The sequence below is a fragment of the Rhizobium grahamii genome, assembly GCF_009498215.1.
Classification (GTDB): Bacteria; Pseudomonadota; Alphaproteobacteria; order Rhizobiales; family Rhizobiaceae; genus Rhizobium; species Rhizobium grahamii_A.
In genome coordinates this window covers 3,238,962-3,354,304 of sequence record NZ_CP043498.1, presented here as the reverse complement: position 1 = coordinate 3,354,304, position 115,343 = coordinate 3,238,962, and the positions used below count along the sequence as shown (strand labels likewise).

General features: G+C 59.5%; 94 protein-coding genes, 1 tRNA gene, 13 pseudogenes and 2 riboswitches (2 of these 110 cut by a window edge). Of the genes and pseudogenes, 63 read left to right on the top strand and 45 right to left on the bottom strand.

Annotation, left to right across the window (positions count from 1 at the left end; genetic code table 11):
* Positions 1-481: pseudogene (locus FZ934_RS16150) on the bottom strand (NAD-glutamate dehydrogenase); it reaches 4,294 nt to the left of the window's first position.
* 252 nt (positions 482-733) lie between these two features.
* Between FZ934_RS16150 and pdxY the strand changes: the two are divergent.
* Both pdxY and FZ934_RS16140 read left to right on the top strand, forming a co-directional pair.
* Positions 734-1,609 (top strand): pyridoxal kinase PdxY, encoded by an 876-nt coding sequence (gene pdxY, locus FZ934_RS16145; protein WP_153271893.1) that lies wholly within the window; start codon positions 734-736, stop codon positions 1,607-1,609.
* A 69-nt stretch (positions 1,610-1,678) separates the two neighbouring features.
* Complete coding sequence (locus FZ934_RS16140) at positions 1,679-2,320, top strand: carbonic anhydrase (protein ID WP_153271892.1); 642 nt, start codon at positions 1,679-1,681, stop codon at positions 2,318-2,320.
* 40 nt (positions 2,321-2,360) lie between these two features.
* Here FZ934_RS16140 and FZ934_RS16135 read toward each other — a convergent pair whose 3' ends face one another.
* The 10 genes and pseudogenes from FZ934_RS16135 to FZ934_RS16090 all read right to left on the bottom strand — a co-directional run bounded on the left by FZ934_RS16135 (position 2,361) and on the right by FZ934_RS16090 (position 21,894).
* Positions 2,361-3,182 (bottom strand): lytic murein transglycosylase, encoded by an 822-nt coding sequence (locus FZ934_RS16135; RefSeq protein WP_153271891.1) that lies wholly within the window; start codon positions 3,180-3,182, stop codon positions 2,361-2,363.
* A 164-nt stretch (positions 3,183-3,346) separates the two neighbouring features.
* Positions 3,347-4,380: pseudogene (locus tag FZ934_RS16130) on the bottom strand (aspartate-semialdehyde dehydrogenase).
* Between the two features lie 320 nt (positions 4,381-4,700).
* Positions 4,701-5,927 (bottom strand): OpgC family protein, encoded by a 1,227-nt coding sequence (locus FZ934_RS16125; RefSeq protein ID WP_153271890.1) that lies wholly within the window; start codon positions 5,925-5,927, stop codon positions 4,701-4,703.
* 98 nt (positions 5,928-6,025) lie between these two features.
* Positions 6,026-14,545 carry a GH36-type glycosyl hydrolase domain-containing protein gene (locus FZ934_RS16120; RefSeq protein ID WP_153271889.1) on the bottom strand — a complete coding sequence of 2,840 codons (8,520 nt, stop codon included), beginning with the start codon at positions 14,543-14,545 and terminating at the stop codon, positions 6,026-6,028.
* Between the two features lie 301 nt (positions 14,546-14,846).
* Positions 14,847-15,623, bottom strand: a complete 777-nt coding sequence (locus FZ934_RS16115) for a crotonase/enoyl-CoA hydratase family protein (RefSeq protein WP_153271888.1) — start codon at positions 15,621-15,623, stop codon at positions 14,847-14,849.
* On the bottom strand, positions 15,623-16,498 hold the full coding sequence (locus tag FZ934_RS16110; RefSeq protein ID WP_153271887.1) for a hydroxymethylglutaryl-CoA lyase: 876 nt from the start codon (positions 16,496-16,498) through the stop codon (positions 15,623-15,625). Before FZ934_RS16110 ends, FZ934_RS16115 begins: the two co-directional genes overlap by 1 nt.
* A complete protein-coding gene (locus tag FZ934_RS16105; protein ID WP_153271886.1) occupies positions 16,495-18,486 on the bottom strand; it encodes an acetyl/propionyl/methylcrotonyl-CoA carboxylase subunit alpha in 1,992 nt (663 codons plus the stop codon). The genes FZ934_RS16110 and FZ934_RS16105 overlap by 4 nt, the downstream gene beginning before the upstream one ends.
* 8 nt (positions 18,487-18,494) lie before the next feature.
* The gene (locus tag FZ934_RS16100) at positions 18,495-20,102 is read right to left on the bottom strand and encodes a carboxyl transferase domain-containing protein (RefSeq protein WP_153271885.1); all 1,608 of its coding nucleotides are present in this window, start codon (positions 20,100-20,102) and stop codon (positions 18,495-18,497) included.
* A gap of 35 nt (positions 20,103-20,137) precedes the next feature.
* Positions 20,138-21,300 (bottom strand): annotated as a pseudogene (locus FZ934_RS16095) (isovaleryl-CoA dehydrogenase).
* A gap of 279 nt (positions 21,301-21,579) precedes the next feature.
* Positions 21,580-21,894 carry a DUF6074 family protein gene (locus FZ934_RS16090; protein WP_153271884.1) on the bottom strand — a complete coding sequence of 105 codons (315 nt, stop codon included), beginning with the start codon at positions 21,892-21,894 and terminating at the stop codon, positions 21,580-21,582.
* A 162-nt stretch (positions 21,895-22,056) separates the two neighbouring features.
* On the opposite strand from FZ934_RS16090, the gene FZ934_RS16085 reads away from it, so the two are divergent.
* Genes FZ934_RS16085 through FZ934_RS16070 form a run of 4 tightly spaced genes read left to right on the top strand, consistent with a single transcriptional unit; the run spans position 22,057 to position 24,687 of the window.
* The gene (locus FZ934_RS16085; protein ID WP_246737810.1) at positions 22,057-22,701 is read left to right on the top strand and encodes a lysophospholipid acyltransferase family protein; all 645 of its coding nucleotides are present in this window, start codon (positions 22,057-22,059) and stop codon (positions 22,699-22,701) included.
* On the top strand, positions 22,698-23,648 hold the full coding sequence (locus FZ934_RS16080) for a phosphatidate cytidylyltransferase (protein ID WP_153271882.1): 951 nt from the start codon (positions 22,698-22,700) through the stop codon (positions 23,646-23,648). The genes FZ934_RS16085 and FZ934_RS16080 overlap by 4 nt, the downstream gene beginning before the upstream one ends.
* The gene (locus FZ934_RS16075; protein WP_153271881.1) at positions 23,645-24,037 is read left to right on the top strand and encodes a hypothetical protein; all 393 of its coding nucleotides are present in this window, start codon (positions 23,645-23,647) and stop codon (positions 24,035-24,037) included. The genes FZ934_RS16080 and FZ934_RS16075 overlap by 4 nt, the downstream gene beginning before the upstream one ends.
* A complete protein-coding gene (locus tag FZ934_RS16070; protein WP_153271880.1) occupies positions 24,034-24,687 on the top strand; it encodes a CDP-alcohol phosphatidyltransferase family protein in 654 nt (217 codons plus the stop codon). Before FZ934_RS16075 ends, FZ934_RS16070 begins: the two co-directional genes overlap by 4 nt.
* A gap of 156 nt (positions 24,688-24,843) precedes the next feature.
* Here the strand turns inward: FZ934_RS16070 and FZ934_RS16065 are convergent, their stop codons facing one another.
* Complete coding sequence (locus FZ934_RS16065; RefSeq protein ID WP_153271879.1) at positions 24,844-25,611, bottom strand: class I SAM-dependent methyltransferase; 768 nt, start codon at positions 25,609-25,611, stop codon at positions 24,844-24,846.
* 326 nt (positions 25,612-25,937) lie between these two features.
* Between FZ934_RS16065 and galE the strand changes: the two genes are divergently transcribed.
* Positions 25,938-26,921, top strand: a complete 984-nt coding sequence (gene galE / locus FZ934_RS16060) for a UDP-glucose 4-epimerase GalE (RefSeq protein WP_153271878.1) — start codon at positions 25,938-25,940, stop codon at positions 26,919-26,921.
* 11 nt (positions 26,922-26,932) lie between these two features.
* Positions 26,933-28,452 (top strand): annotated as a pseudogene (locus FZ934_RS16055) (alkaline phosphatase family protein).
* A 6-nt stretch (positions 28,453-28,458) separates the two neighbouring features.
* Here FZ934_RS16055 and FZ934_RS16050 read toward each other — a convergent pair.
* On the bottom strand, positions 28,459-28,968 hold the full coding sequence (locus FZ934_RS16050; protein ID WP_153271877.1) for a DUF1993 domain-containing protein: 510 nt from the start codon (positions 28,966-28,968) through the stop codon (positions 28,459-28,461).
* Between the two features lie 276 nt (positions 28,969-29,244).
* Between FZ934_RS16050 and FZ934_RS16045 the strand changes: the two genes are divergently transcribed.
* The 12 genes and pseudogenes from FZ934_RS16045 (at position 29,245) to copC (ending at position 39,609) form a co-directional block, all read left to right on the top strand.
* Positions 29,245-30,294, top strand: coding sequence for a dipeptidase (locus FZ934_RS16045; RefSeq protein ID WP_153271876.1), 1,050 nt, complete (start codon positions 29,245-29,247; stop codon positions 30,292-30,294).
* Between the two features lie 55 nt (positions 30,295-30,349).
* Positions 30,350-31,992, top strand: a pseudogene (locus tag FZ934_RS16040) (ABC transporter substrate-binding protein).
* Positions 31,993-32,010: 18 nt separating this feature from the next.
* Positions 32,011-33,078, top strand: coding sequence for an ABC transporter permease (locus FZ934_RS16035; RefSeq protein WP_153271875.1), 1,068 nt, complete (start codon positions 32,011-32,013; stop codon positions 33,076-33,078).
* Positions 33,075-34,010 (top strand): ABC transporter permease, encoded by a 936-nt coding sequence (locus FZ934_RS16030; RefSeq protein WP_153271874.1) that lies wholly within the window; start codon positions 33,075-33,077, stop codon positions 34,008-34,010. The genes FZ934_RS16035 and FZ934_RS16030 overlap by 4 nt, the downstream gene beginning before the upstream one ends.
* A pseudogene (locus FZ934_RS16025) lies at positions 34,007-34,839 on the top strand (ABC transporter ATP-binding protein). Before FZ934_RS16030 ends, FZ934_RS16025 begins: the two are co-directional and overlap by 4 nt.
* Entirely contained in the window at positions 34,836-35,585 is a 750-nt protein-coding gene (locus FZ934_RS16020) for an ABC transporter ATP-binding protein (protein WP_153271873.1), read from the top strand. The pseudogene FZ934_RS16025 and the gene FZ934_RS16020 overlap by 4 nt, the downstream one beginning before the upstream one ends.
* Before the next feature lie 161 nt (positions 35,586-35,746).
* Complete coding sequence (locus tag FZ934_RS16015) at positions 35,747-35,929, top strand: hypothetical protein (RefSeq protein WP_153271872.1); 183 nt, start codon at positions 35,747-35,749, stop codon at positions 35,927-35,929.
* Positions 35,930-36,047: 118 nt separating this feature from the next.
* Positions 36,048-36,209, top strand: a complete 162-nt coding sequence (locus FZ934_RS27855; RefSeq protein ID WP_194273726.1) for a hypothetical protein — start codon at positions 36,048-36,050, stop codon at positions 36,207-36,209.
* A gap of 195 nt (positions 36,210-36,404) precedes the next feature.
* Complete coding sequence (locus FZ934_RS16010; RefSeq protein WP_153271871.1) at positions 36,405-36,809, top strand: hypothetical protein; 405 nt, start codon at positions 36,405-36,407, stop codon at positions 36,807-36,809.
* A gap of 86 nt (positions 36,810-36,895) precedes the next feature.
* Positions 36,896-38,266 (top strand): PepSY-associated TM helix domain-containing protein, encoded by a 1,371-nt coding sequence (locus FZ934_RS16005; RefSeq protein WP_153271870.1) that lies wholly within the window; start codon positions 36,896-36,898, stop codon positions 38,264-38,266.
* An 11-nt stretch (positions 38,267-38,277) separates the two neighbouring features.
* Positions 38,278-39,180, top strand: a complete 903-nt coding sequence (locus FZ934_RS16000; RefSeq protein ID WP_153271869.1) for a copper uptake system-associated protein — start codon at positions 38,278-38,280, stop codon at positions 39,178-39,180.
* 63 nt (positions 39,181-39,243) lie between these two features.
* Positions 39,244-39,609: a copper homeostasis periplasmic binding protein CopC gene (gene copC / locus FZ934_RS15995; protein ID WP_153271868.1), complete on the top strand. Its 366-nt coding sequence runs from the start codon at positions 39,244-39,246 to the stop codon at positions 39,607-39,609.
* 127 nt (positions 39,610-39,736) lie between these two features.
* On the opposite strand, the gene FZ934_RS15990 is transcribed toward copC, so the two are convergent.
* Positions 39,737-39,826 (bottom strand) — tRNA-Ser (locus FZ934_RS15990).
* Positions 39,827-40,128: 302 nt separating this feature from the next.
* Here FZ934_RS15990 and rplU point away from each other — a divergent pair.
* From rplU to FZ934_RS15970, 4 genes and pseudogenes are all read left to right on the top strand, one after another.
* The gene (rplU, locus tag FZ934_RS15985) at positions 40,129-40,446 is read left to right on the top strand and encodes a 50S ribosomal protein L21 (RefSeq protein ID WP_153271867.1); all 318 of its coding nucleotides are present in this window, start codon (positions 40,129-40,131) and stop codon (positions 40,444-40,446) included.
* 35 nt (positions 40,447-40,481) lie between these two features.
* Entirely contained in the window at positions 40,482-40,751 is a 270-nt protein-coding gene (gene rpmA, locus FZ934_RS15980; RefSeq protein WP_016556789.1) for a 50S ribosomal protein L27, read from the top strand.
* Positions 40,752-40,877: 126 nt separating this feature from the next.
* Positions 40,878-41,534 (top strand): GNAT family N-acetyltransferase, encoded by a 657-nt coding sequence (locus FZ934_RS15975; protein ID WP_153271866.1) that lies wholly within the window; start codon positions 40,878-40,880, stop codon positions 41,532-41,534.
* A pseudogene (locus FZ934_RS15970) lies at positions 41,531-42,116 on the top strand (GNAT family N-acetyltransferase). The gene FZ934_RS15975 and the pseudogene FZ934_RS15970 overlap by 4 nt, the downstream one beginning before the upstream one ends.
* A 44-nt stretch (positions 42,117-42,160) precedes the next feature.
* Here the strand turns inward: FZ934_RS15970 and FZ934_RS15965 are convergent.
* Positions 42,161-43,022: pseudogene (locus FZ934_RS15965) on the bottom strand (endonuclease/exonuclease/phosphatase family protein).
* A gap of 84 nt (positions 43,023-43,106) precedes the next feature.
* On the opposite strand from FZ934_RS15965, the gene obgE reads away from it, so the two are divergent.
* From obgE to modC, 7 genes and pseudogenes are all read left to right on the top strand, one after another.
* On the top strand, positions 43,107-44,189 hold the full coding sequence (gene obgE / locus FZ934_RS15960; RefSeq protein ID WP_153271865.1) for a GTPase ObgE: 1,083 nt from the start codon (positions 43,107-43,109) through the stop codon (positions 44,187-44,189).
* Entirely contained in the window at positions 44,176-45,345 is a 1,170-nt protein-coding gene (gene proB, locus FZ934_RS15955; protein ID WP_153271864.1) for a glutamate 5-kinase, read from the top strand. The genes obgE and proB overlap by 14 nt, the downstream gene beginning before the upstream one ends.
* Positions 45,338-46,621 carry a glutamate-5-semialdehyde dehydrogenase gene (locus FZ934_RS15950; RefSeq protein ID WP_153271863.1) on the top strand — a complete coding sequence of 428 codons (1,284 nt, stop codon included), beginning with the start codon at positions 45,338-45,340 and terminating at the stop codon, positions 46,619-46,621. Before proB ends, FZ934_RS15950 begins: the two co-directional genes overlap by 8 nt.
* Positions 46,622-46,658: 37 nt before the next feature.
* Positions 46,659-47,275: pseudogene (locus FZ934_RS15945) on the top strand (nicotinate-nucleotide adenylyltransferase).
* A 400-nt stretch (positions 47,276-47,675) separates the two neighbouring features.
* Positions 47,676-48,461: a molybdate ABC transporter substrate-binding protein gene (gene modA / locus FZ934_RS15940; protein ID WP_153271862.1), complete on the top strand. Its 786-nt coding sequence runs from the start codon at positions 47,676-47,678 to the stop codon at positions 48,459-48,461.
* Positions 48,462-48,531: 70 nt separating this feature from the next.
* Positions 48,532-49,232: pseudogene (modB, locus tag FZ934_RS15935) on the top strand (molybdate ABC transporter permease subunit).
* Positions 49,229-50,292, top strand: a pseudogene (gene modC / locus FZ934_RS15930) (molybdenum ABC transporter ATP-binding protein). Before modB ends, modC begins: the two co-directional pseudogenes overlap by 4 nt.
* Here modC and FZ934_RS15925 read toward each other — a convergent pair.
* Complete coding sequence (locus tag FZ934_RS15925) at positions 50,230-50,667, bottom strand: winged helix-turn-helix domain-containing protein (protein ID WP_153271861.1); 438 nt, start codon at positions 50,665-50,667, stop codon at positions 50,230-50,232. The pseudogene modC and the gene FZ934_RS15925 overlap by 63 nt on opposite strands.
* A gap of 198 nt (positions 50,668-50,865) precedes the next feature.
* Here FZ934_RS15925 and rsfS point away from each other — a divergent pair, with 198 nt between their 5' ends.
* From rsfS to FZ934_RS15895, 6 genes are all read left to right on the top strand, one after another.
* On the top strand, positions 50,866-51,309 hold the full coding sequence (gene rsfS, locus FZ934_RS15920) for a ribosome silencing factor (RefSeq protein ID WP_153271860.1): 444 nt from the start codon (positions 50,866-50,868) through the stop codon (positions 51,307-51,309).
* Between the two features lie 103 nt (positions 51,310-51,412).
* Complete coding sequence (gene rlmH, locus FZ934_RS15915) at positions 51,413-51,895, top strand: 23S rRNA (pseudouridine(1915)-N(3))-methyltransferase RlmH (RefSeq protein ID WP_153271859.1); 483 nt, start codon at positions 51,413-51,415, stop codon at positions 51,893-51,895.
* A 121-nt stretch (positions 51,896-52,016) separates the two neighbouring features.
* Positions 52,017-53,462 carry a murein hydrolase activator EnvC family protein gene (locus FZ934_RS15910; RefSeq protein WP_153271858.1) on the top strand — a complete coding sequence of 482 codons (1,446 nt, stop codon included), beginning with the start codon at positions 52,017-52,019 and terminating at the stop codon, positions 53,460-53,462.
* On the top strand, positions 53,452-54,774 hold the full coding sequence (locus FZ934_RS15905) for a S41 family peptidase (RefSeq protein WP_113359966.1): 1,323 nt from the start codon (positions 53,452-53,454) through the stop codon (positions 54,772-54,774). The genes FZ934_RS15910 and FZ934_RS15905 overlap by 11 nt, the downstream gene beginning before the upstream one ends.
* A 72-nt stretch (positions 54,775-54,846) precedes the next feature.
* On the top strand, positions 54,847-56,040 hold the full coding sequence (locus tag FZ934_RS15900) for a divergent polysaccharide deacetylase family protein (protein ID WP_153271857.1): 1,194 nt from the start codon (positions 54,847-54,849) through the stop codon (positions 56,038-56,040).
* An 11-nt stretch (positions 56,041-56,051) separates the two neighbouring features.
* Positions 56,052-56,585 (top strand): RNA pyrophosphohydrolase, encoded by a 534-nt coding sequence (locus FZ934_RS15895; protein WP_153271856.1) that lies wholly within the window; start codon positions 56,052-56,054, stop codon positions 56,583-56,585.
* A 36-nt stretch (positions 56,586-56,621) separates the two neighbouring features.
* Here the strand turns inward: FZ934_RS15895 and bfr are convergent, their stop codons facing one another.
* The 5 genes from bfr to FZ934_RS28180 all read right to left on the bottom strand — a co-directional run bounded on the left by bfr (position 56,622) and on the right by FZ934_RS28180 (position 63,373).
* Positions 56,622-57,107, bottom strand: coding sequence for a bacterioferritin (gene bfr, locus FZ934_RS15890; RefSeq protein WP_056810872.1), 486 nt, complete (start codon positions 57,105-57,107; stop codon positions 56,622-56,624).
* Entirely contained in the window at positions 57,073-57,468 is a 396-nt protein-coding gene (locus FZ934_RS28185; protein WP_153272475.1) for a (2Fe-2S)-binding protein, read from the bottom strand. The genes bfr and FZ934_RS28185 overlap by 35 nt, the downstream gene beginning before the upstream one ends.
* Positions 57,469-57,535: 67 nt before the next feature.
* Positions 57,536-60,970 carry an error-prone DNA polymerase gene (locus FZ934_RS15880; protein WP_153271855.1) on the bottom strand — a complete coding sequence of 1,145 codons (3,435 nt, stop codon included), beginning with the start codon at positions 60,968-60,970 and terminating at the stop codon, positions 57,536-57,538.
* Complete coding sequence (locus FZ934_RS15875) at positions 60,970-62,415, bottom strand: Y-family DNA polymerase (RefSeq protein ID WP_281409934.1); 1,446 nt, start codon at positions 62,413-62,415, stop codon at positions 60,970-60,972. The genes FZ934_RS15880 and FZ934_RS15875 overlap by 1 nt, the downstream gene beginning before the upstream one ends.
* A 10-nt stretch (positions 62,416-62,425) precedes the next feature.
* Positions 62,426-63,373 carry an ImuA family protein gene (locus FZ934_RS28180; RefSeq protein WP_246737809.1) on the bottom strand — a complete coding sequence of 316 codons (948 nt, stop codon included), beginning with the start codon at positions 63,371-63,373 and terminating at the stop codon, positions 62,426-62,428.
* A gap of 161 nt (positions 63,374-63,534) precedes the next feature.
* On the opposite strand from FZ934_RS28180, the gene FZ934_RS15870 reads away from it, so the two are divergent.
* Positions 63,535-63,972 (top strand): metallopeptidase family protein, encoded by a 438-nt coding sequence (locus tag FZ934_RS15870; RefSeq protein ID WP_113359981.1) that lies wholly within the window; start codon positions 63,535-63,537, stop codon positions 63,970-63,972.
* Between the two features lie 8 nt (positions 63,973-63,980).
* On the opposite strand, the gene FZ934_RS15865 is transcribed toward FZ934_RS15870, so the two are convergent.
* The gene (locus tag FZ934_RS15865; RefSeq protein WP_153271853.1) at positions 63,981-64,187 is read right to left on the bottom strand and encodes a DUF1737 domain-containing protein; all 207 of its coding nucleotides are present in this window, start codon (positions 64,185-64,187) and stop codon (positions 63,981-63,983) included.
* A gap of 13 nt (positions 64,188-64,200) precedes the next feature.
* A complete protein-coding gene (locus tag FZ934_RS15860) occupies positions 64,201-65,109 on the bottom strand; it encodes an HpcH/HpaI aldolase/citrate lyase family protein (protein ID WP_153271852.1) in 909 nt (302 codons plus the stop codon).
* A gap of 112 nt (positions 65,110-65,221) precedes the next feature.
* Here FZ934_RS15860 and FZ934_RS15855 point away from each other — a divergent pair, with 112 nt between their 5' ends.
* The 3 genes from FZ934_RS15855 to leuD all read left to right on the top strand — a co-directional run bounded on the left by FZ934_RS15855 (position 65,222) and on the right by leuD (position 66,753).
* Entirely contained in the window at positions 65,222-65,464 is a 243-nt protein-coding gene (locus FZ934_RS15855; RefSeq protein ID WP_113359988.1) for a hypothetical protein, read from the top strand.
* A gap of 113 nt (positions 65,465-65,577) precedes the next feature.
* A complete protein-coding gene (locus FZ934_RS15850; protein WP_153271851.1) occupies positions 65,578-66,006 on the top strand; it encodes a VOC family protein in 429 nt (142 codons plus the stop codon).
* Between the two features lie 138 nt (positions 66,007-66,144).
* Positions 66,145-66,753 carry a 3-isopropylmalate dehydratase small subunit gene (gene leuD, locus FZ934_RS15845; protein ID WP_113359992.1) on the top strand — a complete coding sequence of 203 codons (609 nt, stop codon included), beginning with the start codon at positions 66,145-66,147 and terminating at the stop codon, positions 66,751-66,753.
* Positions 66,754-66,811: 58 nt separating this feature from the next.
* Here the strand turns inward: leuD and FZ934_RS15840 are convergent, their stop codons facing one another.
* Positions 66,812-67,744, bottom strand: a complete 933-nt coding sequence (locus FZ934_RS15840) for a pyridoxal-phosphate dependent enzyme (RefSeq protein ID WP_153271850.1) — start codon at positions 67,742-67,744, stop codon at positions 66,812-66,814.
* A 173-nt stretch (positions 67,745-67,917) separates the two neighbouring features.
* On the opposite strand from FZ934_RS15840, the gene leuB reads away from it, so the two are divergent.
* Both leuB and FZ934_RS15830 read left to right on the top strand, forming a co-directional pair.
* Positions 67,918-69,030: a 3-isopropylmalate dehydrogenase gene (gene leuB / locus FZ934_RS15835; protein ID WP_153271849.1), complete on the top strand. Its 1,113-nt coding sequence runs from the start codon at positions 67,918-67,920 to the stop codon at positions 69,028-69,030.
* A gap of 117 nt (positions 69,031-69,147) precedes the next feature.
* Entirely contained in the window at positions 69,148-69,909 is a 762-nt protein-coding gene (locus FZ934_RS15830; protein ID WP_153271848.1) for a phosphatase PAP2 family protein, read from the top strand.
* A 63-nt stretch (positions 69,910-69,972) separates the two neighbouring features.
* Here FZ934_RS15830 and FZ934_RS15825 read toward each other — a convergent pair whose 3' ends face one another.
* The 3 genes from FZ934_RS15825 to FZ934_RS15815 form a co-directional block, all read right to left on the bottom strand.
* Positions 69,973-71,859, bottom strand: coding sequence for an MFS transporter (locus FZ934_RS15825; protein ID WP_153271847.1), 1,887 nt, complete (start codon positions 71,857-71,859; stop codon positions 69,973-69,975).
* A gap of 179 nt (positions 71,860-72,038) precedes the next feature.
* Positions 72,039-72,395: a VOC family protein gene (locus tag FZ934_RS15820; protein WP_153271846.1), complete on the bottom strand. Its 357-nt coding sequence runs from the start codon at positions 72,393-72,395 to the stop codon at positions 72,039-72,041.
* Positions 72,396-72,497: 102 nt separating this feature from the next.
* Positions 72,498-74,261, bottom strand: coding sequence for a glucan ABC transporter ATP-binding protein/ permease (locus FZ934_RS15815; protein ID WP_153271845.1), 1,764 nt, complete (start codon positions 74,259-74,261; stop codon positions 72,498-72,500).
* Between the two features lie 316 nt (positions 74,262-74,577).
* Here FZ934_RS15815 and FZ934_RS15810 point away from each other — a divergent pair, with 316 nt between their 5' ends.
* Positions 74,578-75,321, top strand: coding sequence for a helix-turn-helix transcriptional regulator (locus FZ934_RS15810; protein ID WP_113360006.1), 744 nt, complete (start codon positions 74,578-74,580; stop codon positions 75,319-75,321).
* A gap of 115 nt (positions 75,322-75,436) precedes the next feature.
* Entirely contained in the window at positions 75,437-78,901 is a 3,465-nt protein-coding gene (gene pyc, locus FZ934_RS15805) for a pyruvate carboxylase (RefSeq protein ID WP_153271844.1), read from the top strand.
* A 304-nt stretch (positions 78,902-79,205) separates the two neighbouring features.
* On the opposite strand, the gene FZ934_RS15800 is transcribed toward pyc, so the two are convergent.
* Positions 79,206-79,472, bottom strand: a complete 267-nt coding sequence (locus FZ934_RS15800; protein ID WP_153271843.1) for a YMGG-like glycine zipper-containing protein — start codon at positions 79,470-79,472, stop codon at positions 79,206-79,208.
* 16 nt (positions 79,473-79,488) lie between these two features.
* Positions 79,489-79,653, bottom strand: a complete 165-nt coding sequence (locus FZ934_RS15795) for a DUF3309 family protein (RefSeq protein WP_153271842.1) — start codon at positions 79,651-79,653, stop codon at positions 79,489-79,491.
* Positions 79,654-80,278: 625 nt separating this feature from the next.
* Between FZ934_RS15795 and FZ934_RS15790 the strand changes: the two genes are divergently transcribed.
* The 5 genes from FZ934_RS15790 to FZ934_RS15770 all read left to right on the top strand — a co-directional run bounded on the left by FZ934_RS15790 (position 80,279) and on the right by FZ934_RS15770 (position 86,443).
* Complete coding sequence (locus FZ934_RS15790) at positions 80,279-83,308, top strand: helicase-related protein (protein WP_153271841.1); 3,030 nt, start codon at positions 80,279-80,281, stop codon at positions 83,306-83,308.
* 6 nt (positions 83,309-83,314) lie between these two features.
* A complete protein-coding gene (locus tag FZ934_RS15785) occupies positions 83,315-83,719 on the top strand; it encodes an RNA-binding S4 domain-containing protein (RefSeq protein ID WP_153271840.1) in 405 nt (134 codons plus the stop codon).
* Positions 83,720-83,913: 194 nt separating this feature from the next.
* Positions 83,914-84,252, top strand: coding sequence for a ferredoxin FdxA (gene fdxA, locus FZ934_RS15780; protein WP_153271839.1), 339 nt, complete (start codon positions 83,914-83,916; stop codon positions 84,250-84,252).
* A 383-nt stretch (positions 84,253-84,635) separates the two neighbouring features.
* Complete coding sequence (locus tag FZ934_RS15775) at positions 84,636-85,208, top strand: CarD family transcriptional regulator (RefSeq protein ID WP_113360023.1); 573 nt, start codon at positions 84,636-84,638, stop codon at positions 85,206-85,208.
* Between the two features lie 371 nt (positions 85,209-85,579).
* On the top strand, positions 85,580-86,443 hold the full coding sequence (locus FZ934_RS15770) for an RNA polymerase factor sigma-32 (protein WP_056810799.1): 864 nt from the start codon (positions 85,580-85,582) through the stop codon (positions 86,441-86,443).
* 47 nt (positions 86,444-86,490) lie between these two features.
* On the opposite strand, the pseudogene FZ934_RS15765 reads toward FZ934_RS15770, so the two are convergent.
* The 5 genes and pseudogenes from FZ934_RS15765 to FZ934_RS15745 all read right to left on the bottom strand — a co-directional run bounded on the left by FZ934_RS15765 (position 86,491) and on the right by FZ934_RS15745 (position 93,399).
* Positions 86,491-88,007, bottom strand: a pseudogene (locus FZ934_RS15765) (M48 family metalloprotease).
* 278 nt (positions 88,008-88,285) lie between these two features.
* A complete protein-coding gene (locus FZ934_RS15760) occupies positions 88,286-88,993 on the bottom strand; it encodes a thiamine ABC transporter ATP-binding protein (protein WP_153271838.1) in 708 nt (235 codons plus the stop codon).
* The gene (gene thiP, locus FZ934_RS15755; RefSeq protein ID WP_153272474.1) at positions 88,986-90,620 is read right to left on the bottom strand and encodes a thiamine/thiamine pyrophosphate ABC transporter permease ThiP; all 1,635 of its coding nucleotides are present in this window, start codon (positions 90,618-90,620) and stop codon (positions 88,986-88,988) included. Before thiP ends, FZ934_RS15760 begins: the two co-directional genes overlap by 8 nt.
* Positions 90,620-91,648: a thiamine ABC transporter substrate binding subunit gene (gene thiB / locus FZ934_RS15750; RefSeq protein WP_153271837.1), complete on the bottom strand. Its 1,029-nt coding sequence runs from the start codon at positions 91,646-91,648 to the stop codon at positions 90,620-90,622. Before thiB ends, thiP begins: the two co-directional genes overlap by 1 nt.
* Positions 91,649-91,693: 45 nt before the next feature.
* A riboswitch (TPP riboswitch) is annotated at positions 91,694-91,807 on the bottom strand.
* A gap of 56 nt (positions 91,808-91,863) precedes the next feature.
* On the bottom strand, positions 91,864-93,399 hold the full coding sequence (locus FZ934_RS15745) for an MDR family MFS transporter (protein WP_153271836.1): 1,536 nt from the start codon (positions 93,397-93,399) through the stop codon (positions 91,864-91,866).
* Positions 93,400-93,521: 122 nt separating this feature from the next.
* Between FZ934_RS15745 and FZ934_RS15740 the strand changes: the two genes are divergently transcribed.
* The 3 genes from FZ934_RS15740 to FZ934_RS15730 are packed head-to-tail and all read left to right on the top strand — an operon-like array spanning position 93,522 to position 96,580.
* Positions 93,522-94,055 carry a MarR family winged helix-turn-helix transcriptional regulator gene (locus FZ934_RS15740; protein WP_153271835.1) on the top strand — a complete coding sequence of 178 codons (534 nt, stop codon included), beginning with the start codon at positions 93,522-93,524 and terminating at the stop codon, positions 94,053-94,055.
* A 47-nt stretch (positions 94,056-94,102) separates the two neighbouring features.
* Entirely contained in the window at positions 94,103-94,753 is a 651-nt protein-coding gene (locus FZ934_RS15735) for a thiamine diphosphokinase (protein ID WP_153271834.1), read from the top strand.
* 3 nt (positions 94,754-94,756) lie between these two features.
* Positions 94,757-96,580: an ABC-F family ATP-binding cassette domain-containing protein gene (locus FZ934_RS15730; protein ID WP_153271833.1), complete on the top strand. Its 1,824-nt coding sequence runs from the start codon at positions 94,757-94,759 to the stop codon at positions 96,578-96,580.
* 25 nt (positions 96,581-96,605) lie between these two features.
* On the opposite strand, the gene FZ934_RS15725 is transcribed toward FZ934_RS15730, so the two are convergent.
* Positions 96,606-98,432: an ABC transporter ATP-binding protein/permease gene (locus FZ934_RS15725; RefSeq protein ID WP_153271832.1), complete on the bottom strand. Its 1,827-nt coding sequence runs from the start codon at positions 98,430-98,432 to the stop codon at positions 96,606-96,608.
* A gap of 138 nt (positions 98,433-98,570) precedes the next feature.
* A riboswitch (SAM riboswitch) is annotated at positions 98,571-98,648 on the top strand.
* Positions 98,649-98,681: 33 nt separating this feature from the next.
* Between FZ934_RS15725 and metA the strand changes: the two genes are divergently transcribed.
* The 7 genes and pseudogenes from metA to FZ934_RS15695 all read left to right on the top strand — a co-directional run bounded on the left by metA (position 98,682) and on the right by FZ934_RS15695 (position 104,309).
* Positions 98,682-99,605: a homoserine O-acetyltransferase MetA gene (gene metA / locus FZ934_RS15720; protein WP_153271831.1), complete on the top strand. Its 924-nt coding sequence runs from the start codon at positions 98,682-98,684 to the stop codon at positions 99,603-99,605.
* Positions 99,606-99,718: 113 nt separating this feature from the next.
* Positions 99,719-100,741: an aldose epimerase family protein gene (locus tag FZ934_RS15715; RefSeq protein ID WP_153271830.1), complete on the top strand. Its 1,023-nt coding sequence runs from the start codon at positions 99,719-99,721 to the stop codon at positions 100,739-100,741.
* A gap of 111 nt (positions 100,742-100,852) precedes the next feature.
* The gene (locus FZ934_RS15710) at positions 100,853-101,626 is read left to right on the top strand and encodes a GntR family transcriptional regulator (RefSeq protein WP_153271829.1); all 774 of its coding nucleotides are present in this window, start codon (positions 100,853-100,855) and stop codon (positions 101,624-101,626) included.
* Positions 101,623-102,653, top strand: a pseudogene (locus tag FZ934_RS15705) (SIS domain-containing protein). Before FZ934_RS15710 ends, FZ934_RS15705 begins: the two are co-directional and overlap by 4 nt.
* The gene (nagA, locus tag FZ934_RS15700) at positions 102,653-103,798 is read left to right on the top strand and encodes an N-acetylglucosamine-6-phosphate deacetylase (RefSeq protein ID WP_153271828.1); all 1,146 of its coding nucleotides are present in this window, start codon (positions 102,653-102,655) and stop codon (positions 103,796-103,798) included. Before FZ934_RS15705 ends, nagA begins: the two are co-directional and overlap by 1 nt.
* Positions 103,799-103,932: 134 nt before the next feature.
* Positions 103,933-104,079: a hypothetical protein gene (locus tag FZ934_RS27845; protein ID WP_194273724.1), complete on the top strand. Its 147-nt coding sequence runs from the start codon at positions 103,933-103,935 to the stop codon at positions 104,077-104,079.
* A gap of 83 nt (positions 104,080-104,162) precedes the next feature.
* Positions 104,163-104,309, top strand: a complete 147-nt coding sequence (locus FZ934_RS15695; protein ID WP_153271827.1) for a hypothetical protein — start codon at positions 104,163-104,165, stop codon at positions 104,307-104,309.
* 19 nt (positions 104,310-104,328) lie between these two features.
* On the opposite strand, the gene FZ934_RS15690 is transcribed toward FZ934_RS15695, so the two are convergent.
* Positions 104,329-105,054, bottom strand: a complete 726-nt coding sequence (locus tag FZ934_RS15690; RefSeq protein WP_113360059.1) for a beta-ketoacyl-ACP reductase — start codon at positions 105,052-105,054, stop codon at positions 104,329-104,331.
* Between the two features lie 67 nt (positions 105,055-105,121).
* Complete coding sequence (locus FZ934_RS15685) at positions 105,122-106,303, bottom strand: acetyl-CoA C-acetyltransferase (protein WP_153271826.1); 1,182 nt, start codon at positions 106,301-106,303, stop codon at positions 105,122-105,124.
* Between the two features lie 237 nt (positions 106,304-106,540).
* On the opposite strand from FZ934_RS15685, the gene phaR reads away from it, so the two are divergent.
* On the top strand, positions 106,541-107,116 hold the full coding sequence (gene phaR, locus FZ934_RS15680; RefSeq protein ID WP_153271825.1) for a polyhydroxyalkanoate synthesis repressor PhaR: 576 nt from the start codon (positions 106,541-106,543) through the stop codon (positions 107,114-107,116).
* 60 nt (positions 107,117-107,176) lie between these two features.
* Here the strand turns inward: phaR and FZ934_RS15675 are convergent, their stop codons facing one another.
* The 5 genes from FZ934_RS15675 to mtgA form a co-directional block, all read right to left on the bottom strand.
* Positions 107,177-107,584 (bottom strand): hypothetical protein, encoded by a 408-nt coding sequence (locus FZ934_RS15675; RefSeq protein ID WP_153271824.1) that lies wholly within the window; start codon positions 107,582-107,584, stop codon positions 107,177-107,179.
* Positions 107,585-107,731: 147 nt separating this feature from the next.
* Complete coding sequence (gene rpmF, locus FZ934_RS15670; protein WP_003543812.1) at positions 107,732-107,917, bottom strand: 50S ribosomal protein L32; 186 nt, start codon at positions 107,915-107,917, stop codon at positions 107,732-107,734.
* Between the two features lie 154 nt (positions 107,918-108,071).
* Positions 108,072-108,719 (bottom strand): glutathione S-transferase family protein, encoded by a 648-nt coding sequence (locus tag FZ934_RS15665; protein WP_153271823.1) that lies wholly within the window; start codon positions 108,717-108,719, stop codon positions 108,072-108,074.
* 14 nt (positions 108,720-108,733) lie between these two features.
* Positions 108,734-109,453, bottom strand: coding sequence for a DUF1868 domain-containing protein (locus FZ934_RS15660; protein ID WP_153271822.1), 720 nt, complete (start codon positions 109,451-109,453; stop codon positions 108,734-108,736).
* 88 nt (positions 109,454-109,541) lie between these two features.
* Positions 109,542-110,288 carry a monofunctional biosynthetic peptidoglycan transglycosylase gene (gene mtgA / locus FZ934_RS15655; RefSeq protein WP_153271821.1) on the bottom strand — a complete coding sequence of 249 codons (747 nt, stop codon included), beginning with the start codon at positions 110,286-110,288 and terminating at the stop codon, positions 109,542-109,544.
* Positions 110,289-110,422: 134 nt separating this feature from the next.
* On the opposite strand from mtgA, the gene FZ934_RS15650 reads away from it, so the two are divergent.
* Both FZ934_RS15650 and FZ934_RS15645 read left to right on the top strand, forming a co-directional pair.
* Positions 110,423-111,337, top strand: coding sequence for a polyprenyl synthetase family protein (locus tag FZ934_RS15650; protein WP_153271820.1), 915 nt, complete (start codon positions 110,423-110,425; stop codon positions 111,335-111,337).
* A 119-nt stretch (positions 111,338-111,456) separates the two neighbouring features.
* On the top strand, positions 111,457-112,095 hold the full coding sequence (locus tag FZ934_RS15645) for a LysE family translocator (RefSeq protein WP_153271819.1): 639 nt from the start codon (positions 111,457-111,459) through the stop codon (positions 112,093-112,095).
* A gap of 27 nt (positions 112,096-112,122) precedes the next feature.
* Here the strand turns inward: FZ934_RS15645 and ispG are convergent, their stop codons facing one another.
* From ispG to FZ934_RS15630, 3 genes are all read right to left on the bottom strand, one after another.
* On the bottom strand, positions 112,123-113,376 hold the full coding sequence (gene ispG, locus FZ934_RS15640; protein ID WP_153271818.1) for a flavodoxin-dependent (E)-4-hydroxy-3-methylbut-2-enyl-diphosphate synthase: 1,254 nt from the start codon (positions 113,374-113,376) through the stop codon (positions 112,123-112,125).
* Between the two features lie 98 nt (positions 113,377-113,474).
* A complete protein-coding gene (locus tag FZ934_RS15635) occupies positions 113,475-114,668 on the bottom strand; it encodes an MFS transporter (protein ID WP_153271817.1) in 1,194 nt (397 codons plus the stop codon).
* Between the two features lie 67 nt (positions 114,669-114,735).
* On the bottom strand, positions 114,736-115,343 hold the 3' portion of the coding sequence (locus FZ934_RS15630) for a DeoR/GlpR family DNA-binding transcription regulator (RefSeq protein WP_153271816.1). 166 nt of this gene lie beyond the right edge of the window; 608 of the gene's 774 nt are visible here — the last part of the coding sequence; the start codon falls outside the window, past its right edge — the gene reads right to left on this strand; its stop codon occupies positions 114,736-114,738.

Below are 115,343 nucleotides of genomic sequence, written 5' to 3'. Positions count from 1 at the left end.
GCGGCTTGCGCTCCAGTCAGTGGCGCGAGGTGCAGCTGGATATGGCTGACGCGGTTGGCGGGTTCGCTTGGCTGGTCGGCGGAGTAAAGCGCGGCACTCTTGCCCGGCTCAACAACCAGGATCGGATGCACTGCCATGAAAAGATCGCGATAGGTGCTCGTGACCTCACCCATCACGGATTCATAGAGGAAGGGCATATTGTTGTCGGTGACCGACAGGATTGAGACGGCAATGCCATCGGGCTCGACATTCGCGACGGTCTCTATGCTGATGTGCGGTGCGGTGCCGGTCCAGGCGGACAGCTGCTGGGCGCAATGGATCGCGGACAAGGCGAGCATTTCGGGCGTATAGCGCTCGAGATCGTCTCCGCTGGCGCGGCCAAACAGAACCTCGGGTGCGAGAAGTTTTCTCCCGTCGCCGCCGCGATCTTCGCGGCGCTTTCGATCTGTTTCTCTCGTTTCGGATTATTTCGAGCAGCCATTGAAAATGTTTCCTCACTTCCCTGATTTTCGGGAGATTAGCAGAAGATCTGGCGGAAAAATCTCTAAAATAACGGTATCGGAGACAGTTTTCGTGCGTTTTTATCGCAATTCTCGCCGGATTCGAAAATGTTAGCACTCGCTAAAACCGTCCCGACGTCCTCCGTAAGACAGATCATCTTCTCGTGACGAGGAGTTGACAGTCCAACGGTAAAAAGACGATCAACGCGAGGCCACAAACGGATCGGAATGCCATGTCGCAGAATGCCGCAGGAACAGTCATCGTCATCTCCAGTCATGTCGTGCGTGGTTCCGTTGGAAATCGTGCTGCAGTCTTCTCTCTGGAGACGCTGGGCCATCAGGTTTGGGCATTACCGACAATCGTGCTGCCGTGGCATCCGGGCCATGGCCGGTCGACGCGTCTGACCTTTACCGAAAGCGATTTCGACGCGGCGATCGATGATCTTATCCGCGCACCATGGATCGGCGAGGTGAAAGCGGTTCTGTCGGGATATTTCGGAAATGCCGCGCAGGCTCGCTCGGTGGCCCGGCTTGTCACGGCTCTGCGCGAACAGGATCCTGAGCTGCTCTACGTTTGTGATCCCGTTATGGGCGACTTCGGTGGCCTTTACGTTCCGCAGGCAACCGCCGAGGCGATACGTGACCATCTGATACCGCTGGCGTCGCTTTCGACGCCCAACCGCTATGAACTGTCATGGCTGGCTGGCGCTCCGCTGGAGAGTAACCGGGATATCATGGATGCGGCACTCTCGCTGGGGCCGCCGCGGATGCTCGTTACGTCCGCAATACCCATGATGGCTGGCGGAACGGGTAACCTGTATTTGTCCGGGCGGCACGCGCTGCTAGCCGAGCATCGCGTCATCGAGAATCCGCCCAACGGGTTGGGGGACCTGCTGGCGGCACTCTTCCTCTCGCGCCTGCTTTCAGGCATGGAGGATGAGAAGGCTCTGCAGCTTGCGACGGCCAGCGTTTACGAAGTGCTGGCGCGCGCAGTGAAGCGTGGCAGTGACGAGCTAACGCTGGCCAGCGACGCGTCCAGCCTTTCCACTCCAATGGCGATGGTGCAGATGCGTCGTCTTATCCATCCTGCGCAGAAACATCGGCGCTAGATATCGGGCAGCTGTCATTCTAAAGTGTGGCGGTTGATATTGTCGGGTCCTGACTTTAAGCGGAGAGCTATGCTGCGTTTTCCAAATACCCTTCTAGACGGCTATCGAAACTTCATGAACGGCCGCTATGCCGATGCCCGCGACCGATACAAGACGTTGGCTGAGAATGGTCAAAGCCCGAGCACGCTGGTCGTTGCCTGTTCGGACTCCCGAGCAGCGCCGGAGCTGATCTTCGATTCAGGGCCGGGCGAATTGTTCGTTGTCCGCAACGTTGCCAACATGGTTCCGCCCTACGAACCGGACGGTCATTTCCATGCGACCTCAGCGGCGCTGGAGTTCGCCGTTCAGGCTTTGAAGGTGTCGGATATCGTCGTGATGGGTCACGGCCGTTGCGGTGGTATCCGCGCGGCACTCGATCCGGACGCCGAGCCGCTTTCACCCGGCGACTTCATCGGGCGCTGGATGTCGCTGGTGCGGCCTGCTGCCGAGCAGATTCAGAGCAATGACGTGATGACGCCGGTTGAGCGCCAGACGGCGCTGGAACGCGTGTCGATCCGCAACTCGATCGAGAATTTGAGGACATTTCCGAACATCAAAGCTCTGGAAGAGGCCGGGCAGATTAATCTGCATGGCGCATGGTTCGATATTTCGACCGGCGAGCTCTGGGTAATGGATGCCGAGACCCGCGACTTCATTCGTCCGGAAATTTGAAAGGAAGCGCGTCGAGATTGTCCCGACGCGCTTGCGAACATCAGTTCGCGTCGATCTGCTGACCGATATAGGCGATTGCCTGCTGATAGACCGTCGCGGCGTTCCAGCCTGCGATGGCCGTGAAGTTCGGCTCACCCGGCTGATAGCCGGCGCCGGGCTGCCAGCCGTGGCCTTTCAGGAAGTTCGCTGTGGAAGCCAGCGCGTCCGCGCGCGAGCCGACCATGTCGACACGACCATCACCATCACCATCCGCGCCGTATAGAACGACGTTCCGGGGCAGGAACTGCGTCTGGCCGATTTCACCATGCGCAGCACCGCGCGCCTGCGGGTTAAGGAAACCTTCGGACACCAACTGCAGAGCGGCGTAGAGCTGGTCGGTAAAATAGTCGGAACGGCGGCAGTCGTAGGCGAGGGTCGAAACGGCAGACATGGTGTGCTGGTTGCCCATGTAGCTGCCGAAACCTGTTTCCATGCCCCAGATGGCAATCAGCGGGCCGGCTGGGACACCGAAGCGGCGCTCGATCGTTGCGAAGAGCTGTGCGTTCGCGCGTTTCATGGCTTTGCCGCGCGTGATGATTGTCGCACCGCCCCGCTTCTGCATGAAGGCATCGAAGGAAAGCTTGAAGCTCTTCTGACCGCGATCGGCGGCAATGGTCGGACGATTGTAGACGACGTTGGCAAACGCCTTGTCGAGCACGGAACGGTTTACACCGTTGGCTGCGGCTTCCTGCTTGAAGGAAACGACCCAGTCATCGAAACCTGCGCCGGTATTGCCGCACTGTGCCGCCTTGGCCGCTGCCGGAACGACGTGGAAAATGGAGGCAGCCGCTATCGTGGCTAACAAAAGTCTCTTTATATGCATGGAGATACCCCGATCCCGATCTACCCAGCCAGGCACAGGCTAAACCCGACGCGTGGCGACATTGTCACGGCAACTCTTGCAAGCCTGGAAAACGGTTTTGATTCCGCGCCTGAAATAAGCCCGATCTTAAGACCGGGCTTATCAAGGCATGGTTAAAAAATCGTTCAAGCTGCCTGCTTGCGCGGCTTTACGAGGCCACGATTGACCAACAGCTCGGCAATCTGAATTGCATTCAGGGCCGCGCCCTTGCGCAGGTTGTCGGAGACCACCCACATGTTCAGGCCATTCTCGACCGTCGAGTCCTCGCGAATGCGCGAGATGAAAGTCGCGTCTTCGCCGGCGGATTCGTAAGGCGTGATGTAGCCGCCGTTCTCGTGCTTATCGATGACCTGGCAGCCGGGTGCTTCGCGAAGAATATCGCGCGCCTGATCGGCGGTGATTTCGTTCTCGAACTCGATGTTGACGGATTCGGAGTGGCCGATGAAGACCGGAACGCGCACGGCAGTGCATGTCACCTTGATCTTCGGATCGAGCATCTTCTTGGTCTCGGCGAGAACCTTCCACTCTTCCTTGGTATAGCCATCTTCCATGAACGAATCGATGTGCGGGATGACGTTGAAAGCGATGCGCTTGGTGAACTTCTTGTTCTCGATCGGATCGGCGACGAATACCGCGCGGGTCTGATTGAAAAGTTCGTCCATGCCGTCCTTGCCGGCGCCCGATACCGACTGGTAGGTCGACACGACGACGCGCTTGATCTTCGCGAAATCGTGGAGCGGCTTCAAGGCGACGACGAGCTGTGCGGTCGAGCAGTTCGGGTTTGCAATGATGTTGCGCTTCGTGAACTGCGTGATGGCGTCCGGGTTGACCTCCGGCACGATCAGCGGCACGTCGGCATCATAGCGCCATGCGGACGAGTTATCGATCACGACGCAGCCCTGCGCGCCGATCTTCGGCGACCACTTCTTGGAGACCTCGCCGCCGGCGGACATCAGGCAGATGTCGGTGTCGGAGAAATCATAATTCTCGAGATTGGCGACCTTCAGCGTCTTGTCGCCATAGGAAACCGTCGTTCCCTGCGATCGGGCTGATGCCAGCGCTACAACTTCATCTACGGGAAACCACGTTCCGAAAGGATGTTGAGCATCTCTCTGCCCACATTTCCGGTCGCTCCCGCTACTGCAACTTTAAAACCCATTTCTCAAGCTCTCTTTCTCTTCTCTCCTCTTGTCCGGTGAGGGGGAAAGCGGCGAATGGATCGCGGCTTCCTGTCCCCAGCCGGGCCGGGGAGAGAGCGGCAGGCCAGAGACGTCAGACGGTTTTCGTCGTCGTTTTGGCCTTGGTTTTGGAAGAAACCGGAACGGCAATATCCATCCCGGCACTTTGTGCCCGGTCATTGCTAACAGCAATGGCGTGTTCGTCGCGAACCATGGATATTCCTTTTCCAACGCTGCTCATAAAAGGTTTTGTCCAAGAGTCAAGAATTTTGCGCCGCGACGCCGGCCAATGCCGCCCTTCTCACTTTCGTTTCATATCCTGCATATGGCTGGCGCGAACCGGCACCGGCTGCATTCCGCGATGGGCCAACTGCGGACGATCTGCACGCCCAAGCTTACGCTTGCGCTCAAGGTGGTAGGCATAGGCAAACTGCAACGCGATGCCGAGGACGACGAAGATCGGGCCAACGATCTGGTCTCGGTTGTTGATGTAGAGAATGACCTGCCCGACCATCGCGAGAATGGTGCCGGCGACGAAGATGTTCAGCGAATGGCGACCGAAGACGACCAACGGATTGTTCTCGGAGCGGCGCAGAAGCTGGGACAGTGCCGGAATGTTGATCACGAGGTAGGCAAGCGCCAGTACATGCAGAAGACGCGGCAGCGACAGGAACGTCTTGTCGAAGCCCGTGAGAACAGGAGGTAGGCCCAGGGACGCGAGAGCGTTTCCAAGGGCCCAATACTGGCCGACCACCCAGACGAAGGACAGCGCGACATAGCATGCCGACAGAAGCATCAGGAGAGGATGCGTGGGAAGCTTTCCGCCATTGCGAACATGCGTCATGCCGACGATGCCGATCGTGAACAGGAACTGCCAGGACAGCGGGTTGAGGAACCAGTAACCCTCGATCAACGTATTGTGCGGTGCAATTTCGAAGATGCCGGCGGCCAGCCAGACGCTTGCCGACACCGCCAGGGCCAGGAGAGGGCTCCGCGCGTTCAGCAACAGCACGATCGGTACGATCAACATCAGCGCGCCGTACATTGGCAGGATGTTGTTATAGCCGATCTGATGCCCCAACAGCAGAAGCGAGGGAATTCCGGCCTGCAGGTTCGTGAGGACCGCAAGGATATTGATCTCACATAGCAGACCCGGTCGGTGGAATATCCAGGCGCCCGTCAGGAAGAGCGCAAGGGTCATGAACGTCGTGATCATATGCGCGAGGTAGAGGGTGAAGGCACGCTTAGCGGCTTTTTTAGCCGTCACTAGCCATGAGGCAACCTCGAAACGGGCGCCGTAGGCAAGTCCGACCGCGATTCCCGAAATCAGCACAAAGGCCTCGGCCGCATCGGAAAAGCCGAAGTTCTTGGTCGTGACGGCCTCGAAGATCTGCCCGGGGACGTGATTGATGAAGATCGTTATCAGCGCAAGACCACGAAGAACATCCAACCGTGTGTCGCGCTTCCGGTTACCGGCAGTCGCAACGCTCGCCTTCCCGACATGATGAGTGTCTGGCCGTGATAACATGAACCTCTCCTGCTTTCCGTCTTGCAAACGCCGTTGCGGCCAAAAGGTTTCCCTCTTGGCCGCAACGGAACGCCGGATGGTAAGCTTGAGAATGCTGGTTATCCGACCGGATATCCCTCGTCGGGATCGGTGACTTCGCGTCCGTTGATGGCCACAGCATAACCGCGTGGATGGGACGATTTTGAGACCGAAATGAGATATTTAGCGCCCGAATGCTCTATCTCTGCCGAGAAGCCTTCCCACGCGCTCGGCAACGCCGGACGTACGTGAAGGCGACCATTCTTTAGCCGGATTCCCAAAATGCCTTCGATGGCAGCGCGATAGAGCCATCCAGCCGAGCCGGTATACCATGTCCAGCCGCCACGACCCGTCAAGGTGCCTTCGCCGTAGACATCGGCAGCAATGACGTAGGGCTCGACGCGATAGCGTTCGGCCGATGCGATATCGCGGGCATGGCTGATCGGGTTGAGCAGATCGAAGCACCGCAACGCGTCGTCGCCGCGATTGAGCTCGGCAAGCGCCATGACCACCCAGGTTGCCGCATGGGTGTACTGGCCGCCGTTTTCGCGCACGCCGGGCGGATAGGCCTTGATGTAGCCTGGGTCCTTCGCGGAGTTGGCAAAAGGTGGCGTGAACAGCCGGATGATCCTTGCGTCGAAGTCGACAAGCTTCGAAAGAACCGATTCCATCGCTTTGGCGGAATGGGCCGCGTCGCCTTCACCGGACAGAACGCTCCACGACTGCGCAATGGAGTCGATCTGGCATTCGAGGCTTTCCTTCGATCCGAGAAGGCTGCCATCGTCGAAAGTGCCGCGGCGGTAGTGGGCGCCGTCCCAGGCGGCGGTTTCGAGTGCCGCCTTGAGTTCCTGGAGGTGCGTTGCCCACCGCGTTGCCCGAGCCGTGTCACCACGCTCTTCGGCGTAGGCGCCGAACGAGCGGAGCGCGCCGGCAAGGAACCAGCCGAGCCAAACGCTCGTGCCCTTGCCGCCGATGCCGACTCGATTCATGCCGTCGTTCCAGTCGCCACCAAGGAAGAGCGGCAGACCATTGGCGCCCTTGCGTTCGATCGCGAGATCGAGCGCCATGGCAGCGTGCTCGTAAATGCTCACCTTGTCTTCGGAGATCTCAGGCCGATAGAACGAGTCATGCTGACCTTCGAGGAGTTCTGGCCCTTCGATGAAGGCCAGTTGCTCGTCGAGCACGCTCTTGTCGCCGGTGACCGTGCAATAGTGATGGATGGCATAAGCCAGCCAGACCACATCGTCGGAGATCATCGTCCGAACGCCGGCGCCGGTGCCCGGAAGCCACCAATGCTGCACGTCGCCTTCACGGAATTGGCGCGATGCCGCATTGAGGATCTGCTTCCGCGCGATCGATGGCTCGTGCAGCACGAAGGCAAGCGTATCCTGTAGCTGGTCTCGGAAGCCGAAGGCGCCGCTCGCCTGGTAAAAGGCTGTTCGGGCCATGATGCGGCAACCGAGGCTCTGATAGGGCAGCCACGTGTTGACGAGGTTGTTCATGCCCTGGTCGGGCGTGGAGATCTGCAGTTTGCCGGTGAAGCGCTGCCAGAAGTCGCGGTTCGCATCAACCGCTTCATCGAACTCGACCTGTTTCACGCCGGCAATGGCGGCCCGTGCCTCTTCTCTCGTGGCGGTATCGCCGAGGTAGAAAACAACGTCGCGTTCTTCGCCGGCTGCGATCTCGATATCGATCGCAAGCGCAGCCGCCGGATCGCCGTCGAGTTCGCAGGCGCTCGACAGCACGGCACCGCCGGTTACGGCCTTCGGCGCCTGGATCGTTCCGCCTTTGCCGACGAATTCGCGACGGCTGGCGCTGAAGCTCGAGATCTTTTCACTCGCGGCAAAGAATGCAATCCGCCCCGAGTAGTCGATGCTGTAGTTGTTGCCCGCGAAAAGGGCATCCGCTTCGACGTCATGCTCCGAAAGAATGAATGGGGCTGTCTTCTGCGGATTGTTGCCGAGGACCCATTCAACGTAGCCGTAGAGACGCAACTTCTTCGCGGTGGCGCCGGTGTTTCGTAGCCGGAGTCGCTGCAGTTTTACGGGCCGTTCGCGATCGACCGTCTGCGTCAGCTCAAGCGCCAGTTCGTTCTGAACGCTCGAGAAGACCGAGTAGCCGAGGCCATGCCGCGCTTCGAAACGGACGTCCGGCCGCTGAGAAAGGGCAGCGTAAGGCGTCATGACGGCACCGTTATCCCGGTCCACGACATAGATGGCTTCGCCGGGGCGGTTGATGACCGCGTCGTTCGACCAAGAGGTCAGCTGGTAGTCGCGCGAGTTGGTGCTCCAGGTGAAACCAGCGCCTTCGGCCGATACGTGGAAGCCGAACTTGTCGTTCGAGATCACGTTGATCCATGGATGCGGCGTAAAGGTGCCGCCGGCCAGTCGTACGACATACTCGCGGCCATCGCCGGAGAACCCGCCGATACCGTTCCAGAAATTGAGGTCCCCTTCGTCCTTGATTTCTACGGCCGGGATTGTCGTTGCCGCCACGGGCGCAATGCGCTTCGTCAGGGGCTTTGCACGATCTCCCCGTTCGAGTTCCTGCTGCTCCTCCTTCGAAGGGGCAAACAGAGCAACGGCACGGTTGATCTGGTCGATGATCTTGCCGTTCTTGGCATGGAAGGTGACGCGCGACGCGGAAATGAGGGCGTGGTAGGTCGCCTCCTCCATCAGGTCCTTGCGGACTGTGAAGATATGCTGCCTCAATCCATCCGCTTGACCCAGGCGACGCACGTTCTCCGCCATCTGGTCGACCGCGTGCTGCATGTCCTGAGCGTAGGAGGAAGCTCGCTCATTCATGATGACGAGGTCTGCCGTCACGCCGCGCGACCGCAGGTATTCTTGGGCCAGCAGCGCTTCGCGGGCAATGTCGAGGTCCATGTCGTCGTTGATGCGCAAGGTGAAGATCGGGAAGTCGCCCGAGATCGCCAGAGGCCAAAGCGACGACTGTGACTGCATGCCTGCTTCGACCGCTGCCGCATCAGCGCGCAGATGCATATCCGGATAAACCAGATGGCGACCGAGATACTGGAAGGCTGCCGCCTGCTGCGACGTCACGCCGACATGGCGCATCTGCACCTGCGTGCGCGTCCAGGCCTGGACGAGCTCATGATTGAAAGCATCAGCGTGCCTATAGCGGTTGACGGCCTGGTCGACCTCGTTGCGGGTCGGCGCAGCGATCGTCCAGAAAATCACGCTGACCTTCTTGCCGGCCGGGACGCGAACGGTGCGCCGCAGAGACAGGATGGGATCGAGCGTAAAGCCGTCCGTGCCGGAGAGTGTTGCACCGGCATCGAACGCCGCCGCATTGGCGAGGCTACGGCCGCGTCCCAGGAACTTGCGGCGGTCGGTTTCGAATTCCGTGTGCCGCGATGTGCCCGCACTGTCGACGATCAGGTGCGCAACGGCCATGTTCGGCTCGTTTGGATCGCGCTTGTTGCGTTCGGCACGGATAACATCGCCCCGCTTGCCCACTTCCGTCTTCACGAACATGCGCGCGAAAGCGGGATGAGCGTTGTCGGTATCATCGGTCGTCAGCACAGGCTCGAGATAGGATGTGACCTCGATGAAGCGGTCTTCGGTGCCGCTGTTGATCAGGGTCAGCCTGCGGCCTTCCGCGTCATGCTCGGTGGCAACGATGCATTCGACTTCGCTGGTCAGATCGCCGACGGTCTTGGTGAACTCGGCCTTCTCGTCAGCGAAGAGAACCTTGACCTCTTCTCCTTCGACGCTCTTCGGTTCGGTGGTTGTGGACCACCATTCGTTGGTCGTCGTATCGCGCAGGAAGATGAAACTGCCCCAGCGATCTTCCGTCGGGTCGGCTTTCCAGCGCGAAACCGACTGGCCATTCCAGCGTGCGTAGCCAGCACCTGTTGCGGTCAGCATCAGGGAATAGTGGCCGTTGGAGAGGAAGACCACTTCCCGGTCGCGTTCCGAGGGGTTGTAGATCTTGCGCAGTTCCGGACGCAGCAAATCGTCATGAATGCTGGCAGGCGTATCGGATTCATGCTTGCCGCTCATGACGGGGATGTCGCGCGGTGCCTTTTCCTGCAGAAGAAGCTCAGCAGCCTCGATGACCGGATCCGAGTGGAAGAGTTCGCGGAGATGGCCATTGAAGGCAACGTTGGCGACGGCTGCGATCGACATGCCGTGGTGGTGTGCGTAGTAGTTGTAGACCACCGCACAGGTCTTGCCTTCCGGCACGCGCGTCGGCGTGAAGTCGACGGCGTCATAGAAACCATACTTGCCGAGAGCGCCAAGCTTTCGCAGGCGATCGAGGTTCTCGATCGCGGCTTCCGGATTGTACTGGCTGGCGAGCAGCGAAGCATAAGGCGCGATGACCGCGTTGTGGCCAAGGCCGCGCTTGAGGCCGAGCGTCGGAACGCCGAAGTTGGTGTACTGGTAGTTCAGGTTATGGTCGCGAGCGTTGAAGGCGGCTTCCGAGATACCCCACGGGATACCAAGCTTGCGGCCGTAGTTCATCTGCTCGACGACAACCAGGTTGTTGGTCTGGTTGAGGATGCCGCCGCCGCGCTCCTGCATGACGAGTGGTGGCATCAGGTATTCGAACATCGAGCCGGACCAGGAGACCAGCGCGCCGCGCGATCCAACCGGCACGACCTGACGGCCGAGGCGGTACCAATGTTCCGTCGGCAGGTCGCCCTTGGCGATGCCGAAGAGGCTGGTCAGGCGGCATTCCGATGCGAGCAGATCGTAGCAAGCTTGATCGAGCTCGGCGCTCTCGACGCGGTAACCGATCGACAGCAGGCGACGCTCCGGACGGAACAGGAAGCCAAAGTCCATCGAGAACGCGAGATCGCGTGCCTTGTCGCGCAGTGCGACGAGGCGCGGGCGCAGGGCGTCGATGTTGGCGAGGTCGAAAGTGCTGTCGGAGATATGCGCTTCGCAGACCTTTACCAGCGATTCCGCCCAGCGGGTGACTTCGGCGCTCAGCGCCGACTTGACCTCGTGGTCGAGGTTTGCCGCCAGCTTCTGGATATCGCGGGCGAGGACCGCGAGGTTGATGATTCGGATGGACGCGAACTCGTGTTCGCGCTTCACGGCTGCAAGCGCATTCTGGAAACCGATGATGCGTTCTTCCAGACGACGGCGCAGCGGACGGACGGTCTTGCGGTCGTCAGGCAACTCGGCGAGCGCTTCACCAAGAATGCCCGCGGTATCGCCAACGCCGTCGAGGTTACCCTGCATGTGTGCCGAAGGTGCTTCAGCCCAATTGCGGCATGCAGACGAGATCGCGATCAGATGACCGGCGAGATTGCCGCTGTCGACCGCGGAAACGTAGCGAGGTCCAAGCGTCTGCAACGTATCGGTGTGATACCAGTTGAACAGATGGCCGCGGAATTTCTCCATCTTGTCGACGGTTGCGATCGTCTGCTCCAGCCGTTCGAGCGTCTCCTCGAAGGAGAACCAACCGAAATGCCGTCCGGAAACGACCGAGAGGAGATAGACACCGATGTTGGTCGGCGAGGTGCGTGTGGCCACGATGACATGTGGTGTTTCCTGCACGTTGTCAGGCGGCAGGTAATTCTGTTCGACCGTCGTGAACGCTTCGTAGTAGCGCCAGGTGCGGCGCGCGATCTTGCGAAGCTCGCTGGAAACGGCATCGGGGACGTGCATCCGATCTTCCGTCTCTGCCGATTGGCTCACGTAGTAGGCGACGAGCGGCGAAAGGATCCAAAGCAGCGCAAACGGGATGCCGACGAAATAAGCCTTGTCGCCGGAAAGGGCTGCGAACGCGAGGGCGAGCACGGCGAGCACGGGCGCGTGCCACATCGCCTTGTAGTAGGAAACGATCGTGCCCTGTTTGCCGGCCTGAACGCTTGCGGCGGTTCGCCACTGGAGCATCAGCTTGTGGCTGAAGAACAGGCGGTAGATCGAGCGGCCGATCGCGTCCGCCATCATGCAGGCGGAGTCGGCGATGAAGACGATGCGCAATGCCACCTGGGCATTCGCCGCGCGGATATCCGACCAGACGGTATACAGGTGGGCGCGAGCTACAATGTCGCTCGTCCGCGGGATGATGCCGTTGATCAGGGATAGCGTCGGAGCAACGAACAGGCAGAAGATCAACAGGATCTGCCACACCAGCGCGCCGAGCGGGTCCATGAAGTACCAGCCGAGCACCGCTGCGAAGAACCAGGCGATCGGCGTCAGCGAACGGCGCAGGTTATCGAACATCTTCCAGCGGCCAAGAGCGGTGACGCCGTGCTTGGGATTGAACATGTAGGGAAGCAGCTGCCAGTCGCCACGCGCCCAGCGATGCTGGCGGGAGGTTTCGACTTCGTAGCGGGTCGGGAAGTCTTCGACGAGTTCCAGGTCGGTGACGAGTGCGCAGCGTGCCATCGAACCTTCGAGAAGGTCGTGGCTGAGAACGGCATTCTCTTCGATCCGACCCTTCAGAGAGGCTTCGAAGGCATCGACGTGATAGAGGCCCTTGCCGGTGAAAGTGCCTTCGCCGGCGAGGTCCTGATAGACGTCGGAGACCGTGAAGACATAGGGGTCGAGACCGCGGTTGATCGAGAACACGCGCTGGAAGACCGAGGCATCCTTGCCCGTCGTCAGCGAGGGCGTCACACGCGGCTGCAGAACGCCGTAGCCGCTTTCGACGCGTCCGGTCGCTGGGTTCAGGACCGGGCGGTTGATCGGGTGGTAGAGCTTGCCAACGAGCTTCGTGACCGCATCACGCATGAGGCGCGTGTCGGCATCGAGGGTCATGACGTACTGAACGTTCTCAGGGACGATATTGGCGCCCGGAAGGTATGTCGTATCGCGGTCGCCGCGCAGGAGCATGTTGAGCTCGTGCAGCTTGCCGCGTTTGCGTTCCCATCCCATCCATGCGCCTTCGGAGGGGTTGTAGAGGCGGCGGCGGTGCAGGAGGTAGAAGCGCGTCTTGCCGTCATAGGCGTAGCGTGCCGACAGGTTGGCGACTTCGCGACGAGCGTAGTCCAGAACTTCCAGATCGGCAGCGGTCTCTTCGACCTGGCTGTCCGGCCAGTCGCTCAGCAGCGCGAAGTAGATTTCGCCACGCGGGTTCGCGAGATAGTGGACCTCGAGGTTGCGGACGAGTTCGTCGACGCTATCCCGGTTGGAGATCAGGCAGGGAACGACGAGTAGCGTCCGGGCATCTTCGGGAATGCCTTCCTTGAACTCGTAACCGACCAGCCGTGCCGGGGTAACGAAGAAGGAGAGCACGGTGTTGAACAGACCGGTCGCACCTTCGGAGGCCGGCAACGCGAACATGATCAGCAGGAGCGCGATTTCAGCCGGGCCCATGCCGGCATGCGCCATGAAGCGCCCGACGACGACCATGGCAATGATCGTGAGCAGGATCACCGGAACCGCGATCGACAACCAGTTGAATTTGCGGACGGCACGGACGAAGTGCTGGACCAGTGTCGGACGATAGCTGGCTCTGGACTCGAGTTTCGGCCGCTGCATTCCCGTCAGGAAGCCGCCGACGTTCGGCTCATGCGGCTGCGGCTCTTCCGAGCTGCGCGCCTCGTCCGTCATGTCTAGCGCGAGTTGCGCGATCTCCATTTCGGTCATCGTCGAGCGCTTGGCGAGCTTTTCGATCTGCTTGCGGTACTTGTTGCGCGATCCGGAATCCAGGACGCCGTAGTCCGAGTTTTCCCAGAGTAGTCGGTCGACGTGGCTTACCTGCTCGACCCAGACCGACCATTCCGTATCGTCGATTTCGCGCAGGCTGCGGATGATGTTGCCCATCGTGACGTTGCCGGAGGACAGGCGGCTGTGCTCCGCCATCGTCGCGCCCTCGGTATCGCGGCCGAGCGCTTCCAGGCGCTCGTCAAGCCACGCGATCGCAAGGCTCGATGCCTGCGAGCCATCGCGCATGCGGTAAAGGAACTGGGTCGAGAAGGTGTTGTCTTCCGCCAGCGATTCCAGCGACTTGAGGTATTCGGCAGCCTTGCCGGGCTCCGTCAGGCGGACCAGCGCATCGGCAGCCTCGTTCGCCCGCCGGCGCATGCGGCGGCTGCGTTCTACGCGGATCGAGATGCGACGCAGATTTTCAACCAGAACGTATCGGACAAGCGATGGCAGCGCCCAGAGTTCGCCAATCCGCAGCGTTTCCGTTTCCTGAAAACCGTCGACGAGCGCCGTCAGGCTTTCCTGCGAGATCGTGCTGTGTGTATGCGCGACATAGAGCCAGGCCAGAGCAAGCGTCCGCGGAACCTGAACGCCGCCGACCGAGATCGTCGGCAGTTCGCGATAGAACTTCTTCGGAAAGTCGCGGCGGACTTCCTGGATCGCTTCTTCGACGATGTAGTGGTTATCCAGAAGCCATTCGGCGGCCGGCGTAATCGTCTCGCCCGACTCGACATCGGTCGCGGTCGTCCGGTAGACGCGCAGAATTTCCTTCTCGTTTTCCTTGTGTCGGGCAAAGAAATCGAAGGGGGCGAATGCTGGCAGCGAGGCCACGCCTTCGCGCGCTGCGGAAGCGCCCATCGCCTTTATGTCTTCGATAGAAAGATAGGTCGAACGGATCGAGTCATTATGATCGATCTGCTTCGTTTCGGACTCGCGGGACGGGCTCGGAGACGTGGCGGAAATAGACATGGGTTCGGTTCTGGATCCAAACGAGGTTGTGGTGATCAGCGTTGCCTTTTGCACTGCCGAATATGACTGCCGCATGAACAATTTCACGTCCTTGGCCGTGAAAACCGGACGAGACGCGCGCAATAATCATAAACGATGCGAATCGATTTAGACGCACAAACAGACAGGCTGCGTGGAAGGCGAGGAACGGCCCTTCCCCCACGGAGCCAAACGGGAAAGTTGGACACTATCGGAATAAATCAAGTCAAGAGTTTTCGCCGTCGCTGCGATCGATGGTAGAGCTCGCGTTGGCCCACCCATCCTAAACGCTGCCGGATGCGCGCTTTGCGAAGAAGGCTGCTATCCTCGTTTGTGCCTCTTCGGTCTCCCAGCTATCGGCGAGCTTGCGAACGACCTCCTCGATGACTTCGGCGGTGATCTCGGTGGAGAGTGAAGCGACCAGTGACTTCGCGTGAGCGGCTGCTTGGGGCGAAGCCGCAAGAAACTCTTCGATTTCAGCGTCCAAGGCGGCATCAAGATCATCCCCGCCAACCACGCTCACAAGTCCGATCCTCAGAGCAGTGGGAGCGTCGAAAAGTGCACCTGACATAAAAAACCGGCGGGCGGCGGGCGCACCAATCCGGGCGATGACGTAGGGGCTGATCGTGGCCGGTATGATGCCCAGCCGGACTTCGGTCAGGCCGAAACGGGCTTGCGGGCTTGCGACAGCGCTGTCGCACACGGAGACCAATCCGATCCCGCCGCCAAACGCATTGCCGTGGACGCTCGCAATAAGCGGCTTCGGAATATCGTTGAGCGCCTTGAACATCATCGCAAGCCGTCTTGCTTCCGACATCCGCTCGGCTCGCGATGCGGCAAACTGCGATCGCATCCAGTCGAGATCTCCGCCCGCGCAGAAGCTCTTGCCCTCGCCTGCCAGGACGATAAGGCGGACGTCGGGATCTGTCCTGAGACTGTGTGCTGCTTCCGTCAGGTCGTCGATCATCTCAGGCGACATTGCGTTGTGCTTTTCAGGGCGCATCAAGGTGAGCCGGGCAACGCCCCGTGCATCGGTGGTGATATCGACGGTTTTAGGCATCAGTCCGCACTCCTCAGACTATGCGCAAACGCGGCAGCTTCCTGAAGTTTTTCCGTCAGCAGGCCGGTGCGGAAGCCTTTTCGCGAGAGGTAATTGGCGACCGCCAGTGTATCCACGTTGCCAGCCGAACCTGGGGCATAGGGGCACCCGCCAAGGCCGCCGACGGACGCATCGAAAACCCGCAGTCCATGCTCGAGGGAGACGCCGATGTTCTCGAGCGCCCAGCCATCGGTGTCGTGAAAGTGGCCTGCAAGCATCGTTGCCGGGGCGGAAGACAAAACCGTCAGTAACATCCTGTCGACCGCCTCCGGACGACCCTTGCCGATGGTATCGCCCAGGCTGATCTCGTAACATCCCAGCCTGTGCAACTGTTCGACGACATCAGCGGACGCACTGGGCGATACCGCACCTTCATAGGGACACTCGACAACGCAACTGACATACCCGCGCAAGGGGATCCCCCTCTCCTTGCTCGCAAGCGCGACCGGTCGAAATTGTTCGATACTTTCGGCAATCGAGCAGTTGATGTTGTGCCTTGAAAAGCTTTCCGAGGCGGAAGCAAAGATCGCCACTTCATCGGCGCCGGCGAGCATAGCTGCTTCGAAACCGCGCATATTGGGCGTCAGCACCGCGTAGCGGACGCCGGGCCTGCGCCGAATCGAGGCCATCACCTCTTTGGCGTCCGCCAGTTGCGGCACCCATTTGTGGCTGACAAAGCTCGTGACCTCGATGCGTTCGAAACCGCAATTGGAGATCCTGTCGACAAGCGCGACTTTTGCTTCGGTGGGAATGATCTTCTTTTCGTTCTGAAGTCCGTCGCGCGGCGCCATTTCGACAATCGAGACGTCGCGAGGAAGCAATGCTTGTTCCGTCACGAGCCGGTATCCTCCGCTTTGAGTGTCACCAAGACAGTCCCTTCTCCGACGTGCTGCCCTTCGTAGACATCGACCAAATCAATTGTACCGTCGCGTGGTGCGACGAGGCTGAGTTCCATCTTCATGGCTTCCATCACCACGAGAGGCGCGCCTTTGGAAACCACGGCCCCCTTCTCTGTCCGGATGATTTTGACCAGACCGGGCATCGGGGCGATCAGATGGTCTTCGCTTGCGCTATCTTCAGCTTCGTCGCTGAGTGGATCGGGCAGGCGAAATGCATGGGTTCGGCCATCCAGGTGCAGGGTCAGATGGCGAGAGACGGTCCCAGCCTTTACCTCGACCTGTCTGCCGTCGACTTCCGCCTTGAATGTCCCCTCGCCGCGCCCGACGATCTTCACGGGGATGACCCGGCGGCCATCGTGGACAGCAAAGAAATCGAAACCCTTGGCGGCAACCCGCAGACTTGCATGGCCTGCGTCATGCTCGAGCGTTACGATCCGCTGCATTTCGCCCCAAAGCTGCCAGTAACCAAGTGCCGACCAGGGATCCGTCTGGTCCGGCGAAGTGGTTGTCTCAAGCGACAGCACGGCGGCAAGGGCAATCACGCCGTCTTCGGGAGGACGGTTTTCCGTCAGCTCCTGGAAGTTCCGGTCGATGATGCCTGTGTCGGGATGCCCCGCAATGAATTCCTCCACGCTCGCCAGCCGTTCGAGAAATTCGAGATTGGTGGTGACGCCGGCCACATAGGATGTTCTCAACGCCCTGTTCAGCCGGGAAAGCGCTGCCGCCCGTGTAGGGCCATGGACAATGATCTTCGCGATCAGAGGGTCGTAGTAGGGTGATATCACGTCTCCGGCTCTCACTCCGCTGTCGATGCGGGCGCTGACGTCGGTAAACTCGAGCTGCTTTAGGGTCCCGGTTGCCGGTAGGAAGCCCTTGGCGGCATCCTCGGCGTAAAGCCGTGCCTCGAACGCCCAGCCGTAGATCTCCAGTTCGGATTGCTTCATCGGCAGCGGCTCGCCGGCTGCGACCCGAAGCTGCCATTCCACCAGATCGACGCCTGTTATTGCTTCGGTGATCGGGTGCTCCACCTGGAGACGGGTGTTCATTTCCATGAAGTAGAAGCGATCGGGCGAGAGGCCGCTCGACACGTCTGCGATGAACTCAACCGTTCCCGCCCCCTGATAGCCGATCGCACGCGCTACACGCACGGCGGCATCACCCATGGCGCGTCGCATCTCCGGCGTCATTCCTGGCGCAGGTGCTTCCTCGATCACCTTCTGATGCCGTCGTTGCAGGGAGCAGTCGCGCTCGAAGAGATGAACAACGTTTCCATGCCGGTCTCCAAAGACCTGCACTTCGATATGTCGCGGTTGGAGAAGATAGCGTTCAAGAAGGATCGCATCGTCGCCGAACGCGCCTTTTGCTTCTCTTTTGGCTGCCTGTAATGCCTCGGGAAAATCCTCCTCGTGATCGACGCGGCGCATGCCCTTGCCGCCTCCGCCTGCGCGCGCCTTGATGAGAACCGGATAGCCGATCAAGGCCGCCTGATCCGCAAGCAGTCCCTCCCCCTGTTCCGTTCCGTGATAGCCCGGCACCACCGGGACGCCGGATTGCTCCATCAGGCTTTTGGCCGCGTCTTTCAGTCCCATTGCACGGATTGCCGATGGCAGCGGACCGATGAAGACAATGCCCGCCTGTCCCACCGCTGCCGCAAAATCGGCGTTCTCCGACAGGAAGCCGTAGCCGGGATGGATGGCCTCGGCGCCGGTACGTTCGGCCGCCGCGACGACGCGCTCGATCGAGAGATAGCTATCTTCCGCCGGCGCACGACCCAGACGGACTGCCTCGTCCGCCATCTCGACATGCAGGGCGCCGACATCGGCATCGGAATAGACAGCAACAGTCGCGATACCCATCCGCCGAGCGGTCCTGATGACCCTGCAGGCAATCTCACCACGGTTGGCTACGAGAATTTTCCGAAACATCGGCGACCTCACATCCGAAACAGGCCGAAGCGCGTGTCTTCGATCGGAGCATTCAGGGAAGCGGATAGGGAAAGGCCGATCACGTCACGGCTCTTTGCCGGATCGATCACGCCGTCGTCCCAAAGCCGCGCGGAGGCGTAAAGCGGGTGGCTCTGGCGCTCGAAGAGGTCGAGCACGGGCTGCTTGAAAGCCGTTTCTTCCTCTTGCGTCCAAGGCGTTCCGGCTCTGGAAAGGGCGTCGCCCCGCACGGTTGCCAGTACGCCGGCAGCCTGCTCGCCTCCCATGACGGATATTCGGCTGTTCGGCCAACTCCAGAGGAAACGCGGCGAGAATGCCCTTCCCGCCATTCCATAATTTCCGGCACCAAACGATCCGCCGATCATCATCGTCAGTTTCGGGACGGCGGTCGTTGCGACGGCCGTAACGAGCTTTGCGCCGTGCTTTGCAATCCCTTCGGTTTCGTATTTCCGGCCGACCATGAAGCCGGTGATATTCTGGAGGAAGAGGAGCGGTATCTTTCGTTGGGAGCACAGCTCAACGAAATGCGTACCCTTGAGCGCGGATTCGGAAAACAGCACGCCATTGTTGGCGACCAGCCCGACGGGCATGCCGTAGATATGGGCAAAGCCGCAGACGAGGGTCGTTCCATAGCGTGCTTTGAATTCGTCGAACCGGGACCCGTCCACGATGCGCGCGATCACCTCGCGGACGTCGTAGGGCGTCCTGATATCGGCGGGTACGATCCCCGCAATCTCTGCCGGGTCGTAAAGTGGCGCTTCAGCGGTCTGGAGTGTAACCGGTGACTGCTTGGTGCGGTTCAGGTTCGCGACGACGCGCCGGGCGATGGCGAGCGCGTGAGCGTCATCTCGGGCAAGGTGATCTGCGACGCCGGATAGCCGGGTGTGGACATCGCCGCCGCCGAGGTCTTCCGCCGACACGACCTCCCCGGTGGCTGCCCGCACCAGCGGCGGACCGGCCAGGAAAATAGTGCCCTGGCCCTGCACGATAATCGCTTCGTCGGACATCGCCGGCACATAGGCGCCGCCTGCCGTGCACGATCCCATGACAACCGAAATCTGCGGGATTCCGGCTGCCGACATATTTGCCTGATTGAAGAAGATACGGCCGAAATGTTCCCTGTCGGGAAAAACCTCGTCCTGGTTCGGCAGATTGGCGCCGCCGGAATCGACGAGGTAGATGCAGGGCAACCTGTTCTGCGCGGCAATTTCCTGGGCACGCAAGTGCTTCTTCACCGTCATTGGATAGTAAGTGCCGCCTTTGACGGTTGCATCATTGCAGACAATCATGCATTCGCGGCCTTCCACTCGGCCAATTCCGGTGATCAGGCCGGCTGCCGGCGCCTCGCTTCCATACATGCCGTGCGCGGCCGTGACACTGAACTCAAGGAAAGGCGTCGCCGCGTCGAGCAAGGCCGCGATGCGGTCTCGGGGAAGCATTTTCCCGCGCTTTACATGCCTCTCCCGCGCCGCTGTGCCGCCACCCATCACTGCTGCAGCCGCTGCTTCCTCGACGACCCTGACTGCCTCCGCCAGGGCCGTGAGATTGGCGCGAAAGCTTTCGGAATTCGGTGAGATTTGCGATTTGAGGACCGTCATTTGCCACCGGATCTGGCCAAGGTGAATTTTCTAAATCACGCGGTTTCCGCGAAGAGTTCGCGGCCAATCAGCATGCGCCGGATCTCGGAGGTGCCGGCGCCGATTTCATAGAGTTTGGCATCGCGCAGCAAACGGCCGGCGGGATAATCGTTGGTATAGCCGTTGCCACCTAGCGTCTGTATCGCGTCGAGCGCCATGAGCGTGGCCTTCTCCGCCGCGTATAAAATGCAGCCGGCGGCATCCTTGCGGGTCGTCTCTCCGCGATCGCATGCCGAGGCGACGGCGTAGACATAAGCGCGGGCCGCATTCATCGTCACGTACATGTCGGCCAGCTTGCCCTGCATTAGCTGAAACTCGCCGATGGGCTGGCCGAACTGCTTCCTCTCATGAAGATAGGGAACGACAACGTCCATGCAGGCGGCCATGATTCCCAGCGGACCTGCGGAGAGGACGACTCTCTCGTAGTCCAGCCCGGACATCAGCACGCGCACGCCGCCGCCGACGGTGCCGAGCACATTTTCCGCCGGCACGATGCAGTTCGAAAAGATCAGTTCCGATGTATGGGAGCCACGCATGCCGAGCTTGTCGAGCTTGGGGCCGGTCGAAAAGCCGCCGAAGCCGCTTTCGACCAGGAATGCGGTAATGCCGCGTGGTCCGGCATCGGGATCGGTCTTGGCGTAGACGACAAGAACGCTGGCGTCAGGACCGTTGGTAATCCACATCTTGCTACCATTGAGCACATACCCGTCACCGCGCTTCTCGGCTCGAAGCTTCATGGAGACGACGTCGGATCCGGATCCCGGCTCGGACATGGCAAGCGCCCCGACGTGCTCTCCCGAGACGAGCTTGGGCAGGTATCGCGCTTTCTGGTCCGGCGTTCCGTTTCTGTTGATCTGGTTGACGCAGAGGTTCGAGTGCGCGCCATAACTCAAGCCGACGGAGGCTGAGGCGCGGCTTATTTCTTCCATGGCGACACAGTGAGCGAGGTAGCCCTGCCCGCTACCGCCGTAATCCTCCCGGCGGTAATGCCGAGCAGGCCCATCTCGCCCATTTCACGCCAGAGCGACATCGGGAAGCTGTTCGTCGCATCCGATTGCGCTGCAAATGGTGCGATCCGGTCCGAAGCGAAGCGGCGGACGCTTTCGCGCAGGGCTTCCACCTCATCCGGCAATGAAAACTTCAAGCCACCCGAAAACATGCGCTTCCTCCCCTGGTGCGGCGCAACTTACGGTTCAAGGCATGCGTTCTTGTCGTTCATCTTTTCCAGCGATCAGCCGAAATGGTGAAGCTTTAGTATAGATTTTGGGCAGGAACTTTAAAATGGCAAGCAGGCACGGCCGCATTGACCAACAATCCTGCTGAAGAATTCGAGGCACTTGCGACGACGGACGGCAATGCCAGCCTGAAAACCGTATAGACCGCCTGCATGCGCAGCGGGCATCGAGAGCCCAGAAACGATCCGTGTTCGGCTTCCTGCTTACCGCTTTATCGCGTGGCCAGCTCGGCTCTTTGAAATGGCACGCGCCTGACAGCGCTTCATCATCGCGCTCTGAACTTCGGCCTGGAACACCAGCACCTGTTCGCGCACGTCGTCTTCGGAAAGGCCAAGCGCACTCAGTTCGTCAGCAAGGCGGCGGCATTCCGTCTTCCAGAAACGTACCGCGTCCTCTCCATGAAGTTGCTCAAGTTCGGCAGCGCAGCGGTCGATGTCGCCGGCCCTCGAGGCTACGGGGAAAAGTACGATCTCGCTCGTGGTCATTGCCTTCAGGGTCTTCGTTGTTTTTGCCGACATCGATTCGTTCCGTTGTGTTCGCTCCATTCCTACCCAACCATGGTTAACGCTTTCCTCAGCAGCGGGGACGGTTGGTCATGCCGCGCAATCTCGGACAAGCCATCTTCCGATCAATCCCGAACAGGGCTACATATCGGGCGGGGAAACATGGGGGCGAGAGAATTGCGGAAGTTCATCGCAAAACCGGTAGCGATTGCGATCGTGGTGTTTGCGCGCGCCATAACTGCGGTTCGTGCGATCTGGCCGGCCGAAGGCGTTTTTACCGGGCAATGTGTTTATTTCGCCAATCACTCAAGTCATGGCGATTTCATTCTCGTCTGGGCGGTCTTGCCGCCGCGTCTGCGATCGCGTGTCCGGCCCGTTGCCGGAGCCGAGTACTGGCTTAAATCTGCGATCAGCCGCTTTATCGGACGTGATGTTTTCGACGCGGTGCTGATCGAGCGAGACCGTGACACCCGCACGGGCGATCCCATCGAAATCATGTCGAGCGCTATCGATGCCGGCTCCTCCCTGATCCTCTTTCCCGAGGGCACGAGGAATCAGACGGACCAGCTGCTACAACCGTTCAAAAGCGGTCTTTTTCACCTTGCGTCCGCACGGCCGAATATTTCGCTCGTGCCTGTCTGGATCAACAATCTCAACCGCGTGATGCCGAAAGGCGAGATCGTGCCAATCCCTCTCATCTGCACCGTTACCTTCGGCCAGCCCATGCAACTCGCTTCCGGTGAGGCCAAGGAGGCCTTCCTTGAGCGCGCGCGATCCGCTCTTCTCGAGCTTTCGCCAAACACGCGAGGCGAAAACGCATGAGTGGTGTGGACTCCGATCTCGGAAAGCTCGTCTGCGGGATACTTGCAGTCCTCGTCGTTGCATCCATCGTCGGCTATATACTGCAGCGCAGGTTTTCACCCGATGGTTCGAATGCTTCGATCGAGAACCTGAATGCGCGCATCAAGGCCTGGTGGGTCATGGCCGTGCTGATCGGGGTCGCCTTTCTGGCTGGTCGCGTCGGCGTGCTCGTGCTGTTTGGCTTTTGCTCCTTTGCGGCGCTGCGCGAGTTCATCACGCTGACCCATACGCGTCGTGCCGATCATTGGGCTCTTGCGGCTGCCTTCTTCGTGGTCTTGCCGATGCAGTATTATCTGCTCTGGCTACATCAATACGGCATCTTCTCGATCTTCATACCGGTCTATTCATTTCTGCTGATGCCGATCATTTCTGTCCTTCGCGGTGACACGGAAGGGTTTCTCGACCGGATCGCCGAAGTCCAGTGGGCCTTGATGATCTGCGTCTTCTGCGCGTCGCATGTTCCGGCGCTCCTGACCCTGAGCATACCGGGCTATGAAGGGCGGAACGTGCTGCTGATCGCGTTCCTGATCATTATCGTCCAGCTCAGCGACGTGCTTCAGTATGTTTGGGGCAAGCTGTTCGGGAAGACCAAGATTGCCCCGCGGCTCTCGCCGTCTAAAACGGTCGAGGGCTTCGTCGGTGGTGTCGCCAGCGCGACGCTGATCGGTGCGGGATTGTGGTGGATCACGCCTTTCACGCCCGTTCAGGCCGGTCTGCTTGCGCTTGTTATCACGATGATGGGTTTCTTCGGTGGTCTGGTCATGTCGGCGATCAAGCGGGATCGCGGCGTCAAGGATTGGGGCAACCTGATCGAGGGGCACGGCGGGCTGATCGATCGGCTGGATTCCGTCGTGTTTTCCGCGCCGATATTCTTCCACGTCGTTCGTTATTGGTGGTCCGTGACATGAGAGGTGGCTTTGCGCGCGTCGCGAACAGCGCAATCACGCACACTGCTTTTGCGTTCTGCGCGATGGGGAGCTGGGCTCTCTTTGCCAATCGAGCCCATCCGTTTCCCAAGGCCGTTACCGCAGCCGTGATCCAGGGTGTCATCTCGGCGTGCCTGACACTTTTCCTGAAGACAGTTGTCGAAAGACTTTCCCGATCGTTCCGGGGGCTGACGGCGCTATGGGCGCCGCCGTTGATCGCCTGCCTCGGGTCGAGCGCGATCCTCGCCACGATACATCTCCTGAGCGGCACCCCTGAAGTCTTGAAGACCATTGCCATACCCTTGCTCGTCTCGACATCATACGCGACGATCTACAACTACGCGCTTTACCGGAAGAGAGGGCTCGCATGACGGAGACTGGCGATCGGCGACCTTTGGCCAGCCGTGACACGCGCTGGGCGCAGCGCATCGCGCAATGGCTCGCAAAAAGATCCATAACGCCGAATCAAATATCCCAGACAAGCATGCTGGCCGCCGCCATAGCGGGCGGCGCTTTTGCGTTGTCTGGCGTGAGCGTCGGCGTTCAGCACACCATCCTGCTTCTTCTTGCGGCAGGCTTTTGCCAGGTGCGCCTGCTCTGCAATCTCTTTGACGGGATGGTCGCCGTGGAGGGCGGGAAAGGTGCGGCGGACGGACCGTTCTGGAATGAATTCCCGGATCGCGTGGCGGATATCCTGATCCTTGTCGGCGCGGGGGCGGCGATCGGATCAATTGGGCTCGGTTGGGCCGCTGCCGCCTTTGCGGTGCTCACCGCTTATGTGCGGGAGCTCGGGCGAGCGACCGGGCAGCCGAGTGATTTTTCCGGCCCGATGGCGAAGCAACACCGTATGGCGGTCGTCACCGCCGGTGCCGTCATTTCGATCTTCGAACCACTGTGGGGCGGTAGCGGTCTCGTGTTGTCTGTAGTGCTTTGGATTGTCGCGTTGGGAGCCGGTCTGACCGCGCTTCGCCGAGGCCGAAATCTGGTGCGCGGCCTGAAAGCCAAGGGCTCGGCGACCTAGTATAACTTTACGCAGGCGTACCGGATTGGCGGAAAGTGTGCTTGCGGAAAGATAGGGTGCCAATAAAAGAACTGCGTTGCTTCTCCTTTTCCCCGAAGCAGCCTTGGACTAGCCTCGCTTCGGCGAGGCATTTTTCCGACAGGCCCCTTTGAATTTCTATCGGTATGCTCTCTCGGAGAGGGCGGTTAGTCGCGCCTTGACCAATAGTTCATGGAGAATGCGCCGCCGCATCGGATTCTCGAGCCTGATTGCCTTTGCGCCAAGAAACTCGATTTCGATCTGTTCAAAAACGGCGAGGTCCGCCGCGGTTTCGATGGCGTGAGAGTAGAGGTCGTGGAAAGGCGTGCGGCATACGTAGGTCTTGTATTTCGTTATGCAGAAGGGTGAAAAAGCACCTTCCTGCCGGCGTAGGAAGTCCGCGACGCCAACAGTCACTTCGGGCCATGTGGGATTGAAGGTATCGTCGAACACGATGATGCCGTGGTCGGCGAGGCAACCAGCGGCGAGCTTGCTGTCCGATGCGACGTGGTGGAGCAGATGCCCACCATCGACGCTGAAGAAACGCACCGCACCTGCTTTTTTCGAGATATCGCCAACTGTGAGAACGGTACTGTCGCTTTGAATGACGGTGTCCTCGTCCACAGTCAGGCCGAGGCGTCGCCCGTTCTCAAGAAAGTCCGCGTATTGCCCTTGGGCGGCATCGAAAGAGTCGATAGCAACGATCTGCTCGTCGTTTCCGCAGATATAGCGAAGCAAAAAGTAGGATCGACCGTAGTAAACCCCGATCTCGGCGACGGCGCCCGCGAGATTTTCGGCGGCTTGGCAACGCAAAAGCGAGAGAAAGACCAGCGCGTCCGGCGGATCGATGTAGCCATTGACAGACTGCAGTGTGTGGAAGATGAATCTTCTGGCCTCTCGATCCATGCTGAGTACCTGCGGTAGTTGAAATCGACTTACGTCAACTATGCTTCATTTCAGGAGTGTCAAACTCGAATATATCTTCAATTATAGATTGCCGCATGTCTCTGACATCGATCATTTTATTTCGCGATTGTCGTGGAATTTCGGATAAATGCTTAAGAAGAATTCATTTTCCAGGCAGTAGGACTTCGGAAAGCGACGACGGAAGACTTTGCTAACCTCGCAAACCGCAAGATATTACGCGTTGCCGAAATGGCGTTTTTTTTCTTTTTCTCGCCATCTCCTTCGCCTAAATCTCCTCTGTCCGTCGTAACAACAGAAGGTGGTGCATGGCAGGTGAAACGGTTTTGGTCGTCGGGGGAGCCGGTTATATCGGCTCGCACACGTGTCTGGATCTCGCCAACAAGGGCTTCGTGCCCGTGGTATTCGACAATTTCTCGAATGGGCACCGCGAGTTCGTGAAATGGGGGCCCGTTGAAGAAGGCGATATTCGCGACAGGGCGCGGCTTGACGAGGTTCTCGCAAAGCATAAGCCGGCAGCCATTCTGCATTTTGCGGCACTCATCGAAGTCGGCGAGTCGGTCAAGGATCCGGTCGCATTCTACGAGAACAACGTCGTCGGAACGCTGACCCTGCTTGCCGCCGCGCAGAACGCCGGTATCAAGGCTTTCGTTTTCTCATCGACCTGCGCCACCTACGGCCTGCCGCAGACGGTGCCGCTGGATGAGGGCCACCAGCAGGTTCCGATCAATCCGTATGGCCGCACGAAGCATATCGTCGAACAGGCTCTGTCTGACTATGCCCAGTACACCGGCTTCCGATCGGTGATCCTGCGATACTTCAATGCGGCCGGCGCTGATTTCGAGGGGCGCATCGGCGAATGGCATCAGCCGGAAACCCATGCGATACCTTTGGCCATCGATGCTGCGCTGGGGCGCCGCCAGGGCTTCAAGGTTTTCGGCAGCGATTACGATACGCGTGACGGAACCTGTGTGCGCGATTACATCCATGTGCTCGATCTCGCCGATGCGCATGTGCGTGCCGTGGAGTATCTCTTGAGGGGTGGCGAATCCATCGCACTCAACCTCGGAACCGGCACGGGCACGACGGTGAAGGAATTGTTGTCGGCTATCGAAGAGGTGTCGGAGCGTCCCTTCCCCGTCGAATATGTCGGGCGTCGCGAAGGGGACTCGACCACTCTCGTTGCCAACAACGACAAGGCGCGCGAAATCCTGGGCTGGGTGCCGAAGCATGATCTCTCCCAGATCATCCGCTCCGCCTGGAACTGGCATTCGAAGTCGAACCATCACTGAGCACCGCACGCATGAGCAACAGGCCCAATGTTCTTCTGATCACGGCCGACCAGTGGCGCGGCGATTGCCTTTCCGCGGTCGGGCATCCTTGCGTGAAGACGCCGAATGTGGATGCCTTTGCTGCTGAAGGCACGTTGTTCGCACGCCATTATGCCGGTGCAGCCCCCTGCTCACCGGCGCGTGCGACGCTCTATACCGGGCTCTACCAGATGAATCATCGCGTCTGCCGCAATGGTTCGCCCCTCGATGCTCGGTTCGATAATCTGGCGCTGGCAGCGCGCCGGGCGGGATACGAACCGACGTTGTTCGGATACACCGATACGGCGCCTGATCCCGCGAGCTTGCTCCCGGGGATCCGCACTTGACGACCTACGAAGGTCTCCTGCCGGGTTTCACTGCACGGCAGCTCCTGCCCGAACATGAAAAACAGTGGCTTTCGTGGCTGCGCGAGCGCGGCCACGCCGATGCCTTCGATCGGAGCGTCCACATTCCCGTCGGCGCTCGCCCGGGGCAGATATCGAATGCGCCGACCGCCTATTCGAAAGAGGAGACGCAGACGGCGTTCCTTGCCGGCGAGTTCATTCGCTGGGTGGGTGAGCAGGACCGACCGTGGTTCGCGCATGTTTCCTTCCTGCGTCCCCACCCGCCTTTCTCGGTGCCGGCGCCCTACAACGATATGTACGCACCGGAGGATGGGCCGCGCTTTGCCCGAGCGGAGGATCGCGAGACAGAGAAGCGGCAGCATCCTTATCTCGCCTATGCGATGCCGAGGATGGAACAAGGTAGCTTCGTCTATGGCGCTTCAGGCTCGGTCAGCGACTGGAATGCGAACCAGCTCGAAGCCATCCGCGCGATCTACTATGGCATGATCGGCGAGGTCGATGCGCAGCTTGGCCGGATCTGGAATGCTCTCAAGCAATCCGGTGCATGGGACAATACGCTTGTCATTTTCACGTCCGATCACGCGGAGATGGCGGGCGATCACTGGGCGCTGGGCAAAGGCGGCTACTTTGACGGCAGCTACCATATTCCGCTGGTTATTCGTGACCCCCAAGTGAAGGCGATTGGAACGCCCGTTCGGGTGTTCACGAGTGCGGCCGATATCTTTCCGACACTCTGCGAACGCCTGGGTCTTCGGTCCGGCAATTGGCTCGATGGTCAATCGCTCATGCCATTCGTTTCAAATGGTGCGAACTCATCTTGGCGCGATGCGGCTTTCTGGGAGTTCGATTTCCGCGACGTCGTTCATCGGACCGCCGAAGACCACTTCGGCCTTCGTTCCAATGAATGCAATCTTGCGGTTATCAGGGATGCGCAGTTCAAGTTCGTGCATTTTGCTGCGTTGCCGCCGTTGCTCTTCGACCTTGAGAAGGACCCGATGGAGCTTAGCAACGTCGCTGAGGAGGCCGCTTATGCGCCGGTGCGCCTGGCGTATGCAGAGAAGCTGCTTTCTCTGCGAGCCCGCCATCTGGACCAGACGCTGGCCTACACCGAGCTTACGGAAGCAGGGCCGGTTACCGCCCGGCCCTGAAAAGGTTCAAGAGAAGCGGCCGAGGTAATCCATCTTTCCGACCGCAACGCCCTGATTTCGCAGAATGGCGTGTGCCATCGAAATGTGAAAATAGAAGTTGGGTAAGGCGAAGGTCGCCAGGTACTCGTCGCCACGGAAGGTGAACTTGTTGCCGCCAGGGGCGATCGTGACCTCGTTTGTTTCCGTACCGTCGAGCGCGCTCGGCGCAATCGTCGCGAGGTAGGAGTTGGTCTTCGCGAGACGCTCGCGCAGGTCGCCGATCGTCGTCTCGTTATCCTCGAATTTCGGGGCGTCGGTCGCCGTCAGGCGCGCAATGGCGAGCTTGGCGCTGTCGGTTGCACGCTGGAACTGGCCGGAAAACGGCAGCATGTCGGGCGCGAGGCGCGACGATACCAACTCGGAAGATGCGATGCCTTTTTCGGCGGCATGGCTTTCCGCCTTGTCCAGATAGGTTCCTAGAGTGGTCAGGCCTCGTTGGAACAAAGGGACCGTGAGGCGATACATCGAAATAGGCATTGATGTCTCCATAAGAGATGCGGGGGCTGTTGCGGCAGCAGATATAGGGTGCGCGCACTCTGTTTTAACGAGGCGCGGCGACCTCCGGCAGCTTATTTTTCTTCGTCGTTCCCTGAGGCATTTAACCAGCCTTTCGGTCTGTCCGGCGAGGACGGCGGTTGCTCACCTGGCTGCGCTATCACGCTGAAAAAATTTCTCAAAAAAGGGGTGGCGTATTTTGCCAGCTTTTCTATTCTGCCGGCTTCGCATCGCCCGCCCGGGCACACAGGAACAGCAATGCAATTGGTATTCGACGGTCATAACGACGTTCTTCTTCGGCTCTGGACGCATGAACGGGAAGGTGGCGATCCTGTCGCCGAATTTTCCAACGGCACTGATACCGGGCACATCGACGGCCCGCGGGCGAAGAAGGGCGGACTGGCCGGCGGTTTGTGCGCGATCTACGTGCCTTCGGGCGATCTGGTCTTTGCCGATCCCGACAAGAACGGTCACTATGTGACGCCGCTTGCAGCGCCCCTCGAGCCGCTTCCCTCGCTGAAGATTGCCACCGAAATGGCGGCGATCGCGCTTCGGCTCGATCGGGCCGGCGCATGGCGGTTGTGCCGCACCGTCAAGGAAATCCGGCAGGCAATGTCAGATCAGGTCTTTGCTGCGGTAATGCATATGGAAGGCTGCGAGGCGATCGGCTCCGATCTTGCTGCACTCGAGGTTTTCTACGCCGCCGGACTGAGGTCGCTTGGACCGGTCTGGAGCCGGCATAACATTTTCGGACATGGTGTACCGTTCGCGTTTCCGATGTCGCCGGATACGGCGCCGGGCCTGACGGACGCCGGCTTTGCGCTGGTGCGCGAGTGCAACCGTCTCGGCATCATGATCGATCTCGCGCACATCACCGAAAAGGGCTTCTGGGATGTGGCCAAGACCACCGATCAGCCACTGGTGGCCAGCCATTCCAACGCTCACGCGCTGACGCCGGTCGCGCGCAATCTGACGGACAAGCAGCTTGAAGCGATCAGAGAAAGCAAGGGCCTTGTCGGCATAAATTACGCGACCGCCATGCTCCGCAAGGATGGCCGGTCTGACGGCGACACGCCGCTCAGCGATATGATCCGCCATATCGATTATCTGGTGGAGCGTGTCGGGATCGACTGCGTCGCTCTCGGTTCTGATTTCGATGGCGCGACAATTCCGGATGAAATCGGCGATGCTGCCGGCAATCAGAACCTGATTGCCGCGTTGAAGCGGGCTGGCTATGCTGGCGAGGATCTTGAGAAATTGGCCAGCGGGAACTGGCTGAGAATCCTGGGTTCGGCGTGGGGAGAATAGGGCGCCGAAGCCAAACATTATTTGCAATATATTAGAGAAACAGGGGAACAAAACCATGATCATGACCAAATTTAACCGCAGTTTCCGGGTGCTTTCCGCAAGCGCCGCCCTCTCCTCCTGATGATCGCCGCTCCGGCGGCATTCGCCGAAACGCCGAAGGATACGCTCGTCGAAGGCTTCGCGATCGACGACATCATCACCATGGATCCGGGCGAGGCTTTCGAGCTGTCGACGGCAGAAGTGACGAGCAACACCTACAGCCTGCTGGTGCGCCTCGACATGGCCGACACCTCCAAGGTCAAGGGCGACCTGGCTGATAGCTGGACCGTGTCGGATGACGGCCTCACCTACACTTTCAAGCTCAAGTCCGGCCTCAAATTTGCGTCGGGCAACCCGATCACTGCAGAAGATGTTGCATGGTCGTTCGAGCGCGCAGTCAAGCTCGACAAGAGCCCGGCCTTCATCATCACCCAGTTCGGCATCAATGGCGATAACGTCACCGAGAAGGCCAAGGCGACCGACGAGAACACCTTTACCTTCACCGTCGACAAGGCTTACGCGCCGAGCTTCGTGCTGAACTGCCTGACGGCAACGGTTGCCTCTGTCGTCGACAAGAAGCTGGTTCTCGATCACGTCAAGCCGGTCACCCCTTCGGCCGACTACAAGTACGACAACGACTTCGGCAATGAGTGGCTGAAGACGGGTTACGCCGGCTCCGGCGCCTTCAAGCTGCGCGAATGGCGCGCGAACGAAGTCGTCGTTCTCGAACGCAACGACAACTATTATGGCGACAAGGCCAAGCTGAACCGCGTCATCTACCGCTTCATGAAGGAAAGCTCGGCTCAGCGCCTGGCGCTTGAGGCAGGCGATATCGACATCGCCCGCAACCTCGAGCCCGGCGATCTCGATGCTGTTGCCAAGAACGCTGACCTCGCCGCCGAAAGCGCACCGAAGGGCACCGTCTACTTCATCAGCCTGAACTCCAAGAACGAAAACCTGAAGAAGCCGGAAGTCCAGGAAGCCTTCAAGTACCTCGTGGACTACGATGCCATCGGCTCTACGCTCATCAAGGGCATCGGCGAGATCCATCAGACCTTCCTGCCGAAGGGCCAGCTCGGCGCCCTCGACGAGAACCCCTACAAGCTCGATGTCGCCAAGGCCAAGGAACTGCTGGCGAAGGCAGGTCTCAAGGATGGCTTCTCGGTCACGATCGACGTCCGCAATACTCAGCCGGTCACCGGCATTGCCGAATCCATCCAGCAGTCGGTCGCCCAGGCCGGCATCAAGATGGAAATCATCCCCGGCGATGGCAAGCAGACGCTGACCAAGTTCCGCGCCCGCACGCATGACATCTACATCGGCCAGTGGGGTTCGGACTATTTCGACCCGAACTCCAACGCTGATACGTTCACCAGCAACCCTGACAACTCGGACGCCGGCACAGTGAAGACGCTCGCCTGGCGCAACACCTGGGAAGCGCCGGAACTCGACAAGGAAGCCAAGGCCGCCCTGCTCGAGCGCGACAACGCCAAGCGCGCTGCGATGTATCAGGACATCCAGAAGAAGTATCTGGCCAACAGCCCGTTCGTCTTCATTTTCCAGCAGACCGAAGTCGCCGGCTACCGCAAGGGCCTGACGAACTTCAAGCTCGGACCGAGCTTCGACACCAACTACGTCGGCCCGATCGGCAAGGAATGATCAGGCGGGGCTGATCCATTGAGCGTAGTCGAACCAACGACGGAAGCACGGCCGAAACCCGGCCGTGCTCTTCCCATTGCAAAGGCTGTCGGGCGCTTTCTCATCGCTGCCGTCACCACCTATCTCGGCCTTCTCGCCGTTACCTTCTTCATCGGTCGTGTCGTGCCGATCGATCCGGTCTTGGCCATTCTCGGTGACCGCGCCCCGGCCCATGTGGTCGAGCGCGTGCGGCGCGAAATGGGTTTCGACCTGCCGCTCTACCAGCAGTTCTACATCTACCTCAAAGGCATCCTTGCCGGCGATTTCGGCACCTCGGTGCTGACCACGAACCCTGTTATGGTCGACATCAAGCGCGTCTTCCCGGCGACGATCGAACTTGCGACGCTCGGGACCATCATCGGCTCGGTGATCGGCGTTCCGCTCGGCGTGCTTGCCGCCGTCAAGCGTGGCAGCTTCGCCGACCAGATCGTCCGCGTCATCGGCCTGATCGGCTACTCCGTGCCGATCTTCTGGCTTTCGCTGATCTCGCTGGTGATCTTCTATGCCAAGCTGCGCTGGGTGGCCTTCCCCGGCCGCATCGACATCGTTTTCGAGTATACGTTCACGCCGGTGACCGGTTTCTATCTGCTCGACAGCGCCATGCAGGGGCAGTGGGATGTCTTCTACGACGTCTTCCGGCACATCATCCTGCCGGCCTCGCTGCTTGGCTATTTCTCGCTCGCCTATATCAGCCGCATGACCCGCAGTTTCATGTTGAATGAACTCAGCCAGGAATATGTCGTGGCGGCGCGCGCCAAGGGCCTTTCCGAAACCCGCGTCATATGGGGCCATGCGCTGCGCAACGCCGCCGTCCCGCTCGTTACGGTTATTGCCCTGTCCTATGCCGGACTTCTGGAAGGCTCGGTGCTGACCGAGACCGTATTCTCCTGGCCCGGGATTGGTCTCTACATCACCAATTCCTTGCAGAACGCCGACATGAATGCCGTCCTCGGCGGAACGATCGTCATCGGTACCGTCTTCATCGGAATCAACCTCGTGTCCGATCTTCTCTACCGCACTCTCGATCCCAGGACGCGCACCCGATGACCGCTCCCGCTCAGCAATCTGCACCTATGAGCCGCCGCGAGTGGCTGCTGTCCGATCGGCCGCAGTCTCGAAGACAGGCTCGCCTGGGTCGAGCCTATGTGACGTGGCGGCAATTCACAGCAAACCGTCTGGCGGTCGTTGGCCTGGTGATCATCATCGCGCTGCTTCTGATCGCCGCGTTTGCCGATCTGCTTGCAACCCACTCCCCTGTTGTCGGGGATCTCAAGAATGCCCGGCTGCTGCCGCCCGGCACCGAAGGCTACATCCTCGGCACTGACGACCAGGGTCGCGATATCTTCTCGCGCCTGATCTACGGTTCGCGCCTGACGCTTCTCGTCGTTGTGCTGGTTGCGATCATTTCCGCGCCGATCGGGCTGATTATCGGCACGGTCTCCGGCTACGCCGGTGGCTGGGTCGATGCTGTCCTTATGCGCATTACTGATATCTTCCTGGCGTTTCCGAAGCTCGTTCTGGCCCTTGCCTTTGTTGCCGCGCTCGGCCCGGGCATCCAGAACGCGATCATCGCTATCGCCATCACCTCTTGGCCGCCCTATGCCCGTATCGCTCGCGCTGAAACGCTGACGGTTCGTCGGTCGGACTTTATCGCCGCGGTTCGGTTGATGGGCGCCTCGCCGCTTCGGATCATTGTGCGGCACGTGATGCCGCTGTGCATCTCCTCGCTGATCGTCCGCGTCACCCTCGACATGGCCGGGATTATCCTGACGGCCGCCGGCCTCGGCTTCCTCGGCCTCGGCGCTCAGCCACCGCTGCCGGAATGGGGTGCGATGATCGCCTCGGGACGGCGATTCATTCTCGATCAATGGTGGGTCGCCGCCATGCCCGGCATAGCGATCCTGGTGGTCAGCCTCGGGTTCAACCTGCTCGGCGATGGACTTCGGGATGCGCTCGACCCCAAGGAAAGCGGACAATGACCTCTCTCCTCACCGTAAACAATCTGAAAGTCAGCTACCCCACGCGTACCGGCGTCGTGGAAGCGGTTCGTGGCGTCTCCTTCTCGCTGCAAAAAGAACGTCTCGCGATCGTCGGAGAATCCGGTTCCGGAAAATCGCAGACGGGTCGCGCGATCATGGGGCTCACCCCAAGCATGGTGTCGTGACGGCCGACACTCTGGATTTCAACGGTATCGACCTCCTCAAGGCGTCTCCCAAGGAACGGCGGCAGCTGCGTGGCAAGCGCATCGCCATGGTGCTTCAGGACCCCAAGTATTCTCTCGATCCCGTCATGACGATCGGCCGGCAAATCTGCGAGACGCTGCGCACTCACGAAAACATCAGCCGGAGCGAGGCTCGCGATCGCGCATTGGCCATGCTTGAGGCGGTGCAGATCCGCGATCCAAAGCGCGTCTTTGACCTCCATCCGCACGAGGTTTCGGGCGGCATGGGTCAGCGCGCGATGATCGCCATGATGCTGATCGCGGGTCCCGAATTGCTGATCGCTGACGAACCGACCTCGGCGCTCGATGTCACGGTGCAGCTCGACGTGCTGCGGATCATGGATCGGCTGGTTTCCGAGCGTGGGATGGGTCTGATCTTCGTCTCGCACGATCTCCGTCTCGTCTCATCATTCTGCGACCGCGTCCTCGTCATGTACGCCGGCAAGGTCGTTGAAGAACTGAAGGCTTCCGAACTGAAAAACGCACAGCATCCCTATACGCGCGGCCTGCTGAACTGCATGCCGCAGATCGGCGAAAGCAGACATCCGCTGCCGGTCCTCGATCGCAAGCCGGAGTGGGCGGCATGAGTGCGGCTCTCGCGGTCGACGGCCTTAGCGTCGTCTATGATCACTTCCATGCTCTCAAGACTGTGGGCGTCGAGATCGGGGCAGGCGAGTCCTTCGGGCTGGTCGGCGAATCCGGGTCGGGAAAGTCGACCCTATTGCGCGCCGTTGCGGGGCTCGCACCGGTAACGTCAGGTGAGATCCGCATTCACGGTGAGCCTCTTGTCGGTTCCCGCCGGAGCAAGGCCTTTTACAGGCAAGTGCAGATGGTGTTTCAAGATCCCTATGGATCACTGCATCCCCGGCAAACGATCGACCGCTTGCTGCTTGAGCCTCTGGCGATCCATGGCATAAGCGACAGTGACCGGCGCATCGCACGCGCGCTGGACGAAGTCGGTCTCGGCAACGGGTTCCGCTTCCGCTATCCGCATCAGCTGTCTGGAGGCCAGCGGCAGCGCGTGGCGATTGCACGCGCGCTGATCGTGGAACCGTCCATTCTTCTCCTCGATGAGCCAACGTCAGCGCTCGACGCCTCGGTACAGGCCGAGGTACTGAACCTCTTGGAGCAGGTGAGGCGCGACCGGCAGCTTACCTTTGTGATGGTGAGCCATGACCTCGGTGTCATCACCCATATGTGTGACCGACTTGCCGTCATGAGAAACGGTGTCGTGGTCGAGAGGTTAACAGCGACGGAACTTGCGAGCGGTAGCGTTCATGAAGACTACACGCGAAATTTAATGATCGCGAGCAAGGGCTTTGTGCGGGCGTAATTGCTGCTTTCTGAATGTATTTAAGGACTTATCCGTCTTGCCGTCTCTGCGGCTTGCAATTGTTCGAAAACACGACCATTCGACTAGACTATTGACAGCTGCCTTATTTCTGTCATGATCCCGTTAACGCTCGTTAATTTTCGTGATCATGGAGATGAGGCATGTTTTTTCTCGGCGGCATGACCATGGGTTATCTCGCGCCACCCGCTAAAGTGGATAGCGCTGCTGCATCGGTTTCCGTTCCCGCCGAAAAAGATCGGCGCAAGATCGACGTTTCGAACGCGTCGCAGCAACCGAACGCAGTGGAACGCTCGTTGATCTGGGCGTGGCGTACCGTCTGCTGAAATCGGAAAACAGAATTTTCCGTCCAAGCGGGTTCGAAGCAAAATTATCTCTACCAAGTAGATAGAGAATATAAGAAAATCACGGCAAGTTAAAACTTGCAACGAGCGGAGGCGGCACATGGCAGATTTGGGTATCGCGCATACTCATGCAAACCATCACGGGCCCGTACGCAATCGGAAGCGGGCAAACCACGGCAAATTGCAGTTCATCCTGCATGCGGGATTGATCGCGGCTGCGTTTGTTTTCGTTACCTCATTGGTTTTCGGTCTCATCGGCTGACTTTGTCGGCCGGCATCCAGACTTGCTGTTTAACCGGATGGTGGCAGGACTCCAATCGTAACCTCGCCTTCGTGACGAAGCGCTTGGTCAAACCAGTTCCCCGCAGTTTTGGCCTTGGCCCAAAAGCCTCTTTGCCGCATTGAGGTTTCCACGGAATGTGGCTATCAACGTGTCCGTGCCTGCGGCAGGGGAACTATGAGGCGTTTGTTTACGAAGACAAAGCAGTGGAGCGTGCGCATTCTTTGCGCGCTCGCGCTCGTCTTCGTTGGTTTTTCCCATCAACTCCCCGCCCTTGCGGCGAGCCCAACGTCAGGTGATTTTTCGGCATTCGTACTTCCCGATGGGACACTGCCGACACTCTGCGTTACTGTCAGCAGCGAGACCGGGAAAGCTCATCCCGACAAGGCGCATGTGAGCGGATGCGAGGCCTGCCGTATCAGTGCGGCCGTGATCCTCCCGGTGCCGAGTGAACTCGGGGGGATTCGCTCCGACATCCTTGTGAAGGCTGAACTGCCCTTGCGGGCTGCCGTGATCGCGCGCAAGCTTTTGGCGCCCAATACCGGTCCGCGAGCGCCCCCTGCAAGTCTGATCCACGCTTGAACCCGCGTTGCGGCCGGCAGCCGCAGTCGCGCCTTGCATATGCCTGATGCGCTCGTTGCGCGATCAGCTTGGATACGGACCATTTCATGTCTATGACTGCGGCCGCCGGACAGGCGGAACATCAGAGCGGCGTTTCGCTCTATCGTGCCCTGTGGCGCTGGCACTTTTTCGCGGGATTGCTTGTCATTCCCTTCATGCTGAACCTGGCGGTGACAGGGTCGCTGTATCTCTTCAAGGATGAGATCAACGACACCTTCTTTGGTTACCGCTACAACGTTGTTCCAGAAGGAGCGCGTCTTTCTCCCGCTGACATCACCGAAATCGCAAGGCATGCCTTGCCGAATGGTTCCATCGTTTCCTACAGGGATCCGGCGTCGGCAGAGCGCTCCGCGATCGTAACCGTCGCGACCGGCGATGCGGAGACCCTGGTTTTCGTCAATCCGTACAACGGGGCGGTTCTCGATACAGTAGGGGCGACCGACGAATTCAACTATGTCGTCAAGCGCATCCATAGCCTTGCCTTCTTCGGCCCCGCCGCCAACAGGCTGGTAGAGATCACAGGCGGTTTCGCCATGATGCTCGTCGTGAGCGGAATCTATCTCTGGTGGCCCCGACAACAGAGCGGAGGCGTCGTCAGCCTGCGTGGCACACCGAGGCGGCGCGTCTTCTGGCGTGACCTGCATGCCGTAACGGGAGCGTTCGCCGGTGTGCTGATCTTCTTTCTTGCCATCACCGGCATGCCTTGGTCCGGTTATTGGGGAGGCAACGTCAATGAATGGCTGACCAGCCGCGGTCTCGGCTATCCCGTCGAGCTCTGGGACAATGTCCCGCAGTCGCGCAAGGTAACTGAAGATATCCTGCCGAAGCCGGGCTGGGTCGTCGAGAGGGCGCCGGTTCCGCTGTCGGACATCGCCGCCGCGCAGTCGGCCAAGCCTATCGGTATCAACGCTGCGGTGGAGATTGCCAGAGGGCTCGGCATCCGGCCCGGCTTCGATCTCGCCATGCCGGCGGGCGGGGCGGGCGTTTACACTGCGGCCGTCTATCCAGAGGATGTCAGCGGTGAACGAACGATCCATATCGATCAGTATTCCGGCAAGCCGCTGGTCGATCTCGCTTTCAGCCAGTACCCTTTCCTCGGCAAGGCCATCGAATGGGGGATCAACGTCCATCAGGGGCAGGAGTGGGGACGGTTCAATCAGCTGCTGATGCTGGCCACGTGCCTGGCGATCATTGTCAGTTGCGTGTCGGCGGTGATCATGTGGTGGAAGCGGCGGCCATCCGGCCGATTAGGCGTACCGCCGATGCCGCCGCAGCGGTCGGTCTATTTCGGTCTTTGGGTAATCGTGGCCGTGTTTGCCGTGCTGTTTCCGTTAAGTGGCCTCGCCGTGCTGGTGATGGTCGCTTTCGATCAGGTTTTAGTTCGCTTTGTGCCGCCGCTGCGGCGTGTTTTTGCCTAGGAGGCGTTTCGATGAAAAAGCTGTTTCTCGCAGTTCTGATCGTGCTGGCTGCACAAGGCGCCGAAGCACGGGACTACACGGCCGGCGAGATTGCCGTTCTCGCACCGGCCGCCCGGGCAATGCTGCCCGGCGCCAAGGTGGGCGGGGGCTATCTGACGATCAAGAATTCCGGTGGGGAAGCGGATGTTTTGGTGTCGATCTCGTCGGACAGGGCAAAGTCCGTTCAGCTGCATGAGATGAGCGTCAACGGCGGCATCATGGTCATGCGCGAGGCCAGGCAAGGCCTGGAACTGCCGCCGGGTGAAACGGTCGAGCTGAAGCCTGGCGGCTATCACCTGATGTTCATGGACGTCGACAAGCCGTTCAAGGAAGGTGAGCAGATCCGGGCGACCCTGACCTTCCAGAAGGCCGGTCGTGTCGACGTGGAATTCGCTGTCGGGAGTGCCTTCGGCCCGATCGGCGCTGCCAAGGCCGAGCAGGGCGATATGACGGGAATGGATATGAGCCAGATGGTCATGGGGGGCGACGCCCAGCAAACGATTCCCGCCAGACTGAAGGCAATGTTCGAAACGCCGGAGAAGCCGTTGACGGTCAACCCTGTCGTTGTTCAGGGAGATTGGGCAATCGCTGGATGGCTGCAGGATGGCCGCGGTGGCCGGGCGCTCCTGAAGAGCAGTCCGCATGGATGGAGCGTCTATCTTTGCAGCGGTGACGGTATCACCGAGGCGAACGCACTTGAGAAAGTCGGTATCTCTGCTGCCGATGCATCCGCTCTTTCCTCCGCGCTGAAGGCTGCGGAAGCAAAGCTCGACGCAAAGACGCTACAGCTTTTCTCAAGTTTTGAGGGGACGGTTTTGATGGAGCAGTCCAGCGGCAACGCCGACCACGGCGGCCATGAAGGCCATGCTCAATGAGACGGGCGCCTTACAGGTTCGTCCTACGTCCATTCATCTATCAAGCAATCAGGGAGGCATCGCATGCCTAGTTTCACGCTCCGTTTTCTCTGCGCCGCTACGGTGGTCCTCGGCTTTTCCGGGCAAGCGTTCGCTCATGCGCACCTGAAATCGTCGGTCCCGGCCGACAATAGTTCGGTTGCCGCACCCAGCGAACTGGACCTGACGTTCAGCGAAGAGCTCAACATTAAATTCAGCGGCGCCAAAGTTACCGCGCTCGACGGCAAGGAGGTGAAACTTGGCGATATCATGTTGATGGATGGTCGCAAAATACTGATGGTTCCGTTCGCCGGCACGCTCGCGCCAGGCGTCTACGAGGTCGATTGGCATGTGCTGTCAACGGACGGCCACAAGACCAACGGAACATACACCTTCACGGTGACGCCTTAGGGGGATATAGCTCGGTTGCCTGGGCGAGCCCTGTCTCGCCCGACCTACGATCAGCACACAATTACACATCGGCTGCCAAGCGGACGTTGGCTAAAAGTGAGGGACTATCAATCGCAGGTGTGTTGAATGGCGGAGAGGGTGGGATTTGAACCCACGGTACCCTTGCAGGCACGCCGCATTTCGAGTGCGGTACATTCAACCACTCTGCCACCTCTCCGCGGTCTGGTTGACGCCGTTAGGCGCGGGCTGTCTCATAGCGAGAGTTTTGCGGGCTGGCAAGATGAAATCTCAAGCTTTTCATCCTTTTGCCTTGACAGTCCCCAGGGCCTCGCGTATCTGCGCTGCGCAATAGGTGTGGAAAAGTCCGCGCCTTGCTATCCTCGCGCTCGCGCGGAGATTTCACCGGCAGTCAGAATTCAAGGCGAAATCCTCTGAAATCCCTGCTCAACATCGACTGATAAAAAGACGGCCTCCCGTTTTGACGCGGGCTGAGCCGGAACGAACATGAAAGGATAAAAAATGTTCGCAGTCATCAAGACCGGCGGTAAGCAGTACCGTGTGGCGGCAAACGACGTGCTGACCATCGAGAAGCTTGAAGCAACCGCTGGCGAAGCAATTGAATTCACCGAAGTCCTCGTAATCGGCGAAGGCGCCGACGCTGCGATTGGTGCTCCCTTCGTCAAGGGCGCTTCCGTCAAGGCCGAAGTGGTCGAGCACAACCGCGGCAAGAAGGTCATCGCCTTCAAGAAGCGCCGTCGTCAGAACTCGAAGCGTTCGCGCGGCCATCGCCAGCACCACACTGTTGTCCGTATCACGGACATCGTGGCTGCCAAGTAAGATCACGGGACTTTAAGGTTTAAAGGAGAACTCCAATGGCACACAAAAAAGCTGGCGGTTCATCGCGCAACGGTCGTGATTCCGAATCCAAGCGCCTTGGCGTGAAGAAGTTCGGCGGCGAAACCGTCATCGCAGGCAACATCATCCTGCGTCAGCGCGGTACGCAGTGGCATCCGGGCGCCAACGTCGGCCTCGGTAAGGACCACACCATTTTTGCGCTTACGGCCGGCAATGTGAACTACCGTACGAAGGCCAATGGCCGCGTGTACGTGTCTGTAATGCCGAAAGCGGAAGCAGCGGAATAAGCCGGTAGCGCTCTAAAACAGCCGGCGTCTCATCGACCCGGCTGAGCGTATCAGGTTCAGTCTAGAAAACAGGGGAGATGGGGCGCCATCTCCCCTTTTTTCTTGTCCAACGAAGGAGGACTGAACATGCAAGGCGAATTGTTGAGGGAGGACCAATCACGGTCTCTCCGGGAAGACCAGCGGTCTCCCAAGGAACGGCTGCGGCCTGAGCGGTTAAGGACCGATTGCCCTGTCTTGCTGTCGGAAAGGCTCGTCATGCGCGCGCCCCACGAAGAAGACATCGACGCCCTTGCCCATCTTGCCAACAACGCCAAAGTCGCCACAATGGTGTCGCGTATGCCGCACCCGTATACGGCCAATGATGCCGCCGACTTCGTGCGACGCACGAAAAACGGCGAGATTGGCAAGTGCGTCTATGCGATCACCAAAGCCGAGAACGGCGCCTTTATCGGTTGCTGCGGAGTGGAGCCACATCTCGACGGACGGACCGTTGAGATCGGTTACTGGCTGGGAGAACCTTTCTGGAATCAAGGCTTTATGACCGAGGCGTGTCACGCCCTGGTCGATATGGTCTTTCGCACGCGTGAAGATGTCGATCAGATCGATGCCCGTTGCCGGGTGATGAACGTCGCGTCGCGGCGGGTCATCCAGAAGTGCGGTTTTCAGTTCCAGGGATCGGGCCTTGCGGCGTCGCTGGCGCTCGGCAGCAACGTGCCGGTCGAGTGGTACAGGCTTGATCGGAAGACCTGGATGTCACTGAGAAGCTGGGGGAGCGTCCTATGAACGCGATCAGTCTTCAAAGACCCAGGAGCCAACTGATGACGCCCGGCCCCTGCCCGTCATCGCCACCGACCGGTTGGTTCTCCGGCCGCACCGGCTGAGCGATGCCGATGCGATCGCGGACACGTTGTCCGACTTCGCCGTGACCCGTATGCTCGCACGTGTTCCTGCCCCTACGACAGGCAGGATGCGCTCGACTGGCTGGTACCGGTGACGGCTGGCGGCATGCCCGACTGGCAGTTTGCGATCACGACCGGCGACGACGCGCATATCGGTGTCGTCGCTATCGAGTTGCGCCATGGTCTCTGGCACCTCGGCTACTGGCTCAACCGCTTCTACTGGCGGCGCGGATACATGAGCGAGGCGGTATCGGCTGTATTGGAGCGTTTTTCGCGCCGTATGCCCGAGACCGCGGTTCATTCCGGCGTGTTTGCCGACAACCCGGCCTCGCTGAAGCTGCAGGAAAAGCTCGGCTTCCGCATGACCGGTTGCAGCGAGATCTACAGCTTCGCACGCAATACCATGGTCACGCATGTCGAGACGATGCTGATGCCGGGGGCGTTGCAGCAGGCCAAGATCGCCTGAAACTAAAAAATGAGGCGTCCCGATGCGTCGGGACGCCTCAACACTTAGTTGTCGATCTCGACCCAGATGGGAAAGTGGTCGGAGCCGACCGAGTCCGTATCGATCGTTGCCGATTTCAGCCGGCCGGTGAGGCCGCAGCTGACAAAGATGTAATCGAGATGCATGCGTTTGCCATGATCCTTGGGGTCCATCCAGCTATAGCTGCCGGCGGGTAGGCGTCCAACGCCGCAAGCGCGTCGACAGGCGTGCCGATACGCGGGACGCGGCCGTAGTAGCCGTCTTTCGCGCCGGCCAGAACGCAGTATTCGGGCGATTCCGGGGTCATGTTGAAGTCGCCCAGGATGACGTAGTCTTCGGGCACCGGCGGATCATTGACGTCGAATTCGGGGCGCCGGTAACGGAGCCGCCCTCGGAAACGAAGGCATTGATGCGTTCGTTCAGGTGAGCGAGTTGCCGGTTGCGCTCGTCGATCGAGACGTGGTCGAGATGCACCGAATAGACGCGCAGCGCACCATGAGGCGTTTCGATGACGGCTTCCGTCGCGCCGCGTTGGAGATTGAGCTTGGAGATCGTTCGGCTGCGCGGCAAGAGCAGCGTTCGGGTCGACAGGATCGGCCAGCGCGAAAGTACCATGTTGCCAAACTGGAAGCGCGTTCCGCGTTGCGGCCAGCCGTCGGAACTGACTTCGACATGCAGGTCGCAAGCCGGCCCATAGACCCAGAAATGGCTGGGAAAAAACGCCGCCAGGTTAGCCACCATGTCGGCATAGTCGTTCCTGACGAAGCCGCGGGTCACTTCCTGGAGCGCGATGATGTCTGCGCCCTCGAGGCTCGCGGCGATTCGGTCGAGATCGTAGATGCCATCAAGACCGAAGCCGTACTGTATGTTATAGCTCGCAAACTTCACGATAATCCTTTGACCTCCGATTGAACCGCCTATATCGAAAGCGGCAAGAGGGGCGATGAACAGCCACCGGACGATGGAAGTAAAATGAAATTTCTCGACGAAGCAAAGGTCTATATCAAGTCCGGTGACGGCGGCGGCGGCAGCGTCTCGTTCCGACGCGAGAAGTTCATCGAATTCGGCGGCCCTGATGGCGGCGACGGTGGACGCGGCGGCGACGTCTGGGTCGAGGCGGTCAACGGCCTCAACACGCTGATCGACTTCCGCTACCAGCAGCATTTCAAAGCCACGATCGGCACGCATGGTATGGGTCGAAATCGTACGGGCGCCAACGGCGCGGACGTTACGCTCAAGGTCCCTGTCGGCACGCAGGTTTTCGAAGAGGACAAGGAAACGTTGATCTGCGACCTGACGAGAGAGGGACAGCGGTTCCGTATCGCCACGGGCGGCAATGGTGGCTTTGGCAACGCCCATTTCAAGACCTCGGTCAACCAGGCGCCGGATTGGGCAAATCCGGGTCTTCCCGGCGAAGAAAAGACGATCTGGCTGCATCTGAAGCTGATTGCAGACGCCGGACTTGTTGGCTTGCCGAACGCCGGCAAGTCGACCTTTCTCGCGGCCGTGACGCGGGCTCGACCGAAGATCGCCAACTACCCTTTCACGACGCTTCACCCAAATCTCGGCGTCGCCACGATCGACGGGCAGGAGTTCATTCTCGCGGATATTCCCGGGTTGATCGAAGGTGCACATGAAGGCGTGGGCATCGGCGATCGCTTCCTCGGACACGTCGAGCGCACGCGCGTGCTTTTGCATCTTGTGTCTGCACAGGAGGAAAAAGTCGGCAAGGCCTATACGACGGTCAAGACGGAGCTTGAGGCCTACGGCAACGATCTGGCTGATAAAGCCGAGATCGTCGCGCTTTCGCAGATCGATGTGCTTGATGATGCAACGCTGAAGAAGAAGACGAAGGAACTTGCCAAGGCTTGCGGCAAGACGCCGTTCCAGATTTCGGCGGCAACGGGCAAGGGCATGACCGAAGTGTTGCGCGCCCTGCGCGACATCATCGTCGAGGCGAATGCCGGCGCGGCAGAGAAGCTTGCCAAGACGCCAAAGCTTCGCCACCGCGACACGGTCTCGGATGATGAAGGCGAGGTCGATGACGACGCGTAAGCCGCTTGAGCGCTATCGCCGTATCGTTATCAAGATCGGCTCTGCTCTGCTCGTCGATCGCAAGGCTGGGCTGAAGAAGGCCTGGCTCGATGCGATGTGCCGCGATATCGCGGCGCTGAAGTCAAAGGGCGTGGATGTCCTCGTCGTATCCTCGGGCGCTATCGCGCTCGGTCGTTCGGTTCTCGACCTCCCCTCCGGCGCGCTGAAGCTCGAAGAGAGCCAGGCTGCGGCCGCTGTCGGCCAGATCGCGCTCGCTCGCGCCTGGTCCGAAAGTCTGTCCCACGACGAGATCGTCGCCGGGCAGATCCTGCTGACACTCGGCGATACGGAAGAGCGCCGCCGCTACCTGAATGCGCGCGCCACCATCAGCCAGCTTCTGAAGATCGGCGCCGTGCCGATCATCAACGAGAACGATACGGTTGCCACCAGCGAAATCCGCTACGGTGACAACGACCGCCTGGCCGCGCGGGTCGCGACGATGACCGGGGCCGATCTGCTGATCTTGCTATCCGACATAGATGGCCTCTACACGGCGCCGCCGCACCTCGATCCGCAGGCAGAGTTTCTCGCCACGATCGCCGAGATCACGCCCGAAATCGAGGCCATGGCCGGGGGCGCGGCATCCGAGCTGTCCCGCGGCGGCATGCGCACCAAGATTGACGCCGGCAAGATCGCGACGACGTCGGGCTGCGCGATGATCATCGCGTCGGGAAAGACGGATAGCCCGCTTTCGGCGATCGAAAACGGCGCTCGTTCGTCGTGGTTTGCGCCTTCGGGAACTCCCGTCACGGCCCGCAAGACCTGGATTGCCGGTCAGCTGCAGCCTGCCGGCGAACTCCACGTCGACGAAGGCGCGGTCACGGCGCTTGGCGCCGGCAAGAGCCTGCTGCCCGCCGGTGTGCGCAAGGTCGTCGGGCTTTTCAGCCGCGGCGATACAGTGGCGATTGTCGGTCCTGAGGGGCGCGAGATTGCACGCGGGCTCGCCAGCTACGATGCCGAGGAGGCACGACAGATTACCGGCCGCAAATCGACGGAGATCGAGGCGATCCTCGGCTATGCCGGGCGCGCGGCCATGATCCATCGCGACGACATGGTGATGACCTCGCAGATCGGTTCGAAATCTGAAAGGCAGAAGAAGGACACAAGCTATGCTTGATACTGTTGCGCAGAGCCCTGACATTGACGCGCTGATGAACGACATCGGCCGCAAAGCCAAGGCTGCCGCGCGACCGTTGGGCTTTGCGTCCACTGAAGCCAAGAACAAGGCGCTCAACGCCATGGCGGATGCGATTCTCGCCAGCAAGGATCATATCCTCGCCGAGAATGCCAAGGATCTGAAGGATGTCGCCGGCACTGATATGCTGGCGTCCTTCGTCGACCGCTTGACGCTGACGGAGAAGCGCGTTGCCGAGATGGCCGAAGGCATTCGCGCGATCGCCGCTCTCAAGGATCCGGTTGGCGAGGTGATTTCCGCCTGGGACAGGCCGAATGGCCTGAAGATCGAGCGTGTGCGCACGCCGCTCGGCGTCATAGGCGTGATTTTCGAGAGCCGTCCGAACGTGACAGCGGATGCCGGCGCGCTCTGCCTGAAGGCGGGCAATGCAGTCATCTTGCGCTGCGGTTCGGATTCCCGGCGTTCGTCGCAGGCGATCCACGCTTGCCTCGTGCAGGGGCTTAAGGCTGCCGGGGTGCCTGAGTACGCCATCCAGCTTGTTCCGGTAACTGATCGCGCTGCCGTCGGCGCAATGCTGCGCGGACTGAATGGCGCGATCGACGTTATCGTACCGCGTGGCGGCAAGAGCCTTGTTGCGCGCGTTCAGAACGAGGCGAGGGTGCCCGTCTTCGCGCACCTCGAAGGGCTTTGCCATATCTACGTGGACGCTTCAGCCGATCTCGATATGGCCAAGGAGATCGTCGTCAACGCGAAAATGCGGCGGACGGGTATCTGCGGCGCGGTGGAAACCATTCTCGTCGACCGCGCTGTTGCCGGCACGCATCTTCGCCCGTTGCTTGATACGCTGGCGGGTGCCGGTTGCGAGATTCGCGGCTCGGCTGCTGTCGTCGAGGTAATGCCTGGCGTAAAGGCTGCGACCGAGGACGATTGGTCGACGGAATATCTGGATGCGATCGTTTCGGTTGCTGTCGTCGACGGCATTTCCGGGGCGATCGAGCATATCCAGACCTATTCTTCCAATCACACAGAAGCTGTCATTGCCGAGGATCCTCGTGTGGTCGAGCGGTTCTTCACAGAAGTCGATTCGGCGATCCTGCTGCACAATGCATCGACGCAGTTTGCTGACGGCGGCGAGTTCGGCATGGGTGCGGAAATCGGCATCGCGACCGGCAAGATGCACGCCCGCGGCCCCGTCGGCGTCGAGCAGCTGACGTCCTTCAAATATCGGGTGCACGGCACCGGACAGACCCGGCCCTGACGTGACAAACGACGAAATCGACCGACATTATCTTCGCATGCCGCATACGGAGCGCGGGATGGTCGTCGGTCTTTTCGGCGGCTCGTTCAATCCGCCGCATGCTGGTCATGCGCTGGTCGCAGAAATCGCGATCAAGCGGCTCGGTCTCGATCAGCTGTGGTGGATCGTTACGCCGGGCAACCCGCTCAAGGATCGACGAAACCTCTTGCCGCTCGCCGAGCGTATCGCGCTGAGCGAGCGTCTTGCCCCCTACCCTCGATCAAGATTACCGCGTTCGAGCGGGATTTTGCGACAAGCTTCACGGCAAATACGTTGGCGCGCGTCAAGGCGCGCAATCCGCATGTCCATTTCATCTGGATCATGGGAGCGGACAGCCTGAAGACCTTTCATCATTGGCAGCGCTGGCAGGATATCGTCAACACATTCCCGATCGCCGTCATCGACCGCCCAGGGTCGACGTTGTCCTTCCTGTCATCGAAGATGGCGCGGACATTTGATTTTGCGCGCATCGACGAGGACGATTCACGCGCACTCTGGAAGAGGCAGGCACCGGCCTGGACCTTCATCCATGGTCCGCGCTCTGGCCTCAGCTCTACGGAAATTCGTGCGAATGGGCACGGCACCGTTCTCAGCCGCCAGCGATCCGAAAAGTAAAAAGCCCGACGGGGGAGGATCCGTCGGGCTTCTAAACTTGATCGACAACTGGGAGGAGGAGTGCTGCCGATCCATATCGAACGACTATGGGAGGAGGAGATCGCCGTTCGATGATTATGTTTTAGCAAACGGCGACGTTCCCTGAAATAGAGAATGTTGCATCGCAGCAATGTGCATTTTGCATGCCTTTGTCGGGGGATGGTTAAGTCTGCCGATTTATTCAGCAGCAGCACTGCTTGTTTCCTTCCTTGTCCTGATTTTGGTGCAAACCCAGCGTGCCTGGCGATCGCAAATCGGGGCGTGGGTGAGAGCTGTTATATTTTTCAGAATATAGCGCTAGCCAAATGCCTGACGTCGTTATATCTCTTCAGACATTTCGAAGCTTGGGGAGCAATTTCTGATGTTTAGCCGTCGTCAATGGGTTAGGTTTGCCGTCGTTGCCGTTTCGTCCGCGTGGCTCGGCGCATACGCACCGGCTGCCATGGCCGCCGAGAAAGTCACGATCTTCGCGGCGGCGAGCCTGAAGAATGCCCTGGATGCGGCCAATGCCGAATGGGCAAAGGAAAGCGGCAAGGAAGCCGTTGCTTCCTACGCTGCAAGTTCGGCGCTGGCGAAGCAGATCGAAGGCGGTGCGCCCGCCGATGTCTTCATCTCGGCCGATCTGGACTGGATGGACTATGTCGCCAAGAAGAACCTGATCAAGTCGGATACGCGTTCCAATCTGCTCGGCAATAGCATCGTGCTGGTCGCGGCCAAAGACAAAGCCAAGCCTGTCGATATCAAGCAGGGCTTCGACCTTGCGACCCTGCTTGGTGACGGTAAGTTGGCCATGGGCGAAGTGAAGTCCGTGCCGGCGGGCAAGTATGGCAAGACGGCGCTGGAGAAACTCGGAGTGTGGTCGTCGGTTGAAAGCAAGGTTGCGGGTGCCGAAAGCGTGCGTGCTGCACTCGCGCTCGTCTCGCGCGGTGAAGCTCCGTACGGCATCGTCTATCAGACCGACGTTTCGGCCGATCCGGGTGTAGCAACTGTGGGAACGTTCCCGGCCGATTCCCACCCGCCGATCATCTATCCGGTCGCCATTCTCGCTGAAAGCAAGAATGCAGATGCGGCAGCCTATCTGGACTTCCTGAAATCGGAGAAGGCTGCACATTTCTTCACGGATCAGGGCTTTACCATTCTGAAATGATTGGTCATTTTCAGACCTGACCTCAACAGGAGGCCCACTTGGGTGGGCCTTTTGATTTTGGAGATATCGATTGCACGCCTTTGGTCTCAGTGACGATGAGTGGACGGCAATCCTGCTCAGTCTGCAGGTGTCCGTCGTCGCCATGCTTGCCAGTCTGCCGTTCGGCATCGCCGTGGCCTTGGTTCTGGCGCGTGGCCGCTTCTGGGGAAAATCGATCCTGAACGGTATCGTCCATTTGCCCTTGATTCTGCCGCCTGTCGTGACCGGGTTCATTCTGCTTGTTCTCTTCGGTCGCCGTGGCCCGATTGGCAGCTTTCTCGATCAGCACTTCGGAATCGTGTTTTCGTTTCGCTGGACGGGCGCTGCACTCGCCTGTGCTGTCATGGCGTTTCCGCTGATGGTGAGAAGCATCCGGCTTTCCATCGAGGCGGTCGACAAGAAGCTGGAAGAAGCGGCCGGGACGCTTGGGGCAAGCCCGCTGTGGGTCTTCCTGACCATCACCTTGCCGCTGACATTACGGGGATCATCGCGGGGATGATCCTGGCGTTCGCCAAGGCTATGGGCGAGTTCGGTGCCACGATCACGTTCGTTTCCAATATTCCGGGCGAAACGCAGACCCTGTCGGCTGCGATCTACTCTTTCACGCAAGTACCGGGCGGTGACGCCGGTGCACTGCGTCTGACAATCATCGCGGTTGGCATTTCGATGGCTGCCCTGTTGGCGTCTGAATTTCTTTCTCGCATTGTGGGTCGGAGGGTCGATCCGGAATGACACTCATCGTCGAAGCGAAGCATCGTTTGGGAGGATTCGAGCTGGATGCCAGTTTCGCGTCGGAGCGCGGCATTACCGCGCTTTTCGGACGTTCCGGTTCAGGCAAGACGTCGATGATCCGGATTATCGCCGGGCTGACTCGACCGGAAAAAGGCCGCGTGGAGCTCGACGGCGACGTTCTGACGGATACCAGCAAGCGGATCTTCGTACCCAAGCACCGGCGACGATTCGGCTATGTCTTCCAGGAAGCTCGACTGTTTCCGCACCTGAGTGTACGCCAAAATCTCTTCTATGGCCGGTGGTTTTCACCTTCAGGCGAGCGCTCGGTCCAGCTGGAAAGGATTTCCGAGCTCCTCGGTATCGATCATCTGTTGGCCACAAGCCCGGGAAATCTTTCGGGCGGCGAGAAACAACGCGTGGCGATCGGGCGTGCCCTGCTCTCATCCCCTCGCCTGCTTTTGATGGACGAGCCTCTGGCGGCTCTCGACGAAGCCCGCAAGACGGAAATCATGCCCTACCTCGAGCGGTTGCGCGACGAAATGGACATTCCGATCGTGTATGTCAGCCATTCGGTTGCCGAAGTCGCGCGTCTCGCCAATCAGGTGGTGGTCATGCAGGATGGCGCCGTGACGGCGGTTGGTTCGGCCGAGAAGGTCCTCATGCAGCCGTCTGCGTCGCTTGATCGGCACGAACTGGGGCGCTGCTTCATGGGACCGTCGAGAGCGTCGACGATCAACATCGTGTGGCGACGATTGCCCTGAAAGGTTCCAAGCTGCATGTTCCCGGCCTGCTGCAATCCGGCAAATCCATTCGGGTGCGGATACCTGCACGCGACGTGATGATTGCCACCGTGCGGCCAGAGGGGCTGAGTGCCCTTAATGTGCTTCAGGGGGTCGTTCGGACCATCAACCCAGCCGATGACGCGACTGTGGACATTACGATCGACTGCCTTGGCGATGAAGTCCTGTCGCGAATAACGAGCTTCTCTGCAGAGCGTTTAGGCTTGAGAGCGGGAACGCCGGTTTTTGCCATCATCAAGACCGTCGCGATCGAGGTTTGACTCGCTCGGGATTTCGGCTGCGGGAGCGCGATTGGCGTCCAGCCAGGCAAGGTCGTCCGCCAGCATCGAGCGTACGGTCTGCTCCATCTGCCGGAAGCGGGCGAGGAGTTCGTCCCCGAACGCAGTCAGTGAGGCGCCTCCGCCTTTCTGGCCGCCGCGCTGCGATTCTACGACGGGTTCCTTGAACATTCTGTTCATGTCGCTGACGAGCAGCCAGGCGCGACGATAGGACATGTCCATCGCGCGGCCGGCGGCGGAAATCGAGCCTGTTTCCCTGATGTGTTCCAGAAGCTCCATCTTCCCGCGACCAAGACGGTCCTCGTGCGGAAAGCTGATGCGAAGGATGGGAGTAAGCGCGTCGTCGGTTGCTTTCATCGTCGTCTTTGCGTTTGAATGCTTCGCCACTTTACGTGGAGCGATCTGGACTGTACACCAGCGCCAGCATATCGCCTGATAGGATCATGCTCCCGCGCCAATTTTGACGTTCACGCTTTGTGATCGTGTGCGTCTTGAAACATATACAATTTGGTGCCTATCTTAATCATGATTTGGTTCGCCAAATCAGTGATGTGCATGTTTTGTCATTCCGAGAAAGGGAAAGCACTGACAACAGTACACGCCAAGGGAAAAACGCACGCCGTTGTCCCGAAGAGCCCGGAACGTAGCGCCGATGCTGCCGCCCGTGCCCTGCAAGCCGTCCTCACTAGCCTTGAGGACTCGAAGGCTGAAGATATTGCCACTATCGACATTGCCGGTAAGTCAGCACTGGGAGACTACATGGTCGTCGTCTCCGGTCGTTCGAGCAGGCATGTCATGGCGATCTCGGATCACCTCCTCACCGACCTGAAAGACGAGGGCTTCGGTACGGCCCGCGTCGAAGGCCAGGATGGCGGAGATTGGATTCTGATCGATACCGGCGATATCATCGTGCATGTTTTCCGCCCCGAAATCCGCGAGTTCTACAACATCGAAAAGATGTGGGCCGCGCCGGAGATCGACGAGGAAACTCTGCACTGACAGCTTATCTGGACGAGGCGTCCAAGGCCTGATAGACGGCGGCCACCAGGCTGGAGCGACGATGTCGTGACGGCGCTGTGGTGCCAGTGCAGGAGCGGATGCCATGCGGATTGGTCTCTTTGCCGTGGGCCGGCTCAAGTCCGGCCCGGAGAAAGATCTTGCGTCCAGATATTTTGATCGCTTTGCCAAGGCCGGCCCGGCGGTCGGTCTCGAGTTCTCGCGTGTCGCCGAAGTCGCCGAAAGCCGTGCTTCGAACGCAGAGACACGAAAACGTGACGAGGCGGGGCTGCTTCAGAAGTCGCTCGCGGACGGCAGCGTTCTTGTTCTTCTCGATGAAAGAGGAAAGGCGTTGGATAGCGAGGGGTTTGCAAACCTGCTCGGTAGCTATCGTGATCAGGGGAAACGCGACCTGACGATCGCAATCGGTGGCGCTGATGGCCTTGATCCGTCGCTTTACGATCGCGCCGACGCCGTATTATGCCTCGGCAAGATGACCTGGCCGCACCAGCTCGTGCGGACCCTGATCGCCGAACAGCTCTATCGGGCCGTCACCATTCTTTCCGGGCATCCTTATCACCGTGTCTGACCGCCGCATTCCACTCACGCAGGTTTGTGTTGTCCGAGCGGCTGCGCTCCTTCAATGTTTCTGGAAACGCGCGCCAAATCAGCTTAGTCTCCGCGCGATTTAAGAGGATTCTTCCGAAAGCATGCCCAGAAGCGCGTCCAAGCGAAATTACTTGGTCCTGCCGTCCGTGATGGCTGGCTTTGGTGCGGCCTTGCTCGGGTTCTGGTGCCTGCTTGGCAGCGACGCGGCTTTGGGGCAGCAGGCTCCGTCGCCTCCACCTCAGGCTTCAGTCCCTTCTTCGGTTCCCCTGTCTGAAGCGCCGCCGCCGGATCCTGCCGCCGAACTCGCTAAGAAGCGTGACGAGACGCGGACAGAACTCGAGGCCTTGTCGAAGACGATCAACCTGTCGTCCGACAAGGTGGAGCAACTGCAGAAGAGCATTGCCGATCTCGACAAAAGCGCCGGCAGCGTTCGCCAGGCTTTGATCGATTCAGCTACGCGCCGGAAATCGCTTGAGAAGCAGATTCTTGAAAGCGAGAAGAAGCTTGCTGATCTTGGCGTCAAGGAAGATGATGTGCGTCGCTCGCTGCACGATCGCCGCGGTCTCCTTGCCGAAGTTCTCGCCGCCTTGCAGCGGATGGGCAGAAATCCGCCGCCGGCGCTGCTGGTTACGCCTGACGATGCGCTTGCGTCTGTCCGAAGCGCAATCTTGCTTGGTGCCGTCGTGCCGGGGATCCGCAAGGAGACTGACAAGCTTGCCGCCGATCTTGCGAGCTTGTCGGCGTTGCAGGCGGCAAGCGCGGCCGAGAAGGCAAGCCTGACGTCGACGATGACCAATAGCGTCGAGGAAGAGCGGCGCATGGATCTCCTGCTTGCGGAGAACGAAAAGCTCAGCCGTAGCAATGCCGCCGAACTCGAGGCCGAACGGAAGCGATCGGAAGGACTTGCCAGCAAGGCGACGAGCCTTGAAAGCCTTGTCGCCTCTATGGAAAGCCAGATCTCGTCCGTGCGCGAAGCCGCTGCTGCCGCGCGTCAGGCCGAAGAAAACCGCAAGCTTCTGACCGACGAGCAACGGGCGCAGGCCAAGGCGCTGGCAGAGAGCGGAGTGCCTGATAAAAACCGCATTGCACCCGCATATGCGTTCGGAGATTTGAAGGCGAAACTCGAACTTCCCGTGGCGGGAGACATACTCCGCCAGTTCGGCGATGCCGATGGAACCGGGCACGAGGCCATGGGAATGACGCTTGCCACCAATGCAGAGACGGTGGTTACCGCGCCTGCCGACGCGACCGTCGTTTATGCCGGCGCGTTCCGCAGCTACGGGCAGATGATCATTCTCGATGCAGGTGACGGATATCACCTCGTTCTCTCAGGAATGGAATCGATCAGCACACGCCAGGGCAAGTTCGTTTTTGCCGGTGAGCCGCTTGCGATCATGGGCGCAAAAAGAGTGGCAAGTGCGACCGCATTGGCGCTGGAAACCAGCCGGCCAACGCTTTACATTGAATTTCGAAAAGACGGAAAACCGGTCGATTCCCGACCGTGGTGGACCGCCAAAGACACTGGAAAGGCACGCAATGATTCGTAGGGCTTCTCTTGTTCTGGTCGGCGCATTGATGGGTGCGACGGCTATGAGCGTCATTTACTCCGCGGGCGTGCCTGCCGAAGCGGCGGGAGCGTCCACCTACAAGGAGTTGTCGGTTTTCGGTGATGTTTTCGAGCGAGTGCGCGCGCAGTATGTGACGCCGCCGGCGGAAGACAAGCTTATCGAAAACGCCATCAACGGTATGCTCTCGTCCCTTGATCCGCATTCGAGTTACATGAATGCCAAGGATGCGGAAGACATGCAGACCCAGACCAAGGGCGAGTTTGGCGGCCTTGGCATTGAAGTCACCATGGAAGACGAATTGGTCAAGGTTATCACGCCGATCGACGATACGCCGGCTGCCAAAGCCGGGGTGCTTGCCGGCGACTATATCTCGGAGATCGATGGTCAGTCCGTTCGCGGTCTGAAGCTCGAGGACGCGGTCGAAAAGATGCGCGGCCCGGTCAACACGCCAATCAAGCTGACGCTGATCCGCAAGGGCGCCGACAAGCCGATCGAATTGACGATCGTTCGCGATGTCGTGGCCGTTCAGGCCGTGAAGTCGCGCGTCGAGGATGATGTGGGCTACCTGCGCATCATCTCGTTCACCGAGAAGACCTATCCGGATCTCGAAAAGGCGATCGAGAAGATCAAGAAGACGGTTCCCGCCGACAAGCTGAAGGGCTACGTTCTTGATCTTCGCCTCAACCCGGGCGGGCTGCTCGATCAGGCGATCCAGGTTTCGGATGCACTGCTGCAGCGCGGCGAAGTCGTTTCGACGCGTGGCCGCAATCCGGATGAGACCCGCCGGTTCAATGCCGGTCCGGGCGATCTGACGGATGGGAAGCCCGTTATCGTGCTGATCAACGGCGGCTCGGCTTCGGCTTCGGAAATCGTTGCCGGCGCCCTCCAGGATCTGCGTCGTGCGACGATCCTCGGTACCCGCTCCTTCGGCAAGGGATCCGTGCAGACGATCATTCCGCTTGGCGAAAATGGCGCTCTGCGCCTGACGACGGCACTCTACTACACGCCGTCGGGTCGTTCGATCCAGGGTACGGGCATCACCCCCGACATCAAGGTCGACGAGCCGCTGCCGGATGATCTGAAGGGCAAGATGGTCACTGAGGGCGAATCCAGCCTGCGTGGCCATATCAAGGGTCAGAGCGAGACGGACGAAGGTTCGGGCTCTGCTGCCTATGTTCCGCCAGATCCGAAGGACGACGTGCAGCTGAACTACGCGCTTGATCTGTTGCGCGGCAAGAAGACCGATCCGTCTTTCCCGCCGAATCCCGATAAAGCCGTGAGCGCTAAGTAATGACGAATGAGGGCGTCATGCCGGAACTTTCCGGCTGACGCCTTTTTTCTGTCTTCATCCAGAGGCGCCGAGATGGGTACCGATTTACATGCGCCCTTGGGGCAAGATCGCAAAGCCCGCCGGAAGCGGCCGGGCATTTTGCGTTTGGGACGCATGCTGGCCGGCGTCTGTTTGGTCGCGATCGGCGGCTTCTCGGTCTATACGGCATTTCATGGCGACGACCTGAAGCGCACGGATCCGGCCGCAGGGCAAAGTGCGGCGGCGCCGCCTTCGGACACTGTCCAAACACCGCCTACCCCACCGGCGGCCCCGGAGGGTATGCCGCGTGCCGCTCCCCGCTCCGGCGCGAATGTGGAGCAAATGGTCGCGGGGGATGGGTCTGTCGTCACCAAATACAGCCCGCGCTCGCGCGGCGATGATGGTCCGGTGCTGATTGATGCGATGCAAGTTGGGCAGGATCCGCGTATGGCGGCGCTGCCGAACGACGCGTTGCTTGAAGATACACAGGGCGGGCGCCTCCCCATCGTCGGGCCGGATGGGCGGCGGCCGATGGACCAGTATGCAAGACCATGGTCGGGAACGCATGGAACGCGTATTGCTATTGTCGTCAGCGGCCTGGGGCTCAGCCAGACCGGCACGCAGCGGGCGATCCAGAAGCTGCCTGAAGACGTCACTTTTGCCTTTGCGACGAGCGGCAACAGCCTCCAGCGCTGGATGCAGGAGGCGCGCCGCGGCGGACACGAGATCTTGCTGCAAGTGCCATTCGAGCCATATGATTATCCGGCGAACGATCCGGGGCCTGATACGCTGCTGACATCGAAGTCCGCTGCCAAGAATCTCGAAAGCCTGCATAGGGCGATGGGCGAGATCACAAATTACACCGGCATCATGAACTACCAGGGAGCGCGCTTCCTCGCTGATCCCAATGCCATGGAGCCGGTCCTTCGCGACATCAGCAAGCGGGGTCTTCTTTTCCTCGATGACGGCAGTTCGGCGCAGTCAAAAACGGCCGTGATCGCCAAGGGAACCGAGTTGCCTTACGCATTTGCGGACATTCAGCTCGACGCTCAGCTTGACGTCAATGCGATCACTTCGAAGCTCGACGAACTTGAGCGTATCGCAAAACGCAATGGGCAGGCGATCGGCGTCGCCTCTGCCTTTGACGAAAGCATCGATGCCATCTCGAAATGGACCGAGGAGGCAGCGATGCGCGGCATAGAGATCGTCGGCATCGCGGCGCTGGCAAACGACCCGAAGAAGCCATGAGTGTGGGGCCAATGAACAAGCAAAACATCAGAGCAGAAGACCTTCCTTACCGCCCTTGCGTCGGCGTGATGGTGCTTAACCGTGCCGGCTTGGTCTGGGCCGGCCGCCGTATTCCCGAAGAAAACTCGGAGTATGACGGTTCACCGCAGCTGTGGCAGATGCCGCAAGGCGGCATCGATCACGGCGAAGATCCGCTGGAGGCCGCGTATCGGGAGCTTTACGAAGAGACTGGAATGAAGACGGTCACGCTGCTGGCTGAGGCGCGCGACTGGATCAATTATGATTTGCCGGCTCAGTTGATCGGCATTGGGCTGAAGGGAAAGTTTCGCGGGCAGACCCAGCGCTGGTTTGCCTTTCGTTTTGATGGAGATGAGAGCGAGATTGCGATCAACCCGCCGCCGGGCGGGCATTCTCCGGAGTTCGATGAGTGGCAGTGGAAGCCGATGGAAAGCCTGCCTGGCTTGATCGTGCCGTTTAAGCGCGGAGTGTATGATCAGGTTGTGAAAGAGTTTCGCCACCTGGCGAGTTTGGCGCCGTCAGAATAAGGAAGCCGGCCGCATTGCGGCCGGCTTGATCCCGGATCATTCCGCTTCGTTGGCAGAATCTGCGTTCAGCTGGCCGTATTTCGCTTCGCCGATCTTATTCAGAAGTTCGAGCTGCGTTTCGAGGAAGTCGATATGGCCTTCCTCGTCCGCCAGAAGCTCTTCGAAGAGCTTCATGGAGACGTAGTCGCCGGCCTCATGACAGATATCGCGCGACTTCTTGTAAGCGCTACGGGCATCGTACTCGCCGGCAAGGTCGGCTTCCAGAACTTCCTTGACGTTCTGGCCGATGCGAAGCGGTGCGAGTGTCTGCAGGTTGGGATGGCCTTCCAGGAAGATGATGCGCGCAACCAGACGATCGGCATGATGCATTTCCTCGATGGATTCGGCGCGTTCCTTCTTTGCGAGCTTGGTGTAGCCCCAATCTTCAAGAAGGCGGTAATGGACCCAATACTGATTGACAGCGCCAAGCTCTAGGAAGAGAGCCTCGTTAAGCCGCTCGATGACTTTTTTGTCGCCTTTCAATGTCCGCTCTCCTGTTTTCTTCATGGAATTTTCTCAGGCGGGACATGAAATCAAATATTTCGGCTTCCGTCGAGTGGTGACCGGCGTGATATTCCTCGGTTGTCTGGATGATAATATCGACCACGTTCGGGAAGCAGCCACAGCAGCGGCCCCGTTTCTCCATAGCGTGATAGACTTTTGCAGGCACGATAAGCTGCCAACAGTCCTGCTCGAGAAGCTCGTTGATGACTTCCCGGATTTCGTGGTCAGTTATGTAATTGCAGCTGCAGACAAGCACGTCGTCATTCCAAACATGACATTCACTATCGTCTTTTCTGCTAAAGAAGACGACAGCTGTCAAGAAAAAATAGAGTCTGCGGATGCGCCTTTGGTCGCATGCCGGAGTGCCAGAACAATTGGCACTCGGACTGCCACCAATTCCAAGCTCCTCAATGGAAGTTTCGGCCCCTTGGCATGACGCCGGCTGTCTCGCGTGTTTCAGTCCTGCTGCCCGTAGTTATCTTCCTCTCCATAACGGCCTTCTCCAGGGCGTTGGCTACCTTTCGCTGACGGGGATCCGCTGTCGGATTGAGCGCTTCATCGGAGCGATCGCTGACGCCGAACCGCCTGGCTTCCTTCTGCAGGATACCAAGTGCGGGCGTCATGTCCTCGATATGATCGACGACGGTATGGATGACGCCGCTCTGGCTCTGAAGCCTGCCATATATCTTCACAAGCCGCGCTCCCATGACGATCGGGCGGTACTTCTCGAAGACTTTCGTCCAGACAATGGCGTTGGCAACGCCGGTCTCGTCTTCCAGGGTCATGAAGATGACGCCGTTGGCTGAGCCTGGGCGCTGACGCACCAAAACAAGACCGGCGATCGTCACTTTTCGTCCGTTCGGAACGGTCAGAAGGTCGACGCTTCTGAGGACGCCTGCCTTGTGAAACTCTTCGCGCAGAAATGAGACGGGATGTGCCTTCAGAGAGAGCGAGAGGTATCGGTAATCCTCGATAACCTGTTCGCCCTGCAGCATTTCCGGCAATCTTGTCTCGGGTTCGACCTGCAGGTCGATGTGGCTTACTTGGTCAAACAGAGGGAGCTTTTCGGCGGCGCTCTTCACATCGAGTGCCCGCACGGCCCAAAGTGCATCCCGCCGAGACAGTCTTATGGAGTGAAAGGCATCGGCATCAGCGAGACGTTCCATATCTGCTTTCTGCAAGCCTGAGCGTAGCCAGAGATCGCGGATGGAAGAATAGCCCTCGCCTCTGTTGGCAACGAGCTGCTTCATGCTGTCTTCCGAAAGACCCTTTATCTGCCTGAACCCAAGCCGAACGGCTCGTTCTGTCTTGATGACATCCCGCATGCTGGCATGCCGGAAGTCGACTGCATGTCTGTTGAATTCTGTCTCCTCAAGCAAGCAATCCCAGTTCGATCTATTGATGTCGACGGGCCTGATCTCGACGCCATGTTCCCGGGCATCCCTGACGAGCTGTGCAGGAGCATAAAAACCCATTGGCTGCGAATTCAGCATCGCGGCACAGAAAACATCAGGATAGTAGGCCTTTACCCAGGACGAGGCGTAGACCAGCAGTGCGAACGAAGCCGCGTGGCTTTCCGGGAAGCCGTACTCGCCAAAACCCTTGATCTGATTGAAACATTGCTTGGCAAAATCAGGAGGATATTTTTTCGCGACCATGCCATTGATGAAACGCTTTTCGAAATCGCCGATAGTGCCTGTTCTTTTGAAGGTTGCCATGGCGCGTCTCAGTTGATCTGCTTCAGCGGGCTCAAAGCCTGCCGCCGTGATGGCTATTTGCATGGCCTGTTCCTGAAACAGTGGTACACCAAGCGTTCTCTGGAGAACTTTTTCAAGCTCGGGATTTGGATACGTTACCGGAATTCCGCGTGCTCTTTGTTCGCGGCGTTTCAGATAGGGATGGACCATGTCTCCCTGGATGGGGCCGGGTCTGACGATAGCGACTTCGATGACAAGATCGTAGAATTCCTTCGGCTTCAGACGTGGAAGCATGCTCATCTGCGCCCGACTCTCGATCTGGAAGACGCCGAGCGTGTCGGCCCGGCACATCATCGCATAGACCGGTTTCTCGTCTTCATGCGTGGCGTTGCCGAGATCGGCGAGTGTCTTCTTGACGTCGTAGTGCAGGAGAAGCAGATCGAATGCCCTCTTCAATGCGGTCAGCATTCCAAGTGCCAGGATGTCGACCTTGAGGATTTTTAGGTTGTCGAGGTCATCCTTGTCCCATTCGACCATGTAGCGTCCGGGCATCGCCGTCTTCATGATCGGAACGACTTCATCCAGCCTGTCCCTGGTGATGACGAAGCCGCCGACATGCTGGGTGAGATGACGGGGAAAACCAAGAAGCTCGGATGCATATTTCAGCACGTTTTGGGTCACGGGATCGGAGGTTACGAGCCCGGCGGCTTTCGCTTCCCGCTCGGACAGCTTTTCTTCCGACCAGCCCCAGACCAGACTGCCGATGGCAGACTGGACGTCCTCCGAGAGACCGAAAGCCTTCGAGACCTCGCGCCCAGCGGATCGGGTACGGTAGGTCGTGACCCCTGCCGTCAGACCGGCATGTTCCTTGCCGTATTTCTCGTAGATATGTTGGATGACTTCTTCGCGCCTCTCGTGTTCGAAATCCACATCGATATCCGGCGGCTCGTCGCGGTCCATCGAGAGGAAGCGGTCGAAGAGCAGGGTGCTCTTCTCCGGATTGACTTCGGTTATCTCCAGGCAATAGCAAATGACCGAGTTTGCCGCTGAGCCGCGCCCCTGGCAGAGGATTTTCTTTTCATGCCGAGCATATTGGATGATCCGATGGACCGTCAGGAAGTATGGTTCATATTGCTTTTGACGAATGAGGCTCAGCTCGTATTCGATGTTCTCTTGAACTTTTTCAGGCACGCCATTGGGGAAGCGCTTTGCAGCACCTGATCTGGTTAGGCGTTCCAGTGTTTCATACGGTGTTTCCCCCGCGTCATTCTCGGGAGGGTAGTTGTGCTCCAGTTCGTCGAGTGAAAAGCAAAGGTCTCCAAAGAACCTTTCGGTGTTCGTGACTGCCTGCGGATAGTCTCTGAAGAGACGCAGAATTTCTCCACCACTTTTAAGATAGCGCTCGGCATTCGGAGCCAGGAGAAAGCCAGCCTCGGGAATGGGAACGTGCTCCCGGATCGATGTCACGATATCAGCGAGGGGGCGGCGAGCGGTATCGTGGTAGAGCGGTTGGTTGGTCGCGATCAAGGGAATGCGGTTGCGGTGTGCCAGCTTGGAAATAGTCGCAAACATCCGCTTGTCGCGGCCATCGTAGGCGGGAGCGAGCGCAATGTGGATGTTTTTCCGGAAGCGCTTTCTGAAGCGTTCCAGACAGGCTTCGAACGCTGCGTGATTGTTATCGTCGGTCGTGGAGGGGTGAGGGACGATTGCAAGCATCATGCCGTCGCCCCATTCCATCAGATCGTCTTCAAAAAGAATGCACTTACCCTTTTCGGCTCGCAGGTTTCCGGCGCTCAGTAACCGGCAAAGATGCGCCCAGCCTTGGCGGTCGCGAGGGTATGCAAGAATGTCAGGGGTTCCGTCCGCAAAGACGAGACGGGCCCCCGGCTGGAAACGGATCGGATCGGGAATGATATCCTTCTTTTCGCGTTCCTCCAGAAGCCCGGCTTTCATTCGTTCGAACTTCTTCAGAATCGCCTTTGCCTGGGCATGCGCCCGGACGACGCCGGCAACCGAATTGCGATCGGCTATGCCAAGGCCTCCGAGCTTCAGAACGGCAGCTTGAACGACCATTTCTTCGGGCTTGGAGGCACCCTCCAGAAAGGAGAAATTGGTCTTGGCGCCGATTTCGAAGACGGCGGACATCAGGCAATGACCCCATGCATGAACCAGTTCTGCGCTGCGTCACGCTCATAATGACCCTGGCGATAGATCCAGAAGCGGCGCCCCTTGTCGTCTTCGATCCGGAAGTAGTCTCGATCTTCAGCATCCGACCCATCGAGCCACCATTCCATTGCCAGCCGCTCGGGTCCCTCGCTTTTCAAAACGCGGTGCTGCATCCGACGCCAGTGAAAACTCGCTGGTGCACCATCGGGGATTTCGATGGCAAAGGCATCCATTGGCTCCGGTTTCCGCAATAGCCGGATGGGCCGCTCGCTCCTAGCCGGCGGTGTATGTCCTTCCCGGGCTTTGGGGGCGGACAGATGATCGATTGCAGGCACGGCAATGACGGCTCTTTCCGGTACGTGGCTCTCTCGCAATTGGAATGTTTGCAGGCAGTCTTCTCCAAGGCGGGCTGAAACCCGATCCACGAAGGTGGCAAGAGACGCGTCCTTTTGTTGGTGGTGTTCGAAATCACCCTGTGAGGTCACGAAGTCCTCGTGCAGGAGCACGTTGAGACGAAGGATCTCGAATCCGTAACCAGCATCGAAATCGTCGTGAATTGCCTGCAGGCGTTCGGCAAAGAGAGCGGCGATGCGCTTCGGCTCCCGCAAGGGCTGTGCGGTCCCGGCGGAAATGCGAAACACCTTGCCGTCGACACGGAACAGCACCAGTTCGAAGATTCGACCGCCGACGCCACGCGCTTCCAGCGAGGGCTTCAGGGAGACGGCAATCTGATTGGTGAGCACGAGGATGTCGTCCTCGGCTCCGATCGGTTCAATCAGGCGACGTTCAACCGAGAGGCTCGCGACGGGCAGGCGCGGGGAAACCGGCTCCTCATCGGTTCCAAGCGCCTGATCGAGCCTCAAGAGCACCGTTCCTCCAAATCGGCGGGTGAGCGGGGCGCGCGGCGCGGTCAGTAAATCGCCGACATATTTGAGGCCCATCTTGTTCAGGCCACCTATCGTTTCTTCCTCGAGGCGCAAGGCCGCGACGGGCAGGGGAGCCAGCGCCTGTTCGGCCTCTTCATGGTCAATGATGCCGCCCTGGCCGAAGCGGCTGATGGCCCAGGACAATCCCGGCGAGGAAGAAATGGCGCCGCGCGCGTCAATTCCCATCTGGAAGAGCCTGGCGAGAATATCCTTGAGAAGGGAGGCCTCGCCGCCGAACAGATGGGTGCAGCCGGTAATATCGAGGAAAAGGCCATCGACGCCGTCGAGAGCGACAAGCGGAGTATAGCGATCGCACCAGTCGGCGATCGCTTCCAGGAAGCGCCGGTTGGCGGCTGGGTCGTCTTCGATCACATCGAGCGTGGGGTAGATGGCGCGGGCTTCGGCGACGCCCATGTGCTTTCGGAGATTGAGGGTTTCGGCTGCCTCGTCGAGCGCTGTCAGCCGCATGGTATTGTTGAGACGGCTGGAGCAGACGATCGGTGCGGCTTCAGGACGTCCGCGCGAACGCCAGGAGAGCCCCCATTTCTTTCTTGATATTCGGTCGGTTGGAAGATGCGGAAAGTGGAGTGCCAGAATGCGCTGCGCGTTCGTCTGGAAGGCGAGGGTCGACTGATTGTGAGACGGCGAAAAAACGGCGGTCATGAGGGTTCCACTCCAGTAGAAAGGAGAGGGGAGCCGGGTTGCGGCTCTTCTCCAGGGTGAGATGAAAAACCGGATTGCCGATGCTACCGCCCAGCATCGTGCCATCCGGCAAGGCGCGCGCCTGTGCCGGCGCGGGTGCCACAAGGAAGCGGAAGCAAGCGCTGCTGGCCTCTTCCTCTCCAGCCTGCCGCAACAAGAAAAGCGGGCGTTTCGATGCTTTCGCCCGCAAGCTCAAACGACGGCTTTCCGTCAGACCGAAGGGTTTCGGATTGCCGCGAACCTCCAGAATTGTCGCAGGAAAGATGCCGCTTTCGACTGCGGCCTCAGCAAGCCAGAGGGCATCTTCAAGCTTGCGTGGACTGGCATAGAAGAACCGCTCCGGTTTCAGACCGAAATCGCGCAGACCCACGGCGTAGGGGATGCCTGCTTCCATCGTGGAAACCATGTCCGCGATCCAGAGGATCGGTAGCGGAGCACTGTGGCTCTCTCCCGCTTGACGCTGCAGCATGGCGGCAAGCGCCAACACAAAGCCGCTACCGGCGCCGGCTTCGCGCAAAAGGTCGGAACGAACCTCGGTGATCCCGTCGAGCGGCAGGCCGCCATCTATTGCCTCGTCGAGCACGGGGATTCCAAGAGGAAGACGCAGGCCACTGTCGCTCTTGGCGGAGAGATCCTTTTCGGCCAGGGCTTCGCCTTGCGCGGCAGCCAAGGCCGGCGCGGGCTTTCCTTCAAGCTTTGCAATGGTTTCGCGGAGCGCAAAAAGCCGCTCGCGCGTCACGGCCGACTGTGCCATGACGTTCTCCAAGTCTCGTATGTTCCTGTTGTGTTCTTATGGATTCCAGAGGCGGACTGAAGAGTCAACAGCCATTTGATGTGAATTTATTCCTGCCTTTGATTCCGCTCTCGAAAATCGTACGCAAAGGTTCTATATGGGCCGCAAAGGAAGGAATATTAATGGCCCGCATAGACCAGAGCGAGGATTGGCGGGATCGCCACGCGCCGACGATCAGTACCTTCGAGTCGTTGGCAATGGAGGCGTATAGCCACCTGCCGGAAGAATTCCGCTCGTTGACCACCAATCTGACGATCGAGATCGAGGATTTCCCAGACGACGAGATATTCGAGGACATGGCGCTGGAAACGCCGTTCGATCTTCTTGGCCTCTTTGAAGGCCGGGGCATCTCCGAGCGTTTCACGATGGAGACCGGCGAACTGCCGAACCGTATCCGCCTCTATCGGCGCCCGATCCTCGACTACTGGGCCGAGAACGACGAGACACTGGGCGATATCATCACTCACGTCCTTATCCATGAGATCGGCCACCATTTCGGTCTCAGCGACGACGACATGGAACGGATCGAGGCGAGCGCCGAAGAGGCAGCCGAACGATAAGCTTTCACTTACTGTTCGGACAGCTTCATGTCCGGGTGGTATTCCTTGCCTTCGACTTCCTTGACGATCGCCTGAGCGCACATCACTTGGCCGGTCTGGGTGTTAAAGGTCAGCGACGGCGAGCCGTTCAACGACCAGCCCTTGTTGAGGGCGGCGGTCACGCGGTGGCAGAAAGCGGCATCATCCTGGCCGGTCAGAAGGCGATAAAGCTTCATCTAAAGTCGTCTTTCACTTCGCCGTTTGGCGTTCTGCAATCAGGCGGGCTTTATGAACCAGACTTTCCGCCTGGACAAGATGCAGGCGCTCGATCATCCGGCCATTGGCATTGATGACATTCAGGCCATCGGTAGTGGGGTCGGCAAAGGCGGCGATGATCGACTCTGCTTCGGCAATGGCAGCCTCATCGGGGCCGAAATGTCGGTTGGCGGCTTCGATCTGCGCCGGGTGGATCAGCATCTTGCCGTCGAAGCCCATGGCGCGGGCATGTGCGCATTCGGCATCGAAGGCATCGGCATCCCTGAAATCGTTGAAGACGCTGTCGATCGCGTCGAGGCCATAGGCACGCACGGCGAGAACCACCTGCATAAGCCAGGGCACGAGATAGGTGCGGCCGGGCTGCGGCAGGACGCCTGTTTCCTTGCGCAGATCGTTGAGGCCGACGACGAAACAATCCAGTCTCGAGCCCGGTGTACGCCCGGCCTCGGCAATTGCTGCCGCGTTCAGAATGCCGCGTGGCGTTTCGATCATCGCCCAGATGCGGAGATTCTCTGGCGCATCGGCGTCAGCGAGCCGGTCGCTGACGGCCATCACATCCTGAGGTTCGTTTACTTTCGGCAGGAGTACGGCATCTGGCTCCAGTGCCAGCACCAATTCCATGTCCGCAATGCCGAATGTGGAATCAAGCGCATTGATGCGGATGATCCGCTCTTTGTTCAGAAGAGTAGAGCCTGAAAAAAAGGCCTTCAGATTGTCGCGGGCTTCCGCCTTTCGCTCCGGCGCCACCGAGTCCTCGATATCGAAGATCACGGCATCGCAATCGAGCGCATGGGTCTTTTCCAGTGCGCGTGCATTGATGGCCGGAACGCTCAGGACGGACCGGCGGAGATTCAAGGAACGAGTCGGAGGCTTACGGGTCATCACAAATCTGTGCCAAGCTTTGTGATGAGTGGCAAGACAACAAAAAGCCATGCTCATCTTGCAGAGAGAGAAATGAAGAACCACATTCCTTTCCGAAGAAAGGTCTAAAACCATGCAAAGCATTCGTTCCGTCTTCCTCCTGCTCGCTGGCATCACCGCCTTCGTTGCACTGGCGTTTGTCACCTTTTCCGTGACGCTCGCAGTCGGGGGTATTCTGACGGTACTCATGGTTGGCCGCGCGCTTTCGCTGAAGATGAAACCGGCTCCGGTCCGCGCCACAGCGAAGGCAAGGTCACATTCCGGTGAGAACATGCGCATCTGGAATGACGGTCGCGGTACGATCATCGACCTCTGACGTTCGCGTCGACTCCAGAAAATTTCGAGATCACTGTCGGCTCGACTGATCTTCCCGCGTCCTTGAGAGGTCTGGGCTTCTCGCCCGAGCCAAATCAAACGATGGAGGACAGTATGGATACCGCAACGGAAACCGGCACGATGCAGATGCCGCCGGTCAAGAATGGCTTGCTTCCGTATATTACGGTTGATGGTGCGTTGAAGGCCGCGGAATTCTACAAGCGTGCCTTCGGCGCCGAGCAAGCATTTGTCGTCCCTCCGGATGAAAATGGCCGGACGATGCATGTCCATCTCTACATCAACGGAAGCTCGGTGATGCTTTCGGATGCCTATCCCGAGCATGGCCATCCGTTCCAGAAGCACCAAGGCTTCAGCCTCCAGCTTGTCATCGACGATATCGATTTCTGGTGGGAGCGCGCGGTACAGGCCGGCGTAGAGGTGGTCATGCCCGTTCAGTTGATGTTCTGGGGCGACCGGTATGGCCAGCTGCGTGATCCGTTCGGCGTGCTCTGGGCGATGAATGCGCCAGCGAAGGCAAGCTGATCTCACGACGGTCATGACCGGCTGCGCGTCGAATCCGCGCGCAGCCGGTTCCACGATATAAATTTTCCTTCATTTCGGCGGCAATCTGGACTAAACGCTGATCAACAAAACTACGTCTGCTGATATTGGAGCCAGGCCATGGACAAATTCGTAAAGCTGACGGGCGTCGCTGCCCCTCTGCCGGTTGTCAACATCGATACCGACATGATCATTCCGAAGGACTACCTGAAGACGATCAAGCGCACGGGTCTTGGCAAGGGTCTTTTCGCTGAGGCCCGCTACAATGAAGACGGCTCCCTGAACGAGAGTTTCGTGCTGAACAAGCCGGCCTACCAGAATGCGAAGATCCTCGTTGCCGGCGACAACTTCGGTTGCGGCTCCTCGCGCGAGCATGCGCCGTGGGCGCTCCTCGATTTCGGCATCCGTTGCGTCATCTCGACCAGCTTTGCCGACATCTTCTACAACAACTGTTTCAAGAACGGCATTCTGCCGATCAAGGTCAGCCAGGAAAACCTCGACAAGCTGATGGACGACGCCTCGCGCGGTTCCAACGCGATCTTGACGGTCGATCTGGAAAACCTCGAAATCACCGGCCCGGACGGCGGCTCGATCAAGTTCGATCTCGACGAGTTCAAGCGTCACTGCCTGCTGAACGGTCTCGACGATATCGGTCTGACGCTCGAAAAGGGCAAGGCGATCGACAATTTCGAAGCCAAGAACGCTGCAGCCCATCCCTGGGCTGCGTAAGTCTTACAAGATTGCATGGTCAAAGCCGGGCTTTCGCCCGGCTTTTTCTTTGGTTGGCTTATAGCAGCCGTTCTTTCCAGGCTTTCAGCTTCTCCAGCGAGACGCCGATGCCACCGCAGACCTCTATCAGCGGATTTTTAAAGCGAGCGAGACTATCGGCATGGACGTCAGCGACGGCGAGTGCGGCGCCGCAGGCAGGCTCGACCAGAATGCGATAGGCGTCGGCGAACTTCAGGCAGGCCGCGACTGCCTGTGCATCGGTAACCGTCACGCTTTCGATCGGGTGGTGTTTCGGCAGATTGAAAACGTGCTCCGCCACCTGGCGCGCACCGAGCGAGCTGGCGATCGAAATAATCCCCGGCAAGGTGATGCGTTCGCCAGCGGCAAGGCTGGCATGAAGGGATGCCGCTCCTTCAGTTTCAACGGCAATGACAGGCACATGAGACAGGCCGTTTCGCTTGAGACCAGCAACGATGCCCGCAAGCAAACCGCCACCGCCGACGCTTGCGATGACGCAATCGAAGTCGGCACCTTTGGCGACGACCTCGTCGATTAACGTGCCGTGTCCCTCCCACAGAAGCGGATGGTCGAACGGGTGCACATAGGCTGCCTTCCTGGCATTTGCCTGCTCGATCGCGAAAGCATTGGCTTCATCGAACACCGCTCCGTGGACGATCACCGAGGCACCTGTTGCCTCGATCGATTGGCGCACCTCCGCTGATGTCGTCTGTGGCACGACGATCGTAACCGGAATACCGAGCGATCGTCCGGCATAGGCAGCGGCGATCCCGGCATTGCCGCCCGAGGCGCAGAAAATCTCGCGGGCGCCGTTTTCGATTTCATGCTGGCAAAGCCTGCCGACACCGCGGAGCTTGAAGCTTCCAGAGGGTTGCAGCGCGTCGAGCTTCAGCCAGAGTGGCTTGTTGCTGGCACTGTAGTCAGCGGAAGCGCGGAAAAGTGGTGTGTCGAGGTGGAGCGGTGCAGAAGGCATTATGGTACCCGATGAGCTTGGCGATATCACCCCTTGTGGACCCGCTTGCGTCGATCGGTCAACGAGCGATGGCACAGTAATTCCGCAACCGTACCGAATCGGCCTCCCACTCGCTTGAAATGCTGTTTTTGCAGGTCTAAGAAGCCGCAACTTGTTTTTCCGCGGAGGGTTTCATGACAGCGCGCAATCTTTTCCTGCTGCCGGGTGACGGCATCGGCCCCGAGGCCATGGGCGAGGTCCGCAAGATCATCGCCTATATGAACGAGGCAATGAATGCCGGTTTCGTCACCGACGAAGGTCTGGTCGGCGGTAGCGCCTATGACGCGCATGGTGCCGCGATCTCCGAAGGTGACATGCAGAAGGCGCTTGCTGCCGATGCGGTTCTCTTCGGCGCTGTCGGCGGCCCGAAGTGGGATGATGTTCCCTATGAAGTGCGCCCCGAAGCCGGTCTGCTGCGTCTTCGCAAGGATCTGGAGCTGTTCGCCAACCTGCGTCCGGCCATCTGCTACCCGGCGTTGGCAAACGCCTCGTCACTGAAGCCGGAACTGGTCGAAGGCCTCGATATCCTGATCATCCGCGAACTGACAGGCGGCGTCTATTTCGGCGAACCGAAGACCATCACCGATCTCGGCAATGGCCAGAAGCGCGCCATCGACACGCAGGTCTACGACACCTATGAAATCGAGCGCATCTCGGCCGTGGCCTTCGAAATGGCCCGCACGCGCCAGAATCGCGTTTGCTCGATGGAAAAGCGCAACGTCATGAAGTCGGGCGTATTGTGGAACCAGGTGGTCACCGCGACGCACAAGGACAAGTATTCGGACGTCAAGCTCGAGCACATGCTGGCGGATGCCGGTGGCATGCAGCTGGTACGCGCGCCAAAGCAGTTCGACGTCATCGTCACCGACAACCTGTTCGGCGACATGCTGTCAGACGTTGCCGCCATGCTGACGGGCTCGCTCGGCATGCTGCCGTCGGCTTCGCTCGGCGCTCCGGATGCCAAGACCGGCAAGCGCAAGGCGCTCTACGAGCCGGTTCATGGCTCGGCTCCTGATATCGCCGGCCAGGGCATTGCCAATCCGATCGCGATGATCGCTTCCTTTGCCATGTGCCTGCGCTATTCCTTCAACCTCGTGAAGGAAGCCGACAACCTGGAAAAGGCGATCGCCAACGTGCTCGACAAGGGCATCCGCACCGGCGACATCATGGCCGAAGGTGCTAAGAAGGTCGGCACCACTGAAATGGGCGACGCGATCCTCGCCGAGTTCAAGGCGCTTTCTGCCTGATATTTCACGTGAAACACGTTTCAGGCCCTTCGCATCATCAGATGCGGAGGGCCTTTGCTTGAAGGCGGCGGATGCTGCGCCTATCTCCGTTCTGCATTGATGAAAGAGCGGAGTAGAATGAGCGAGACAGTCGATCGTAGGCCGAGTTCCTGGGGCTATCTGCGGAAGCGCTATGAGGCGCGGCGCACGATCCATCGGCGGGTTCCCTGGAAGTGGTTTGCATTCTCGGCGGTCAATGCGATTGCCATCGCCTTCTTCGTCTTCGACAGGCCGCTCGGGCTAGCGGCCAAGGATCTGGCACCGCCACTGATCTCGATCGCCGGCGATGTTACGGATATCGGCAGGCTTGCCTGGATTCTTGCCGGCATCTCTACGATCTTCGCTACAGGCTATCTTGTCCGTCGCCGGCTCTGGAAAGTCCGGAGACGATTTCGCATGGTCTATTTCGGTCAGATGACAGCCTATGTCGCGCTGAGCGTGCTGCTCACCGCCATCGTTGCCAACGTCCTGAAGTTTGCAATCGGCCGGGCGCGGCCGTTGATCTATGATCAGGAGGGGATCTTCAGCTTCGCGCCGTTCAACATGCATTTCTTGCATCAGAGCTTCCCGTCGGGGCACTCGGCCAACATTGGCGCGCTGTTCGTCAGCCTTGCGCTCCTATTCCCGCGTTTTCGCCTCGGTTTTATCGCTATCGGGCTTTGGCTTGGCGCTACGCGCATCATCATCGGCGTGCATTATCCAAGCGATGTCGCGGCCGGTCTGGCGCTGGGCGCCTGGTTTGCCTTTGCCACATCGATCCTCTTCGCGCGCTTCGGTCTCGTCTTCTCGATCGGTCGCGATGGCGGCTGGCCAACGCCGCGGCTGAGCCGCCTTCTCTGAGGCCCTGAAACGAAAAGCCCGGCGCTTTGGGCGCCGGGCGACTGTTTTGAACCTATTATCGGATCAATCCATGGCGTGGATATCGCGGTCCTTCGTTTCCGGCAGGAAGATCAGGCCGATGACCAGCGTGATCGCCGCGAAGATGATCGGGTACCAGAGGCCGAAGTAGATATCACCGGTCGCGGCACTCATTGCGAAGGCTGTTGCCGGCAGCAGCCCACCGAACCAGCCGTTACCGATATGGTAGGGCAGCGACATGCCGGTGTAGCGGATGCGAGTCGGGAAGAGTTCGACCAGCAGAGCTGCGATCGGGCCGTAGACCATCGTCACATAGAGAACGAGCACGAAGAGAATAGCGATCGTGCCGATCCAGTTGACGCGGGCCGGGTCGGCCGTCATGGCGAAGGTGCCACCGCCGGCGATATTGTAGACTGCCATGTCGGTGACGCCGTTTGCCTCGTCTGCGGTCAAAAGCTTACCAGCCACGAGCTTGTCGGCGGGCACGGTTTCCTTGGTGCCGGCGCGGATCGCATCTGCGTTCAGCGCAAGCTCGGGATTGGCGGCAATGAAGGCATCGAGCTTGGCGTCCGGAACCTTGATGGCGCCGCGGTTAAGCGGGTAGCCGCCGTCATGAAGGGCGATATTGACGCTCTTTTCAAAAGCCGAAGTCAGGCCCTTTGCCTTGTCGCCGGCCGCAATGGCGTCGAAGCTTGTGATCGTTTCATCGCCGATCTTGACCGTTGCCGGCTGGCCGGCAGGGCCGGGGACGACATCGTAAGGCACGGAGTTCTTGGTCAGGAAGGCCGTTGCCACATCGCAGGAGCTGGTGAACTTCGAGGTTCCTGTCGGGTTGAACTGGAACTTGCAGTCAGCAGGGTCGGCCGTCACGGTTGCGCGAACGGAAGCTTGGGCTTCGGCAAGTGCCGGGTTGGCGGTCCAGGTCATGGCCTTGAACAGCGGGTTGTAGGTGACCGCCGCAATCAGCAATCCAGCCATGATGATCGGCTTTCGACCGATGCGGTCTGACAGGCCGCCGAAAATCACGAAGAAAGGCGTGCCGAGAATAAGGGCGATCGCAACCATGATATTTGCGGACTGCAGGTCGACCTTCAGAACATTCTGCAGGAAGAACAGCGCATAGAACTGGCCGCCGTACCACACGACCGCCTGGCCCATGGTGGCGCCGAGAAGCGCAATGATGGCGATCTTGGCATTCTTCCACTGGCCGAATGCCTCGGTCAGCGGTGCCTTCGAGCCCTTGCCTTCTGCCTTCATCTTCTGGAATGCAGGTGATTCATTCATCTTCAGACGGATCCAGACGGAGACGCCAAGAAGTACAACCGACAGCAGGAACGGAATGCGCCAGCCCCATGCGGCAAAGGCTTCCTTGCCCATCAGGAACTGCACGCCGACGATAACGATCAGCGACAGGAAGAGGCCGAGCGTTGCCGTGGTCTGGATCCACGAGGTGAAGTAGCCGCGGCGTCCATTGGGTGCGTGTTCAGCTACATAGGTTGCCGCGCCGCCATACTCGCCGCCGAGCGCAAGACCTTGCAGGAGGCGAAGGCCGATCAGGATGATGGGTGCTGCGATGCCGATCGATGCCGCACCGGGAAGAATACCGACGAGGAATGTCGACAGGCCCATGATGAGGATCGTCACCAGGAACGTGTACTTGCGGCCGACCAAGTCGCCGAGGCGACCAAACACGAGCGCGCCGAACGGGCGCACCAGGAAGCCGGCGGCAAAGGCCAGAAGCGTAAAGATGTTTCGCGTTGCTTCCGGATATTGGGTGAAGTAGGTGGCGCCAATATAGGTGGCGAGCGAACCGTAAAGATAGAAGTCGTACCATTCAAAGACAGTACCGAGCGAAGAGGCGAAGATAACCTTCTTCTCCTCGCCTGTCATCGGTCCGGCCTTTGTGCCATCGACGCTTGCAACATGTGCCATTGTCTGTCCTCCACAGAGTGATGCGCGGAGCAATCTGCGACCTCACTCTCCTCAAAGTTCGACCGGTCACAGTTCGCCTAAGTGGAGTGTGGCAGAAAATCGCCCTCATAAAGAGAGAGGCTTTGGAATTATGACTTTAGTCTAATGCCATGGAATTCCGCGCGAATCCGGAAGACGATCTAGCGCGTCCTATGGGAGACGATGTTGACAAGCGTCCCGAATGGATCGCGCACATAAAAGCGTCGGACGCCCCAGGGTTCGTCTGCCGGACCGTAGCTAACTTCGAAGCCCGCTGCCGTCATCATGGTGAAAGCCTCGTCGACGTCATCCACTTCCACCGACAGTGCCGGGACCGGCGTTCTGCTTCCGCCCTCCTGCGCGAAACTGACCTGCGTTTGCATTAGGTCATTAGAACCGAGGGTGACGATCCATCCGTGATCCATGAGGACCTCGAGGCCGAGGATATCGCTGTAGAAGGATTTGGCGGCGGCGGGATCACGTGTCTCGATATTGGTAACGATGCGTCGGACCTTCATGTCTTTCCTCCCAAGACGGATCAGCGTTCGGCCACCCAAGCAAGAAAAAAGCCGGATGGCGAGACCATCCGGCTTTCTTTATCTAGCTATTGCTCAACCGTCTTAAGCGGCCTCTGTCGTATGTGCCTTGCGGACTTCCTCGTCCGTGAGGATGCCGCTGGCACGAAGAAGCGCAGCAAAGCGGCCGTTGCTCTGGCTCAGTTCATCGAAGCTTCCTTCTTCGACGACCCGGCCATTGTCCAGGAATAGAACCTTGTCAGCTTCGCGAACCGTCGACAGGCGGTGGGCGATGATGAAGGTAGTGCGGTTCTGGCGCAGATTGTCGATAGCCGCCTTGACCCGGCTTTCCGTTTCGACGTCGAGAGCACTGGTTGCTTCGTCCAGCACCAGGATCGGCGCATCCTTGAGGATTGCGCGGGCGATGGCCACTCGTTGGCGCTCGCCGCCCGAAAGCCTGTTGCCTCGCTCGCCGACATGGGTGTCGTACTGGTCTTCACGTGTCTCGATGAAGTCGGCTGCAGCGGCAGCTTCAGCTGCGCGGCGCATATCTTCATCCGAAGCGTTCTCCCGGCCGAGGCGAATGTTGTCGCTGATCGAGCGGTTGAGCAGACCGGCATCCTGGAACACCGTCGCTATATAGCGGCGCAGCGACTTGCGGGTGATCTTCGTCGTATCATGGCCGTCGACGAGAATCTGGCCGCTGTCGGGGTCGTAAACGCGCTGCAGCAGGTTGATCATCGTGGTCTTGCCCGACCCGGTCGGACCGACGATCGCAACCGTCTGGCCAGCCTTGGCGGTGAAGGACACGTTGTGCAGGCCCTGTGCCGTGTTGCCGAAGCGGAACGACACGTTGCGGAACTCGACTTCGCCCTTCACGTCGGTGATGTCAGCATTGCCGGCAGGCTCTTCGCGATCACGGACTGAGTCTTCTAGAGCATAGAAGTCCACGAGCTTGGAACGGGCCTCGAAAATCTGCGAGGCGAACTGGCGCATTTGGTCGAGACGCGAGATCAACAAGTTGGCAAAGCCGATGAAGGCGATGACGTCACCGATGCGCAGCTCGCCGGCCTGGACCATGACGGTACCGATGACGAGAATGATCATCATGGCGATGGTCGAGGCCATGCGGTTCATCGCGCCGGCCAGCGCCCACCAGTCGAGGACCGGGTACTGGGCCTGCAGCAGGCGTTCGGTGAAGGCCTTCAGTGCCTTGGTTTCTGCTTCGATACGGTTGTAGCTGTGCAGCACCGAGACGTTGCTGATCGAGTCACTGACATGCGAGAAAACCGTGTGGTAGTGGTTTTCGACCGAAGCCTGGCCATCCTTCGTGCGGCTCATAACGAGACGACCGATCAGCCAGTAGGCGATACCGAGCACGACAAGCACGCCGGATAGACGCAGGTCCATCGAGATCGCCGTCGGGATGAGAATGGCGATGGCAACAGCGGTCGCAAGGTGGTTGCGCATGAATTCGAGCCAGAGGCCGAACAGCGTTTCACAGGCGCGCAGGAGCGTGTGGAGGGCATTGGAGGTGCCGCGCTGGTGGTGCCAGGACAGAGGCATGGAGATGATGCGGCCGAAGGCTTCCGTCAGAAGCGTCGCACGCCGGCCATGCGCCAGCCGGTCAGCCTCACGGGCAACCAGGACAAAAGCGATCGTGTTGAAGACCGCGAAGCCTGCCCACATGAACAGGATCGGCTTGACTTCACCTTTGCCGGAGATCGCGTCGATGATGCGACCAAAAAGTATCGGCTCGGCGATTGTGATCGCAGCGAGAACGATATTCGCAATAACGACCAGGGATACGCGGAGCTTGTAGGCGCCGAGATAGCGCAAAGCTCTAGCATAGACCTTGAATAGAGACACGATGATACCTCTTTGTGCATCTGCGAAATAATGGATGTTGCGATGCTACAAAAATCTATCTGAACCGGCGATTAACGACGCGTTCATGGCGCTCGTGTCGATCGGCAAGTGAGCTAAAAAGCCGCTGGGCGGAAATAAAATTTTTAAATGAAATGCAAGCGCGGTGCAATTAACACTTGCGTATGGATACCATAGTGGCACACCATGATTCATATTCTGAATCCTGACTTCAATTGCATTCAATTCCGCTTCGATACTGGCAGCTCCCACGCGCTGGCGTCACTAGGACGTCTAACACGGGAACAGGGGCGATTTTGTGAATATTCATTCGTTAATTCAATTGCTTGTCGTTCTGGAAGAGTGCCGCAAGCCGGAGGCTGTGGTCGATGAGATCAAGCACGTCATCCTGTCTTATGGTTTCTCCTTTTTTGGTCTGCTGCGGCGGATAAAGGAAGGCGAGGATCCGAACGGACGCATTCTCGCCGGTCACTGGCCGGATTCCTGGCCGCAGATCTATCTCGCCAAGAAGTACATTCTCAGCGACCCGACCATCCGCTACCTTGCCTATACCCAGAGGCCGTTTCGCTGGAAGGAAGGCCTTGCGGCCTTTCGCAAGGATCCGAACTTCCGGCGCATGGACATGATGATGACCGATGCCGCATCGCACGGTCTCAAGGACGGGTACACGTTTCCCATTCATGGGCGAACAGGCGTCCTCGGCAATATGATGGTGGGCGGCAAGCGGCCCGTCGACCTCTCTCCCGTCGAAATTTCCCTCTTCGACGCCGTTGCCAGAAAAGGATTCTGGCGTATTCTCGAGCTCAACGGGCGTGCCCAGGCGCTGGAGAGTTCAGCGGAAGCAGAGGCGCGGCTGACGCGGCGGGAGACCGAAATTCTGCGATATCTGGCCGAAGGCATGACCTCGGTCGAGATCGGCAAGTCGCTGAAGATTTCCAATCATACGGTGGATTGGTACGTGAACGGCCTTCAGGACAAGCTGAAGGCCAAGAACAGGCAGCACGCGGTCGCTGTCGCCTTCCGCCATGGGCTGATTACTTAGTCTTAGAGAAATTCTATTTCCGTCGTTTCTGGAAATTGAACTTTCCGTGACAGCACGTTAAGACTTCTCTTCGCGGGTGCAGCATTGCCCGTTTCGATGCCGTGAGGAGACTGCATTGCCCATTTCCAAGATACTTGTTGCCAACCGTTCCGAAATTGCCATCCGCGTGTTTCGCGCGGCCAACGAACTCGGGATAAAAACGGTCGCGATATGGGCGGAAGAAGACAAATTGGCGCTGCACCGCTTCAAGGCGGACGAAAGCTACCAGGTCGGCCGCGGTCCGCATCTTGCGCGTGATCTCGGCCCGATCGAGAGCTATCTGTCGATCGATGAAGTGATCCGTGTGGCGAAGCTCTCCGGCGCCGATGCGATCCATCCTGGCTATGGCCTGCTTTCGGAAAGCCCTGAATTCGTTGATGCCTGCAACAAGGCCGGTATCATCTTCATCGGCCCGAAGGCCGATACGATGCGCCAACTCGGCAACAAGGTGGCGGCCCGCAATCTGGCGATCTCGGTCGGCGTGCCCGTCGTTCCGGCAACCGATCCGCTGCCTGACGACATGGACGTCGTTGCCAAGATGGCCGAGGATATTGGTTATCCCGTCATGCTCAAGGCCTCCTGGGGCGGTGGTGGTCGCGGCATGCGCGCCATTCGCGACCCAAAGGATCTTGCTCGTGAGGTGACGGAAGCCAAACGCGAGGCGATGGCTGCTTTCGGCAAGGACGAGGTCTATCTCGAAAAGCTCGTCGAGCGCGCCCGCCACGTCGAAAGCCAGATCCTGGGCGACACGCATGGCAATGTCGTGCATCTCTTCGAGCGCGACTGCTCGATCCAGCGCCGCAACCAGAAGGTTGTCGAGCGTGCGCCCGCCCCCTATCTAAGTGAGGCGCAGCGACAGGAACTGGCGGCCTATTCGCTGAAGATCGCTTCGGCCACCGGCTATGTCGGCGCCGGCACCGTCGAATATCTGATGGACGCCGATACCGGCAAATTCTACTTCATCGAAGTCAATCCGCGTATCCAGGTCGAGCACACTGTCACCGAAGTCGTCACCGGCATCGATATCGTCAAGGCGCAGATCCATATCCTCGACGGCTTCGCGATCGGCACGCCGGAATCGGGCGTGCCCGCACAGGCCGATATCAAGCTCAACGGCCATGCCCTGCAGTGCCGCATCACCACCGAAGATCCGGAGCACAACTTCATCCCGGATTACGGTCGCATCACTGCTTATCGTTCGGCATCGGGCTTCGGCATTCGTCTTGACGGCGGCACGTCCTATTCGGGCGCGATCATCACGCGCTACTACGATCCGCTCTTGGTCAAGGTCACGGCCTGGGCACCAAGCCCTTCGGAAGCGATCTCGCGCATGGACCGCGCGCTGCGCGAATTCCGCATCCGTGGCGTCGCCACCAACCTGACCTTCCTGGAAGCGATCATCACGCATCCGAAGTTCAAGGATAACAGCTACACCACCCGCTTCATCGACACGACGCCGGAGTTGTTCCAGCAGGTCAAGCGCCAGGACCGCGCGACGAAGCTCCTGACTTATCTGGCCGACGTCACCGTCAACGGTCACCCGGAAGCCAAGGACAGACCGCGCCCGACCGCGGATGCCGCGGAGCCCGTCGTGCCCTACACCAATGGCACTGGCATCAAGGACGGCACCAAGCAGCTGCTCGACACGCTGGGTCCTAAGAAGTTCGGCGAATGGATGCGCAACGAAAAGCGCGTGCTGATGACCGACACGACGATGCGCGATGGCCATCAGTCGCTGCTTGCCACGCGCATGCGCACCTATGATATCGCCCGCATCGCCGGCACCTATGCGCATGCGCTGCCGAACCTGCTCTCGCTGGAATGCTGGGGCGGCGCCACCTTCGACGTCTCGATGCGCTTCCTCACGGAAGATCCGTGGGAACGCCTTTCGCAGGTGCGCGAGGCGGCTCCGAACCTGCTGCTGCAGATGCTGCTGCGCGGCGCCAACGGCGTCGGCTACAAGAACTATCCCGATAATGTCGTCAAATACTTCGTTCGCCAGGCCGCTGCCGGCGGTATCGATCTCTTCCGCGTCTTCGACTGCCTGAACTGGGTCGAAAACATGCGCGTGTCGATGGATGCGGTGGCCGAAGAGAACAAGCTCTGCGAAGCGGCGATCTGCTATACCGGCGACATCCTGAACTCGGCACGTCCGAAGTATGATCTGAAGTACTACACCGATCTCGCCGTTCAGCTCGAAAAGGCCGGCGCGCATATCATCGCGTTGAAGGATATGGCGGGCCTGTTGAAGCCAGCCGCCGCTAAGGTGCTGTTCAAGGCGCTGCGCGAGGCGACCTCGCTGCCGATCCACTTCCATACGCACGACACCTCGGGCATTGCTGCCGCGACCGTTCTCGCGGCCGTCGATGCCGGCGTCGATGCCGTCGATGCGGCGATGGACGCGCTGTCGGGCAATACCTCGCAGCCCTGCCTCGGCTCGATCGTAGAAGCGCTGCGTGGTTCCGAGCGTGATCCTGGCCTCGATCCGGAATGGATTCGCCGCATCTCCTTCTACTGGGAAGCGGTACGCCACCAGTATGCGGCCTTCGAAAGCGATCTGAAGGGACCGGCGTCGGAAGTCTATCTGCACGAAATGCCGGGCGGCCAGTTCACCAATCTCAAGGAGCAGGCGCGTTCGCTCGGTCTCGAGACCCGCTGGCACCAGGTGGCACAGGCCTACGCCGACGCCAACCAGATGTTCGGAGACATCGTCAAGGTGACGCCGTCCTCCAAGGTGGTCGGTGACATGGCGCTGATGATGGTCTCCCAGGACCTGACGGTTGACGATGTTGTTAATCCGGCCAAGGACGTGTCCTTCCCCGAATCCGTCGTCTCGATGCTGAAGGGCGATCTCGGACAGCCGCCGTCTGGCTGGCCGGCGGCGCTGCAGAAGAAGGCTTTGAAGGGCGACGCGCCCTATACGGTGCGTCCGGGTTCGCTGCTCGAAGACGCCGATCTCGATGCCGAGCGCAAGACGATCGAGACCAAGCTGGAGCGCGAGGTCAACGACTTCGAGTTCGCTTCCTACCTGATGTATCCGAAGGTCTTCACCGACTTCGCGCTGGCGTCCGACACCTACGGCCCGGTCTCGGTTCTTCCGACGCCTGCCTATTTCTACGGTCTTAGCGACGGCGAGGAGCTGTTTGCCGATATCGAGAAGGGCAAGACGCTCGTCATCGTCAACCAGGCGATGAGCGGCACCGACAGTCAGGGCATGGTCACGGTGTTCTTCGAGCTCAACGGCCAGCCGCGCCGCATCAAGGTTCCGGATCGCGCCCATGGCGCCACGGGTGCTGCTGCCCGCCGGAAGGCGGAGCCGGGCAATGCCGCCCATGTCGGCGCGCCGATGCCTGGCGTCATCTCCCGTGCCTTCGTCTCGGCCGGCCAGACGGTCAGCGCCGGCGACGTGCTGGTGTCGATCGAAGCGATGAAGATGGAAACGGCGATCCACGCCGAGAAGGACGGTACGATCGCCGAAGTTCTCGTCAAGGCCGGCGATCAGATCGACGCAAAGGATCTGCTGGTCACTTACGCCGGCTGATTGACTTCAAACGGGCAGGGTCGGTCCTCGGGCCGACCCTTGATGCACAGGCCGACGCATCCTTCCGCTTTGTGCGGCTTCCTGATCTGCAAGTCTGGATTCTTCACCCGACAAACTGTGTTGGGCGTGAAACGCTTTTCTATAACCACCAGCTACGCACTGGTGTAACTCTTGAGGTGGAAATAGCGCTCACATAAGCGGGATTGCTCGACCGCTTTCTGGCGTCTTTGTGTGTGAACGCGACCTGACGCGACCGCAGTTCAAAAAGGCGCTCGGCGTGCAGCCAAGCGCCTGAATGAAAAAATTAGTAGTTACGCGGGCAACGTGCTTCGTAACGGCGGCCGTAGCGGTCGCGATAGACGCAATAGCCGCGGCGTTCGACCGACTGGCCGATCAGGGCGCCGGCAAGACCACCAGCAACGGCGCCGACAGCAGCCCCACCCCAGCTATGGCTGATCGCGCCGCCAATAACAGCACCGGTACCGGCACCGATTGCCGTACCCTGTTCAGTCGGCGTGCAAGAGGCCAAGGCCGCCAAAAGTGCCATCGAGATTGCAATTTTCTTCATCATTTTATTACTCCCCAAGTTACTGGCCACTAGATCCGGCCAGAAGCACTAGAATTATGATGATTACGAGTACCAATCCAAGACCGCCGGAAGGACCGTAACCCCACCCGCGGCTATACCCCCAATTCGGGAGTGCCCCGACCAGAAGCAGAATAAGGATTATAAGAAGTATGGTTCCGAGCATTTTCTGTGACCTCGACGCATTCCATTAGAATGAGCACAAAACACGTTTGCCGGCTTTTTGTTCCCTCGAATCCTTCCGCGCCACCTTTTGGCCGTCAAATAGTCTCAAGTTCCTAGCCAGCTTCTCGTGTTTTTGCACGATTTCGAGCGAGCCATTCGTGAAATATGCCTAAAGATCTATTAAATACAATAGGTTGTGGTTCGCAAACCGCCAGATTTACCGAGATTTTGCTGCCTAAAGGGTTTCGGCTCAAATTCCGATGTCCAATTCGGCCTGCCGAAAGGCGGCTACCAACACGATTGCGACACAGAGATTCAAAACATTTTATTGTCAGCACTCGCAAAGGTAGAATCTGACGATTCAGCATCTTGTGGAAAAAAGCGATTCAAAATCAATACTTAGCCGTGAACAAACCCTGAATCGGAGCTTGGCAGCGATTCGTCTCTGATTCGTTCTCTCGCTGTTCTGAATCGCAATACGTGTACCCTGCAAGTTATTCGTGCGCGGAAAATCAGTACGGCAATTCGAAATCAGCCCTTGCGTTTGTGGGGATGGCTGTCCATGTGTTGTGTGTTTCACACGTGCCGATTTGACTTCGGGGGCGTTGCGCCCCTTTTGCAGGACCATGACTCTGACATCGCAGCCGATGATATTGTCCGGGCGCGGCGTGACCGCGGTGCTCGGGCCCACGAATACCGGCAAGACGCATTATGCTATCGAGCGTATGGTCGCGCATGGGACGGGTGTGATCGGCTTGCCGCTGCGCTTGCTGGCGCGTGAAGTCTATTCGCGCGTCGTCGAGAAGGTGGGCGTCCAGAACGTTGCGCTGGTGACCGGCGAAGAAAAGATCTCGCCTCCGAACGCACGTTTCTCGGTCTGCACGGTCGAGGCGATGCCGCGCGAGACGAAGGCGGCCTTTGTTGCCATCGACGAGGTGCAGCTTGCCGGAGATCTCGAGCGCGGGCACATCTTCACCGATCGTATCCTCCATTTGCGCGGACGCGACGAGACGCTGCTGCTTGGCGCTGGCACCATGCGCCCGATCCTGCAGCAACTGCTCCCTGGCATCACCATCATCGAACGACCGCGGCTTTCCCAGCTTTTCTATGCGGGCCAGAAGAAAATCACTCGCTTGCCGCAGCGTTCGGCGATCGTCGCCTTCTCGGCGGACGAGGTCTACGCGATTGCAGAACTGATACGGCGCCAGCGCGGCGGGGCTGCCGTCGTCCTCGGGGCGCTCAGCCCTCGGACGCGCAATGCGCAGGTCGCTCTCTATCAGGCTGGCGATGTCGAGTACCTCGTCGCGACCGACGCAATCGGCATGGGTCTCAATCTCGATGTCGACCACGTCGCCTTCGCCCAGGACCGGAAGTTCGACGGCTACCAGTTCCGCAATCTGAATCCCGCCGAACTTGGTCAGATCGCCGGTCGTGCGGGTAGGCACGTCCGGGATGGCACCTTCGGCGTCACGGGACAGGTCGATCCGTTCGACGAGGAGCTTATCAAGCGGATCGAGGGGCACGAGTTCGACAATATCAAGGTGCTGCAGTGGCGCACCAAGAACCTGGATTTCGCCTCTCTGCATGCCTTGCGCGCAAGCCTTGAGACAGGACCAAGCGTTGCCGGATTGACGCGGGCGCTTCCTGCTGTCGATCAGCAGGCTTTGGAGCACTTGTCTCGCTATCCCGAGATCATCGATCTCGCCAAGACGCCAGCGCGCGTGGAAAAGCTTTGGGAAGCGTGTGCTTTGCCCGATTACAGGCGCATTGCGCCCGCCCAGCACGCCGATCTCATCTCCACCCTCTTTTCGGATCTCGTGCGCTATGGCACGGTGAACGAGGACTTCCTTGCGGAACAAGTTCACCGCGCCGATCGAACGGATGGTGAAATTGACACGCTTTCGGCGCGAATCGCGCAGATAAGGACGTGGACCTATGTATCGAATCGGCCCAACTGGCTTGCCGATCCGACACACTGGCAGGAAAAGACGCGGGAAATCGAAGATCGATTGTCCGATGCGTTACATGAAAGGTTGACGAAACGCTTTGTTGATCGCAGGACATCTGTGCTCATGAAGCGCCTGAGAGAGAATGCGATGCTGGAAGCTGAAATCAGTGTAAATGGCGATGTCTTCGTTGAAGGACATCATGTGGGGCAGTTGTCCGGATTCCGGTTCACGCCTATTGCGGGAGCAGAGGGGCCGGACGCAAAGGCAGTCCAGACTGCGTCGCAGAAAGCGCTGTCGCTTGAATTCGAGGCACGTGCAGCACGTCTTCATGCTGCCGGCAATGGCGATCTGGCAATCAGCTCCGACGGTTTGATCCGTTGGCTTGGCGATCCGGTGGCACGCCTTTCCGGAAGCGATCACATCATGCGTCCGCGGGTACTCCTGCTGGCCGACGAACAGCTCACGAGCAATGCACGCGATCACGTCGCCGCCCGCATCGAGCGCTTCGTCAATCATCACATCAGCACGGTTCTGAAGCCGCTTGACGACCTGTCGCGCGCAGAAGACCTGCAGGGCCTCGCGAAGGGGCTGGCATTCCAGCTCGTCGAGAATCTCGGTGTGCTTTTCCGTCGCGATGTCACGGAAGAGGTGAAGTCTCTCGATCAGGACGCGCGTGCTTCCATGCGCCGCTATGGCGTGCGTTTCGGCGCCTACCATATTTTTGTTCCGGCTCTGCTGAAGCCCGCGCCCGCCGAGCTCATCACCCTGCTTTGGGCTCTGAAGAACGACGGCCTTGATAAGCCCGGTTACGGTGATCTCATTCCAGTGCTGGCCGCCGGCCGCACGTCTGTCGTCACCGACCCGAGCTTCGAGCGCACATTCTACAAGCTTGCCGGTTTCCGCTTCCTCGGAAAGCGTGCCGTTCGTATCGATATCCTCGAGCGTCTCGCGGATATCATCCGGCCGCTGCTGCAGTGGAAGCCCGGTCAGGCCAATCGTCCGGAAGGCGCTTACGACGGTCGTCGCTTTACAACGACGACGGCGATGCTCTCCATTCTCGGCGCGACGCTGGAAGACATGGAAGAGATCCTGAAGGGTCTGGGTTACCGTGCCGACGCCGTGAAGGCCGAAGAGGCGGCAGCGCATCTTTCCGCTCAGGACGTGACAGCCACGCCTGTTGTCGCCGAGGCTGCCGAGGCAGCCGGTGAACCGTCCGACCACGACGACGCCGATGCTTCGACCGAGGAAAACGGTTCGGAAACGGCCGCCGTTGCCGAACAGCCGACGGCAGCTGAGCAGCCCGTGGCAGAGGCGGGCGAGGCGGAAGAACCGAAGCCGGTGCTTCTGTGGCGGCTCGCCGGTCGCAGCGATGCGCAGCGCCAGCCACGTGGCCAGCAGGGTGAACGCCGCGGTAACGGTCAGGCTCAGGATCGTGGCAATCGCCGTCACGGCGGCGGATCGGAAGCCGGCGAGGGTGGTCGTCCCCAGCGCAAGGAAGGCGGCAAGCCGCATCAGGGGCGCGGCGACCGCAACGAGCAACGTGGCGATCGACAGGATCGCGGTGATCGCAAGGATCGCAACAACAACAATCGTGGCGGCAACCAGCCGCTGCGCTTCGAGGCAAAGCCGCCGCGCAAGGAGAAGCCGATTGATCCGGATTCACCCTTTGCCAAGCTCGCTGCCTTGAAGGAGCAGATGAAGAAGTAAGACACCATGAGCGGGGAGACACAGCCAGCAACCGGTTCGCGCCAGCGCATCGACAAGTGGCTGTTCTTCACGCGTATGGTCAAGTCACGCTCGCTGGCTCAAAGTCATGTTCAATCCGGTCACGTGCGCATCAACGGTGCGCGCGTGCTTCAACCCAGTCAGATGGTCAAAATTGGCGACAAGATCGAGCTGACGCTCGAGCGCCGGGATGTGATCCTGCAGGTCAAGGCTGGGGGAGAACGCCGCGGACCCTACGAGGAAGCCAGGCTCCTCTACGACGACCTTTCCCCATCGCCTGAAGAAACCGCAAAGCTGACGCCTTACGAACAGGCGATACGTGCGGCCGGTGCCGGCAGGCCGACGAAGAAGGAGCGCCGCGCAATCGATCGATTGATGTCGGACGATGATTAGAAAACTCTGCCGCGACTGGGCCTTTTTGAGATCGGTTTATTCTTGAAATCCGCCTTCAAAGCCGATACTTGACAGACAACCTGCCGGATCGCATGACGGTTTCCCAAAACATGGTCGCGCGGCTCTTCCGGCTAGGGAAGGCGTGACGTTCCAGGTTGCCCTGCCCTATTTAAGCGAGAATCCTGGAGTTCTTCATGACCTATGTCGTGACCGACAATTGCATTCGCTGCAAATATACCGATTGCGTTGAAGTCTGCCCTGTCGACTGTTTCTATGAAGGCGAGAACTTCCTAGTCATTCATCCGGACGAGTGCATCGACTGCGGCGTTTGCGAACCGGAATGTCCTGCCGAAGCGATCAAGCCGGATACCGAGCCGGGCCTGGACAAGTGGTTGAAGGTCAACTCCGAGTTTGCCAGCATCTGGCCAAACATCACGGTCAAGAAAGATGCCATGCCCGAGGCGAAAGAACTGGACGGCGAGACCGGAAAGTTCGAAAAGTACTTCTCGGAGAAGCCCGGTTCGGGCGACTGATCGACTTAGGTCGATCCGGCTTTAACGCCTGCGAAATGGGGCGAAATGTGCTTGGAGCATATGGGTGACATGTGTTGCCCGCATGACTCATGCACAGTAAATTATTGATTTCCTCATATTTTTGTGGTAGCTTTAATATCACTGATCCATTTGCGGCATATTGCATGCCCAAAACCACCAGAAAGCAAACAGATTAACGCGCGGTTTCCGTGACATATCAACGCCTTGAGCTGTCAGGTCCTAAAATCGCGTGTGGGTATAGCTTTGTTTTCGACCGGTGGGGCCAGAAGTAAAGTCACCCGACGGATCCGACCGTCTCATCCGGGCCTGACTGACCCGGCTCCGGCTCTCGCCGGAAGCGTAACAGGGAGTTTTTGAATAGAATGACGACCCAGCAGAAAAAACCTTCAGCAGCACGCCATGGCTTCAAGACCGGTGAATCGATCGTGTATCCCGCACATGGCGTCGGTACCATCAGCGCCATCGAAGAGCAAGAAGTCGCCGGCATGAAGTTGGAACTTTTCGTAATTGATTTCGAAAAGGACAAAATGCGTCTGAAGGTGCCGGTCGCGAAAGCTATGAGCATTGGTATGCGTAAGCTCTCCGAGACCGATTTCGTGGAGCGTGCTCTGAAGGTTGTGCAGGGCAAGGCACGCGTCAAGCGTACGATGTGGTCCCGTCGCGCCCAGGAATATGATGCCAAGATCAATTCCGGCGACCTGATTTCTATCGCTGAAGTCGTGCGCGACCTCTACCGTGCCGAGAACCAGCCGGAGCAGTCCTATTCCGAGCGTCAGCTTTACGAAGCGGCCCTTGATCGCATGGCGCGCGAAATTGCCGCTGTGAACAAGATGTCCGAAACCGAAGCCGTCCGTTTGGTCGAGACGAACTTGAACAAGGGTCCGAAGCGCGGCAAGGCGATCGAAGAAGACGAATCCCAGGATGAGGCAGCCTAAAAAGGGCCTGCCATTCCTCACAAAAAACCCGGCCATTGTGCCGGGTTTTTTATTGGAACTTTTTCGGCAGTCGCGCGTTTACAAAATGTCAGTGCGAACCTGTTCGGGCCATGGCCCGTCGGATCGCCTTCGAAGTCAACGTGACGAGGAGCGGATCATGCCTTCCAAATCTTGCCCAACCGGCAGCTTGACGAAACTGATCCCGCCAAACGGCCTGAACGGTACCTAGACAGTAAACTAGGGCCTCTCTCGCAAACATCCAGAGCCGAGGCCTTCATATCTCCAAACCACGATTTCGATCCGGGCATGCCGTGTCCGGGAACAGATATTCTTTGCCCAATTTAGGGCCAGCCTGAGCTCAGGAGACCGTTATGAAGAACATGTCTGCAGACCGGCGCATGATTAAGATTGCGATGGCCGCGCCTTACCTGGCGCGCGAGGAAGAACATGATCTTGCTGTTCGTTGGAAACATAATGAGGACCGTGGTGCGCGAAATCAGATTGCGATGGCACATATGCGTCTGGTCATTTCGATGGCGGCAAAATTTCGCAATTTCGGCTTGCCGATGAGCGATCTTGTTCAGGAGGGCTATGTCGGCTTGCTCGAGGCGGCCGCGCGTTTCGAGCCGGAACGCGACGTGCGTTTCTCGACCTATGCCAGCTGGTGGATCCGCGCTTCAATTCAGGACTATATTCTGCGCAATTGGTCGATTGTCCGCGGTGGGACGAGTTCGGCGCAGAAGGCGCTGTTCTTCAATCTGCGCCGGCTTCGCGCCAAGCTCGCCAAGGGCGATACACAGCTTACACTGCAATCCATCCACCAGGAGATCGCAGCTGCGCTCGGCGTGAGCCTTTCTGACGTCCAGACCATGGATGCGCGTCTCTCCAGCAACGATGCGTCACTGCAGGCGCCGTCGGTCTCCGGAGACGCCGATAGCGCCGAGAAGATGGACTTCCTTGTCAGCAATGAGCCGCTTCCCGACGAGCAGGTCACCAACATGATCGACGGGGAGCGCCGCCGGGTGTGGCTGGCGTCGGCCCTCACGCATCTCAACGAGCGTGAAATGAAGATCATCAGCGCCCGCCGGCTCGCCGAAGATGGTGCGACCCTCGAAGAGTTGGGCGCGGATCTCGGTATTTCCAAGGAGCGTGTGCGTCAGATCGAAAGCCGGGCGATGGAAAAGCTGCGTACGGCGCTCGTCAGCGCTGATCCGTATATGGCGGCATCGGCCTGAACCCATCCTGAGTCACAACAAAAAGCCCGGCGAAAGCCGGGCTTTGTTTATTCCGCGATGATCTTGACGCGATCGCCGGGCGCCACCGACGCGCCTGTCGGCAGGGCATTGATGAGCTTGAAGAGATCAAGTTTCCGATCCGTCCCCATCATTCGTGCGGCAAGCGTGGTGATGTTGTCGCCAGCACGAACGGTTACGACACGCACGCGAAGCGGCTTCAGTGAAGCCGCCTCCTCCGGCGTCATGCGGCGGAAACTCGCGCGCAGGACATCGGCCGTCTGCTGCAGCGTCGGGCTGCCCTTCGGAACCGCCGTCAGGAAGCGGAAGATCTGCGAGTTGTTGCGTACAACGGTAACATCGAAGTCCCAACGATCGGCGCTTGCGCGCGCCGTCGCGGCTTCCATGCCATTTACCGTGACCTGGCGAATACTCGATGGATCGAGACCGGTGACCCAGCCGCTGGAGATGTAGTTGGTCAGTGATTGGTTCTGGTTGTCGGCAACGCCATCGAAACGGATCGCGACATCGCCCGGTCCGGTCGCCATGACGGCCTCGACCTTGTTGTCGATCTTGAAGTCCGGCGGCACGTCGAAACGGATGCCCAAACCACCATGCAGGAATGTCTGCCCCCGGACATAGCCCTCTTCGGGGCTGTCGCCATATAGCAGGCCATCAATGCCGTCGAGATAGTAGTTGCGGCCGGTGTCGCCAACCTTGCCTTCCTGTCCGAACGCACGCGCGTGATCGCGCGCAAGCTCGATACGCTGGGCGGAATTGGGATGGCTTGACAGGAAGTCCAGGCTCTGGTCGGCATCCGGATCCACCGACATGAAACGACTATAGCCTGCCATGGAATCGAGGAAGCGCGCTGCCGCATAGGGGTCGTATCCCGCTTCGCCGAGCATGCGCACGCCGATGACATCAGCCTGCAATTCCTGCTGCCGCGAGAACGCGGCGAGGCGCAGCTTGCCGCGTGCCAGCGCCTGCTTACCGGCGATATCGCTGGACAGAACTTCTGCGACAACCCGGCTGGCGATGACTTCAGCTTCTTCGCGCTTCTGCCGCTCGATGCCGTGGTTCGCGGTCACGTGACCCATCTCATGCGAGAGCACGGCCGCGACTTCCGAGGCGTCGTTGGCGAGCGCGAGCAGGCCGCGCGTCACATAGAGATAGCCCCGGGCAGCGCAAATGCGTTGATCGCGGGCGAATTCAGGATCGTAATGCGGTAGGACTGGCTGGGGTTTTCAGAGACAGCCGTCAGCGCGCCGGCGATACGGGCAACCAGCCGCTCGGTCTTCGCGTCCTTGTACTCGCCGCCATAGCTGGCGACGATGCGCGGATGCTCGCGCGCACCCATCGCGGCACGAGGATCGTTCTTCTGGACTTCGTCGACGATCTGGGGGTTCGAGGAGGGGCCGACGCTCGGTTGGTAGGATTGCTCGAGAGCCGACTGACAACCGTATAGTCCTGCACCGGTGGCGCAGATCAGCGACGCCTGACGAGCCCAACGACACGTTGCGAGAAACACACTACTGGCGGGCGCGGTCAGTTTCCACGTCGTCATGCGGTCCAGTGCGTCTCTCCGAGTCATATTGCTTGCCGATCGGTTTCCCCTATGGTTGATCCGATCGCGATCATTGCGGTTAAACAGGCGTCCATCCCCGCTTTTGCACTGCACAAACAGGGACGCAAGTCTTTGCTGTAACTGATTTTCGCATCGGTTGCATAGCGAGACTCTGCTTAAATGTGGCGCCGTTGTATTTTAGCAAGCCTGACGTGGTTAAGGAGTTCTTTGGGTCGACTCAAATTATGGCGAAAGTGCCGTTGCTCGAGTGAGAATCGTCAGCCGCGCAGAAATTGGACCACGCCAAAGTGATCTTTCTGCTCAATAAACTGCTCGATCGGTGCATCGGCGACAATAGAGCCTACGTCGATAAAGATCGCATGGTCGGCTATCTTCCGAACCTCGTCAGGGTCGTGCGACACGATGACAACAGTATTGTTGGTTTCGCGATGCAACTCGAGAAGCAATGTCGCCATATCGTTTCTGAGTGCCGGATCAAGGGCCGCGAACGGCTCATCGAGCAGAAGCAACGGGCGCTTGCGGACGAGCGCACGCGCGAATGGGACCCGCTGTCGCTCACCGCCGGAAAGCGTGGACGGCATCCGCTTCTCGAAGTTGTCGAGACCGACCTTGGTCAGAGCCTCGCTGATCGCTGACCGATCCGTGGCCGACAGCTTCAACGACGGATTGATGCCGAGGCCGACATTGGTGAAAACATCGAGGTGGGCGAACAGATTGTTGTCCTGGAAGACGAGCGAAACCGGGCGCCGTGATGGATGCTCGCGGGTGATGTCCTCTCCCGCAACGAGGATGCGCCCCTGTTCCGGTATGTCGAAACCGGCGAGAAGATTGAGGAAGGTCGATTTTCCGGCGCCGGATGGGCCGGTCACCGCGATCACGGCTGCGCGCGGCAGCTTGCAATCAAAGTGGAAGGAATGCTGGCCAAGCCGAAGCCGCACATTCTGCATTTCGATCCCGTCAGCCATGCAGGACAGCCTCCTTTCTGGTATTTCCACGTGTACCCGCAATTGTCAGAAGAAGGCAGATGATGCCGAGGATCAGCGCCAGTCCGTCTGCATCGCTAGTTCGGTAGCTCCCTATGCGGCTGTAGATCAGCCAGGGAAGTGTGACGAGGCTGTCGGAGCCAAACAGCGCGACTGCGCCGAGATCTCCGAGCGACAGCGCCGCAGCGAATGACAAAGCCGTCAGCAACGGCTGCCGCATCGCCGGCCAATCGACAAAGCGAAGACGAGAGAACCCTTCGATACCGAGGCTTGCGCTCAAGCGCTGGGTTCGCTGCTGGTGTGTCGCGTAGGCTGGCTCCAGCACGCGCATGACGAAGGGGAGAGACATCAGCGCGTTGATCGCGGCGATGAGAATGGGGGCATAGGCGTTGATGTCGCCCACGGATCGAAGAGCCATGAACCAGCCGGTTGCGAGCACGATCGGCGGCACCAGCATAACGAAGGACGAGGCTGAGCCCATCGCTCCGAAAAAAGCCCTGTCGGCGAGGCTTCTGCTTCCTCCAAGTGCTACCGTATGTCTCGCCCGGACGAGCAGCATTGCGATGCTCGACGAAAGCACGGCCGAACATGTCGCTATCAACGCGCTGGTGATGGTGGATCGCCAGAAGATCGGTTCCAGAACAAGCTTGATCAAATTCGCACGCAGTCCGGCAACGGCGATCGAGATCAGCGGTAACAGCAGGAATGCGACGCCGATAAAGAGCAGAGTGATATCCAGCAGACGTACGGGAAGGGATGTACCGTCCGGTCGCTTCACCGTCTTTCCCACGGTTGTTCCCTCGTCATCGACAGATCGCAACAGCGCCATTCCGCCCAAAATGATTGCGGTCAACACGATCTGCAGCACCGAGAGTGAAACCGCCCTGCCGGGATCGAAATCGAAACGCAGTGACTGGTAGATGGCCACCTCGATCGTTGTTGCCGCCGGCCCGCCACCGAGCGCCAGTACCAGCGTGAAACTCGTGGCGCACAGCATGAAAATCAGCCCTGCGACGCCTGGGATAACCGAGCGCAGTACGGGCCACTCGACGAAACGGAAAATATCCTTCGGTCGCATGCCAAGTCCAGCACCCACCAGCCAGTATTCGCCGGGTATGCGCTCCAGCGACATCAGCATAAGCCGGCAGGCGAGCGGCAGATTGAAGAAGACATGCGCGAGCAAGATCCCGGCAAGCCCGTAGATGCTTATCGGTTCGGCAAGTCCGAGGCGCAGCAGCAGGGAATTCAGAGCACCTTGCCGTCCCCATATTCCGATGAGACCCAAAGCGCCGACCAGCACGGGCAAGCCCATCGGCAATGCCATCAGCCGCACGATCCACTGGCGGCCGGGCAGGTCGGGTTGGCGCGCAAGCGCCTGGGCAAGCGGGATTGCGAAGACGACCGAGAGGAGTGTCGAAAGGAATGCCTGCAGCAGCGTGAAGCGCAGGACCCTTCCGATGTAGGGATCAGCCAGAACCGATGCGAGGGACTGGATACCGCTCGCCATCAGCAGCATGAAGACCGCGAGTGCAATGAACAGAACGATAGCGGCGAGACCGAAGGCCCCGCCGATCATCGAAAACCGTCTCTGTGCCGCGGTCAGCAGCATCAATTCATGCTCATTGCCGCAAGCCACTCATCGATCCAGGCCTTTCGATGCGCCGCGACATCGTCGGAACTCATCAGGAAGGTCTTGCTCGGCTTGACGAGCTTGCTGAAGGCGTCGGGCAGGGGCTGAGACGTTGCCGCAACCGGCATCATCCAGTTGTTTGTCGGGATGGTATCCTGGAAGCCCGGCGTCAAAACGAACTTGAGGAAATCTCGGGCAAGATCCTTGTTCGGTGCGTTCTTCAGCAGGCCGGCGACTTCGATCTGGATGTAGTGCCCTTCGGAAAAGTCCGCGGCCTGGTATCGGTCTGTGTTTTCCGAGACCATATGGTAGGCGGGAGATGTCGTATAGGAGAGCACCATCGGTGCCTCGCCCTTCGTGAAGAGCCCATAGGCTTCCGACCAGCCTGGCGTCACAGTAAGAACGCGGTTCTTCAGCTTGGCCCAGGCTTCCGGCGTCTTGTCGCCATAGATCGACTTGACCCACAACAGCAGGCCGAGACCCGGGGTCGACGTGCGCGGATCCTCGATGACGATTTTCTGCGACGGATCGCCCTCAACGAGATCCTTCATGCTCTTCGGCGGATTCTTGATGGTCTGCGTGTCGTAGATGACGGCAAAATGCCCGTAGTCGTAGGGGACGAAAACATCGTCCTTGTAGTCGCCCGGTACGCTCAGACCAGCGGTATCGACGCCGCTTGCGTCAAACAGGCCGGTTGCCTTTGCTTCCGCCACAAGATTGGTGTCGAGTCCAAGGACGACGTCGGCCTTGGTGCCCGCACCCTCGAGCTTGAGGCGGGACAGCAGCGCGACACCATCGGCGACACTGACGAAATTGACGCTGCACTCGCACGTCTTCTCGAAAGCGGCCTTGACCTTCGGGCCGGGACCCCATTCCGATGTGAAGCTTTCGTAGGTGTAGATCGTCAGAGACTTCTCGGCTGCGCCGGCATTCGTTGCCGAGAACGCGGCAACGGCAGCTACGAGAGCAGCCAGCCCATGAAGAACTTTAAAGTTGGAAACAAACATCGCACCTCTCCTCTTGCTGTTGTTGAAGGGGAAAAGGGCGGTGGCAAATGTCACGCGTCTAATCCCTCCGCCGGTGTTAGCCGGATCAGGTTCCGCGGGTTAGCTTTTGCAAGCCTCTCAGCCTCCGTTCGATGAACGAAGGCACCCCGTTAGAGCGAGAAGAGATGTATCGTCGCGGCCGGCATCTGGCAAGAGTGAAGCCGGCCACCTATTCCTTATTCGCTGGCTTCCGCGACCGCCGCCGGACGGGTGCCGCTGACGAGCCGCGGCAGTTGCACCGGTTTCAGCAACAGCGCCGCAATCAGGCCGACGAGGGCGATGCCGCAGGAGGTCATGAACAGCGGCGTAAACGCGTGCGAATAGGCATCCGCCACAGCCTGTTTCACGGCATCCGGCAAGCCCGCCATCATCTTCGGTGTCAGTTCCTCTATGTTGGAGACACCCGGGATGATAGATCCCGATCCGCCAAGCTGCGAACCGACGATTGCGCCGTAGATAGAGATGGCGATCGATGCGCCTCCCATGCGGGACAACGTCACCGATCCGGTGGCAGCGCCGACGTCGCGTGCAGGCGTGGCATTCTGGACGCCGATAACCGGCACCTGCTGGGCGAGGCCAACGCCGATCCCATGCATCATCATCAGAGCGCCGATCAGGTAAAGCGGGGTACCGGCGTGAACCTGGGAGATCAGGGCAAATGCCACGGCGCTACAGCTCAAGCTTGCTATGGCGAGCGGCTTGTACCGTCCCGTCGCGGAGATGATGCGTCCGGCTGACAGCGAGCCGCAGACGATACCGCCCGTCAACAGGATGAAAAACCCGCCTGCGGCAGAGGGCGATAAGCCCGTCGTCGTCTGTAGGAACAGCGCGAAATAGTTCACCATGCCGATGCCGATGGCGCCGCTCATGATCGACATGGTCAGCAGCAGGCTGAACGTCGAGTTGCTGAACAGGGAGAGCGGGATAATCGGCTCAACGGCGCGGCGCTCCACCATGACCCAGGCGATCGCGGCTGCGACACCAATGCAGATGATGGCAAGGTTCTGTGGTGCGATCAGAGAATCGAAAAGTTGCGCCCCATCAGCCGCAAGCACGACACTTGCCGTCACCACGGCAAGCAGTACTGCGCCCGCATAGTCGATCTTCGGGCGCCTGTTAGGCTTGCGATAGGGAAGCATGAAGGCAAGCCCTGTGAGGACAAAGATGCCGATCGGCACGTTGACGAGAAAGATGGAGCGCCAGCCGAAGAGGTCACTCATTGTTCCGCCAAGCACGGGACCGATGGCACCGGAGGCCATGAGGACCAGGCTCGAATAGCTCTGATATCTGGCCCGCTCGCGAGGTTCGAACAAGTCTGCGTTGACGGCGAAGATCGATACCATGATCCCGCCGCCACCAAGCCCCTGCAGCACACGCGCGGCAATCAGGGTATTCATCGAAACCGCCAGACCACAGATGGCCGAGCCGACAGTGAAGATCAGGATCGCTGCCATCATCACATATTTTCGGCCGAACAGGTCGCCGAGCTTTCCATAGAGCGGCATGACCGCGCTGACGGAGAGAAGGTAGGCGGAGCCAATCCAGCTGAAGCGCTCAAGGTGTCCGAATTCACCGACGATCGTCGGTAGAGCTGTCGCGACAATCTGATTGTCCAGCGTCGCCATGAACAAGGCTGTCATCAGGAAAAGAAAGAGAATGAGCTTGCGGCGATGATCCGCCACAAGGGGTGCCGGCGCACTATGCATATCCATGGGAGTGCCATTTTCCGATTAGATGAGAGTTGGATTTGTGTGCTATCAGCATATAATTGTCAATGGCATATTTATGACGACGGCATATTCTCATCCATATTGCCTTCTGTTATGATCGCCCCATGAACAAAACCGCGAAGGAAATCGCCGACATCGAGAGCGCTGCGGACAGCGAAGGCAGCGTCACGCATATCGGCCAGACAATGACCCGCATGCGGCTGATGACGGGTCGCAGGCTGATCGGAAGGCTTGCGATACAAAGCGTGGCGCCCGGTCTGGAGTTGTCGCATCTGGATGTTCTGGATGCGGTGAGACGCGCGCAGGACTCGGGAGAGGTCACGGTTGGTACCATTGCCGAGATGATGCGCATCGATCCGTCGCGTGCCAGCCGCGTCGTATCTGATATGGTCGGTCGCAATATTCTGAGGCGCAAGGCATCGCAGGCCGATGCGCGACGTATCGTGGTGGTGATGACGCCGCTCGGCCAGAAATTGATGGCGGAGATAAAGGCGCAGAAAATGACGCTGGTTTCCGACATCGTCGCGGATTGGCCGCAGGAGGAAATCGACGTTTTCGCCAAGCTCTTTGATAAGTTCATCTCGGGCTTCGAGGAACTCTTCGAGGCCCGGATGCGCGAGATGACCGAAGACGCATAGCAGGCGGGTCTTTCCCTTCACCCCTGCTTTGCGCTATGGCAATCGCCATGAGCCAATCCACCTTCACCATCCTGCTCGGCGGCGAGATTCAACTGACTGATCGTCTGATCGAGGCGGTTGCCGGAACGCGCGTCATCGCTGCGGATGGCGGGATGCGGCATGCCATCGCTCTTGGCCTGGAGCCGGAGCTATGGGTGGGCGATTTCGATTCGGCGCCGGCGGCCCTTACCGATGCTTTCCAGCATGTTCCCCGCCAGCCTTATCCTGCTGCAAAAGCTGCGACGGATGGAGAAATCGCCGTCTCAGAAGCGATCCGCCTCGGCGCGCGTCGGCTGATCCTTGTCGGGGCGCTGGCCGGCGACCGTTCCGATCACGCGCTTCAGCATCTGCTTTATGCCGTCCGGCTGGCGGAAGAAGGTTTCGACGTCCTTCTCACATCGGGAACAGAGGAAGCCGTGCCCCTCATTCCCGGCACGATCGAACTCGACATGCCGAAGGCGAGCCTGTTTTCGGTTCCCGGCTTCAGCGAGCTCATCGGGCTCTCGATCGAGAACGCACGCTATCCGCTGAAGGATTTTCATTTGCCCTTCGGTTCTTCACGTACCATCTCGAATGTTGCGGAAGGCAAGGTGCATTTCACGCTTCAAAGCGGTCGCGCCATTGTGCTTGCCCGCCCTTACGATTTTTCCGGAGTCTGATTTTTGGCGCCTCCCATTCTAAAACTTGATGATATCTTCCTGAGCTTCGGCGGTGCGCCGCTTCTGGCAGGTGCCGGATTGCAGGTGGAGCCGGGCGACCGGATCTGCCTCGTCGGCCGCAACGGCTCGGGCAAGTCCACCTTGCTGAAGATCGCTGCAGGGCTGGTCGAGGCGCAGTCCGGCGAGGTGTTCCGGCATCCGGCTTCGACGATCCGGTATCTGGAGCAGGCTCCGGACTTCGCCGGCTACAAGACCGTCCAGGCCTATGCCGAGGCGGGCCTCGGGCCCGGTGACGATCCGTATCGCGTGACTTATTTGCTGTCGCATCTCGGCCTTACCGGCGAAGAAGATCCGAAGAACCTGTCGGGCGGCGAAGCCCGTCGTGCTGCGCTGGCACGCGTTCTGGCGCCGGAGCCTGACATTCTGCTGCTGGATGAGCCTACCAACCACCTCGATCTGCCCACCATCGAGTGGCTTGAAGGCGAACTTCAGAAGAGCCGGAGCGCACTCGTTCTGATTTCGCACGACCGGCGGTTCCTTGAGAAGGTATCGAATGCCACCGTCTGGCTGGACCGCGGCACGTCCCGGCGGCTGGATCGAGGCTTCGCGCATTTCGAGGCCTGGCGGGATCAGGTGCTCGAGGCAGAGGAGCTGGAGCAGCACAAGCTCGGAAAGGCCATCGAGCGCGAAGAACACTGGTTGCGCTACGGTGTGACGGCGCGGCGCAAGCGAAACATGCGGCGCCTTGGCGAATTACAGACGATGCGCGCGGAGTATCGAGGCCACAAAGGGCCACAGGGATCCGTTCAGGCGACGGCCTCGGATTCGCAGGAGTCGGGCAAGCTCGTTATCGAAGCGGACAAGATCACGAAGACATACGGCGATCGGTCGATCGTTTCGCCGTTCTCGATCCGCGTTCATCGTGGCGATTGCATCGGTCTCGTCGGCCCGAATGGAGCGGGCAAGACCACGCTTCTGAAGATGCTGACTGGGCAGCTTGCTCCGGACACCGGCACTGTGAAGCTCGGGACGAACCTCGAAATCGCGACGCTCGATCAGAAGCGCGAGGACCTCGATCTCGAGGATACGCTTGCCCACTATCTGACGGATGGCCGCGGGGACAATCTTCTCGTCAACGGCGAGCAGCGGCATGTCACGGGCTACATGAAAGACTTTCTGTTTCAGCCCGAACAGGCCCGCACGCCGATCAAGAACCTGTCGGGTGGCGAGCGCGCCCGCCTGATGCTGGCGCGCATTCTTGCGCGGCCGTCGAACTTGCTGATCCTCGACGAACCGACGAACGATCTCGATATCGAGACGCTCGACCTCCTGCAGGAAATCGTTGCCGGCTTCCCTGGCACCGTCATTCTCGTCAGCCACGATCGTGACTTCCTCGACCGGACCGTTACGTCAACGATTGCGCCGGCGGTTCCCGATGCGCCTGACGGCCGATGGATCGAGTATGCCGGCGGCTACTCCGACATGCTTGCACAGCGCAAGGGTGCGGCGGAAGAGCGCCGGAAGGCCGAGAAAGCGACAGAGAAGCCCAAGGCGCAGGCCGAACCGGCTGGCGAGCAGACAAAGGCGAAGGGCAAGCTTTCCTTCAAACAGAAGTTTGCGCTGGAGAACCTGCCGAAGGAAATGGCGAAGCTGGAAGCGGAGATCGCCAAGCGCGAAGCCAAGATGGCTGACCCGAACCTCTTCACCAAGGACCCGGATACCTTTACCCGCCTCGCTGCGGAAATGGAGAAATTCCGGAACGGCCTCACCAAGATGGAAGAGGAATGGCTGGAGCTTGAAATGCTCCGGGAAGAGTTGGAAGGCTAGGAAGGCGGCCGCTTAGGCCGCAATCCTAGAGCGCCGGCGCCGGTGCGTTCGCGGCCTTCGCCATGATCTTCTCTTCAGACTTCGCCGAGATGGCCTCGAGGTGCAGTACCCGCGGATGGAATGCCTCCATGTAGGCGTCCGAGCGACCGATGTAGATCATGGTGCTGTCGGGTATCGATTTCAGAACGTTCATCATCGTTGCCTGCCACGCGGGTTCCATTCCTTCCAGAACCTCATCGAAGACGATCCACTTGGGTCGCACAAGGAGCAGTCGGGCAAAGCCGATAGCGCGCTGTTCGTCTGAATCGAGCAGCTTGTCCCAGCGTGCCTGCGTGTCGAGCCGTGCGATCAGGGCATGTAGTCCCGCCTGCTCAAGCGCCGCCTTGACGTCTTCAGCCCGGTAGGTGTCGACGGGCTCGGGGAAGGCTAGCGCCTCGCGCAAAGTGCCGCCCGGAATATACGCAGACTGCGGCACGAACAGGATTTCGTCGGTTGGCGGCAGGCCGATCTTTCCACCGCCGCAGGGCCAAAGCTCGGACATCGAGAGGAAAAGGAGCTTCCTGTTGACGCTATGGTCGCCGTTGATCATCACCTTGTCGCCAGCGTTGATCGTGACCTCGGTCTCATGGATCCGGAAGCCGCCGCACTGATCGATCTCTTCGCCGATCTTCGTGGCGATGCTGACGTGATCAAGCGTAAGCGTGCCGGCCGGGCTGCTCTCGTATGCGATCGTTTCCTTGAGGTTCAGGTCGTCGCCCATGTTGGTCAGCGCCTGCCGGAAGTCGGTCACGCGCATCAGGGTCGCCCGCCATTCGGCAATCGGCCCGAAGTTGGCGACGTACCAGCGCAGAGCGGTATTCACCTGATTGAACGCCCCCACCGACATCATCAGTTCACCGAAGGTCAGGCCGCCAGAAAAATACGCCGGCGCCGCAACGATGATCGGGATGACGACGACCAGCCAGCCATAACCGGCCGACACCCATGTCAGGTTGACGTTGGCCATCGCCAGCCGCTTGATGACTGCCAGGACATTGCTGATGTCGCCGTTGATGCGCCGCCGTTCGTTTTCCTCGCCGCGAGCAACCGTGATCGCCGGCATGTTTTCGTTGGCGTGCATCAAGGCAAAGCGCAGTTCAGCTTCCTTTGAGAAGCGATCGGCGTTGAGCTTGACCAACTTACGCCCTACGAGCTGGCTGAGGATTGAGGCCGACGCCGCATAGAAGATGGCGGCCCAAACCATATAGCCGGGAATGGAAAAGCTGTAGCTGCCGAAATGGAAGACGAATCCGCTCGAAAGCTCCCAGAGAACGCCGATGAAGCTGACCAGCAGGATCGTCGCCTGGACGAGGCCGATCACGAGGCTCGTCGAGCTTTCCGCCAGGTTGCGGGCATCTTCGTGAAGACGCTGGTCCGGATTGACGCCGATCAGGCCGCTGGCCGACAGCCGGAGCGCCCGTTTGCGCTGAAGCCATTGATCGACCAGATCACGGGTCAGGCCCTCGCGCATGTAGAGCGCGGTCATCTGGTTCAGCCACGCCTGGATGACATTGAGGAGCAGCAGCATGCCTGCGATCAGTCCGAAGACTTTGAGTTGATGGAAGAAGCCTGGCAGGTCGCGTCGTGAGATGGCGTCGTAGAACGGCGCGTTCCATTGGTTGAGAATGACGGTCGCATAGGCGGTCGCGAGAATGATGCCAATCAGTGCCGTTCCGAGGACAAGGACCCGTCCACGGACGCTCGAACTCCAAAAGGCGGCAAACATCACTTTCACGCGGTAGGCGAGGCTAAGTTCATATCCTACCCGGTCCTGCGCCTGGATGGTCGGCTTGGCCTTCACGTCGTCTGCCATTCTGCTTCCTTAACCGGTCCGTTCGGTGTGAATAACATGGTGCGTGGGCATGTCCAGCAACAGATTCTACCATGCTTTAACGCGCGAGTTACCCCGCCGACCGCCTGCCATTGATTTGGCGCCCGACAAGGGTTATTTAAGGGGCTCCGTGGTGATTTGGCCGGCCGGCTTGCAGCCACGTTAAAGAAGTAGCTAAAGGGCCGCGTGCGGACCGATAGCGATATTTCGTTTTTTTATCGAGTGACCGCAATGCCCATCAAGATTCCCGACACGTTGCCTGCCTTTGAGACGCTTGTTCAGGAAGGTGTGCGCGTAATGACCGAGACGGCGGCGATCCGCCAGGACATTCGCCCCCTGCAGATTGGCTTGCTCAATCTGATGCCGAACAAGATCAAGACGGAATTGCAGATGGCCCGCCTCGTCGGCGCCTCGCCGCTGCAGGTCGAGCTTTCTCTTGTGCGGATCGGAACCCACAAGGCGAAAAACACGTCGGAAGATCATCTTCTCTCCTTCTACGAAACCTGGGAGGAGGTCAGGCACCGCAAATTCGACGGTTTCATCATCACGGGGGCGCCGATCGAGACGCTGCCCTACGAAGACGTGACTTATTGGCAGGAAATGCAGCGGATTTTCGACTGGACCAACACGAACGTCCATTCGACCATGAACGTCTGCTGGGGCGCGATGGCCGCGATCTACCACTTCCACGGCGTTCCCAAGTACGAGCTCAAGGAAAAGGCTTTTGGCGTCTATCGCCACAAGAACCTCAACCCCTCCTCCGTGTATCTCAATGGGTTCTCCGACAATTTCGAGGTGCCGGTGTCGCGCTGGACAGAAGTGCGCCAGGACGACATCGAGAAATCGAAGTCGCTCGAAATTCTGATGGCGTCGAACGAGATGGGCGTCTGCCTTGTCCACGAGGACGAGGGCAAGCGCCTCTATATGTTCAACCACGTTGAATATGATTCAACGTCGCTGGCCGACGAGTATTTTCGCGACGTCGATGCGGGCGTTCCCATCAAGATGCCGCACAACTACTTCCCGCACAACGATCCGACGATCGCGCCGCAAAACCGGTGGCGCGGCCACGCACACCTGCTGTTCGGCAACTGGATCAACGAGATCTATCAGACGACGCCCTATGATCTGGAGGAGATCGGCAAAGGCCGGTGATTTTGTAAAGCGCCGCGGCAATGCCAGCGGCGCTTTTTTATGTCGCAGTGGTTGCGATTTGTCGCAAAGGGGAGCAGTTTCCCTGCCGAAATCATGGATTTATGGATAGCCTTATGACGAATAATTTGGTGCGGGAAGTTTTCGGACATACCACGACGGGCGAGACCGTCTATCGGGTGGAGATCAAGGGTGGCGGCTTGACCGCCAAGGTCATCAGCTGGGGCGCTGTCATTCAGGATCTTCGGCTTGACGGACACGATGCGCCCCTGACGCTCGGCTTTGATGATTTCGAGAGCTATCCGGCCCATTCTTCCTATTTCGGTGCGACCCCCGGCCGCTGCGCCAACCGTATCGGCTCCGGCAAGTTCACGCTCGACGGCAAGTCGTATCAGCTCGATCTGAACGAGAATGGTGTCACGCATCTTCATGGCGGCAGCGATAACATTGCAAAGCAAAACTGGACGATCGTCGAGCATGACGTCGACCGCGTCGTCCTGAAGATCGTCGATCCCGACGGCCGCTCAGGCTATCCCGGCAACTGCACGATCCAGGCAACCTATCGGGTTCACGGTTCAGGCGAACTGTCCGTCACTTACGAGACGACGACCGACCAGCCGACGATCGCCAACGTCTGCCAGCACGCCTACTTCAATCTCGATGGCCGCGAGGATACCCTTGGTCATGACATCATGATCGCGGCCGATGGCTATCTCGTCACCGACGAGCGTCAGATCCCGACGGGCGAAGTACGCCCCGTTGAGGGAACAGCGTTCGATTTTCGCGAGATGGCTTCGATTAAGCGCTTCGAAGGCGGCGAGCAGGCGCTGTACGATCACAACTTCTGCCTTTCCAGCGAGCGCACGGCCAAGCGTTCCGTCGTGCTGGCCCGCAGCCTGCACTCGGGCGTGTCGCTTGAAGTGCGCACGACCGAGCCGGGTGTCCAGTTCTATGCAGCGTTCAAGCTTGACGTTCCCGTGCCCGGCATCGGTGGACGCAAGTATGGACCGTTTGCCGGTTTCTGCCTGGAAACGCAGGTCTGGCCCGATGCCATCAACCACGAAGCATTCCCGAATGCTGTTGTTCGTCCGGGCGAAGTGCTGCGTCAGGAGACCGACTACATCTTCTCGAAGAACTGACCGTCGGTTCTCGCATCTCCGATTTGACGCCAAGACCCCCGCTATTTTGACGCGGGGGTTTTTCTTACGTGCTGCTTGTAATTGGTTCCAAATAGGTTCTATTGTGGTTCTATGGATAGAACCAGTCTGATTGCCGAAATCGAGAGCCGTGGTTTGCGCGATACCCAGCGCAGTGGCCCGCTTTACAAGCGATTGGCGGCGGCCCTCACCGGGCTCATTCAGGAAGGCTTGCTAAAGCCCGGGACAGCGCTGCCGAGCGAACGCGATCTTTCGGAGTCTCTCCAGATCGGCCGCGTTACCGTGCGCACCGCGTATCGTGATCTTCTGAATGCGGGGACACTGGAATCACGGCATGGCAGCGGTACTTTCGTTTCCGGAAGCGTGCAGCGGATGGAGCAGTCGCTTTGGCGACTGTCGTCATTCTCGGCAGACATGCGTTCGCGCGGTCGCGTGCCGGCCGCAAAAATTCTGTCGCGCACGATTGCGACACCGTCGCCTGAGGAGGCCTTTTTGCTTGGTCTTGGTTTGGATGAACAGGTTCTCCGGCTGGATCGCTTGCGCCTGGCCGATGGGCAGCCTTTGGCGATCGAGCGGTCGGTGGTGCCATTAAAGTTTCTGGGCGCCAGCCAGGGCAACGAGGGGTCGCTCTACGACGCGCTAGCCGCGAGCGGGAACCGGCCGGTACGAGCGGTCCAGCGCCTGACAGCGGTCATCCTGGACCGGTCATCGGCAGCGGCGCTCGAGGTGAAGGCAGGTGCCCCCGCCTTGCTGATCGAGCGCGTCTCGCGCCTCGATGACGAACGCCCCGTTGAATACACGCGGTCGCACTATCGAGGCGACGCATACGACTTCGTTGCAGAATTGAGAATTGGAGAAGAGCCATGAGTGAGACACAGTCGTTGATGTTGCAGGAAGCCGGGCAATCCCCGGAGGTCGTTGCAACGCTCCTAGAGAAGGAGAACAAGGTCTTTGCAGAGATCGCGAAGCTGTTTTCCGACAACGCTCCCGGTGTCGTCACCACAGCGGCGCGCGGGTCTTCCGATCACGCGGCGACGTTCTTCAAATATCTTCTGGAGATTAGCTGCGGCATACCCGTTGCTTCGATCGGCCCCTCGATAGCGTCCGTTTATACGGCGCCGCTGCATCTGAAGGGTGGGGTGCACTTCACCGTCTCGCAGTCCGGAGCGAGCCCCGATATCGTCGCTCTACAGGACGCTGCCAAACGCGGTGGTGCGACGACGATTGCCGTGGTCAATGTGGTCGACAGCCCGCTCGCAAAACAGGCGGATATCGTCCTCGGCTCAACGCGGGCCCTGAAAAGAGCGTTGCGGCAACGAAGTCCTTCATCGCCTCGGTCGCCGCCTTATCGGGTGTAACGGCGGCGATTGGCGGTAAGCGCGATCTTCAGCACGCGTTAGAAAAGCTTCCCGAGGCGCTGCTTTCGACCGCCGGTATCGACACGGCTGATGCCGAGGAAGTGCTTTTGGGCGCCACCTCGCTTTACACGGCCGGCCGAGGCCCTGCCTTCGCGATCGCTCTTGAGGCCGCCTTGAAGGCAAAGGAAACGGCGAGCCTGCATGCGGAAGCCTTCTCGCTGGCTGAACTGATGCATGGGCCGATGCGTCTCGTACAGCCGGGCTTCCCAATCGTTGCCTTTGCTCCCGATGATGCGGCCTATGCCAACAATGTCCAGGCCCTGGAGCGACTGCAGAAACTCGGGGCAACTGCCGTGCCCTTTTCCTCGCAACCGTTGGCCGGCATCAATCTGCGTGTGCCGACGACGGGTAACGGGCTTCTGGACCCGTTGGTCTCCCTACTCGTCTACTATCGCCTGATTGAGTCCGTGACGCGTCGCAAGGGCTTTGATCCAGACAAACCGGCAAACCTGCTGAAGGTTACGGAGACGATGTGATGCAACGCAAGGTCTTTATTGGCGCCCGCATCTTTGATGGCGAGCGGTTCCATGACGATAAGGTCCTGGTCGTGGCGGGCGGTCGGGTTGAGCGAATTGCCTCGGCGGGCTACCATCCCGCTGGTGAAACTGTTGTGCTTGACGGTGGGGTTCTGTGTGCCGGCTTCGTCGACGCACAGGTCAATGGCGGCGGCGGGCGGATGTTGAACGATGAGCCGTCGGTCGAGTCGATGTACATGATTGCCGACGGGCATCGTCCTTACGGCACGACAGCGCTTCTGCCCACCCTCATCACGGATACTGCCAGCGCGACGCTCTCGGCCATTGAAGCCGCGAAGCACGCCGTCGAAACAAACAGGGGCGTTGGAGGTCTGCATCTCGAAGGCCCGCATCTTGCTCCAGCTCGCAAGGGTGCGCATCTCGCCGAATTGATGCGGCCCGTGGAAGACAAGGACGTCGAGGCATTCATTTCAGCCAGGCAGTCGATCGGCACGTTGCTGGTGACGATCGCGGCGGAGCAGGTGACCGCCGGACAGGTGCGAAAGCTCAATGAGGCCGGCGTTATCGTCAGCATCGGGCATTCGGATTGCTCCAGCGAGGCGGCGGAAGCACTGTTCGATGCCGGCGCGCGCGGAGTCACGCACCTCTTCAATGCCATGAGCCAGATGGGCCATCGCACTCCCGGTCTGGTTGGCGCGGCGCTTGATCACCCGTCGGTCTGGTGCGGCATTATTGCCGATGGCCACCACGTCGATCCCAAGGCGCTACGCGTCGCGCTTCGCTCGAAGCGCGGGGAGGGCAAGCTCTTCTTCGTGACCGATGCTATGTCTCTGGTCGGCTCCGAGCTCAATAGCTTTACGCTCAACGGTCGCACGGTTCGTCGCGAAAAAGGCGGCTTCTGCTCCAAGCTCGTGCTTGCCGATGGGACGCTTGCGGGTTCGGACGTGGATATGGCATCCGCCATTCGCTACGGCGTCACCTATCTGGATCTTACCCTTGCAGAGGCGCTGCGAATGGCGACGATTTATCCTGCTCGCTTCCTGCGGCTTCACGACCGGGGCAGCCTGCTGCCAGGCGCGCGTGCGGATCTCGTTCACATGAGTGATGCTGTCGACATTCGCCGGACATGGATCGGCGGCGAGTAGGCCGCTCGTTCGTCAATGCAGTGTTGACGATCGGTCGCCAAAGTTCACTCTATCGAGCCGAGTGGTAGAGGCGCATATCTTTCCCAGTTGAAGCAACGGCATCCAGCCGCTGCTTCCTTGAAAGGAATGCTTCTATGGCACAGCTACTAATGAATTCCAGCGTGGCAATTCTGATCGCAGCAGCATTTCTGGGCACGGCGCTTGCCGCGATCCGCAACGAAACGCAGGCAATGCAGCGTATACCCGTGAGGATTAGGCAACGCCGTCAGGGCAACCGTTGACTGACCGAATGTTTCCTTAAATCAGCCCCAATATCGACACCGGTCTCCAGCACGAATGTCTGCACCGGACTTGGGAGACGAACATGACCAGAATCATCGGAGCGGCAGCATTCCTGACCATTGCGATTGCTACCTACGCGGCTTCGATCAATCCTTATGAAACCAAGCCGCTGCAGCAGTCGCTACAGCGGGATGGTCAGACAGTCGAGCACACCGGATCGGTGCGCTAGGGCACACGGGATTCGTGCGTTAGACGAAGAGCTGTCCGCCGTTGGCGCTCAAGGTTGAACCCGTGATAAAGCCGGCGTCATCGGAGACAAGGAACACGACGCAGCGCGCCACTTCTTCCGGCTCCCCAAGTCTTCCAACTGGAATCTGCGGGATGATGCGTTCGTTCAGCACCTTCTCGGGCACCGCGAGAACCATCTCGGTGCCGATGTAGCCGGGGCAGATCGCGTTGACCGTGATGTTCTTCGCCGCGCCTTCCTGGGCCAGCGCCTTGGTGAAGCCCAGATCACCCGCCTTTGCGGCCGAGTAGTTGGCCTGTCCCATCTGGCCTTTCTGACCATTGATCGACGATATGTTGACGATGCGGCCAAAGCTCCGTTCACGCATGCCGCCCCAAACCTGATGGGTCATGTTGAACAGGCCGGTCAGGTTGGTGTTGACGACCTCATGCCACTGCTGCGGCGTCATCTTGTGGAACATGGCGTCCCTTGTAATCCCGGCGTTGTTGATAAGAACTTCGACAGGTCCGACCTGCGCTTCGACCTCGGTAAGGCCTTCGCCGCAAGCGGCATAGTCAGACACATCCCACTTGAAGACCGGAATGCCGGTCGCATCGTGGAATGCCTTGGCCTTCTCGTCGTTGCCCGCATAATTGGCGGCGACTTTATAGCCAGCGTTTTTCAGCGCGAGAGAAATCGCAGCACCAATGCCTCGGGTGCCGCCGGTAACGACCGCTACTCTGCTCATGTTTCGCTCCCCTGTGTAAGGCTCCGCTATACTGCGGAGCTTGATAGTTCACGCATCGATAGGCGGTTCACAGTGCCTCGAAGCACATGGCGACACCCATGCCGCCGCCGATGCAAAGTGTTGCCAGACCTTTCTTTGCACCGCGTCTCTTCATCTCGAACAGCAACGTGTTGAGGACGCGTGCGCCGGAGGCACCGATCGGATGGCCAATAGCGATCGCGCCGCCGTTGACGTTGACGATCGCAGGATCCCAGCCGAGATCCTTGTTGACCGCGCAGGCCTGTGCGGCGAACGCTTCGTTGGCCTCGATGAGATCGAGATCGGAGACGGACCAGCCGGCCTTTTCGAGAGCCTTGCGCGAAGCCGGGATTGGCCCCGTTCCCATCACCTGCGGATCAACGCCGGCGGTCGCCCACGAAACGATGCGGGCAAGTGGCTGAATACCGCGCCGGGATGCCTCGGCTTCCGTCATGAGCAATGCCGCAGCGGCTCCGTCATTGAGACCGGAAGCGTTGCCCGCGGTGACGGTGCCTTCCTTGTCGAAGGCCGGACGGAGTTTTGTCATCGCGTCAATCGTTGCGCCGTGGCGGATGTATTCGTCGGCATCGACGGTCACATCTCCCTTACGGGTCTGGATGACGTAGGGCACGATCTCATCCGCGAAACGGCCGGCTTTCTGGGCCGCTTCCGCCTTGTTCTGAGAGGCTACGGCGAATTCGTCCTGCTCGCTACGGGAGAGTTGCCACTGCCGGGCAACGTTCTCCGCCGTCACCCCCATGTGGTAGCCGTAGAACGCGTCGGTCAGGCCATCCTTGATCATGGTGTCGATCATCTTCATGTCGCCCATCTTGACGCCGCTGCGCAGGTGCGCGGCGTGCGGCGCCATCGACATCGACTCCTGGCCGCCAGCCACGATGATCTTAGCGTCACCGAGGGCGATCTGCTGCATTCCGAGCGCCACGGCGCGCAGTCCGGAACCGCAAAGCTGGTTGACGCCCCACGCCGTTGCTTCCTTCGGAACGCCGGCCTTCATCGCGGCCTGGCGTGCCGGATTCTGCCCTTCGCCGGCCGGCAACACCTGGCCTAGAATAACTTCGTCGACCTCGGCGGCATCGACGCCGGCGCGTTCCAGTACACTTTTAACGGCGACCGCGCCCAGCTCATGAGCCGGTACGGTTGCGAACGCGCCGTTGAAAGAACCAACCGCCGTACGCGCGGCGCTAGCGATGACGATAGAAGGATTGGACACGGGCAGTCTCCTCTTTGCACCGACACATATGAGGTGAAACTGACAAAGCTTCGGCGCCGAGTCAAACGACATTAGCCGTCATAAGAATTTTCGAAAATGCTTACATACGGACAAATTATGCCTACCGCAAAAGGGGTTGCCGCATCGCACAAAGAGATTGTCACCGGCCTTCTTTTCCGTCTACACTCCCGATTGGAGGAGCTTCCATAACAATCAGACGGGCTTCGGGAGACTGATATGGCGAAGAATGAGGGTCAGATCGTAATCAAGAAATACGCCAATCGCCGCCTTTATAACACAGGAACCAGCACATACGTTACGCTGGAAGACTTGGCGGAGATGGTGAAGAAGGGGGAGGATTTTACGGTCCAGGACGCCAAGAGCGGGGATGACATCACCCACTCGGTGCTGACACAGATCATCTTCGAACAGGAATCAAAGACTGGGAACACGCTGCTGCCGATTTCATTTCTGCGTCAGCTGATCACCTATTACGGCGACCAGATGCAGATGGTCGTTCCGAGCTTCCTCGAGCATTCGATGAAAGCGTTCACGGAACAACAGTCGCAGATGCGCGAGCAGGTCACGCGTGCCTTCGGCGAAACGCCGATGGGGAAGAACCTGCAGTTGCCGATGCAGATGGTCGAAGACCAGGTGCGCCGGAACACCGAGATGTTCCAGCAGGCAATGCAGATGTTCTCGCCTTTCATGACGCCGCCCGCAAAGGAGACGACGCGCAAGGCCGAGGCAAAGGATATCGACGAGTTGAAGCAGCAATTGCGCGCGCTTCAAAACAAGCTCGACAGCCTCTGAAATCTACGGACTGAACTGCCGGATCCGCGCTTCTCCCGCTGATCCGGCAAGAGCGGTCTTTCAAAGTCCGATCGAGACGTCACGGCCCGCGCTGCGGACCGACACGGCGAAGCCGCCGATCACGTCGATCAGAGTAATCGTCATCAGAATGAAGAATACTTGCGTTGCTGCGTCCTGAACGAGCAGAAACTCGACCAGGAACGCGATGAACACGAGCATCGAGAGCATATGATTGGCGAGGCTTCCGCCGCCATTTCGCGTTGCCTTCAATATCTCGAAGAACAGAACGCAAAGCGCCAAGACGATGAACAGGTCGCCGAGCGACATGCTCCAGATCGCACCTGATATCATCGACAGCACGACCACGTCATTCTTCAGCGCCGGAAGTCCGCCGCTGCCCATCAGGCCCAACATTGCAAGATTGTAGAGAACGAAAGGAATGATCATCAGCGGAAAGGCGTTGAACATTTAGCGGAATCTCCCTCGACGGAAGAATAGTGCCGCAAATCTTCACGTCACTTCAAGACATGAAAACAATACATTGCCGCTGAAACGCAAAAGGCCGGCTCGTGGCCGGCCCTGCGATCATCATTTGCGCATATGCGCAAACAGATATTATGCGCTTTCCTTCGGCGTCAGAACCTGACGGCCGCGATACATACCGGTCTTAAGATCGATATGGTGCGGGCGACGCAGTTCGCCGGAGTTCTTGTCTTCAACGTAGGTCGGTGCCTTCAGCGCGTCAGCAGAGCGGCGCATACCGCGCTTGGACGGGCTTGTTTTTCTCTTCGGTACAGCCATTTTAATTACTCCACTTCACGGGCAAACACATCCAACGGCCAGACTGGCGGCCGAAACGACGTATCGCGATTTCGGAAATTTTGCGCGCTTATACATGCCTTGTAGGGACTTGACCAGTCCCAAGCTTATTTTTTGAGATTCCCCAGATTCTTCTTCAGACCTCGTCTTCCTGAACGATCCAGGGCTCGGCGCGGGCAGCCTCTTCCCAGGCTCGCCAGGCAGGATGAGCCTTCACTTCCGCGATGTAGCTCAGTGTGTCGCTGGCAGTGACGAGGTCGTAAGTATCGAACCGATTGACGACCGGCGCAAACATCGCATCAATTCCCGAAAAAGCTCCGAGCAGGAATGGTCCACCCGAGCGAGCGCGGAGGTCACGCCAGATCGCCTCAATGCGTGCGACATCCGCCATCACGCCATCGGCCAAGGCTATCTTGCCCTTGGGACGCCTGATGTTCATCGGGCAGGCGTTGCGAAGATGATGGAAGCTGGACAGCATCTCCATGGAGGCCGCCCGCGCCACCGCGCGCTTGTCCCGCTCCTTGGGCCAGATTCCGGCCTCGGGGAAAAGCTCGGCGACATATTCGATGATGGCGAGAGATTGCCAGACGCGAAGCTCTCCATGCACCAGGACCGGCACCTGCCCATTCGGCGAGAACTCCCTGAAGTGCTGATTTCCGGTTGCGAAATCGAATGGAACAACCACTTCCTCGAACGGAATGCCGCCCGCGGTCATCGCAATCCAGGCCCGGAACGACCAGGACGAATAGTTCTTGTTGCCGATGTAGAGTGTAAGCTTGTCCAAATCCGTTCCTTCGATCAGTTATCGGTATCGAATATCAGCCGTTCTTCGAAATGGTTCATGTCCTCGAAAGTGCAGAACGCGGGCGGCCTCAATTCCAATACCGGAGCGCTTTCGCGCAATTCCTCAAGCGACTCGTCCAGCATTGCCTGCCATCCAGGAAGGGCCTGATCATCGAGCCTTCTTATCGGATAGCAGAAAGTAATGTGGAACGCATAGGAATCGTGATCCGGATGCCTGTATCCGAACACCTCGGCAAAGGCGTTCCGCCACGCCGCAAGCGCCTTGCGGTCCTCGACCGATGCGCCAGCCACGGTCAGTCCGACTGGCGTGACCTCGGTCACCTCGACGAGAAAAGGATCGAGAGCGCGGAAGGACTGCAGGCGGGACAGGTAGATCTCGCTCATCCGGTTGATGTCGGTATCGAGGGAGACGTCTTGCGGCCAAAACGGCAGTCGCCGGCGGTATTCGATGATCCCCTGAAACAGCGTCATATGGAGGCTCGAAACCGGCGTGAACGCAAACTGGGACGCTTCCTTCATCATCAGGAATTTCTGGCGAGCACGTAGGATTGCGCTTTGCGAGCGCGAACCGTCCACCAGATGGCAGACGACCGTGTTGCCGGGTTCGGGAAGAAATTCGCCGGCGTCGTTATAACGCGTGCCGAGATGTGGGATCGGAGCGGGATTGTGCGTGCTGGAATAGCGGAGCAGAGAAGGCGAAAAGGGGGAGGGCATGGGTGGATTATCCGGGGTTTCGACGGGAGGCACGTCCATACGTCCGGATCACGACTGTCGGATGACACAGCCGAGGGATAAGCTCTGCTCAGTCGTAGATGCACCTGATATATTCGCCGGAGCTCCGGGCACGCCTCTCGATGACGGCGGCCAGCCTGCGCAGTCCGCGGCCGGGCTTGCCGGCATTGCGATCGATCGGATTGGGGAGTGAGACCGCGAGCAGGGCAGCCTGGCGGCTGCTCAACTTCGAAGCAGGCACCTTGAAGTGATGGCGCGCGGCTGCCTCGATCCCGTAGATTCCCGGTCCCCATTCGGCAATGTTCAGGTAGATTTCCATCAGGCGGCGCTTCGACCAGATGAAGTCCGCCGTGACGGCCAGCGGCAATTCAAGCGCCTTTCGGACGAAAGACCGGCTGTTCCAGAGAAAGAGATTCTTCGCCGTCTGCATCGGTATGGTGCTGCCGCCACGGGTCGAATGGCCGGCGAGAGTATCGGCGACCAGCATGCGCATTTCCGCCCAGTCCACGCCGCCATGAAAGCAGTACTGGCCATCTTCCGACATCATGACCGACTGCACCAGTACTGGCGATATGTTGTCGATCGATACCCATTGGCGATCGTAACCCCGCAACAGGACGAGATCACGGAGCATCAACGTCGAAACGGGGTGAATGAAGGGGAGGAGATAAAGAACGATAAGCACGTAGGGAAGGACGGCGAGTGCAGCCAAGGCAAGGACGATACGCATCATGACCGGGCGACCTCTCAGCCACAGAAGGATGCGCCTGTGGAACGGCACGGCGCTGCTGTCCTCTGTCTCCGGCGTGATATCCAATTCCCCGACCCAGTCTTGTTCCCTGTCTCTCCATACCGCCTGCAAACAGGCATTGCCAGAGACAAAGGAAATCTTGGACAAGTGATCGACAATTCCGTTGCAAGCCGAAGCCCGCTCATGCCAAACAGCCCGGCATGAGCGCAAACATCGACACTTTTGAAAACCGATTGTCCTCCAACGCGACCGCGATCGAGGCGCTGCTCGACAAGCTGCTGTCATCAGAGGTGCTGAGCGACGAGATCACCCGACCGGAACGTTTGCGTGCTGCCATGCACTATGCCGTGCTCAATGGCGGAAAGCGCCTGCGGCCGTTTCTCGTCGTCGAGGCGACGGCATTGTTCGGTGGAGATCGCGAAGCGGCCCTGAGGGTCGGCGCGGCACTCGAATGTGTGCACTGTTATTCGCTGGTGCATGACGATCTTCCGGCGATGGATGACGACGATCTGCGTCGTGGCAAGCCGACCGCGCATATCGCCTTTGACGAAGCGACCGCAATCCTCGCCGGCGACAGCCTACTGACCTACGCCTTCGACATCATTGCCTCGACGCAAGGCGCCCTTGCGGAATCGAGTAAGGTCGCTCTGGTGCTCGCTCTCTCTCGCGCTGCGGGTGTGGGTGGAATGGCGGGTGGTCAGGCTCTCGACCTTGCGGCAGAAAAGCAGAGCCCCGACGAGCAGGGGATCGTCACCCTCCAGGCCATGAAGACAGGTGCTCTCATCCGTTTTGCCTGTGAAGCGGGCGCAATTATCGCGGGTACGCCGGCTAACGATCGGGCGCGGCTGCGGCTTTTCGGCGAGAAGATCGGTCTTGCCTTCCAGCTCGCCGACGACGTTCTCGATCTGACGGCGGACGCAGCGACGATGGGTAAAGCCACGGGCAAGGACGCGAGCCGCGGCAAGGGCACGCTGGTTGGGCTGCGTGGGCTTGCTTGGGTCGAGGCGACCCTCAACCGGCTCGTTTGTGAAGCCGAGGAGCTCCTGGCTCCCTACGGGGAGCGAGGCAAGGTGCTTGCCGATGCCGCGCGGTTCGTGGCCAATCGCAAAAGCTGAAATGTGACCGTGACAAGATTTCTTCCGGGCTTGCCTCTGCGTGCCTTGCTTCAAAGGAAATGCGTCGCATAAGCTCGGTAGCCAAGACGCTGGCGCGTGCCGGCAAACACGAGGCATCCATGCACGAGACCCTGAGCTACCTTCCGCAGATCCTGCCTGCCTACATTGCCTATATCGTCGCGGTCATCAGCCCCGGCCCGGCCATCATGGCGATCGTCTCTACATCCATGGTGCACGGCCGCAAGGCCGGCATGACGATCTCGCTCGGGATTTTCGCCGGCTCCTTCACCTGGGCCTGCGCGGCAGCCCTCGGGCTTGCCACGATCCTCAACACCTACGCGGTCGCCCTTGAGATCCTGAAGATGTTCGGTGGCCTCTATCTGCTCTATCTTGCCTACAAGGCCTTCAAGGCCGTGCGCGCCAACCACGACATCCAGCAGGCCACAACGCCGAAGAACATGTCGACGCGTGCGTTGCTCCTGCGCGGCTACGGCATTCACGTCACCAATCCGAAGGCGATCTTCGCATGGCTGGCAATCATCGCGCTGGGCATGCCGCAGGGCGCGCCGGCATCGGTTGCCGGTCTGATCGTCGGTATCTGCCTGACGACGGGCTTCATCGTCTTCATGGGCTACGCTGTGCTCTTCTCAACACCGCAGGCGCTGAAGATCTATGCCAGCCTGCGCCGCTGGATCGAAGGCGCCATGGCTGCCTTCTACTGTTTCGCAGGACTGAAGCTGCTCACCAGCCGCATCTAATCTTGGATGAGGAAGCGACGGCGCGGATTACTCCGCCGCCGTCCTGTTTTGCCCGAAGCGCTTTTCGATATAATCGGCGACCAGTGCCTCGAAATCACCGGCAATATTCGGGCCGCGCAGCGTCATCGCCTTCTGTCCATCGATATAGACGGGTGCCGCCGGGCTTTCGCCGGTTCCCGGCAGCGAGATGCCGATATCGGCATGCTTGCTTTCGCCCGGGCCGTTGACGATGCAGCCCATGACGGCGACGTTGAGTGCTTCGACGCCCGGATACTTGTCGCGCCACACGGGCATATTCTTGCGCAGGTCGTTCTGGATGTTTTGCGCCAGTTCCTGGAAGACCGTCGACGTCGTGCGGCCACAGCCGGGACAAGCCGCGACAACAGGAATGAACTGGCGGAAACCCATGACCTGCAGGATTTCCTGCGCCACCTGCACTTCGCGGGTGCGGTCGCCATTCGGCTCCGGCGTCAGCGACACGCGGATCGTATCGCCAATCCCGTGCTGGAGCACATAGCCCATGGCGGCCGAGGAGGCGACGATGCCCTTGCTACCCATGCCTGCTTCAGTGAGGCCGAGATGCAGCGCGTGGTCGGAGCGCTCCGACAGCATGGAATAGACGGCGATCAGATCCTGCACCTGGCTGACCTTGGCGGACAGGATGATGCGGTTGCGCGGCAGGCCGATCTCTTCGGCGAGGTTCGCCGAAATCAGTGCCGACTGCACGATCGCCTCGCGCGTCACCTGGCGCGCCGAAAGCGGCGAACCGGCCGCCGAGTTCTGGTCCATCAGCGCGGTCAGCAGTTCCTGATCGAGCGAGCCCCAGTTGACGCCGATACGCACCGGCTTGTCGTAGCGGATCGCCATCTCGATGATGTCGCCGAACTGCTTGTCCTTCTTGTCCTTGAAGCCGACATTCCCGGGATTGATCCGGTACTTCGCCAGCGCCTCGGCGCAATCGGGATGATCGGCAAGCAGCTTGTGGCCGATATAATGGAAGTCGCCGACCAGCGGCACATCCATGCCGAGACGCAGCAGCCGGTCGCGGATGCGCGGCACGGCGGCGGCACTCTCGTCGCGATCGACGGTGATACGCACGAGTTCGGAACCCGCCTTGTAGAGTGCGGCCACCTGGGCGACGGTTGCGTCGATATCGGCCGTGTCGGTATTGGTCATCGACTGGACGACGACGGGCGCGCCGCCTCCGACGATGACGCCGCCGACATCGACTGCGACGGATGCGCGGCGCGGTTTCGGATCAAAATCCGTAGCTGAAGACATGGATAGAGCTCTTGAACCCTTAAATTTCGTGCCTTTCAGGTGGATCATGACCGCCCGCTTGTCAACCCGCGGCATCCATCACTTTGTTTGACGTCGCCTCAGTGACCGCCACCGGAAATACCGTCGGCGTAACGTGCCAGATTGGAAAGCGCCAACACGACGAGGAGAAGCACCGGCAGCGCCATGAACACGACGGAGAAGCCGATATGCTCCGCCACGAAGCCGATGGCCGACGGTGCCACCAGCATCCCGGAATAGCCCATGGTGGTTACGACGGAGATACCGATACCCGCCTTCAGATGCGGAATATTGCCGGCAGCCGAGAACGCGATCGGCACCATGTTGGAGATACCGATGCCGCAGAAGGCGAAGCCGAGGATAGCGATCTCCGCATTCGGGGCGAAGCCAGCAAGCAGCATGCCCGCGATGGCGAACAAGGTGCAGATCCTGAGCGTCTTGACGCCGCCCAGGCGATCACGAACGAGGTCGCCGGCAAAGCGCATCGCCGCCATCGTCAGCGAGAAGGCCGCAAAGCCGAAGCCGGAGAGCGCAATCGAAGCGCCGAGTTCCTCGCGCAGGTAGAGCGCACCCCAATCGAGGACCGCACCTTCCGGCATCATCGAGAACAGGGCGACGAGACCGAGCAGCCAGGGCAGCGGAACCATCGGCAGCCGGGTCTTTTCCTTCTTGGTGTCGGGATGCGGCTGGTCGGCAAGGACGATATTCCAGGCAACGGCAAGCGTGATGGCGGCGAGAGCGGTGGCGACCACGGCATGCGCGAACACGCCGAAATGGGCGATCAGGAGGCCGCCGAGGCCGGCGCCGATCAAGCCGCCGAGGCTCCAGAAGGCATGGCAGGACGACATGATTGCCCGCCGCATCGATTGCTCGACGGCGACGGCATTCGCATTCATGGCTACATCCATGGCGCCCATGAACCCGCCGAACAGGAAGATCGCGATTGCCGCGGTCACGATGTTGGGTGCCAGCGTCAGGGCCAGCAGACAAGGCAACAAGCAAACCGCCATGACGAGCACAACGAGGCGCGACCCGTGCCGGGCAATCTGCGCGCCAGCAAGCGGCATCAGCGTCAGCGAACCGATCCCGAGCACCAGGATCATCAGCCCGAGCTGGAACTTGCTGAGATCAAGCCGCTCGGCGAACTCAGGAATCTTCGGCGCCCAGGAACCGACAGTGAAGCCGTTGATCAAGAACAGCAGCGACACAGCGACCCTGTTCTTCGTGATGTAGCCGCTTTTTGCCTGCGGCGCCAAATTGACATGACTATCCATTATTTCTTCCATTTTCCGGCGGCACCGTGCCTCCCTGGCCGATACCGGATTGACGTATGCGCGTGGCCTAAAGAGCCACGACTGTTCTGCACCCGCGATCGCGGTATTGGACGAGCATATCCGGATCGGCGTCGCGCTCGACGACCAGGCATTCGCAATGAGAAACCGGGAGCACGGCATGAGGGGCCGCCGTGCCGAATTTCTCGGAGGTTGCCGCGACCAGCACGCGCCTGCTGCGCGATGCCGCAAAACGCTTGAATTCCGCATCTTCGAAGCCGAAGGTGGTGACTCCCGATGTTAGATCGATGCCGCAGGCGCCGAGGATGCAGAGGTCGGGCGACAAGGCCTCCATGTCGCGCATGGCCTTGGCACCCAGCGAGCCTCCCACCTGCCTGTCCAGCAGGCCGCCGATCAAAACGACATTCAGGCCCGGCTTCTCAAGCAAGGCCGAGGCAATCGCCGGCGCATTCGTTGCAGCTGTCAGCGCCATGTCGATCGGAAGCGCCGATGCAATTGCGAGATTGGTGCTGCCTGCATCGAAAAAGACCGTCGAACCCGGCACAATCTCGGAAACGGCGGCGAGCGCAAGCGAGTGTTTTCGATCCGGCGCCTGAGTGGCGCGGTGGCTGAGCGTTCCGCCGGCCGGCGCTAACGGCAGCGCGCCGCCATAGACCC

Excerpts from the sequence above, each read along its gene's own strand:
- pdxY (WP_153271893.1), top strand. The coding sequence starts at position 734 with ATGTCGCAGAATGCCGCAGGAACAGTCATCGTCATCTCCAGTCATGTC.
- FZ934_RS16140 (WP_153271892.1), top strand. The coding sequence starts at position 1,679 with ATGCTGCGTTTTCCAAATACCCTTCTAGACGGCTATCGAAACTTCATG.
- FZ934_RS16135 (WP_153271891.1), bottom strand. The coding sequence starts at position 3,182 with ATGCATATAAAGAGACTTTTGTTAGCCACGATAGCGGCTGCCTCCATT.
- FZ934_RS16125 (WP_153271890.1), bottom strand. The coding sequence starts at position 5,927 with ATGTTATCACGGCCAGACACTCATCATGTCGGGAAGGCGAGCGTTGCG.
- FZ934_RS16120 (WP_153271889.1), bottom strand. The coding sequence starts at position 14,545 with ATGTCTATTTCCGCCACGTCTCCGAGCCCGTCCCGCGAGTCCGAAACG.
- FZ934_RS16115 (WP_153271888.1), bottom strand. The coding sequence starts at position 15,623 with ATGCCTAAAACCGTCGATATCACCACCGATGCACGGGGCGTTGCCCGG.
- FZ934_RS16105 (WP_153271886.1), bottom strand. The coding sequence starts at position 18,486 with ATGTTTCGGAAAATTCTCGTAGCCAACCGTGGTGAGATTGCCTGCAGG.
- FZ934_RS16100 (WP_153271885.1), bottom strand. The coding sequence starts at position 20,102 with ATGACGGTCCTCAAATCGCAAATCTCACCGAATTCCGAAAGCTTTCGC.
- FZ934_RS16090 (WP_153271884.1), bottom strand. The coding sequence starts at position 21,894 with ATGTCGGCAAAAACAACGAAGACCCTGAAGGCAATGACCACGAGCGAG.
- FZ934_RS16080 (WP_153271882.1), top strand. The coding sequence starts at position 22,698 with ATGAGTGGTGTGGACTCCGATCTCGGAAAGCTCGTCTGCGGGATACTT.
- FZ934_RS16075 (WP_153271881.1), top strand. The coding sequence starts at position 23,645 with ATGAGAGGTGGCTTTGCGCGCGTCGCGAACAGCGCAATCACGCACACT.
- FZ934_RS16070 (WP_153271880.1), top strand. The coding sequence starts at position 24,034 with ATGACGGAGACTGGCGATCGGCGACCTTTGGCCAGCCGTGACACGCGC.
- FZ934_RS16065 (WP_153271879.1), bottom strand. The coding sequence starts at position 25,611 with ATGGATCGAGAGGCCAGAAGATTCATCTTCCACACACTGCAGTCTGTC.
- galE (WP_153271878.1), top strand. The coding sequence starts at position 25,938 with ATGGCAGGTGAAACGGTTTTGGTCGTCGGGGGAGCCGGTTATATCGGC.
- FZ934_RS16050 (WP_153271877.1), bottom strand. The coding sequence starts at position 28,968 with ATGCCTATTTCGATGTATCGCCTCACGGTCCCTTTGTTCCAACGAGGC.
- FZ934_RS16045 (WP_153271876.1), top strand. The coding sequence starts at position 29,245 with ATGCAATTGGTATTCGACGGTCATAACGACGTTCTTCTTCGGCTCTGG.
- FZ934_RS16030 (WP_153271874.1), top strand. The coding sequence starts at position 33,075 with ATGACCGCTCCCGCTCAGCAATCTGCACCTATGAGCCGCCGCGAGTGG.
- FZ934_RS16020 (WP_153271873.1), top strand. The coding sequence starts at position 34,836 with ATGAGTGCGGCTCTCGCGGTCGACGGCCTTAGCGTCGTCTATGATCAC.
- FZ934_RS16015 (WP_153271872.1), top strand. The coding sequence starts at position 35,747 with ATGTTTTTTCTCGGCGGCATGACCATGGGTTATCTCGCGCCACCCGCT.
- FZ934_RS27855 (WP_194273726.1), top strand. The coding sequence starts at position 36,048 with ATGGCAGATTTGGGTATCGCGCATACTCATGCAAACCATCACGGGCCC.
- FZ934_RS16010 (WP_153271871.1), top strand. The coding sequence starts at position 36,405 with ATGAGGCGTTTGTTTACGAAGACAAAGCAGTGGAGCGTGCGCATTCTT.
- FZ934_RS16005 (WP_153271870.1), top strand. The coding sequence starts at position 36,896 with ATGTCTATGACTGCGGCCGCCGGACAGGCGGAACATCAGAGCGGCGTT.
- FZ934_RS16000 (WP_153271869.1), top strand. The coding sequence starts at position 38,278 with ATGAAAAAGCTGTTTCTCGCAGTTCTGATCGTGCTGGCTGCACAAGGC.
- copC (WP_153271868.1), top strand. The coding sequence starts at position 39,244 with ATGCCTAGTTTCACGCTCCGTTTTCTCTGCGCCGCTACGGTGGTCCTC.
- rplU (WP_153271867.1), top strand. The coding sequence starts at position 40,129 with ATGTTCGCAGTCATCAAGACCGGCGGTAAGCAGTACCGTGTGGCGGCA.
- rpmA (WP_016556789.1), top strand. The coding sequence starts at position 40,482 with ATGGCACACAAAAAAGCTGGCGGTTCATCGCGCAACGGTCGTGATTCC.
- FZ934_RS15975 (WP_153271866.1), top strand. The coding sequence starts at position 40,878 with ATGCAAGGCGAATTGTTGAGGGAGGACCAATCACGGTCTCTCCGGGAA.
- obgE (WP_153271865.1), top strand. The coding sequence starts at position 43,107 with ATGAAATTTCTCGACGAAGCAAAGGTCTATATCAAGTCCGGTGACGGC.
- proB (WP_153271864.1), top strand. The coding sequence starts at position 44,176 with ATGACGACGCGTAAGCCGCTTGAGCGCTATCGCCGTATCGTTATCAAG.
- FZ934_RS15950 (WP_153271863.1), top strand. The coding sequence starts at position 45,338 with ATGCTTGATACTGTTGCGCAGAGCCCTGACATTGACGCGCTGATGAAC.
- modA (WP_153271862.1), top strand. The coding sequence starts at position 47,676 with ATGTTTAGCCGTCGTCAATGGGTTAGGTTTGCCGTCGTTGCCGTTTCG.
- FZ934_RS15925 (WP_153271861.1), bottom strand. The coding sequence starts at position 50,667 with ATGAAAGCAACCGACGACGCGCTTACTCCCATCCTTCGCATCAGCTTT.
- rsfS (WP_153271860.1), top strand. The coding sequence starts at position 50,866 with ATGTTTTGTCATTCCGAGAAAGGGAAAGCACTGACAACAGTACACGCC.
- rlmH (WP_153271859.1), top strand. The coding sequence starts at position 51,413 with ATGCGGATTGGTCTCTTTGCCGTGGGCCGGCTCAAGTCCGGCCCGGAG.
- FZ934_RS15910 (WP_153271858.1), top strand. The coding sequence starts at position 52,017 with ATGCCCAGAAGCGCGTCCAAGCGAAATTACTTGGTCCTGCCGTCCGTG.
- FZ934_RS15905 (WP_113359966.1), top strand. The coding sequence starts at position 53,452 with ATGATTCGTAGGGCTTCTCTTGTTCTGGTCGGCGCATTGATGGGTGCG.
- FZ934_RS15900 (WP_153271857.1), top strand. The coding sequence starts at position 54,847 with ATGGGTACCGATTTACATGCGCCCTTGGGGCAAGATCGCAAAGCCCGC.
- FZ934_RS15895 (WP_153271856.1), top strand. The coding sequence starts at position 56,052 with ATGAACAAGCAAAACATCAGAGCAGAAGACCTTCCTTACCGCCCTTGC.
- FZ934_RS15880 (WP_153271855.1), bottom strand. The coding sequence starts at position 60,970 with ATGTCCGCCGTCTTCGAAATCGGCGCCAAGACCAATTTCTCCTTTCTG.
- FZ934_RS28180 (WP_246737809.1), bottom strand. The coding sequence starts at position 63,373 with ATGGCACAGTCGGCCGTGACGCGCGAGCGGCTTTTTGCGCTCCGCGAA.
- FZ934_RS15870 (WP_113359981.1), top strand. The coding sequence starts at position 63,535 with ATGGCCCGCATAGACCAGAGCGAGGATTGGCGGGATCGCCACGCGCCG.
- FZ934_RS15865 (WP_153271853.1), bottom strand. The coding sequence starts at position 64,187 with ATGAAGCTTTATCGCCTTCTGACCGGCCAGGATGATGCCGCTTTCTGC.
- FZ934_RS15860 (WP_153271852.1), bottom strand. The coding sequence starts at position 65,109 with ATGACCCGTAAGCCTCCGACTCGTTCCTTGAATCTCCGCCGGTCCGTC.
- FZ934_RS15855 (WP_113359988.1), top strand. The coding sequence starts at position 65,222 with ATGCAAAGCATTCGTTCCGTCTTCCTCCTGCTCGCTGGCATCACCGCC.
- FZ934_RS15850 (WP_153271851.1), top strand. The coding sequence starts at position 65,578 with ATGGATACCGCAACGGAAACCGGCACGATGCAGATGCCGCCGGTCAAG.
- leuD (WP_113359992.1), top strand. The coding sequence starts at position 66,145 with ATGGACAAATTCGTAAAGCTGACGGGCGTCGCTGCCCCTCTGCCGGTT.
- FZ934_RS15840 (WP_153271850.1), bottom strand. The coding sequence starts at position 67,744 with ATGCCTTCTGCACCGCTCCACCTCGACACACCACTTTTCCGCGCTTCC.
- leuB (WP_153271849.1), top strand. The coding sequence starts at position 67,918 with ATGACAGCGCGCAATCTTTTCCTGCTGCCGGGTGACGGCATCGGCCCC.
- FZ934_RS15830 (WP_153271848.1), top strand. The coding sequence starts at position 69,148 with ATGAGCGAGACAGTCGATCGTAGGCCGAGTTCCTGGGGCTATCTGCGG.
- FZ934_RS15825 (WP_153271847.1), bottom strand. The coding sequence starts at position 71,859 with ATGGCACATGTTGCAAGCGTCGATGGCACAAAGGCCGGACCGATGACA.
- FZ934_RS15820 (WP_153271846.1), bottom strand. The coding sequence starts at position 72,395 with ATGAAGGTCCGACGCATCGTTACCAATATCGAGACACGTGATCCCGCC.
- FZ934_RS15800 (WP_153271843.1), bottom strand. The coding sequence starts at position 79,472 with ATGATGAAGAAAATTGCAATCTCGATGGCACTTTTGGCGGCCTTGGCC.
- FZ934_RS15795 (WP_153271842.1), bottom strand. The coding sequence starts at position 79,653 with ATGCTCGGAACCATACTTCTTATAATCCTTATTCTGCTTCTGGTCGGG.
- FZ934_RS15790 (WP_153271841.1), top strand. The coding sequence starts at position 80,279 with ATGACTCTGACATCGCAGCCGATGATATTGTCCGGGCGCGGCGTGACC.
- FZ934_RS15785 (WP_153271840.1), top strand. The coding sequence starts at position 83,315 with ATGAGCGGGGAGACACAGCCAGCAACCGGTTCGCGCCAGCGCATCGAC.
- fdxA (WP_153271839.1), top strand. The coding sequence starts at position 83,914 with ATGACCTATGTCGTGACCGACAATTGCATTCGCTGCAAATATACCGAT.
- FZ934_RS15775 (WP_113360023.1), top strand. The coding sequence starts at position 84,636 with ATGACGACCCAGCAGAAAAAACCTTCAGCAGCACGCCATGGCTTCAAG.
- FZ934_RS15770 (WP_056810799.1), top strand. The coding sequence starts at position 85,580 with ATGAAGAACATGTCTGCAGACCGGCGCATGATTAAGATTGCGATGGCC.
- FZ934_RS15760 (WP_153271838.1), bottom strand. The coding sequence starts at position 88,993 with ATGGCTGACGGGATCGAAATGCAGAATGTGCGGCTTCGGCTTGGCCAG.
- thiP (WP_153272474.1), bottom strand. The coding sequence starts at position 90,620 with ATGCTGCTGACCGCGGCACAGAGACGGTTTTCGATGATCGGCGGGGCC.
- thiB (WP_153271837.1), bottom strand. The coding sequence starts at position 91,648 with ATGTTTGTTTCCAACTTTAAAGTTCTTCATGGGCTGGCTGCTCTCGTA.
- FZ934_RS15745 (WP_153271836.1), bottom strand. The coding sequence starts at position 93,399 with ATGGATATGCATAGTGCGCCGGCACCCCTTGTGGCGGATCATCGCCGC.
- FZ934_RS15740 (WP_153271835.1), top strand. The coding sequence starts at position 93,522 with ATGAACAAAACCGCGAAGGAAATCGCCGACATCGAGAGCGCTGCGGAC.
- FZ934_RS15735 (WP_153271834.1), top strand. The coding sequence starts at position 94,103 with ATGAGCCAATCCACCTTCACCATCCTGCTCGGCGGCGAGATTCAACTG.
- FZ934_RS15725 (WP_153271832.1), bottom strand. The coding sequence starts at position 98,432 with ATGGCAGACGACGTGAAGGCCAAGCCGACCATCCAGGCGCAGGACCGG.
- metA (WP_153271831.1), top strand. The coding sequence starts at position 98,682 with ATGCCCATCAAGATTCCCGACACGTTGCCTGCCTTTGAGACGCTTGTT.
- FZ934_RS15715 (WP_153271830.1), top strand. The coding sequence starts at position 99,719 with ATGACGAATAATTTGGTGCGGGAAGTTTTCGGACATACCACGACGGGC.
- FZ934_RS15710 (WP_153271829.1), top strand. The coding sequence starts at position 100,853 with ATGGATAGAACCAGTCTGATTGCCGAAATCGAGAGCCGTGGTTTGCGC.
- nagA (WP_153271828.1), top strand. The coding sequence starts at position 102,653 with ATGCAACGCAAGGTCTTTATTGGCGCCCGCATCTTTGATGGCGAGCGG.
- FZ934_RS27845 (WP_194273724.1), top strand. The coding sequence starts at position 103,933 with ATGGCACAGCTACTAATGAATTCCAGCGTGGCAATTCTGATCGCAGCA.
- FZ934_RS15695 (WP_153271827.1), top strand. The coding sequence starts at position 104,163 with ATGACCAGAATCATCGGAGCGGCAGCATTCCTGACCATTGCGATTGCT.
- FZ934_RS15690 (WP_113360059.1), bottom strand. The coding sequence starts at position 105,054 with ATGAGCAGAGTAGCGGTCGTTACCGGCGGCACCCGAGGCATTGGTGCT.
- phaR (WP_153271825.1), top strand. The coding sequence starts at position 106,541 with ATGGCGAAGAATGAGGGTCAGATCGTAATCAAGAAATACGCCAATCGC.
- FZ934_RS15675 (WP_153271824.1), bottom strand. The coding sequence starts at position 107,584 with ATGTTCAACGCCTTTCCGCTGATGATCATTCCTTTCGTTCTCTACAAT.
- rpmF (WP_003543812.1), bottom strand. The coding sequence starts at position 107,917 with ATGGCTGTACCGAAGAGAAAAACAAGCCCGTCCAAGCGCGGTATGCGC.
- FZ934_RS15660 (WP_153271822.1), bottom strand. The coding sequence starts at position 109,453 with ATGCCCTCCCCCTTTTCGCCTTCTCTGCTCCGCTATTCCAGCACGCAC.
- FZ934_RS15650 (WP_153271820.1), top strand. The coding sequence starts at position 110,423 with ATGAGCGCAAACATCGACACTTTTGAAAACCGATTGTCCTCCAACGCG.
- FZ934_RS15645 (WP_153271819.1), top strand. The coding sequence starts at position 111,457 with ATGCACGAGACCCTGAGCTACCTTCCGCAGATCCTGCCTGCCTACATT.
- ispG (WP_153271818.1), bottom strand. The coding sequence starts at position 113,376 with ATGTCTTCAGCTACGGATTTTGATCCGAAACCGCGCCGCGCATCCGTC.
- FZ934_RS15635 (WP_153271817.1), bottom strand. The coding sequence starts at position 114,668 with ATGGATAGTCATGTCAATTTGGCGCCGCAGGCAAAAAGCGGCTACATC.